Below are 85304 nucleotides of genomic sequence, written 5' to 3'. Positions count from 1 at the left end.
GCATTTACGTCACGTTCTGAATCGACGAGAACTTCACACCTGTTTTCCAAACACAAAGGCCAAAACCCATGCGTCAAAAACCAGTGTAACTTCTCTTGATAAACGTGACCGCCAAAGTCTCTTTCAAGAACCGAAATCTCTTCCGGTCCCGCAAGCTCCGCCGCCCACGTTTCTCTTTCTTCTCATCTTCAATTGTCAAATAACAGACCAGATACCCCGGTCGAATTTCCTCGCCTCAAACCAAAAAGTCCAAGGAACCAATCAGCACCAAAGCCAATCTTAAAAGAAACTTGAGAGCGAAGGACTTCGTCGCCAGCAGCGCCGCCGCCCTCGTTCAGTGAGGGGGCTTATAGATCCTACCCCTTTTCTAAGTCAACAGCCGTTTTCAAAAAAAACGAGAATTCTTGCATCGCATTGAATTCTAAGAGCGATTTTCCAAGTGGCGCTTTTGTCCCCTTGGATCGCGCCGATAGCCGGGTCATTTGTCGGGAAATAGCGCGCAAAAATCCGATGACGAGATCCTTCGCCCTCACATCTTCACAATCGGATGGTCTCAAGGGCTGATCATTTGGATGCGCGCAGGCGTCCCATTTGACTTCTATTGGCAAACTATGCACTTTTCGGCGCCAACTAGAGCTGCCCGAGAAAGCCTACCGAAAGGACGCGGATCCACCTGCCATGATGACGGAGAAGATGATGATCCGCTCGTTCGGCAACGAGCCGCCGCTTCTCGCTGATGGCAGACGCGCGCCCGACCGCCGCGAGGTTTCATTGCGTTGGCTTTCGGGTACGTTCCTCACCGGCATTACCTCGAGCGTGCTGATGGGCGTGGCGCTGTTTGCGGCACTCGACGGCCGCCAGCAGTTGGCGATTCCCGCCGAGGCCTACGCCAATATCAATGCCGAAGCCAACGCAGATACTGATGTAACGCGCGGCAGCCGTTTGATTGCAGCCGCGATTGCCGCCAAGCCGTCGGACCGCAAGATCATGGAAGTCTCGACCGTCGTGCACGAGGGCGACAAGGAGGTCGTCCGCCGCCAGCCCTTCGCGCGTGTGAAGATGACGCTTGCCGCCAACCACGTCGCGACCGAGGACTATCCGAGCTTCAATCCGCTGACGATCTTCTCGGCGGACGAGCCGGACGCGCAGCCGACCGTTCGCACCGGGCAGATCTACGGTTCAGACGTGGAGTCCGAAGTCAGCCTGAAGACCGTGGCCTATCCCACGACGAGATCCGATCTCCAGGTGGCGCCCGGCATGACGCTCGACGAGATCGAGGAGAATGTGCGCTCCAACGGCTCAATCCTGACCGACGGCGCCGCCCAAGTGGCAGCACTCTACTATGTCGACCCACGCCGCTTCTCCAACGACGATAACGACGTTGACCTGACAGCCGGCCTGACGGCGCGCGTCCTCGAGCAGAACATGACGGTCTCCGCACCGGAATCGATCACGCCGCAGACCGAGGAATTCGCCGACGACATCATCCCGGTGCGCCAGTCGACCTCGATCATCAAGGCGATGACGGACTCGGGCTATCCCGAACTGCAGGCCAAGGGGCTGGCAGGCTACCTCTCACCGATGATCGGATCGGACGACCTCTCCAAGGGCGATGTGTTGCGCATCGGCATCCTGCAGAAAGGCGAACAAGCAAAGATCATCCGCGCCAGCATCTATCGCGGCACGCGCCATCTTGTCACCGTGGCGCTTGACGACCACGATCGGTTCGTGGCCGGCCGTGAACCACCTGAGATCGACGCAGTCACGACCGCCTTCGACGACAATTCGACATCGGTCCCGTCCAACCAGAATCTGCCACGCGTCTATGACGGCATTTATCGTGCCGCACTGTCCTACGGCATGACCAAGGACATGACCGCCCTGATCATCAAGCTGCTGGCAAGCAGCGTCGATTTCCAGGCGGAGCTGCGGCCGACCGACACGCTGGAAGCCTTCTTTTCCGTCGCCGATTCCAGCGGTCAGGCAACGGAGGATTCCGAGCTACTCTATGTGAACGCGCGTTTCGGCGACACACAGACCCGCTTCTACCGCTTCCAGGATGCGGAAGATGGGTCGATCGACTACTTCGATCAGGACGGCAAGAGCATTCGGCAATTCCTGCTGCGCAATCCCGTTCCGAACGGCATCTTCAAGTCAGGCTTCGGCATGCGCCGGCACCCGATCCTGGGCTTTGCCCGCATGCATACGGGCGTCGATTGGGCGGCACCGCGCGGCACGGCGATTATCGCAGTCGGCAACGGAACGGTCGAGAAGGCCGGCTGGGATTCCGGCGGTTATGGCAACCAGACCATCGTCCGCCACGCCAACGGCTACGAATCCTCCTACAATCACCAGAGCGCCATCGCCAAGGGCGTCGTTCCCGGCTCCAAGGTACGTCAGGGCCAGGTAATCGGCTGGGTTGGAACGACCGGCGAATCCACCGGTCCGCATCTGCACTACGAGATGATCGTCAACGGCACCAAGGTCGATCCGCTGCGCGTGCGCCTGCCAGGCGGCAAGTCGTTGAAGGGTGAGGCGTTGGCAAAATTCGAGGACGAGCGGCAGCGCATCGACACCCTCCTCGGCAACCAGCCGCCGCCACAAGTGGCAAGCAAGTAGCGTCCATCAAAAATGGCGGCCCGGGGCCGCCATTTTCTTTCCTGTTGTCGAGGCCTTAGGCCGCTTCGTTGACCGCGGAATTCCGCGTCCGGAACAGCAGCCGATCCGTACCGCCTGTGATCTTCACCGTCGAACCATCCGGAACCTGCCCGGAAAGGATCTGTTCGGCGAGCGGATCCTGCACGTATTTCTGGATCACCCGCTTCAGCGGCCGCGCACCATAGACCGGATCGTAACCCTTGTTGGCGAGCCAATTGCGGGCATCGTCATCGAGCTCGAGTGTGATCTTGCGTTCGGCAAGTAATGCCACCAGACGCATCAGCTGGATATCGACGATCGCGCCCATTTCCTCGCGCTTCAGGCGATGGAACAGGATGATCTCATCGATACGGTTTAGGAACTCCGGCCGGAAGTGACCGCGCACGACGTCCAGCACCTGCTCGCGGATCTCATCTGTGTCATGACCGTCGGGTAGCTCCGTCAACATCGTAGCACCGAGGTTCGACGTCATGATGATCATCGTGTTGCGGAAATCGACTGTCCGGCCCTGACCGTCGGTCAGGCGACCGTCGTCGAGCACCTGCAGCAGCACGTTGAAGACGTCAGGATGCGCCTTTTCGATCTCGTCGAAAAGAACGACCTGATACGGCCGCCGGCGAACGGCTTCCGTCAGCGAACCACCTTCCTCATAGCCGACATAGCCGGGAGGCGCGCCTATCAGCCTGGCCACCGAGTGCTTCTCCATGTACTCCGACATATCCATGCGCACCATCGCCGTTTCGTCGTCGAAGAGGAAGCGGGCAAGCGCCTTGGTCAGCTCCGTCTTGCCGACGCCGGTCGGGCCGAGGAAGATGAACGAGCCGATCGGCCGGTTCGGATCCTGCAGGCCGGCGCGCGCGCGGCGCACCGCCCGCGACACTGCCTGAACCGCATCACCCTGGCCGATCACCGATTTCGCCAGCTCGTCTTCCATACGCAGAAGCTTGTCGCGTTCGCCTTCCAGCATCTTGTCGACAGGGATACCGGTCCAGCGGGAAACGACATGCGCAATGTTGTCGGGGATGACGACCTCCTGCACCATGGCGCTGCGATCGCTGTCCTGCTGTTCGGCCTCCGTGAGCTTCTTTTCCAGTTCCGGAATGACGCCGTAAGTCAACTCGCCGGCGCGCTGAAACTCACCCTTGCGCTGGGCGATCGCCAGATCGTTGCGGGCCTCATCCAGCTGCTTCTTCAGATCGGCGGCGAGGCCGAGCTTCTGCTTTTCCGCCTGCCAGCGGGCCGTCAGGGCGTCGGCTTCTTCCTCGAGGCCAGTCAACTCGGTTTCAAGCCGCGTCAGCCGGTCGGCAGACGCCGTATCGGTTTCCTTCTTCAGCGCTTCGCGCTCGATCTTCAGCTGCATGATGCGGCGATCGAGTTCGTCCAGCTCTTCAGGCTTGGAATCCACCTGCATGCGCAGCCGCGCAGCGGCTTCGTCCATCAGGTCGATCGCCTTGTCGGGCAGGAAGCGGTCGGTGATGTAGCGGTTGGAAAGCGTCGCAGCCGCAACCAGGGCCGAATCCGAGATACGGACCTTGTGATGCTGCTCGTACTTTTCCTTCAAGCCACGCAAGATCGAAATCGTGTCCTCGACCGTCGGCTCCTCAACCATGACAGGCTGGAAGCGGCGGGCTAGGGCCGGATCTTTCTCAACGTGCTTGCGGTATTCGTCGAGCGTCGTCGCACCGACGCAGTGTAACTCGCCACGCGCAAGCGCAGGCTTCAGGAGGTTGGAGGCGTCCATCGCCCCATCCGCCTTGCCGGCACCAACCAGCGTGTGCATTTCGTCGATGAAGAGAATGATCTCGCCGTTTTCGGCCTGCACCTCGTTAAGCACGGCTTTCAGCCGCTCCTCGAACTCGCCGCGATATTTCGCGCCGGCGATCAGCGCGCCCATGTCGAGCGCCATCAACTTCTTGTCCTTGAGTGATTCAGGCACGTCGCCGTTGACGATACGCAGTGCGAGGCCTTCGACAATGGCGGTCTTGCCGACGCCAGGCTCGCCGATCAGCACGGGGTTGTTCTTGGTGCGGCGGGAGAGAACCTGGATCGTGCGGCGGATTTCGTCGTCACGGCCAATGACCGGATCGAGCTTGCCCTCGCGGGCTTCGCCGGTCAGATCGCGGGCATACTTCTTCAGCGAGTCGAAGCCTTGTTCGGCGTTCGAGCTGTCAGCGGTGCGGCCCTTGCGAATTTCATTGATGACTTGGTTGAGCGCCAGCGCGGTCACACCGGCATTCTTCAGCGTCGTCGACGTCGAAGCCGAAGACTCGATCGCCAATGCCTGCAGCAGGCGCTCGACCGTGACGAAGCTGTCGCCGGCCTTCTTCGCTGCCTCTTCGGCAGTGGAAAGCACCTTGGCAAGCGGCTGCGCGAGATAGATCTGCCCGTTGCCGCCGGATACCTTCGGCAGCTTGGCAAGTGCGGCATCGTTGGCAAGGCGCGCCGCTTTGGGATCACCGCCGGCGCGCTCGATCAGCGAGGCGGCCATGCCCTGGTCGTCGTCGAGCAGCACTTTCAGTACATGTTCGGGTGTGAACTGCTGGTGTCCCTGCGCAAGCGCATAGGTTTGGGCGGACTGAATAAAACCGCGCACCCGCTCGGAGTATTTTTCGATATTCATGCTGTACCTCCATGGATCGCCCTGCCCTCATAAGGCACAGGCCGATGACTGAGATTGAGCTCCCTTAAATGGCAAGCCCATTTGTTCCGCCGCGGTTGGGATTTGCGGCTGACGAACCTGGGCTGGATATGGTAGAGGATTTCAAAAGTTTAAAGAGGCGATGACGTGAAAAACCCCGGCCTTTGCGACCGGGGGTTCTCATTTCATGTCCTGTCTCCGCCGGAGCCATGTCGGCTGCCGGCAGCCATCCAATCACTTGATTTCTTCGATGTCGTTGGGCTTCCAGGAGCCGTCAAAGGCCGGCTGCGTGGGTCCGTAGATGCGGATGTAGCTGAACCAGCCACGTCCGGACTGGGTTTTGATCCAACGGCCTTCGCCATCCTTCGGCGCCGTTGGACCAAAATAGAGGTCGACCGGCTTTGACGTGTCGATGTCCTTCAACTCAAAGAGCGAGCGGAGCGCCGCCTTGTCCTGATCCGTCTGCACGTCGGAGCGAGTCTGCGCGTCATAGAGCGTCACGGACCAGAGCAGCTTGCCCGGGACGGGCTGGGGAATCGTCAGCTTGTAGTTCTTGCTCCGTCCAGAAACGCACCGCTAGCGTCGCGAGCACCGAGCCAATAGAGCCGAGCCCGCGCCGGCCGAACGGTGGAACATTGCGGGCGTGACGATCGCCTGTGCGAACCAGCGATCATGTGCCTCCAGATCGACGCCCATCGGCGTCTCGAACTGGGCAGCGTTGGGAGCCAGGCCGACCCACTCCCATTTGCGGTCCGGCCACGCAAAGCGGTCCGGCCGATCGCTATCGAACGCCGATACGAGAAGCTGGTCACGACCAACCTTCGCAGCTTTTTCGAGGATAGCTTTCGTACGGGCATCAGGTGCGAACGGCTTGCCCTTTTAGATACCGAGCGTCGCAAGAAGCCCTACATCGGTGTGAATTTCTCGACGAGGGGTTCCTCATCGATGATCCGCTGCAATACCTCCCAGAACTGGATGTTGTCCTCCCACTTGAGAGAGGTGCTGTCCATTGCCTTCTCGGTGGTGTCGACGATCGCGATTGGCTTCGGCTTGCTGGCCGTACTCAAAGGGTAGACCTTGATGGCGTGCAGCGCCTTCAGCGCCTTGTCCTGGTCGCCACCGACCGGCAGAGCGCGCACAGCAAGCAGAACTTTGTAGGTGGCCGACTTCCCGACATGGTAGCCCTTTGGCACCTTGCCCTTGTAGTCAGGCAGCAGGATGAGGTGCTTTCCACCCTTTCCGCCATCCGGGCCGGGGAGATTATGGTCGTTGATCAGGCCGATATAGGCGCCCGGCGGCAACTCAACCACCATCGGACCGTCCCTCTTTGGTGAGGACAGCCCGCGCCGTTTGGCCGGCGCGGGCTGTCGCGGTGTTTGCCTATTGCGGGGCAAGCCGCTCGAGTTCATTCAACCGCTTCAGTGCCGCTTGCTGGCGAAGCAGCCCGTAGTTGATGCCGCTGGCATTGAGCGAGCTGCCTTCCTGATACGGGAACTGGTCGAAGTCTGAGAAGAAGTCCTTGATCTTCCCCTGGATCGGAACGAGCAGCCACATGTTCCTTGCAAGGAACTCGATCGCTCCGCCACCGTCCTCCATGCCACGCTCGTAGGGGTCCATTCGCAGGTTGGCGATCATAGCCCATGCTGGGACTTCACGGGTGGCCGTGGCAATGTTGCCGTGGCTCGCGATGGCAAAGCTCAGCTTCCAGTCGTTCCAGCGAAGCGCATTGAGATTGCCGCCCTGATCGAAGTAGTAGACGACATCGCGCGGGCCGCTCTGAGCCTCACCCTTCAGGAAAGGCAAAAGATCATAGCCGTCCAGGTGAACCTTGAAATCCTTAGTCCCTGACTTGAACCCTGCCTTCATCTGCTCCTTGATGTCGGATATCCCGGCGGCGCTCGCGAATGTCGGCATCCAATCCATTAGCGTAACGATCTCATTCACCTCGGTCCCGGGTTTGACGACGCCCGGCCAGCGAACCATCATCGGAATGCGGAAGCCGCCCTCCCATGTCGTGCCCTTTTCACCGTGGAACGGCGTCTGGGCACCATCAGGCCACAAGGCAAGCTCGGCGCCGTTGTCGGTCGTGTAGAGAACGATAGTGTTGTCGGCGATGCCGAGCTGATCCAGCTGCTCGAGAAGCTGGCCGACGTGACCGTCGTGCTCCACCATACCGTCGGCATGAATGCCCTTGCCGGTTTTTCCAAGCGAGTCCGGCTTCAGATGGGTGAAGACGTGCATGCGGGTCGAGTTGAACCAGCAGAAGAACGGCTTGTCAGCTTTCGCTTGCCGATCGATGAAGTTCTTGGCGGCAGCCAGGAATTCCTCATCGACCGTCTCCATACGCTTCGTGTTGAGCGCACCGGTATCTTCGATCTTGCCGTCCGCAGTTGACTTGATCACGCCACGCGGACCGAACTGCCGGCGGAACGCCGGGTCCTTCGGGTAGAAGTAGCCTTCCGGCTCTTCCTCGGCGTTGAGGTGGTAGAGGTTGCCGAAGAACTCGTCGAAGCCATGCTTGGTCGGCAGGTGCTGGTCCTGGTCGCCGAGGTGGTTCTTGCCGAACTGGCCGGTCGCATAGCCCTGCGTCTTCAACACGTCGGCAATCGTCGGCATCCAGTCCTGAATGCCGTGCGGATCGCCGGGCATGCCGATCGTCAAGAGGCCGGTGCGGAATGGTTCTTGCCCGAGAATGAAGGAGGCGCGGCCCGCAGTGCAGCTCTGCTGGCCATAGGAATCGGTGAAGATTGCGCCTTCCCTGGCGATGCGGTCGATATTGGGCGTGCGATAGCCCATCAGCCCCATCGTGTAGGCGCTGATCTGCGGTATGCCGATGTCATCGCCGAAGATGACAAGAATATTCGGCTTCTTGCCGGATGGTGCCGCCGCCGTCTGCGCCTGGGCTGCTGCGGAACTCACCATGCTGGCGACCGTGGCGGCCCCGGCGGCAAGGGCTGTTGACCCTATCAGCAGATTACGGCGCGTGAGGTTGCTGGCGTCGGAGGAGGATGATCGTACGCTGTCGTCGCTGGCCATTTCGCGTGTCTCCCGTCAAACGTGAACTTTTGGAATGTTGTCTGGTGATGAGATGCATCGGCGCGAACCAAAGAGGCATAGCCACAGCGTAGACGTAAGTACGTTACGGTAAATGCACGACACTTTAACGGTCGGAGGCGAGACGGCGGCAGAAACGCAAAAGGCCGCTCCATAGAGCGGCCTTTTATCCATTAGCTCGGATCGTTGAAGCGATCCGGTTATTCCGAAGCGGCATCCGCCAAAACAGGCGCATCGCCGGAACCTTCACCCTCGGCCGGAGCCTCGCCTTCCGCAGCGCGGCGCGGACGACGCGGACGGCTACCGGCAGTGCGGCGACGCGGCTGACGCTCGCGCGGCTGGCCTGCAGCACTTTCCTCGTCCATCGAAACCTCTGCCGGAATACCTTCGATCTCCGGCTGCGGGCCGCTGCCATCGTTCACCTCGGGCTGCGGCGCTTCAGCTGCGACCGGGGCCGGCTGCTGTTCCTGGCGACGCGGCTGGCGGTCTTCGTTGCGGCGCGGCTGCTCGTCGTTGCGACGCTGCGACTGTTCTTCCGAACGGCGCTGCTGATGCTCGTGCTGGTGACGCGGTGGCTGGACGATGACAACATCGTCATTGTCGATGGCTTCGACATCGTCACCATCGCGCTCCGCACCTTCACTGAATTCGTTGCGGTCGTCGCGCTGGAAGCGCTCCTGCATCTGCGCCTGAGCGGCTGCAATGATGCGGTTATAGTGTTCGGCGTGCTGCAGGTAGTTTTCAGCGATAACGCGATCGCCCGAACTCTGCGCGTCGCGCGCAAGTTGTGCGTACTTTTCAGCGATATGCTGCGCGGTACCACGAATCTTAACGTCTGGGCCGGAGCTGTCGTAGGTCCGCGTCAACGGGTTGCCGCCCTTGCGGTTGAAATTGTTGTTATTGTTATTTCCGCCGCCGCCGCCGCCGTTGTTATTGCCACGCCCGCGACCGCGCTTGTTCTGCTGTCCTGGCCTCATAGATCGTTCACCTGAATTCTCTGTTTGTTGTGGAGTTATGGCACCAACGGCCGTGGCCGGTTCACCGGCTCAGAGCCCTCGTGCCGCAAGCATACTGCGCCTTCGCGCCAACCTGCCGCTTGTTCTCAAGTCAGTTTGACTGATTCACGCATTGGGTCGTATTCAACCTTTGAAGCTCTCGTTTAAAAGAGCGGACCCCCGAGGCCGAGTTAGTTTCGAACGTCTCACCGTTCTGTCCTATCTCTCCAACGCGTGGGGTCAACCTATATTGCTTCCCGTGGAAATCCAAGCCTTTTCTTCGCAATGACACCAATGTCCTGTTCAGTGCTTAAAGTCGTCGCGCATCACTTGAGCGCGAACACAAGCGCCCGGTCATTCTGGCCGTAATCCTTTACGGATTCCAGAAGCTTGAAGCCTTCAGCCTCGAAAACGTCTGTCACGTCGTTTCGCTGGTCGTAGCCGATCTCAAGTCCCACAACGCCGTTCGGCTTTATGAACCTTGCCGCATCCTTGGCGATGGTTCTGTAGGCGTCAAGCCCATCCCGGCCGCCATCCAGTGCGGCATGGGGATCAAATTTCGTCACTTCGGGAGCGAGAGTGTGAACGACCTTAGAAGCGATATAGGGCGGATTTGAGACAATCGCGTGAAACGAGCCGTGGATATTCTGAAACCAACTGGATTGAATGGTTTCGAAGCGATCCTGCAATCCGTTTCTTTCCGCGTTTGATTTCGCCGTCTTCAATGCATCGGCCGATATATCGCTGCCGACGCCTGACGCTTCCGGACATTCGCTCAACAGAGCAAGGCATATCGCCCCGGTTCCGGTTCCTAGGTCCAGAATATGGATATGGCCCTCGGTATTTGCAAGGTCGCGCAGATAAGGAAGCATCGTATCGACGAGAATTTCCGTATCAGGCCGTGGCTCAAGGGTTTCCGCAGACAAAGACAGCGGCAGGCCATAGAATTCCCGTTCGCCGAGAATGCGGTGAACAGGCTCATGCGCCAGCCGGCGTTCGATGGCTTGCTCGATCATTGCCATCTGCTCTGTGCTGACGGTTTCGCCGCCACGTGTTACGATGGCGGTCGTCGAAAGTCCAAGCAGCCCTGCGACGAGCATACGGGCATCAGCCGAAGCACTGTCGACACCGGCTTCAGTGAAACGACGGCGAGCCTCGGCCAGCATTTGGGAAACCGTAGCCTCGGCCTGTTTCCCGCTCATGCTCATTGCTGCTCGCCGAGTTGCGCCAACTGGCTTGCCTGATAGTCGGCCATCAGCGCGTCGACCACCTCGTCTATCTCGCCGATCATCATCCGGTCGAGCTTGTAGAGTGTCAGATTGATCCGGTGGTCCGTCACCCGCCCCTGTGGGAAGTTGTAGGTGCGGATGCGTTCGGAGCGATCGCCGGAACCGACCTGGCTCTTGCGATCGGCGGAACGCTCGCTTTCGGCCCGTTGACGCTCGGCGTCGTAGAGACGCGAACGCAGAACCTGCATCGCCTTGGCGCGGTTCTGATGCTGCGATTTCTCGGAACTGGTGACGACGATGCCGGTCGGCAGATGGGTGATGCGCACCGCTGAGTCGGTGGTGTTGACGTGCTGGCCGCCAGCGCCGGATGAGCGCATCGTATCGATGCGGATGTCTTCTGGCCGGATCTCGATGTCGATTTCCTCCGCCTCCGGCAGAACCGCGACGGTCGCGGCCGAAGTGTGGATGCGACCGCCGGCTTCCGTTTCCGGCACGCGCTGGACACGGTGAACACCGGATTCAAACTTCAGCTTGGCAAATACGCCCTTGCCGGTGATGGTCGCGATGATTTCCTTGAAGCCGCCCGCCTCGCCTTCGCTCGACGACAGGACTTCGACCTTCCAGCCGTGGGCGGCTGCATAGCGCTCATACATCCGGAACAAATCACCAGCAAAGAGTGCGGCTTCCGAACCGCCGGTGCCAGCGCGGATTTCCAAAATAGCGCTCTTCTCGTCTGCTGCATCCTTCGGCAGCAGCAAGATCTGGATTTCCTGCTCCAGCGCCTCCAGCCGCTCCTTCACCTCGGGCAGCTCCAGTTCGGCCAGATCGCGCATCTCACGGTCCACCGACTTGTCGTTCAGCAGGGTTTCGAGGTCCGCAAGCTCGGCAATTGCCTTCTCGAAGGCGCGGATCTTCGTGACGACGGGCTGCAACTCGGAATATTCGGAGGCGAGCTTGACGTAGACGTCAGCCGAGGGGCCAGCCGACATGCGCGCTTCGATCTCGCCAAAACGGCGTTCCAGCTCGCGCATCTTTTCAACGGGAAGCTTCGCCACCCTTCACTCCGATTCTGCTTGTCTTGACCTAAAGAGGAATATTGTGAGCTTCCGCGAAGTGGGCAAGCACATCGCGGATCGAAGTCGCCGACTTGGTGTCGTCAAGCGCCTCGTTCATCACCTTCGCCAGCGTCTCAACCTCGAGACCGAGCAGCATCGCCTTGACCGGACCGATCGATGCTGGCGACATCGAAACCGAACGGAAGCCTATGCCGAGAAGCGCCATCGCCGAGATTGGCTTGCCGGCAAGCTCGCCGCACAAGGTCACGGGCGTGTTGTTGCGCTCGCCTGCCCGCACGATGTCGCGCAGGATCCTAAGGAACGGTTTGCCAAGCGGATCGAAGCGGTCGGACACGCGCGCATTGCCGCGATCGACCGCCATCGAAAACTGGAAGAGGTCATTCGACCCGACCGAGACGAAATCGACCGCCGACATCAGCTCGTCGAGCTGCCAGAGCAGCGCCGGCACCTCCAGCATCGCCCCGAACTGCAGCTTGCGCGGCAGGCCGTGGCCGAAGCGCGAAAGGTGCTGAACCTCCTTCTGCAGCAGTTCTCGCACGGCGGCGATCTCGGAAACCTCGGTTACCATTGGCACCATCAGCTTCAGCTCGATGCCGGCCGCCGCCTTCAGCATGGCGCGCAGCTGCGTGCGCAGCAGGCCCGGACGATCGAGCGAAAGGCGGATTGCCCGCCAGCCGAGCGCCGGATTTTCTTCCTCATGGCCACGGAAATAGGGAACGACCTTGTCGCCGCCGATATCAAGCGTGCGGAATGTCACAACTCGTCCGGCCGCCTGCTTCAGCACATTGCGATAAAACAGCTCCTGCTCTTCCGCCTTCGGCATGTTGGAGGCGATCATGAACTGCAGCTCGGTGCGGAACAGGCCAATGCCTTCAGCACCCGAGTCCGAAAGCTGCGGCAAATCGACCAGCAGCCCGGCGTTCATCATCAACGATACGCGCTGGCCGTCCCTGGTGCGCGACTCGACCGAGCGCAGCGCCCGGAACTGCTCCTGGCGGCGGGCGCGGAACCGTACCTTTTCCTCGTAGGAGCGCTGATGCTCCGGCATGGGGCGAAGGTGCACATGCCCGCCATCGCCGTCGATGATGACGGCATCGCCGTTTTCGGCGAGCGCCACCACGCCAGCGGCCTGGCCGATCACAGGAATGCCCATGGCACGCGCGACGATCACCACATGGCTCGTCACCGCACCTTCTTCCAGCACGAGCCCGCGCACATTGGCACGCGGATAGTCCAACAACTCAGCCGCACCCATGGCACGCGCCAGGATGATGGCGTCGCTTGGGAAACCGTCCCCCGCTGTGCGGCCGGTATAGCCGGTCAACTGCCGCAGCAGGCGGTTCGCGAGATCTTCGAAATCGTGCATCCGTTCCCGCAGATAGGGATCGGTCATGCGGATCATGCGCGCCTTGGTGTCGCTCTGCACCTTCTCGACGGCGGCTTCCGCGGTCAAACCGTTACGGATTGCTTCCTCGAGCTTGCGCACCCAGCCCTGGTCATGGGCGAACATGCGATAGGTTTCGAGAACCTCGCGGTGCTCGCCCTCCATCGAAACGTCGCGCTGCGACAGAAGGTCATCGATCGAGATGCGGAGCGACCCTAGCGCCTCGCCCAGGCGGCGGATTTCCTTCTCGGAATCCTCATTCAAAAGGTTGGTGACGACGATACGCGGCTCATGCAGCACGACGTAGCCGAGGCCGATGCCTTCATTATAGGTGTCGCCGTCGATGGTCACCGAACGCGTCAGGTCGAGTTCGAGCCCGGGCTTGGTGATCTTCTTGAGTTCGCCGGTGGCGATCATCTCGGCAAGCACCATCGCGGTCGTCTCGAGCGCTTCGAGCTCTTCTTCGCGGTAGGTGCGGCTCGCCTTGTTCTGCACGACCAAAACGCCGAGCGAGCGGCCGGTGCGCAGGATCGGCACGCCGAGGAACGAATGGTAGATCTCTTCGCCGGTTTCCGGCAGGTAGCGGAACGCCGGGTGCGATTGCGCGTCGGAGAGATTGAGAGGCTGCGCCGATGCCGCGATCGTACCGACCAGACCTTGTCCCATCTTGAGCTGGGACAGGTGGACCGCTTCCTTCTTCAGACCTTCGGTTGCATAGAGCTCGAGAACGCCGTCAGCGCGCAGCACATAGACGGAGCAAACCTCCGCCACCATGTTGCCTGCAATCTGGCGAACGATCCGATCGAGACGCTCCTGCGGCTCCAGCGGCTCCGCCATCAACTCGCGCAGCCGCTTGAGCAGCACGCGCGGACCGCCGGAAAGGTCTCTCATTGCGTCTCAAGCTCCAAAACAAACATCAAAGCCTCGCGGCCGACAGCCGCGTGACTTCACAACTTGAACGCGCGGCAGACTCGTTCAGAATCAGTTCTTATCGAGACCGTAGCAGGAATGCAAAGTCCTGACAGCGAGTTCCGCATAAGGACCATCAATCAGGATCGAAATTTTGATCTCAGAGGTGGTGATCGCCTTGATGTTGATGCCCTTGTCGGCCAGCGCCTTGAAAGCGGTGGCGGCAACGCCGGCGTGGCTGCGCATGCCGATACCGATGACCGACACTTTCACCAGGCCCGCTTCGTTCTGAACGACGTCGTACCCGATCTTTTCCTTGTTCTCGCCGAGAACCTTGATCGCCTTGTCGACATCACCCGAAGGAACCGTGAAGGTCATGTCGGTCTTCGAGCCGTCTTCCGAGATGTTCTGGACGATCATGTCGACATTGATGTGGCTTTCGGCCAGCGGTCCGAAGATCGCAGCGGAAACGCCCGGCCGGTCGGCAAGACGGCGAAGCGAGATCTGAGCCTCATCCTTGGCATAGGCGATGCCGGTGACTACTTCCTGTTCCACGATTTCATCCTCGTCACAAATCAGCGTTCCGGGCGGATTCAAGAAGTCACCCATGCCCGGAGCATCGGGATCTTCGAAAGAGGAGCGCACGAAGGTACGGACCTTGTGCACCATGGCAAGCTCGACGGAGCGAACCTGCAGAACCTTGGCGCCGAGCGACGCCATTTCGAGCATTTCCTCGAAGGCGATCTTCTTCAGGCGGCGTGCCTGCGGCACGATGCGCGGATCGGTCGTGTAGACGCCGTCAACGTCGGTATAGATATCGCAGCGATCGGCCTTGACCGCAGCCGCGATCGCAACTGCCGACGTATCGGAGCCGCCGCGGCCGAGCGTCGCGATGCGGTTGTCGGGCCCAAGACCCTGGAAGCCGGCGATGACGGCAACCTGCCCCTCGCCCATACGCTTGATGATGTCGGAGCCATCGATATCGAGGATGCGGGCGGCGCCATGGGCGTTGTCGGTACGGATCGGGATCTGCCAACCCTGCCAAGAGCGGGCATTGATATCCATCGCCTGCAGCGCGATCGCGAGCAAGCCGGAGGTCACCTGCTCGCCCGATGCAACAACGGCATCATATTCGCGCGCATCGTAAAAAGGTGAATTGGCGCCGACGACCTTTGGCGTGCCTTGCACCCACCCGACCAGCTCGTTGGTCTTGCCGGACATGGCGGAGACGACCACCGCCACTTCGTGGCCGGCGTCGACTTCACGTTTCACATGGCGGGCAACGTTCTTGATGCGGTCCAGATCAGCGACGGACGTTCCGCCGAATTTCATTACGATGCGTGCCATATGCCTCTACCACGACCTAGCGCCGAGAGAGACCAAAGCCAGACCCGGCATCACGAACCCTGCATGGAGCCGCATGGCCGAAGAGCCCGGAATTGGGAGTTTCTGGAACCCTTCTAGAGCCTTGCACCCCAAGGGCCCAAGTTGCCGCGTCTCTTAGCGAGTTTGTTGGGGGGTGGCAAGGTGTGGAAAGGAGAATGCGACACCCTGGAACTGGCGGGTAAAAGTGGCAGCTGCCACCCCGGCTAGGCCTCCTCAGCCTCGAGGGCGTTGGGCAGCGCAGCAGAGGAGAGAAATCTGCCGGAGGTCTGAGACTTCCCTTCAACGCTCGATTTCGTCCTGCAGCTTCCTGAGGATGTCAATCAGCTGCGGCGCCATCTCCCGGATTTCCGTCAGATGGATAGCAGTTAGGCGCTTCAACACACGCTCTGCCTTGTCGGTGAGCTCCAATGTCTGCCGGCGCTTGTCGTTCGGATCCGTGCGACGCGACACGTAGCCGGCTGTGACCAGACGTCCAACGAGCTCCGTTGCCGAATGGGGCGCGATCAGCAGCCGTTCAGCAAGCATTCCGATCGTCATCGAGTCTTCGCCGCGATGGCCCTTGATCGACAGCAATGCCTGATGCTGTTGCGTTGGGAGCCCCTCCTCTTGTGCCGCGGACGTGCTGAAATCCATGAAGCGGCGCAAGGTGTAGCGCAGATTGGACAAGGCCTCGTAGTCGGCGTCGGTCAGTCGTTCTCCGGGTGTCCTCAATGCAGATCCCTCGTGGCCATCATTGCATCCATGCGGCGACTTCCATTCTTCGATGATCCTGGAGCACGCGCAACGCCAGCATGAGTTCGGGAGCCATCTCCCGGATCTCGTAAAGATGCGCAGGCGTCAGCCGTCGCAATATCTCTTCCGCCTTGTCTGTCAACCGCACAATAGTCCGGCGCCTCTGCTTCACTTCGATAGTGACATAGCCACGTCCCTCAAGCGAGCGCGTAAGTTCGGCTGCAGATGCAGCCGGGACGAAGAGTCGCGCCGCCAAGGTTGAAACGCTCATCTGTTCTCCGCTTCCCAGTCCCTTGATCGCGAGTAGTGCCTGATGCTGTTGCGGCGATAGACCGAGCTTCTCCGCCGCCTTGGTGCTGAATTGGCGAAATTTTCGAATTCTGTACCTCAGGTTGGCCAACGCGGCATAGTCAACATCCGATAAGCTGCCGTTTTTGCCCGACACCATTTCTGCCTCCAGATCTGCTTGTTGATTTATATCGTATCACGATATATTTGCAACGTCGAACAGAAGCGTTTCAACGGGATCCTCCATGTACGAGCAATCGACCCCTCACCGGCCACATGACTTTACCGGCGGCCTCTCGCGGCGCGAGGCCGGGGACTTTACGACGGACAAACGCGTTCTCGCGCTGGTCGGCATGGCCGTGGTGGTCGGCTCCGGCGGTGCGTTCGCCGCCTGGGTCCTGGTGAGCCTGATTTCGCTGGTCACCAGTCTCGTGTGGTTCGGGCGTTTCAGTATTGCCGCCACCTCGCTTGCTGATGCACCGCGCTCCGTATGGATGGTTGCCATTCCCATCCTTGGCAGCCTTGTTATCGGGCTGATGGCCCGCTTCGGATCCAAGAAGATCCGCGGTCACGGCATCCCCGAGGCAATCGAGACGATCCTGATTGGTGGCAGCCGGATGTCGCCGAAGGTGGCGATTCTCAAGCCGCTCTCGTCGGCGATCTCCATCGGCACCGGCGGACCTTTTGGCGCCGAAGGGCCGATCATCATGACGGGCGGCGCCATCGGATCGCTCTTCGCGCAATGCTTCCACTTGAGCTCGGCCGAGCGCAAGACGCTCCTCGTCGCGGGTGCGGCCGCCGGCATGACCGCAATCTTCGGTTCACCGATTGCCGCAGTCATGCTCGCCGTAGAATTGCTGCTCTTCGAATGGAAGCCCAGAAGCTTCATCCCCGTTGCCATCGCGGCCTGCGTGTCGATCTGCTGGCGCCCCTTCCTGTTCCAGGCCGGCCCTCTTTTTCCCAAGCAATTTCACATGGACCTTCCCTGGTGGGGCATCGCGCTCTGCGCTGCGATGGGGATTATTGCGGGGCTGCAATCCGGCCTGTTGACGACGATGCTCTACAAGATCGAAGATCTCTTCGAGGCCCTGCCGATCCATTGGATGTGGTGCCCGGCGATTGGCGGGTTGATCATCGGCCTCGGCGGCTTGATCGAGCCTCGCGCCCTCGGAGTCGGCTACGACATCATCGAAGGATTGCTGAACAGCACTCTTCTGCCGTCGGCCGTGTTGGCGGTCCTGCTTGTGAAAGCATTCATCTGGCTTGTGGCGCTGTCATCGGGCACATCCGGTGGCGTACTCGCGCCGCTGCTGATCTTCGGAGGAGCCCTCGGATGGCTGGTCGGCCTGGTGCTTCCCGGCGACCCGGGATTCTGGGCCTTGCTGGGCATGGCCGCAATGATAGGAGGAACGATGCGCGCACCGCTGACGGGCACGTTCTTTGCCGTCGAACTCACCGGCGACGTTTCGATGCTGGTACCCCTCCTGGCGGCCACGGTAGCAGCCTACGTGGTGACCGTTCTCCTTCTTCGCCGGTCGATCCTCACCGAAAAGATCGCACGGCGCGGCCAACACATCACGCGAGAATACGGCATTGATCCCTTCGAATTGACGCGTGCGCGCGAGATCATGATCAAGGAGGTCGACACGCTTGCAGCAAGCATGACAGTCGGCGATGCCTGCGCCTTCTTCGCGACGCCTGCAAGAACGCACCGGGTTTATCCGGTCGTTGACGGCAGCGGTGTCCTCAAGGGACTGGTCTCCGGTAGCGATGCGTTGCGATGGCAGGACGCAGCCGCGTTTTCCGACCAACGTCTCGACGACATGGTGTCCGACGCATCTATCCCCGCGGCACATCCTGACGATACGGTCGGATATGTCGCTGACCTGATGTTGTCGACTGGCTCCGGCCGCATCCCGATCGTGGATCCACAGACCGCCAAGCTTCATGGCTTGATTGCGCGGAAGGACCTACTGCGCCTTCGAAGCACGCTGCGAGCGACGGAGACCGAGCGAAGGCCTTTTCTTGGGCCGCGCAGAGCAAATGACGAGCGCATGCTGACGTTGGAGAATTCAGAGGCTGCAGCTTCGCAGACCAACAACCCGCATCGCCTGGGCAAGGAGTTTCCGACCGACTGAACAGCGTCGCTGATTTGCTCGAAAGGCGCAGTTGCATCGCGCGGTGGAAACAGGCAGCCTAGTCGCGCCCGGAAATGCGCCTCCTTTATCGCCGGCGCCACTTGGTTCCAGGCCCGAGGGCTCCGATTGCATATGACGCGTGCGCAGCAAATCGGCGTTATTATTGGCCTCGCCATCGTCGTGGCGTTCACGATGCTGCGGGCAAGCGATCCACCACTGCTGCGGCAAATCCGCGACGTCACATTTGATGAATATCAGCGGATCTCACCGCGCGCCTTTGAGCCGACACCGGTCCGCATCATCGATATCGACGAGGCCTCGCTCAAGGAATTCGGCCAGTGGCCCTGGCCGCGCGACCGGCTGGCGCTTCTCGTGGAGCGCCTGTCCGATCTGGGAGCCGCCGCGATCGCCTTCGATGTGCTGTTTGCAGAACCGGACCGTCTCTCGCCGCGCACTGTCATGCGCGATGTCGCCGGCGTCGACCCGACGTTGCTGAGGCGACTACCCGACAATGACGAGCTTTTCGCCCAAGCGATCGCCGGACGCCCCGTGGTGCTCGGCTTCGGCCTGACGACGGAGGGTAACTATCGGCCACCGGTCAAAGCAGGCTTCGCTTTCACCGGCGAGAGCCCCGTCAACGCGCCGCCCCGGCTCGACGCAGCGACACCGGTACGCCCGCAATTGCAGCTCAATGCGACAGGTCTCGGCCACATCAGCCTCAATCCCGGCAATCCCTCCGCTGTCGTACGCAAGGTCCCGCTCTTTCTGACGGATGGGGAGCAGCTCTATCCGAATCTGGCGATCGAGGCGCTGCGTGTCGCCCAGGGCGCTTCGACCTATGTGTTGGCAGCCGCCCCCGAGGCTCCCGATACACTGACATCGGTCAAGATCGGTGAGTTCGTCATACCGGTGACTGCGAGCGGTGAGTTGTGGCTGTATATCAGTCCTGATGTCCCGCAACGCTATATCTCCGCCGGCAAGATCCTGGCGCCACAAGGCGTCGATCCGCAGGTCGCTGCCGCCATCGAAGGAAGCATCGTCTTTGTCGGCACATCCTCCGCTGGTCTGCAGGATATCCGCACGACGGCGCTCGGCCAGAACGTCCCTGGTGTTTCCATGCATGCCCAAACCGTCGAACAGATCCTGACCGGCCACTTTCTCTCACGGCCCGATTGGGCGGATGGACTGGAAATTCTTGCGATTGCCATCCTGGGTACGCTCCTGGTGGTGCTGACGACCTTCGTCAGCCCGGCTGTGGCGCTTGCCTGCGGCCTATGCCTGACGGCATTGGCGCTTGCGGCCTCCTGGTTTGCCTTTTCCGCCTGGGGCCTGTTGCTCGATCCGCTCGCGCCGATCATTGCCGGCTCAATCACCCATTTCGCCGCCACCTCATTCCGCATCCTCGTTATCGACCGCGAGCGGCGCGCAGTCCGCCGTGCCTTCGGGCAGTATCTCTCACCCTCGCTGCTCTTTCGGATCGAGCACAGCCGCGATGCGATGCGGCTCGGCGGCGACGACCGCGAACTGACGGTGATGTTCGTCGACGTGCGCGGCTTCACCGAACTCAGCGAACGACTGCAGCCAGCCGAAGTCGTCCGCTTCCTGAATACGCTGCTCGATGCGTTGAGCCGCCACGTGACGGCCAATGAAGGGACGCTCGACAAATTCATCGGCGACTCGATCATGGCCTTCTGGAACGCCCCGGTGGACGTCAAAAATCATCCTGCCAAGGCAGTCCGCGCCGCCCTTGCCATGCGTGAGACGCTCGCTTCGCTCAACGCATCCGATGCTTTCGGCTTCGGCCCGGAGTATCAGGTCGGTATCGGCGTCGGCATTCACACCGGACTTGCCTGCGTCGGCAACATGGGGGCCGAAACACGCTTCAACTATTCCGCCGTCGGCGACGCCGTCAACGTCGCGGCGCGCATCGAATCCGCCTGCAAGGAAGTTGGCTTCGACATTCTCGTCTCGGAAACCACGGCTGGCGAACTGGCGCATTTCGCACTCCTCGACGCCGGCCTGCTCGGACTGAAAGGCAAGAGCAGCCGGGCGCGCCTCTATGCCGTTGTCGGTGGCGAGCACGTTCGCGGTTCAAGTGCATTTGCCGAGATGCATCGCATTCATACGGAGCTTGTCGCCGCGCTCCGCGCCCATTCGGCGGAGACACGCAAGCTGCTCAATATCGCCAAGCTCAAGTCAGCCGAGCTAACCGCGACCCTGCCCCAATTCTATAGCCGCCTCGGGCGCCGGGCGGACCACTTCCGCGACAGTCCCGGCAATGACGATGACGGTATTGGCGCGGCTCTGCCGCATGAAACCAAGCTTCACCTCGAACCCTGATTGCGGCTCTTACGACCACGACCCATCGCGATCGTGGTCTCATCATCGCCAATTGCGCCCACGGTCGCGGTCAAAAGGGCCTCGACCGAAGTGATCCCAACCGCGATGGTGATCCCAGTCGTGATGGTGGTCACGGTCGTGGTGGTGATGGTGATCAGGCTTGTCCGGCTTGTCGGGTGGATCCGGCGTGTCCGGGGGCTGTTGCGGTGTCTGCGGCAATTGGGACGGTTGAGGTGCCTGTGGCGCCTGCTGCGGCGCCTGGGGTGCCTGCGGCGCCGGCCGCTCCTGCCGCTGCGGCCGGGGCCGGTCCTGACGGTCCTGGCGCAGGGACGCCAGCCCGCAACTGGTGCGAATGCCGCCGAGCGCGCCCGAAAGCTGCTGATCGCCGGACAGGAAGGGCAACGCTCGCGGATTACTCAGTGTCTGCAGCGTGCTGCGATCGACCTTGCTCGGATCCGTCATTCGGCCGCCGCGGGTTGCGACCACGCAGTCGCATTGCTGACGCAACTGCTTGCAGCCCCCTGGGCCGCAGAAACTTGCGGCACCGTTCAACAACACGATCGCCGTCGTACCGTTCGGGCCGACGTAGAAATCGAACGCCGTTCCGCGCACCCCGATCGTGCCGGCCGGAGTTACAATCGAGTAGGCCGACGAGGCTGAATTGCCGCTGATCCAGCGGAACGTGCCTTTCGCCGCCTTGATCGAAAGCCTCTTCACGGAGGCCGAATCGTCATAAACGAACTTGTCGATCACGACCGTCGACCCCGCACCGACAGCCAGTTTGGTGCCATCCTTGAAGATGAATTGTCCAAGGCCGGACTGCGATGTGCGGATGCGCTCGTCCTTATGGACGGGGGATCGCACAACCAGCGGGCCGGTCTCGCCTGAAACCTCGGTTCGAATCAGTGTTGCCTGCCCAACCGGCTCGGCGGAGAAAGCCTGCAGCGGACCGAATAAAGCAAAGAAGACACCTGCAGCGACAGCACCACAGAAGCGAGACATGGTCGACCCCCGATAAACTGTCAGTATATTAGCATATTGTTAACTTTAACGTCTTCTCATCTTCTTGGTGTAGGGAGTACGGCTTTCGCCTTCACCGGGAGTTGCTTGCGCACCACGCCCGCGGTCAGCTCTTGACTTCCTCACAGCTTCGTCCGACTTCACTCAGAACGAATGCGAGGACAAAAGCATGAGCGAAGCGGCAAAAAGCACGATCGACCAGGAAGAGGTGGACCGCTTTTCGGCGATGGCGGCCGAATGGTGGAGCCCCACCGGTAAATTCAAGCCACTGCACAAGTTCAACCCCGTGCGGCTCGCCTATATTCGCGATAAGGCAGCGGAAAACTTCGGCCGCGACGTTCGTTCCCCAAGGCCGCTAGAGGGTCTTCGCGTCCTCGACATTGGCTGCGGTGGCGGTTTGCTCTCGGAGCCGGTGGCCCGCATGGGTGCCAGCGTCGTCGGTGCAGATCCATCGGAAAAGAACATCGGCATCGCTTCGACCCATGCGAAAGCCTCAGGCGTATCCGTCGATTACCGTGCCGTCACGGCCGAACAGCTTGCAGAGGCCGGCGAAACCTTCGACATCGTTCTCAACATGGAGGTCGTGGAACACGTCGCCGACGTCGATTTCTTCCTGGGCACCTGCGCAAAGATGGTTCGCCCGGGTGGCTTGATGTTCGTCGCAACGATCAACCGGACGATGAAGGCCGCCGCGCTCGCCATCTTTGCGGCAGAAAATATCCTGCGGTGGCTGCCGCGCGGCACTCATCAATATGAGAAGCTGGTCCGTCCCGAAGAGATCGAAAAGCCGGTTGCGGACAATGGCCTTTCGATCATCGATCGCACGGGCGTCTTCTTCAATCCGCTGTCAAACCAGTGGAATCTGTCGAAGGACATGGATGTGAACTACATGATGCTGGCGAAACGCCCTGGCTAATAGAGGTCGCGAGGGTCAGACCCCTCGACGCGCCTGTCTCGAGCCACAGCACTCCTTGAAAGGCTTGCCCGAGCCGCATGGACACAGGTCGCGACTGCGCCGTTGCAGGCGACCGATCAAGGGCACCTTCACGGCCGATGGCAGCGACGATGCCACGAAGGCGACCAGCTTCGCCGAAAGGCTTGGAATCACCAGACGGCGTCCGGCTTTGAACCCGCGCCAGGCGCGCTCGGCCACATAGTCCGAGCTGAGCTTGGGCAGGATCTTGAACAGAGCCGCCCGACCAGCACCAGACCGCTCCAGAAACTCCGTCGCAACGGGCCCAGGCGCAACGCAGGTAACCGTCACGCCGGTTGATCTGACCTCTTGATGCAGCGCCTCCGAGAAGGAGCGGACGAAGGCCTTGCTGGCGTAGTACAGCGCCATGTTCGGACCCGGCGTGAAACCTGCTATGGAGCCGAGATTGAGCACGCCGCCGCGGCCACGCGCCACCATACCCGGCAGGAAGTGCAGGGTCAGGTCAGTGAGTGCCCGGATGTTAAGGTCGACCATGCCAAGCTGGTCGGCAATCGGCAGTGTCGTTGCCGCACCGCGCAAACCATAGCCGGCGCTGTTGACCAGCACCTCGCAAACAAGGCCGTTGGCCGTAAGGAAGTCCTTCAGCCGCGCCGATGCGTCGGCCGCAAGCAGGTCGAGCGAGAGGGTGAATGCTGGGCCGCCTGCCGTTTTCACATCATCCGCAGCCGCCTCCAGTCCATCCAGCGACCGCGCAACGAGGACGACCGTCGCACCTTCTCGGGCCGCCACCTTGGCAATCGCCCGGCCGATGCCACGGGACCCACCGACCACGACGACGGCGGGGCGCAATGCTTCACGCTGTTCGTCTGTCATGGTGCCATCCCCGACACCGCCTCATCGGGGATCGCTTCGCCTGAAGCCATCCCGCGGACTTCGTCGGCAATCGCCCCATTCAGGATACTTTCGAAGCGAACGAGCGCACGGGCAACGTTCGCGCCATCCATGACCCGGTGATCATAGTGGATGCGCACGGTGACCGTTCCGTCTTCGGAGATCGGGCCATAATTGAAAATGGTGGTCAGCGGCGTTAGAGGGTTCAACGACTCCGCCCCCAGGCCCGAATAGACCGACAGCTGGAATGTGCCGAAGCGCCGTCCGCGCTGACGGCCAAGGTTCAGCCCAAGCCACATCAGGAGCCATCGGATCGGGCCGGGTGCGCGCGCAAATTTCAGCGCCCTGCGGAATTCCTTGATCTCATGGATCGGCTTTGATCTGGCTGCAAGAAAATGTCCCTCGATCTCGGCAATGGACCGATGCTCCGGATCCTTGATCGTGCTCAGCAGAACGATTCGCTCGCCCTCCTGCTCGCGCTCATGCGCAACGGAGGCGACACTGACCGGATATTCGTAGAGTTGCGGCCGGGGCAGCTTGACATAGGCACGCCGCAACTCCGCCACGTCCTGGCTGAGAAGGGCATAGCCCTTCAGGAACAACACCGTCCAGGACGTCTTGCTCTGCTGCGCCATCCTCGCTTGCTGTAGCGGCGCGAGATTCATCTGCCGCTGCACCGTGACGCGCGGCACGCCGATCGAGAACCGCATCAGGTCTCCGACCAGACGTCGTGATGGCGAAAGCTTGACGGCGCGTCCCCGCATCCTGCGTCCTCTAGTAGATGTAGGGGATAATTCGCTTCGTCCGGTCCATGTAGGCGCGGTACTCGGGACCGAAAATCTCCAGCATCATCCGCTCCTCCTTGTCTACCCGCAAAAAGAACAGGACTGCGAAGCCGATCAGGCCCGCCAGCCCAACGACCCAATTCGCGAGCAGAAAGGCCTGGCCAAGCGCCATCAGCAGAAAGGAGGTGTACATCGGATGGCGGACGAGCGCGTAGGGGCCGTGGGAAATCAGCTCGTGTTTCTCGCGGATCTGCAGCGTGATCGACCAGTTGCGGCCAAGCGCCTTGTGCGTCCTGCGGAAGACCCACATGGCCGTGAAAAACAATAGAGCACCGAGAATCACTGCCCACAGATGAGCAGGGTAGTCGGCGGCTGCTGGCTTTCCGGTTGCGACGTAGAAGCCTGGAATAAAGGCAAGCCCTATCAACGCAGCCGTAAGACCCGCCGCCTCCACACCGGAGCGCCGGTCGCTGACGACCCTCGTGCGCCTCGCGCGGCGTTCCGAAGGATAGCGAATGGCATACCAGGCGATGATGCCAAGCACCCACACGATTTTGCCAATGAGAGTGACGCTCAATTCAGATCACCGGAGCCCTTCTACGCCTGCCATCTATGGTGCCGAACGACCCGACGGCTCGCTCCGCATCACGTATTCATCTCTCGGAGCTTTGTAATGAACTCTTGCGGACGAAGCCAGATGCTAGGCGTCTTGTATCCCATGGAACTTGCGATCTCGCCGACGAAATTGTTGCAATTGTCGACGGTGGCCTGCCACATCTTCGATTTGGCCTGCAGGTCACGAATGTAAGCGACGGTCTTGTTGTACTCCGCTTCGGTGAGCAGGATGCGCCAGCTTGCCGAACGATAGGCTTCTTCAAGATCGCCATCCGTGGCCCCGGTCGACGCCGGAACGGGGATGAAATGCCCGAGTACGTAAGGCGCGGCGTCGGGAGAAGCCGGCGCAAGCCCGGCGACCTGCGGATTGATCATTCCGCCAGCCTTGTTCAGGCGTCCGAACACCGCATAGGTATGGCCATAGGTCAGCGCATAGCGTGAACGGAATTCGATGAAATACTGCCCCTCGCGCTGGGAGGCTTTAGCGACTTGTGCACCGCTGGCGTTCGAGGTGTACCTCGGTTGCGGTGGCTTGTCGTCAGATTGGCAGGATGTGAGCGCGAGCGCGGTGAGAATCAGGAGGGATAGGTGGCCTTTAGCAAGCGTCATGCTACGCTTCATCTCCGAGATCGAAGAGCACAGACACCCAAACAGAAATGCCAGCCTAGGGTTGCGCATTTGCGCATTAGGCAGCCTGGCTCCGACAACGATTTGGGGGAGGGGCCACAAAGTCCCTCCCCCTTACTCAAAAGTCAGATGTTACTTGGTGATCGGGGCTTCTGCCACCGGTGGCGGGGCTTTGCCCTTGCCCTTACCAACTGCTCCGCAAGCCGTCAGGCTCGAAACGGAAAACAAAGCAACAAGGCACATGATTAGGATTCTGCTCATCAAGTAGTTCCTCTCCGTTAGCATGGAATAGGTTATCGAAGGCAACGATTCTACTAATAGCGGTAAATTAGCGACAAGCCAAGTGCAGAAAGGGCACACCTAGCCGTCGCGTCGCACAGGCGACGCGCAAAGCTAACAGAGGGTGGCAATATCGATACAAAATGTAAGTATCATACGACCAAAACGCCGGTCCCAATGGGCGCCCGGCTGTAGAGGTGAACGATGTCTTCATTGGTCATGCGGATGCAACCATTCGACACGGCCTGTCCGATCAGCCAGGGCTCGTTCGTTCCGTGGATCCGGAAATAGGTATCCCGCCCGCCTTGGTAAAGATAAAGCGCCGCGGCGCCCAGAGGGTTGTTTTCCCCTCCGGGAACGCCCCCAGCATACTGCGCCAAACGCGGCTTGCGTTCGATCATGCTCGCGGTCGGCGTCCACGATGGCCACTCGGCCTTCCGCCCGACAACGGCATTGCCCTTCAGAGTAAGACCTTCCTCGCCGACTGCCACGCCATAGCGTGTCGCGCGGCCTTCGTCCTCAACGTAGTAGAGGTAACGTTCGTAGGTGTTGACGACGATACTGCCCGGCGCCTCGCCGCCCGAATATGCAACCTCACGCCGCCGGTTGCGGTAGCTGACGCCATTCGAAGAAAAGGGAGACCCTATCGGCCAACTCGCCGTGGTGCATCCAGAGGTCATCAATGCCACACAGCCCAAGACTAGGCCACGGCGCGTAATATGGTCGTTATCCATCGTTACCTGCTGATTATGGTGAGCCCTATCGCTTTCCTTTAGCATCCTGTTGTATTCAGGCCAAGTCATCGGTGGACCGCTCAAGCGCTCTTCTGTGCAGAAACCTCCCTGTCGTTGTATAAGTTCTTCATAATGTCGCCGTGTCGGAGGGCGCCTCTTGCGGCAATGGGCGCCGCGAAGCTAGGTTGAGACGCTTCGCGCCGCGGCGCCGGCGCGTTTCGCGGGGCTTCCGGGAGGTTGGCAGCTGTTCGCGTTTGAATTGACCTTGTCGCAGGGGAGCGATAGCAAATAACGATGAATCTTGGTTTCGAAGGAAAAGTAGCGATCGTCACCGGCGCCGGCTCAGGCATTGGCGCGGCCATCTCCCGTCAGTTGGCCGAGGAGGGCGCGGAAGTTGTCGTCGCCGATATCAATGTGGAAGCAGCGGAGCGGGTTGCAACGGAGATTCGCGAAAAAGGAGGCAAATCTCGCCATTTTGCGGTCGACGTGACCGATGCTGCAGCTGTTGAAAAGCTGGTCAAAACGGTCGCCGAAACCTGCGGCGGCCTCCATCTTGCGGTCAACAATGCCGGCGTCGACGGCGTGCGCAGGGCGACGGGAGATTATCCGCTCGACAACTGGCACAAGCTGATGGACGTCAACCTCAACAGCGTTTTCTACTGCATGAAATACGAGATCGGAGCGATGCTGGCCCGCGGCGGCGGTGCGATCGTCAATGTATCCTCCGTGCTCGGTGCCGTCGCACTGCCGATCGCATGCGCCTATACGGCGGCTAAACACGGCGTCGTGGGACTGACAAAGGCGGCGGCGATAGAATATGCCCGCCTGGGAATCCGCATCAATGCGGTCGGTCCCGGCTGGATTGAGACACCACTCTCATCGGAACATCGTGATATTGCGAGCAGCCGTCGCATGGAAGCACTGCAGCCGATGGGCCGGCGCGGCACGCCCGAAGAAGTGGCAGCTCTCGTCTGTTTCTTATTGTCGGAGCAGGCAAGCTTCATCACCGGCAGCTACCATCTCGTGGATGGCGCCTACAGCGCGCACTAGCTCAATTCACATCGTCGGGCAAAACAGGCAGGGCCGCGATTTCGATGCCTTCGTCCAAAAGCGCTTGGGCCTCATCCATCGTGGTCTGCCCGATGATGCCGCGGGCGTCGCTTTCCCCGTAATGTATCTTGCGGGCCTCCTCGGGAAACCGCGTTCCGACATCCTCGGAATTGGCCCTGATCGTCGCAACAGCCTCTTTCAGCTTCTGCAACGCGTCGCGCCGCATCGTATCCATCGCCAGCGTCTGCAATTCATCCTTCTTGCGCGCCGTCGAAACCGAAGGCGCCATCAGGAGCTTGGAGATGGATGCGGAGTTGCAGGCGGGACAGGTCAGGAATCCTGATGCGATCTGGCGATCGAAATCGGCACTTTCGGAAAACCAGCCTTCGAATTCGTGGGCATTTTCACAACGCAGCGAATAACGGATCAAGCGGCCACGCCTCCTGCGACTGCCCCTGGAACCCTCTCGATTGAGAAATCACGGCCGTTTTTCAGATTGGGAATCTTGTCATGAGCTGACTTGACGGCCGCCGTATCAATGTCGGCAAGGATGACGGCTTCGCCCTCCGGCCCGGCCGAAGCCAGAACGCGGCCCCAGGGATCGACGATCATCGAATGACCAAAGGTCTCACGCCCGTCCTCGTGGTGCCCGGCCTGAGCAGCGGCAATCACAAAAACGCCATTCTCGATCGCGCGTGCCCGAAGCAGGATTTCCCAATGTGCTTCGCCGGTCTGCTTCGTGAAGGCAGCAGGCACCGTCATCACTTCGGCGCCGGCAACAGCCTGGGCGCGGAAAAGGGTGGGGAAGCGAACGTCATAACAGATCGCAAAGCCCATTTCAGCAAAGGGAAGCGACAACACGCGCGCCTCGGACCCCGGCCGGTAGGCAGCGCTCTCGCGCCAGCTTTCGCCGTTGTCGAGATCGACATCGAACATATGGATCTTGTCGTAACGATTAAGGATCTTGCCATCAGGCCCGAAGAGGTAGCCGCGGTTGGCAAGCTTGCCGTCATCGAGCGCAATAGCGGTCGAGCCCACATGCATGAAGATGCCGAGCTCCCGGGCCAATTCCGAACCTGTCCGCACGATGACGTCATTGGTTTCGTCGCGAAGCAGTGCCTTGGCAGCGGCACGATCGCGCTGCAGCATGCCTGTCATCTCAGGTGTCTGCACATAGATCGCGCCCTGGCCCGCAGCGTCGCGGACGAGGCGCGCCATCGCGGCAGCGTTCCTCTCGGGATCGACGCCGGAGCACATCTGGATGGCGGCAGCCGTAAACGTCATCGCACTTCCTTACGCGGCAAGCAGAGGATCAAGCCCGCCGGCCCGATCCAGCGCATAGAGATCATCGCATCCGCCGACGTGCTGCTCGCCAATGAAAATCTGCGGGAACGTCGTGCGGCCGTTGGCCTTGCCGATCATTTCCTGGCGAAGTTCCGGCGCAAAGGTCGCATCGTGCTCGACGAAATCCACGCCCTTTTCGGACAGCAGCGATTTGGCGCGCGCGCAGTAGCCGCAGGCTTGGCGCGTATAAATGGTCACGGGTGCCATGGGGTCTCCAGACAATACGGTTATCTTTTCGTCATATAGTTTCTGAAAGAGCCCTTGCAAAGGTCAAAACCGTGATGTCCGCCGCTCCGGCCTTGCGCAGTACTTTTGCCGCCGCGGCAACCGTGGCACCGGTCGTGTAGACATCATCGACAAGGACAAGCCGCTTGCCGAAGACGTCGTTGTCCCGCGCCTTGGCAATGGCAAAGACACCGCGAACATTTTCCTCGCGCGCATCTGCGCCGAGACCCACCTGAGGGCGGGTGCGCTTGACGCGCATCAGCGTTGCCGGCAGAAGCGCCCTTCCGGATCGCTGCGCCAGATGACGCGCCAGCTCTGCAGCCTGGTTGAATTTGCGCGAGAACATGCGGCTTCGATGCAGCGGTACCGGCAGGATGGCGTCACACCGCTCCACCATCCCGTCACTCGCGCGTAGCATCCATTCGGCCATCATTGGCGCGAGATCCGTTCTGTCGCGGTATTTCCGGCCATGCACCAACTGGCGCACCGGCTCGTCATGAAAGGCGGCTGACCGCAGCCGGTCGAACGGCGGCGGATTGGCAATCGCCTCGGCGCTGAGAATGCCGGAACCGAGATCATGCGAGAACGGTATCCCGAGGATTTCGCAATACGGCCGTTCGATAAAGCGCAGTCCGGACCAGCACGTCGGACAAAGGCCGTTGTGGCGACCGGTGGCGATGCCGCAAACCACGCATCCCGGCGGATAGACAAAGTCGACCAAGCGCCCGAAGGGACGCATTAGAAGCGTCCCATCCAACTTCATAGGCGATCGTCGTCTCCCAAGCCCCACTGCCCCAACCCTCTCGCGAAAGCTTAGCGCGTTTCGCCTTCGAGGAAAATCGCCTTGCAGCACCGGTTCTGCGGGACTATGCACTGCGCCATGGATATGATCTTCGACCAGGCCCGGATCGCAGTAAACCGGCATCGCGCCCGTCTCCACCATGACCCTAAGGCGACCTTCCTTCTCGATATCGCCGCGGAAGAACTCGGCGAGCGTCTTGCCGTGGTCGAACGGACCTTCGAACATGCGGTCGAGCTGCATGGCGCCACCGGGGCTGCGGCCCGCGCTGCGATCGCAACCGGCAAGGTCAGGCAACTGACACGGGTCGAAAGCGAGCACGCCTATGCGGAAGCGGGCGAGGCTATCATCGAGGCTGCTCTGGAAGAGGTTCCCCTGGAGCCACAGTCGGCAAACCTCGTGCTGGCCCCGCTCAGCCTTCACTTGACCAACGACACGCCGGGCGTCTTCATCCAGATCCGTCGCGCCTTGAAACCCGATGGGCTCTTTCTTGCCGCGATCCCTGGATCGGGCACATTGCAGGAGCTGCGCGAGATCCTGCTGGCGACAGAAATCGAAATGACCGGAGGTGCGAGCCCACGGGTCATCCCTTTCGCCGACGTGCGCGACGTCGGCGGTCTCATGCAGCGCGCCGGTTTCGCCCTGCCCGTGATCGATGCAGAGACCTATACGGTCCGCTACGACTCGATCTTTCCGCTGATGAAAGACCTGCGGGCGATGGGAATGACCAATCCGCTTCTTGCGCGCAGCCGCAAACCTCTGACGCGCGCCTTCTTCCTACGGGCGGCTGAAATCTATGCCGAGCGATACGCCGATCCGGACGGCCGGATCAGGGCAACCTTCTCGATCATCTATGTCTCGGGATGGGCACCGCACGAAAGCCAGCAGAAGCCGCTTCGCCCAGGATCGGCGAAGGTGAGGCTCGCCGATGCGTTGAAGGTCGAGGAGCATAAGCTGAAGCAGTAGAAATCGGCTCAGTTCGGGAACTGGTTGGCGATATTGCTCAAAAGGCCGTTGATATCGCCACCAAGCGCCCGCGCTCCACCGATGAGAGCCACGGATATGAGGGCCGCAATCAGGCCGTATTCGATCGCGGCCGCGCCACGGACGTCTGCCAGAAATGCCCTTATTAGTCGCATGCCAACCTCGGCGCTAAAGCGGCAGTCCTTCATCACGTTGCGTCTGCCGCGGCAGCAACGCCAGTATCAGCAACCAGCTCCGCTTCCGTAACCCTGAACCACGCAAACAGAACCCGGCGTTTCCTGAAGCACGCTGCGGCGGATCGTGTAGCGTTTGCCGTTCTCGGTCTTCGGTATCGAGCCCGTTGTCATCGTATCGAATTCCGACGGCGCGCTGGCAAAGACGCTCGACCTGGACTTGTCAGCAAGCATCGGCGTCAAGATCAAAGTGAGGGCAACAACGGCCGTGCCAAACAGCAGCGCAATATTCAGCACTCCCGTTCTGCTCGAGCCAGTCGAGGCCTGTTCTTTCTCTCTAACAGCTTTCCAGAAATCGTCGTCCATGCGTCAAGCCTTCTACACACACGCCAGTTGCTTGATTGAGGCCGATATTTGGCAGAAGGTGTTAAACGATCGATTAATATCCACACCCAAATTCGACGCTTACTGGATAATAATCAGAAGTTCCTAAAGTAAATCCTGCAACATCGGGATCAGGGGCTCGTCAGCGGGCGGCATCGGGTAGTCGCGCAGAGCTTGCGGCTTCACCCATTTCAACGCCTGCCCCTCTTTCCCGTGCGGAATTCCTTCATAGCGCCGGCAGACATAGAGCGGCATCAGCAGATGGAATTTCTCATAGGTATGGCTCGCGAAAGTCAGGGGCGCCAGGCAGGCGACCTTGGTCGTGATCCCGAGCTCCTCGTGAAGCTCGCGCACCAATGATTCCTCCGGCGTCTCGCCCGGCTCCACTTTGCCACCGGGAAACTCCCAAAGCCCCGCAAGCGATTTTCCCTCGGGGCGTTGCGCCAACAGAATTCGCCCGTCGGCATCGATCAGGGCACAAGCGGCAACGAGAAGGATGTTTCGGGCTGCCTCGCTCATCGTGACGGCTCCTGCCGCCAGTAGGAATAGCGGTAGGCTTCACGGAAGCCGAGCCGTTCGTAGAGTGCCAGGGCCGGAGCGTTCGTCGCCTTCACCTGCAACCAGGCGGAACGGGCGGTGCGCATCCTGGCCCAGCGCAGGGCCGATGTCAGGATTTCCATGCCAAGGCCCTCGCGGCGGCGCTCCTTGGCGACGGAGAGCGACATGATGCCGGCGAGGTCGTTGTCCTGAACGCAGAGAACGGTCGCAAGCGGCCCCGTTTCCGCATCTTCGATCATGAACAGGCCCGACGGCGGCTTGATCGCATTGATGATTTCGGCGAGCGCCGGCTTGAGCTTGGACGAGACGCCGTCGGTTGCCAGATTGGCATCCACGAAGCGGCCAATATCGTGAGTCGGCAGATGATCGAGCGTATCCGGCAGTTCCGCATGCGCAAGATCGCAGGTCATGACGATCGTCTCGTCGAAGGATGACCACTGCTGTTCCCGCACGAGGTCGATCAATACCGGCGAGGCGAGCGGCGTCTGACGCAGAACTGCCGGGCGGCCATAGGCTTCGAACTTGCGGCCTGCCTTGGCAAGACGGATTTCGACATCGCGGTGATCTGAAGGATCGAGCGGCACGATCGAATTCAGCCGATTGGACGGATGCCCCGCCGTCAGCCGTATCTGCCAACTGCCGTCGTACTGCACGGATGAGGCTGGCCAAGCCCGGAAGCCGACAGCCTCCAGCCTGCGCACGAGTGGCAGATTTGCCTTCTTGGATAATGCTTCAGTCAATGAAAAATCAGCTCCGGTAGTCACCGTTGATGGCGACATACTCCTTTGTAAGGTCGCACGTCCAGACCGTGGCGGTGCCGTTTCCAAGACCGATGTCGACCTTCACAGGAATATCCTGCTTTTTCATGACGTTGGTTGCAGCTTGCTCGGAATAGACGGCGTCGCGCTCGCCGTTGACGGCAACACGCACATCGCCGAACCAGATAGCCAGCCGATCGCGGTCGGCCATTTCACCGGACTTGCCGACGGCCATGACAATACGGCCCCAGTTGGCGTCCTCGCCGGCGGCCGCGGTCTTGACCAGCGGCGAATTGGCGATCGACAGCGCGATCTTCTTGGCCGCGGCATCGCTTTCGGCCCCAGTCACCGTGATCTCCAGCATCTTCGTCGCACCTTCGCCGTCGCGCACGACCTGCAGGGCAAGATCCTTCAGAAGATCATTGAGCGCAGCGCGGAACGAGGCAAGGCGGGCGTCATCGGCGCTCTCGACCCGAGCCTGACCGTCCTCGGCAGCCGCGCCGGTGGCAAACAGCATCAACGTATCAGAGGTCGAGGTATCGCTGTCGACCGTCATCGAATTGAACGTCGGATCAACGCCCGCGGATAGGAGCGACTGCAGGGCGGCGGGAGCAATATCGGCATCGGTGACCACGAAGGAAAGCATGGTCGCCATATCAGGCGCAATCATGCCGGCGCCCTTGGCAATGCCATTGATCGTCACCTTCACGCCGCCGATCTCGGCACTGCGGGTGGCGACCTTCGGATAGGTGTCTGTGGTCATGATCGCCTTGGCGGCCTCGAACCAGAAGTCACCGGTCGCATCCTTGTGCATCTGGTCGAGAACGCCAGAGAACTTCGTCGCGTCCAGCGGTTCCCCGATGACACCGGTCGACGCGAGGTAGACCTCGTTCTCGCCGCAACCGACGGCAGCCGCTGCCGACTTTGCCGTCAGGGCAGTCGCGTCGCGCCCCTTCAAACCAGTGAAAGCATTCGCATTGCCGGAATTGACGACGACAGCGCGTGCTGTGCCATGCGGCAGGTTTGCGCGGCAGAAATCGACCGGCGCCGAAGGGCACTTCGAGCGCGTAAAAACGCCCGCGACTGCGGCCGGCTTGTCGAACACCATCATCAGTACGTCGGTGCGGTTCTTGTACTTGATGCCGGCTGAGGCAGTGGCCATGCGCACGCCGCGCAGGGCGGGCACATTGGCATAGGATTTCGGAGCGAGCGGAGAAACGGAACCGGACATGGCAATCGACCTGGTGGCTGGAAGGATTTTCAGGGCGAAGTATAAGCCGGCTCGCCCTGCGGAAATACGACAACTGCTATAGTGAAGGGCCCGGAAGAACCGGGCCCTAAACTTTGGATTTTACTGCTGCGGCTGCGCGGCGGGTTCATCACCCGGCTGCGGCTGCTTGTTGGCGTCGTCATAGCCCTTGCGCAGCGCTTCGTCGGTGATCTCGACCTTGGACTTTTCCTTGGCAGAGGCGAGAAGCGCAAGGTACTTGTCGCGCATGACGAGCTGGCGAACCTGGTCCTTGACCTGATCGAAGGCTGGTGGAGCGGCGTCGCGCTTATCTTCGACCAGGATAACGTGATAGCCGAAATCGGTCTTCACGGGGGTCTTGGTGTAGGTGCCCTTGTCAAGGGCGAAGGCGGCCTCTTCGAATTCCTTGACCATGCGGCCCTTGGTGAAATAGCCGAGATCGCCACCGTCAGCCTTGTTCGGATCGGTGGACTTTTCCTTCGCCAGATCCGCGAAGCTCTTGCCGGCGTCCAGCTGCTTGATGACGTCCTTGGCCTCGTCCTCGGTCTTCACGAGAATGTGGCGGGCGTGAACTTCTTCCTGCTTCGGAAGTGCTGCGACTTCCTTGTCGTAGCGCGCCTTGACGTCCGCGTCGGTCACCGTGTCGACGACGTGCTTCTTGAAGTAGGCGTTGTGCAGTTCGCGATCAGCGAGATACTGCATGCGCTTCTTGAATTCGGCGTTCTGGTCGAGCTTTTCGGCCGTTGCGTCCAGTGCCAGCAGCTTGACGTCGATGGCGGCGGACAGGGCGGCGATCTTCTTCTGGTCGTCCGGCAGCTGGGCGAGCTGCGGGTCGAGATTGGCAACGGCCAGATCGAGATCGGACTGATGAATTTCGACATCGCCGACCTTGGCGACGACGGCATCCGGCTTGTCTTCCGCACGGACCGGCGCCTGGAACGCAACGAAGGTTGCGAACGCCATCACAGCGATTTTGTTGTAGTTCAACATCAAATAACCCTTCACAGTTACACCCACCGGCTTCAGCTTCGTGAATTCAGCCTGAAACAGCCATCAACACTGGAATGTGGCCTTTGTATATCAGCCAAATCCGTTGACATCATTCGACCCCCCTCTTATCTGTCACGCAACCTCGCGTCCAGAACAGTTTCCTGGCGTTTCGAGACGTGTGCCTGAAATTCGGCCGGGCAGCGGATAAGAAAAGCCGGGGAATATTATTGAGAAAGGACCAGTCATATGGTCAGCTTTGGCGGTATAGCCCGCAAAATATTTGGCTCTGCCAATGATCGCCGCGTGCGGTCCTTCCAGCCGAAAGTCGCAGCCATCAACGCCATCGAAGAAAAGACGAAGGCTTTGAGCGACGAGCAGCTGGCTGCCCAGACCGTCGAATTCCGCAAGATGCTGGCAGACGGCAAGACGCTCGACGACATCCTTGTGCCTGCGTTCGCCGTTGTGCGCGAGGCTTCGCGCCGCGTTCTCGGCCTGCGACCTTTTGACGTACAGCTGATCGGCGGCATGATCCTTCATGACGGCGACATCGCGGAAATGAAGACCGGTGAGGGCAAGACGCTTGTTGCCACGTTGCCGGTCTACTTGAACGCACTCGCCGGCAAGGGCGTCCACGTTGTCACCGTGAACGACTACCTCGCCCGCCGCGACGCCGCGACCATGGGCAAGATCTATGGCTTCCTCGGCCTGACCACGGGCGTCATCGTCCACGGCCTGTCGGACGAGGAGCGCGCTGCCGCCTATAACTGCGACATCACTTACGCGACCAACAACGAACTCGGCTTCGACTATCTGCGCGATAACATGAAGTACGAGAAGAACCAGATGGTCCAGCGCGGCCACAACTTCGCGATCGTCGACGAAGTGGACTCGATCCTCGTCGACGAAGCGCGCACGCCGCTGATCATTTCCGGTCCGCTGGACGACCGCTCCGACCTCTACAACACCATCGACGCCTTCATTCCGCAACTGAGCGAAGGCGACTACGAGATCGACGAAAAGCAGCGCTCAGCCAACTTCTCCGAAGAAGGCACTGAGAAGCTGGAAAACCTGTTGCGCCAGGCTGGCCTGCTGAAGGGCCAGTCGCTCTACGACATCGAGAACGTGGCGATCGTCCACCACGTCAACAACGCGCTCAAGGCCCACAAGCTGTTCCAGCGCGACAAGGACTACATTGTCCGCAACGACGAGATCGTCATCATCGACGAGTTCACCGGCCGCATGATGCCGGGCCGCCGCTACTCGGAAGGCCAGCACCAGGCTCTGGAAGCCAAGGAAAGGGTGACCATCCAGCCGGAAAACCAGACGCTGGCGCAGATCACTTTCCAGAATTACTTCCGTATGTACGGCAAACTCGCCGGCATGACCGGTACGGCGCAGACGGAAGCGGAAGAATTCGGCAACATCTACGGCCTCGAGGTTGTCGAAGTGCCGACCAACCTGCCGATCAAGCGTACCGACGAAGACGACGAGGTCTATCGGACCTTTGAAGAGAAATACAAGGCTATCATTGCCGAGATCGCGGACGCTCAGAAGCGCGGCCAGCCGGTTCTCGTCGGCACGACCTCGATCGAAAAGTCGGAACTGCTCGCCGAGATGATGCGCAAGCAGGGCTTCAAGGACTTCCAGGTCCTGAACGCCCGCTACCACGAGCAGGAAGCGTATATTGTCGCGCAGGCCGGCGTGCCAGGTGCGGTAACGATCGCCACCAACATGGCGGGCCGCGGTACGGACATTCAGCTCGGCGGCAACCTTGAAATGCGTGTCGAACGCGATCTTGGCGAGATCGAGCCCGGCCCCGAGCGCGACGCAAAGATCGAAGGGATCCGCGAGGAGATCAAGCAGCTCAAGGAGCAGGCACTTGCCGCCGGTGGCCTTTATGTCATCGCGACCGAGCGCCACGAGAGCCGCCGCATCGACAACCAGCTGCGCGGCCGTTCCGGCCGTCAGGGCGACCCTGGCCGTTCCAAGTTCTACCTGTCGCTTCAGGACGACCTGATGCGCATCTTCGGTTCCGACCGCATGGATAGCATGCTGCAGAAGCTCGGTCTCAAGGAGGGCGAAGCCATCGTTCATCCCTGGATCAACAAGGCTCTGGAGCGCGCGCAGAAGAAGGTCGAAGCCCGCAACTTCGACATCCGCAAAAACCTCCTGAAATACGACGACGTTCTGAACGATCAGCGCAAGGTGATCTTCGAACAGCGCCTCGAGTTGATGGAAGCGGCCAATATTTCCGAGACCGTCTCCGACATGCGCCGCGAGGTCATCGACGATCTCGTCGAGAAGCACATCCCCGAGCGCGCCTATGCCGAGAAGTGGGATGCCGTTGGCCTGAAGGAGCGGACAGCAGCCTTGCTCAACCTCGATCTGCCGGTTGAGGACTGGGTTAAGGAGGAAGGTATCGGCGAGGACAGCATTCGCGAGCGCCTGACGGAAGCATCCAATGCGGCTTTCACGGAGAAGGCCGAACGCTTTGGCGACGACATCATGCACTATGTCGAGCGCTCGATCGTCATGCAGACGCTCGACCACCTGTGGCGCGAGCATATCGTCAACCTCGACCACCTGCGCTCCGTCATCGGCTTCCGTGGCTACGCACAGCGCGATCCGCTGCAGGAATACAAGTCGGAAGCGTTCGAGCTCTTCACCTCGCTCCTGAACAACCTGCGTGAAGCCGTCACCGCACAGCTGATGCGCGTCGAACTCGTGCAGCAGGCACCTGCGGAGCCGGAACCTCCGTTCATGCAGGCGCACCACCTCGATCCGAATACGGGCGAAGACGATTTCGCGCCCGCGTTCCTGGCCTCGGAAGTGGTTGTCGCCCCGGAAAACCGCAATCCGACCGACCCGTCGACCTGGGGTCATGTCGGCCGCAACGAGCCTTGCCCCTGTGGCTCCGGCAAGAAGTTCAAGCATTGCCACGGCGCCTTCGCACAGGCTTGAGCCGGCCGGTAAGCTAGAAACAAGGCCCTCGCGACGGAAACGTCGCGAGGGTTTTTTTGTCCGCCCAGTTGTCGCTCGCGCCCAGCCCCTTCACAACTCCTGATTTAATAATCAGCGCACACTTCAGCCACAGAACTGTCGCTTTGTTCGCCGAGTTTGCGACCATATTCGTTTTGATTGCCGAGGAAGAGATGAACGCTTGCGCCCGAGCGGTTCCCTATTTCAGCCAGTGGGAAACGGCGTCGATGACGCTGCCTGTGCTTGAAAGCGGCTCGTCTGTATTATTGAGCGATCCGCTCTGGCACCAGTCTGGCGCCGAGACGGTCGAAGAATATGCCCGCTGGGCGGTCAATATCTGCGGCATGGCATGCCTGAAGATGGCACTTGCCGCACGCGGCGAGATGCACCGGACCATCGACCTGGCACGGGCCTGCACTGCTTTTGGCGGGTACGTCGTCAACGAGGCGGATCAATCGATCAAGGGATTGATCTATGCGCCGTTCGTCACCTTCGTCGGGCGGGCCTTCGGCCTCAAGGCCGAAACGATCACCAATCTGCCGACCACTGATATTCCCGAATTGCTTCGCAGGAACACATTCTTCATCGCCTCGGTCAACAGCCAGATCCGGTGGCCGGATCGCGAGCCGCCGTCGCGCGGCGGCCATCTCGTACTGGTAACGGCGGCATCGCCCGGAACGATCCGTTTCCACAATCCATCCGGCCATGACGCTCAAAGCCAGGCAGACGTCGTACTGCCGCTCCCAACCTTCGACCGCTTCTTCGCCAATCGCGGCGTGGCCATCATTCTCTGACAACCTCAACAGACCCATCCGAGCAGAAAATCATCATGCCGAACACGCGTTCTACGGAAACTGACCGGCCCACAGCCTCGCGCCTGCGGGTCGCTGTCCTCTTCGGCGGGCGTTCGCCCGAGCACGATGTCTCAATCCTGTCGGCAACCAATGTCGTCAATGCGCTCGATCGTGACCGCTACGACGTTCTTCCCATCTACGTGACGAAGGAAGGGCGGTGGTTGCTGATGGCACGGCAGACGGAACTGTCGACCGCAGCAACCGTCGGCGACGCTCCGGAATTGACGCTGCTGCCCGGCGGTCGGGGCCGCCTGCTAGCCATTCCCGCGAATGCAGCTCCATACGAAGTTCCGCCGATCAACATCCTGTTTCCCGTCCTGCATGGCATGCACGGCGAGGACGGATCGGTACAGGGACTGGCCGCCGTCGCCCGCGTGCCGCTCGCAGGCTGTGGCATCCTCGGCTCGGCAACGGCCATCGACAAGGATATCGCCAAGCGCCTGTTGAAGGAGGCTGGTCTACCGGTCGCGAAGGCCGTCTGCATCGAAGAAGGCGCGGAGCCGCCCTTCGCTGATGTTGTAAAAAAACTCGGCCTTCCGCTTTTCATCAAGCCCGCGCGCCAGGGCTCTTCCGTCGGCGTCAGTAAGGTAGCCGACGCCGACAACTACGCCGCCGCCCTCGCCGAAGGCTTCAGGCACGACCGCAAGCTGCTGGCAGAGGAATTCATCACCGGCCGCGAGATTGAATTCAGCGTGCTCGAACACGCCGATGGTTCGCTCTTCGTATCACTGCCCGGCGAGATAGTGCCCGCCGAAACCCACGGCTTTTATAGCTACGAGGCCAAGTATATCGACGAGAATGGCGCAGCGCTCAGAGTTCCCGCGCAACTGCCGAAGGAGATCGGGGAAGAACTGCGCCGCACAGCGACCAATGCCTTCAAAGCGCTCGGCTGCGATGGAATGGCGAGGGTCGATTTCTTTCTCACGCCCGACATGTCCTTCGTCGTCAACGAACTCAACACCATACCCGGCTTCACCAATATTAGCATGTATGCCAAGGCCATGGCCGCCAGTGGCGTCAGCTATGCCGAGGTTCTCGACCGACTGATCGAACGTGCGCTTTCCCATGCAGGCAGCTGATTTCTGGCGTTCCAGCCGTTGGCACGAATGACGGTGTCACAACCGTTTCTTAACGCCGTTCTGCCAAGACTTCGACGACGATTTGCCTGAAGAGTTTTGCGTGTTTGTGATGGCGGTCATTGAGACGGCGGAAAAGATGCTGCCTGCGGGTCTGCGCCCGGCGGGAAGTCGCCTGCTGCGCTCGTTTGTGACCGCTCTGACTGCGCGCGGCGATAAGGCTACAGCTCAGCGCATGGCGCTGACCGCCTTTTCCATCCGCATCGTCAGCGCCGCCCTCGCCTTTCTGTCGCAAATCGTATTGGCCCGCCTCATGGGCGAATATGAGTACGGAATTTTTGTATTCGTCTGGGTGCTGATCGTCCTCTTCGGCGATCTTTCCTGCCTGGGCTTCCACACCGCCGTCGTGCGGTTCCTGCCGCAATACAAGGCGGCCGGCTCTTTTGAGAAGATCCGCGGACTGACCGGCACCGCCCGCATCTTCGGATTGCTCTCCGGCACGGCCGCTCTTGTCATCGGCATGATCGCCCTGCATCTCTTCCGCGACAGGATCGAGGGTTATTATGTCATCCCGATCTTCCTCGGACTGGTCGCCATGCCGATGATCGCCCTCGGTGATATTCTCGAAGGCACGTCGCGGGCCAATCACTGGCCTGTCATGGCGTTGAGTCCTGCCTACATCGTACGGCCGGTCCTCATCATTCTTTTCATGCTGACTGCGATCGGGCTTGGCGCGCCGCGCACCGCGATGACGGCGATGCAGGCCGCACTCATCGCGACCTATGTCACCACCGTCGGCCAATACGTCGCAACGCTCTTGCGACTGCGCCGCCATTACCAAGAGGGTCCGCGCGAGGTCGACTTTCTCGGTTGGCTTGGTGTCGCCTTCCCAATCTTCCTTATCGAGGGGGTCAGCTTCCTGTTGACCAATTCTGATGTGGTCGTGGTCGGCATCTTCCTCGAACCGCACGACGTCGCGATCTATTTCGCCGCCGCCAAGACGATGGCGCTGGTCCACTTCATCAATTTCTCCGTGAAGGCGGCATCCGGTCCGCGCTTTTCAAGCCTCATCGCCGAGGGGACACGCGAGCAGCTCGCGGCTGCTGCGATCGACGCCGCGCGATGGACCTTCTGGCCCGCGCTCGCCATCGGCCTGGCCGTTGTCGCCGCCGGCCATTTTCTGCTCTCGCTCTTTGGCGGCGCTTTCACCGCTGGCTATATCGTGATGGCAATCCTGCTGGCGGGCATCCTCGCCAAAGCCCTGGTCGGACCGGCGGAGACGCTGCTGATGATGGCTGGCAAGCAGAACGTCTGCGTTCTGCTCTATGCCGGAGCGCTGGCAGCGAACATCAGCCTCAACCTGCTCCTCATCCCAAGACTGGGTATCGAGGGTGCGGCGATCGCCACGGCCTCGGCCATGGGCGTCGAAGCCATCCTCCTGCATTTTGCCGTCCGGCGCGCGCTTGGAATTATGCTTTTCGCATTTGCCACGCCTCCGGCCAAAACAGACATGGAAGCCTGATATAATGGTGCGCATTCCTCCAGCTACCGAAACGACCGATGTCACGACGAACCGCATGGTTCACGAGCTAGCGGCTCTCGATTTCGACATGCCACGGCCGGATGCGCGCGTTGAAGTCGGCCGTCCGGGCCGTGAACTCTGCCTCTATTCCGGCAAGCTCGGCTACGAACTGCAGGAAGAGCTCGATTTCCTCTCCAACCGAGCGATGGAGCCGAATGTCTTCTTCACCGGTCGCTTCCTCGCCCCGGCCATGCCGCGGCTGGATGATAGAGAGGTGAACTTCGCCCTGTTGCGGGATCTGAGCGACACGCGAAGCCGGATGCGCTTCCTGATGCCGTTCTCCATCGAAAAACCCGGCTTCGCCGTCGGCCCCTCGATCGTACGGGTCTGGTCGAACGGCTTTGCACCGCTCGGCACGCCGCTGGTCGATACCGAGGATGCAGGCGAAACGCTGGACAATCTCTATGACGGCCTGACCCATCGGGACCTGCGCCTGCCCCCAATTCTCGTGTTGCCGGATGTCAGGCTGAACGGGCTCTTTGCCCGCATGGCAAGGGCGGTCGCCATCGGCCGCAACCTGCCGATCACCATCGCCAATCCCTATCAGCGCGCCATGCTGCAGAGCGACGAGGAAGCAACCGTCTATCTGCGCGACGCGATTTCTTCGTCGCATCTGAAGGAGATGCGGCGGCAATGGCGTCTGCTCGAGGACTTGGGCACGGTGGTTTATAACGTCGCGCGCCAGGCGCGTGAAGTCCACGCGCGTTTCGAAGAGTTCCTTGCGCTCGAGGCCGGCGGCTGGAAGGGCAAGAAGCGCAGTGCGCTGGTGACCGATCGCTACCACACCGCCTTTGCCCGAGAGGCGGTTTCCAACCTCGCCGCCGTCGATGCCGTTCGTGTCCACACGATCGACCTCAACGGCAAGGCAATCGCCTCGATGGTGGTCTTGATGATGGGCGGCGAGGCCTACACCTGGAAGACGGCCTACGACGAAGCCTATGCGCGCTATTCGCCAGGCAAGTTGCTGATGGGCGAGGTGACCGAATGGCACCTTGACGACGCCAACATCGTTCGTTCCGACTCCTGCGCCATCCCCGATCACCCGATGATCAATCGCTTCTGGAAGGAGCGGGAGGAGATGGGCACGATGGTAATCGGGCTGAACCAGAACGGCGACCGGGACGTGCGCCAGGTGGCCGCCCAGCTCCATATGTACAGCAGCACCCGCAACGTCGCGAAGATGCTGCGACAGAAGATCATGTCACTCGCCCGGCGTGGAAAGTCTCCCCAGTGACGTCAGGTCACGCCAAAGCCGTCAGCCGGCAGCGGCCCGCTCCCTGAGCAGGCGCCGGATGACCTTGCCTGTCGTGGTCAGCGGCAGTTCCGGGACAAATTCCACTTCGCGCGGATACTCGTGCATCGAAAGCCGCAACTTCACCCATTCGCTGATCTCGGACGCCAGCTGTTGGCTTGGCTCGAATCCTGGCGCCAGCACGACATAGGCCTTGACGATCTCGGTGCGAACGGGATCGGGCTTGCCGATGGCTGCGGCCAGCTGCACGGCGGGATGGCCGATGAGGCAGTCCTCGATTTCGGCTGGCCCGATCCGATAGCCTGAGGAGGTGATGACATCGTCATCCCGCCCGAAGAAGGTGACGTAGCCGTCCGCATCCTGGCGCCCGATATCGCCTGTCAGAAGCCAATCGCCGACAAACTTCCGCTCGGTCGCCCCGACGTCGTCCCAATAGCCGAGAAACATCACGGGATCCGGGCGGCGGATGGCAATCTGCCCAGCTTCGCCAACAGGAAGCTCCTTGCCGGCTTCGCTGACGATGGCCACACGATGCCCGGGCACCGGGCGTCCGATTGCGCCGGGACGACTGATTCCGATCGCGGCGCTCGACGAAAGCACGAAATTGCACTCCGTCTGGCCGTAGAACTCGTTGACCGTAATCCCGAGCGTCCGCTTGACCCATTCCAGCGTTTCGGCACCGAGCGACTCGCCCGCTGCGCCGATGGTGCGCAAGACGAGATCATATTTGGCACGTGGATCTGGCACCGATTTCAGTAGCCGCAAGGCCGTCGGCGGAATGAAACCGTTGCGCACCTTCATTTCGGCCATGATGCGATAAGCCATGTCGGCATCGAATTTCTGCGCCGGCGAGGAGACGACGGGAACACCGAGCAACAGGCTGGGCAGCAGCGCATTCAGCAAACCGCCAGCCCAGGCCCAGTCCGAAGGTGTCCAGACCTTGTCTCCGGCCTGCGGAAATCCCTCATGGGCAAACTGCATGCCCGGTATGTGCCCCGCCAGCACCTGATGACCGTGAAGCGCGCCCTTCGGCGGACCGGTCGTTCCCGACGTGAAGATCATCAGCGCCGGATCGTGGGGCGCGGTTTTCGCGACCTCGAACACCGGGGGATGGCTTTGGAGCAGCCCTGAAAAGTATCGCACGCCCTGTCGATCGCCGTCGACGCAGATCACTTCGGAAAGGTCAGGTAGTCGCTCGCGGATATGACTGATGCGGTCGAGCCCGAATGTGTTGGTGATGACGACGGAAGCGCCCGCGGTCCGCAGCCGGTATTCCAGCGCCTCGACGCCGAAGAGCAAGGCCAACGGCAGTGCGATCGCGCCGATCTTGTAGATCGCAACATGGGCGATAACGGTCTCGAACGACTGCGGCAGGAGCAGGGCGACCCGATCACCTTTCGTTACCCCCAAAGACACCAGCGCATTGGCGAGCGACGCCGACCGGTCGGCCAGCTCGCGGTAGGTCATGGAGAGATGATTGCCGTCAGGGCTGAAGTGCTCAAGGCAAACGCGATCAGGCGTCCGCGCCGCCCATTCGTCGCTCACCGCGCGGCCGATATTGAAATCCTCCGGTATTTCCCAGGCGAAATCACGGTAAAGGTCTTCGTAGCGATCGCGCTGCGGTAGTCTCATCGGCGAAAATCCAGTCAAATGCTGCAGCAGCTAACACCGAGAGCCCGGCACACGCAAGCGCGAGACCTTGCGATGGCTTCTCGATGGTCACAAAACTTTTGTGTGAGGAGCAGACACTTTCAAGCTTGCCGCGCTAGATCAAAGGGCGCTGGGTAGCGACTCGTTTGGAGCAATTTCATGGATTACGTCAAATTTGGCGGCACTGGCTTGGAAGTGTCGAAGATCTGCCTGGGTTGCATGACCTTCGGCGAACCTGGCCGTGGCAACCACAGTTGGACACTCGGCGAAGAAGACAGCCGGGCATTGATCAGACAGGCGCTCGATCTCGGCATCAACTTCCTCGACACCGCCAACACCTATTCGGACGGCTCCTCGGAGGAGATCGTCGGGCGCGCGATCCAGGACTTTTCAAAGCGGGACGAGATCGTGCTCGCGACCAAGGTCTTTAACCGCATGCGTCCGGGGCCGAACGGCGCCGGCCTGTCGCGCAAGGCGATCTTCGACGAGATCGACAACAGCCTGCGTCGCCTTGGCACCGACTATGTCGACCTCTATCAGATCCACCGGTTCGATTATACGACGCCGATCGAAGAAACGCTGGAAGCCCTGCATGATGTCGTGAAGGCAGGCAAGGCGCGCTATATCGGCGCCTCCTCCATGTATGCCTGGCAATTCGCCAAGATGCTCTATACCTCGCGCGCCAATGGCTGGACGCCATTCGTCAGCATGCAAGATCATCTGAACCTGCTCTACCGGGAGGAAGAGCGCGAAATGCTGCCCTTCTGCCAGGATCAGAAGATCGCCGTCATTCCCTGGAGCCCGCTCGCCCGCGGTCGGCTGACGCGCGACTGGGATGAGAAGACAACCCGCAGCGAGACGGACGAATTCGGCAAGACGCTCTACAAGCAGGCGGAAGACGCCGATCGTACCATCATCGGCGTTGTCGGAAAGCTGGCCGAAAAACATGGTGTCTCCCGTGCCCAGATTGCGACCGCCTGGATCCTGCAGAAGGGCGCCGTCACGGCGCCGATCATCGGCGCGTCGAAAGCCAAGCACTTGGCCGACGCCGTCGCCGCACTGTCCGTAAAGCTGGCCCCAGAAGACGTCGCCGCGCTCGAGGAACCCTATGTTCCCCACAGGGTCGAAGGTTTCAAATAACGCGACAGTTTGGAGAGTTGCCGGTCGCGGGCGTTGAGCCGGCGACCGCGGCCACTTCCGTTCAAGGATATTGCCATGACGACGATCCCCTTCGAAGCGCGCCGCTTTCAATCCACGGCCGCCTACTACACGCGCTATCGCGTTCCCTATCCCGATCAACTCATCGGGCAGGTTGCCAAGCGCGCCGGCCTCGTGGCCGGCGAGCGTGTGCTTGACCTTGGTTGCGGCCCCGGTCAGCTCGGCATTGCTTTCGTGCGGCTGGCCGGAGCAACGGTCACTGGCCTCGATCCGGAACCGGAAATGCTGGAGGCGGCGCGGACGGATGCAGCCGCCGTCGGTGTCAACGTCACCTTCATCAAGGGCTCTTCATACGATCTCGGCCCGCGCTTTGCGCCGCTCAAGATGACGGTCATGGGGCGTTCGTTTCACTGGATGGACCGCCTGGAGACGCTAGGCTCTCGATGAAATCACCGTGACTGACGGTTGCGTGGTGCTGTTCGGCGATCGCCACATCTCCTCGACGCCCGACTGGCGGCAGGCCGTCAACGAGATCGCCGAGAGCTTCGCACCGGAGCGCAATGCCAATCGCGAACGGCGGAAAAGCCCGGATTGGATTGAGCATGAAAGCATCCTCCTTCGCTCGCCCTTCGGTGATCTGGAGCGGATCTCCGTTGTGAGGGAGCGCAAGCTCGGCCTCGACGATATCGTCGGCCGCGCCTTCTCGACCTCGGTGACATCGCCACAGGCGCTTGGCGAAAGGACGGCAGCCTTCGAGGCCGAGCTTCGCGCCACCCTCCTCAAGCTTTCGCCCGAGGGCAGCTTCCTGGAGGTGGTGGAGATCGGCGGCCTGATTGCACGCCGCGGCTAGCCTTCGGTCCTGTTCTCAAGGGAGAGTGCATCGCGAGTCGCATAGAGAAAGCTGTCGGAGAGTTCACGGCTCTCGACGGCTCGCGCCAGGATCACCGCACCCATCATCGCTGAAAGCGTCGTAAAGCCCTTCTCGCGCCGTTCCTCTGGCGTCTTGCCGGACACAATCTTGGACAGAATATCAACGAGCATCGAAAGCCCATCGTTGAATGTCTCGCGCATCGCTCCGTGACTGCGACTGACTTCCTGGGCAAGCGAGGCGAAAACGCAGCTGCCGCCTGGGTCGTCGACGCTGCAGCGCGACAGATAGTGATTGAGCAGCGCATCGAACGGCCGCTCCGGCGCCGACGCGATGATCTCGTTCCAGCGAATCTTCACCTTCTCGATCAATGCGCGGCTCACTTCCAGCGCCAGCTCTTCCTTGGATTCGAAATGGCCGTAGAACCCGCCATGCGTCATCCCGGCAGCCTTCATGATCTCGGCGACGCCTATGCCGTCGAAACCCTTTTCGCGAAACAGCACCCCGGCAACCGTCAGGATCTTCTCGCGATTCTCGGCAAATTTCTCTCGGCTGACCCGCATTCGGTTCTCCGCAATTGGCAGCTTGACAATTTATATGACGTCAATCATCAATACGCAACAATTATGATGACCATCATCTAAAAGCTTCCGATAGTCTCCGGCAACCTCAAAACGGAACGGCCACATGGTATCGACTGCACTTGCTTCATCTCTGGCGCGACGCAACATCCACTATGGATGGGTGGTCGTTGCAGCAACCTTCCTGACCATGCTGGTGACCGCTGGCGCGATGGGCGCCCCCGGCGTCCTCATCAAGCCGCTCCAGGACGAGTTCGGTTGGGAAACTTCGCAGATATCTTCCGCGCTCGCCGTCCGGCTGATTCTGTTCGGGCTTATGGGACCGTTCTCGGCCGCTTTCATGAACTATTTCGGCATCCGCAAGGTTATCGTCTTCGCCATGGTCCTGATCGGCGGCGGCTTCGTCGGCTCGCTCTTCATGAGCGAACTCTGGCAGTTGCTCCTGCTCTGGGGAATCGTCGTCGGCTTCGGCACCGGGCTGACCGCAATGGTGCTCGCCGCAACCGTATCCGCCCGCTGGTTCACCAAGCATCGCGGCCTCGTGGTAGGCATGCTGTCGGCGAGTTCTGCGACGGGACAGCTGGTCTTCCTGCCACTGATGGCGGAGTTGACGGAACGGTACGGTTGGCGCGCAACAGTCTTTCTGGTCTGCGGCATGATCATGTTCGCCGCACTCATCGTACTGGCCTTCATGCGCGACCGCCCTTCCGACCTCAACCTGCCCGCCTTCGGCGAGGCACATATCACGCCACCGCCGCCAACCGAATCCGGGCTGCTGGCGATGCTGGCAACGCCGGTCACGGTTCTCAAGGAAATCTCCGGTACCTCGACCTTCTGGATCCTGTTCGCCACCTTCTTCATCTGCGGTCTCAGCACCAACGGCCTGATCCAGACGCATTTCGTCACGCTCTGCGGTGACTTCGGTATCATGCCGGTGGCTGCCGCCAGCGTTCTTGCCGTGATGGGCATTTTCGATTTCTTCGGCACGATCGGCTCCGGCTGGCTGTCGGACCGCTTCGACAATCGCTGGCTGCTCTTCTGGTATTACGGTCTGCGTGGCCTGTCGCTGCTGTTCCTGCCCTTCAGCAATTTCAGCTTCTACGGACTGTCGATCTTCGCGATCTTCTATGGCCTCGACTGGATCGCCACCGTGCCGCCGACCGTCAAGCTCGCCGCCGACCGTTTCGGTCGCGAAAAGGCGGGCCTCGTCTTCGGCTGGGTTTTCACAGGCCATCAGTTGGGAGCGGCGACCGCCGCCTACGGCGCCGGCTGGTCGCGCACCGAACTGCAGAGCTATCTGCCCGCCTTCTTCATTGCCGGCGCCTTCTGCCTGCTCGCCTCCGTCCTCGCGATCACGCTGAAGAAGTCGGCCGTCCATCAACCCGCCGCCGCGGTCGCGCATTGATACCGTTTCCGGCCGCACGTCGCGAGCCGGAAACTCCAACAAATCAAGCCGAGAACTTCGCCCGCCGTCTTGCGCGCGCGGGCGAACGCATGCTAGACAGCCGCCTCGTCGGTATCCGTTGCCCCATTGGCGGAATTGGTAGACGCGCTCGACTCAAAATCGAGTTTCGAAAGAAGTGCTGGTTCGACCCCGGCATGGGGCACCATCCCGACAAAACGCTAGTGATTTAATTTCCTATTCTTTGGCGTTTTTGTCTCAAGCACGCAAAACCTCGAAATCAGCCTGTCTAGGCCGAGAGCTCTTTGGCTTGCGCATTGATCTTCTCGCAGACATCCTCGAACGGATCACGCATTGGCACCAGAGGCGAGGCGCCGAGAAGAAGAAGGGCTTTCAGATGTTGCCAGCCGCCTTCCTCGCCCAGAACCGTCGCATAGGATGTCATCGGCTCGCGTAGCTCACCAGCATACAGGCGTTCGTATTCCGCGAAATTTCCGAAATTATCGCGATTGCTGTCCGAGGGGTGGAAGGTTTCTGCCGCAGCGCCTTCAGCAAGGATTACTTGGTGTGTCGCGAGCAGAACGGCGTAATACTCAATCGTCAAATCGTCGCGCGGTGCGATCGGCGCGATTGTTGTGCCGTTTACGAGATCCTTCACTCGGATAAGTACGCCATTCAGGAACAGAGCATGGCCGGGTGACAGGTAGAGATCGGAATGTGGCGTGCCATCGCCCAGTGCATCACGTGCCACTCGAATCGGTACGACGCCTTCCTGCCAGCACGCGCCTCGCTTCGTAAATACCTGCCGACCGACCCACTTGATTGGGCTGGTTTCTCCTTCCAGAAGAACAACGCGATCCCCCGTCTGCAGGTCCTCGACACGCTTTTCGCCGCAATCCGTAAGGATTGACGTCCCACGCAGAAAGCACTGCGCACCGCCGCCAGAGTTGCCATTTCCGCCAGAGTTGCCATTTCCGCCGGAGTTGCCATTTCCGCCCGAGTTCCCGTTCCCGTTACGTGGGCCCGCTCTCACCGGCAAAGACGACGCTGCCATTGCAAGGGCTGCCACGCTTGCAACGCGAGCGCCGGCAGCGGCCGCCACTCCCAGAAAACGTCGGCGCGCGGTATTGCGTGGCAGATTCGGATCTTGGAAATAAGGCATCCTGACGCTCCTTGCTACGAACAGCGTTGGACAATCGATAATACGCCTTCCACCTTTTCTCGCTAAGTCGGCAGAAAGGCTTAGTACGAAACGTGCTCGTCCAGGGTCCGGAGCTTCTCGTCCAATGTAAGGGCTGTGAGGCGCGCTTTAGCCGATGAATTCGGGCCCGCGACAGACATCGCGGAGAAGGACATAACGATCCCGTAAGCTATTGCTATGTCTGATAATTTCGAAGGGTCATAATTTCGCGCGCTTGCCACACCCCGGCATGCGGCAGCCACTGGCAGATGCCACGCAAGATCAGCGCTCGATCCGCTCCGCCCGCGTCTCGGCAAGACGAGCGGCATCGCATGACATGCTTTAGTGGAAGCTCCCAACGAAAACGACGCCCAGGGAGATAAAGATCACCGCCCCCACAAGCGCGACAAGCTTCCCGATTGCGCCGGGGACCTGGACACCTGAGGCCTCGACCTTGAATGCCAGATAAAGCGGGAACGCCACGAAGAAGATCGAGATCCACTTCGGACGCATGATCGTCGCATCGACGGCGAGCATGATCACGTAGACCAGAAACATGCTGATGACGAGCATCCGGCCGATGACCCTCGTCCATTCGCTGCTGGTGCCAAGGATCGTCCGGATATGGCCACGATAGACAATGGCGAGGATAGCGAGCGTCAACGCCGAACATTTGACGATCGCTCCCAACAGCTCCCAGGCCGCAACCACTTGCTCGGGCATCCCGGCGCTAGCGGCTGCCCGCAAATTTTTCAGCGTGTCGCCGGTCGCCAAATCCAGATGGGTCACGATCCAATAAACATGCGGGGCCGCGACGATGAGACCAACCGCGATGGTCACCGCCAGCCGCCAGTTGAAGACCAATCGCCGCAGGCCAGGTTCGAGAAGGAGCGCTGCAACCGTCGCGACCGGGACGATCGCAAAGTTGTACTTGGCAAGGAATCCCAACCCGGCTGCTGCGCCGAGAAGTGCATAATTGCCGGTCGACGGTCGTTCCGCCATCAATGCCAGTACGTAGAGAAAGAACGCGACGACAGCGAAGGCGCCGACGCTGTGAGTTAGATCCCGCTGCGAGAGCAGAAAGACCACAGGCAGGCTCAGGAAGCCGATGGGGGCGATCCATGCAGTTTCGCGCTTGCCCATCACCTTGCGGGCCGCGAGACAGAGAAAGATGCAACTCAGCAGCAGCGTCCCGTTCTTTACGAAAGCCAGCGTGTCGACAGAGGCGCCGAAGATCTTGGCGAAATAGTAGAATAGCCAGTCGTAGAGCGGCGGCTGGTCGCCGTAGCCCAGTTGCAAGGCATGCGAGAGCCTGATCTGCTCTGCCTCGTCGGACGCCAGATCGCCGCCACGCAAGAGTCGAAGAACGAAGCTGGCGCTAAAGTATGTGGCGAGCAGGAGCACGGGCAGGAGTGTGCTTAGACGCGTGGCACGCCGGGTGGAAAGGTATGAACTATCAACAGTATCAGTCAACTTCTGCCCCGTATGCGCTCGGTCTAAACGAGTATTCAGGACGAAGATATGCAACTACTCTAATGGAGAGTATAGCGCTTCACCTGCAATTTCAGGGGTTCTCCAGCATCGTTCAGAAGCTGGGTGTTGCCGCAGGGCAACGCTTTCTCATCTCGTCGTTTGCAACATTGCTGCCTCAATCGGGCTCTACCCAGCAATTGGCCCGACGCGGCAAATCAACTGTTTAATTTCTTCGGCGTTTCGGCCACACTGCGCCCGCCAAGAGGGAAAGCGCACGCGTGCATCAGGAAGTATCGCTTATTGCAACAGTTGCCGTGAGTTTCGTCTGCGCGGCGATACTCGGCTATCTCGCCGATCGAGTGCGTCTGCCGCCGCTTGTCGGATACTTGTTTGCAGGCATCGTGATGGGCCCTTTGACGCCCGGCTTCGTCGCTAATGCCGAGCTTGCCAGCCAGTTGGCGGAGATGGGCGTCATCCTGTTGATGTTCGGCGTTGGCTTGCATTTTTCGACCGCCGACCTGCTTGCCGTGCGCGGGATTGCCGTGCCGGGCGCAATCGCGCGGATCGTCGTCGTTACCCTGCTCGGTATCGGGCTCGCCAGCTGGTGGGGCTGGAACCTTGGGGCGGGAATCGTCCTTGGACTCAGCCTGTCAGTAGCAAGTACGGTTGTGCTGTTGAAAGCCCTGGAGGAGCGGAACCTGCTCAACTCCGCCAGCGGCCGCGTCGCCGTCGGCTGGCTGATCGTCGAAGACCTTGCCACGGTCCTGGCACTGGTGCTTCTGCCTGCCGTCGCCGAATTGCTCGGTGGTCATGCGACCGCGGGCGGCCTTGCACACAACGCCGGGCTGCCGCTTCCGCTGACGATAGCGCTGACGCTGGTGAAGGTTGGTGCCTTTGCGGTCATGGCAATCTTTCTAGGGCCGAAGATCGTCCCTTGGCTCCTGACGCTCGTGGCGAGAACCGGTTCGCGCGAACTTTTCACCCTGACGGTCCTCGCAATAGCGCTTGGCATCGCGTTCGGCTCGGCGAAAGTCTTCGGCGTTTCGTTTGCGCTCGGCGCCTTCTTCGCAGGCGTGGTGATGAGCGAGTCCAACCTCAGCCATCGGGCCGCAGCCGATTCGCTGCCGCTTCAGAACGCCTTTTCGGTGCTGTTCTTCGTCTCGGTCGGCATGCTGTTCGATCCGTCGATCCTGGTGCGGCAGCCGATGGCTGTCATCAGCGCGCTGGCGCTGATTGTCGTCGGCAAGACCATCGTCTCCTTCCTCATCGTCGTCATGCTTCGCTATCCGATCGGCATGGCACTGACCGTGTCAGGCGGACTGGCGCAGATCGGCGAATTCTCGTTCATTCTCGCCAGCCTCGGCGTTTCTCTCGGGCTGCTGCCAAGTGACGGGCAGGACATCATCCTCGCATCCGCCATCATTTCGATCACGCTCAATCCGCTCGTCTGCTTGGGTGCCGAAGCGCTGCATACCCATGTGCACACCAGATGGCCGGTGCTCAGCAATCGCTTCGGTCGCCGCCGGCACGAGGCACTCGGCCGCGAGCTTGAAAAAATCCGAGCGATCAACGAGGCCCGCGAGCACAAGCATCAGCTCGAGATGGAAGAACTTATCGAAACCTTCCCGCTGTTTGCCAAGGTCGATGAAGATTCGCAGGAGGAGTTGCTGCTCCTCTTTCGGCCGAAATCGGCCTTGCCGGGCGAACGCGTGGTGCGCAAGGGCGACCGAGGCGATGGCATGTATTTCCTGTCATCGGGCGCAGTGGAAGTACAGCTACCGGGCGAGCCGATCCGGCTGGAGCCGGGCGCGTTCTTCGGCGAGATGGCGCTGCTCAGCGGCGGACGACGCACCGCGGACGTCGTTGCCGTGGATTTCTGCCAGTTCTTTGTGCTCGAAAGACGTGATTTCAACATGTTCACGGCAAAGCATCCCGTTCTGCGTCAGGCCGTCAGCGAAATGGCGCGCGAACGAACCGAAATGAACGTCATGCGGCAGAAGACAGATCAGCCCTCCAGCGTCGACTCCTGAGCTCATCGCCGCCGTTTGATCACGAAGATTTTTGGCACGTCACCCTACGAACGACACAGCAAGCATTTACAGCGGCGCAGACGCCCCATAAAGCTCATGCGCTCGAAGCGAAAGGATCGGAATGCTCCGCAGACTCTACGACTGGACCATGTCACTCGCGGGCCGGAAATCGGCCGAAGTCTGGCTCGCCGTTATAGCCTTCGTCGAAAGTTCTGTCTTTCTGGTTCCTGCCGACGTTCTCTACCTGCCGATGGGGCTCGCAAAGCCGGAACGCGCCTATCGCTACGCGCTGGTCGCAACCGTTGCATCCGTCCTGGGCGGCATCGCCGGCTGGGCGCTCGGCTACTATGCCTATGATGCGATCGCTCGCCCGGTTCTGGAATTCTACGGAAAGCTTGGCGCCTTCGAGCAGCTCAGGCTCTATATCCACGATGAGTGGGAAATCCTGCTGTTGCTGCTCGTCACCTCCGGCCTGGCGCATCTGCCGCCGATCAAGGTCGTGACGATCCTTGCCGGCGTCATTCACATGAACCTCGGCTTCTTCGTTATTTCCGCGATCATCGCACGCGGTGCCCGCTTCTTCTTCCTCGCCTGGCTGCTGCGCCGCTATGGCGAGCCGATCCGCCACTTCATCGAGAAGCGCCTTGCGCAGGTTACAGGCATTGTTGCCGCCGTCGCCATCGCCCTCGGGATTGCCTATAAACTACTTGCCCACTGAGCTATTCGGAGTCCGTTCATGCCTGCCTCGTTTTCCCTTGCTCGCCCGGTCGTCGGCTACTCGCTGGTGCTCGCACTAGGCATGGCGGTCGTCGTCGGAACTGCGCTTGGTTTTCAATATATCGGCGGCTACATCCCCTGCGCGCTCTGCCTGCTGCAGCGCCAGCCCTACTATTACGGCATTCCGGTCGCGATCCTCGGCGCGGTTGCCTCCGCAGTCGGCCTTCCGAGCTGGATCGGCCGGGCATTCCTGCTTGCCGCCGGCATGCTTATGATTGTCGGCGCCGGCATGGGCGTTTATCACTCCGGTGTCGAGTGGCAGTTCTGGGAAGGACCGGCGACCTGCTCCACGACGGCAGGCAGCATGACGCAGAATGCCGGCGACCTGCTGGGCGAGCTGAACAGCATCAAGGGCCCCTCCTGCACAGACGCCGCGTTGCGCGTCCTCGGCCTCTCCTTCGCAGGCTGGAACGTGATCACAAGCCTTGTCCTGGCGGCTTTCGCCTTCGTCGGCGTCCGTAAGACGGCCTGAGCCTGTCTGAGTAGAGACTGATCAGGGCTGCAGTTCGCTATCCCAGTAGAGGTAGTCGAGCCAGCTGTCGTGCAGGTAGTTCGGCGGGAAAAGCCTGCCGTTATTGTGCAGGTCTTGCACCGTCGGCTGGTACGGCTTCTGATTCGGGAACATGCCTGCCTGCTTCGGCAGCTTGCTGCCTTTTCTCAGATTGCAGGGGGAGCAGGCAGCAACGACATTTTGCCATGTCGTTTCGCCGCCATGGGCACGCGGGATGACGTGGTCGAAGGTCAGGTCATCGTGCTCGCCGCAATACTGGCATTCGAACTTGTCGCGCAGGAACACGTTGAAGCGCGTAAAGGCCGGGTTGCGGGAAGGCTGGACATAGGTCTTGAGGCAGACGACGCTCGGAAGCCGCATCGAAAAACTCGGCGAAGATACCGAATGCTCATATTCTGCAATGATATTCACACGGTCGAGAAATACCGCCTTGATCGCGTCCTGCCAGGACCAAAGCGACAAGGGGTAATAACTCAGGGGCCTGTAGTCAGCGTTCAGGACGAGCGCTGGCAGGGCCTGGGGGGAGACTGCAATCGTCAAGGGACTCTCCTGATCGATTCGGCATCTGCCCTCTTATATTAGGCCGGTTGTGACGGCATTGTGAAGTCTAATAAATTCAGGCATCAATCCTTGTATTTACTGCACGGTCACTCAGTCGACCGGCAGCATACCGCGACCGAGCTTGACGGCGTAATAGGCCCAGAATAGCCTCGCCGCGATCGATCGCCACGGTGACCATCCACCCGCCATGAACGCCAGCTCGCGAGCAGCTGGGCGAGCGCCGAGATCGAATGCCGCAGCCACGGCGTTCTGCAGGGCGACGTCGCCGGACGGAAAAACGTCCGCATGGCCGCCGCAGAACATCAGATAGACCTCGGCGGTCCAGGGACCGACGCCTTTGAGAGCCGTAAGCTTGGCCAGCGCCTGGTCGGGCGGCAGCGCAGAAAGCGCTGCAAGGTCGAGACGGCCCGAGGCAACCGCCACGGCAATGCGCGACAGCGTTTCGGCCTTGGCGCGCGAAAGACCGAACTCCCGCCAGGCCTCCGGATGGAGAAGCACATAATTATCAGCCGTCAGCACGCCTTCGCTCGGCCGCATCCGTTTCCAGATCGCTTCGGCGCTGGCTCTCGACACCATTTGCGAGACAATAATGTGCGCGAGCCCCTCGAATCCCGGTTCGCGCAGCCGCAAAGGAAGCGGGCCAGTCTCGGCCGCAATGGCAGCAAGTCTCGGATCCAGGTGAAGCAGCTTCTCCAGCCCTTCTCTCACGTCATCGTCGCTGCGAATGATCAACACGCTTCCTCGCGATCCCATCGAATCCGTGGCAGAAGAAAGCATGACCGCGATTCCCCGTCAAAAGCCTGTCTTTCGTTTTGCGCCAAGCCCCAATGGCCCGCTGCATCTTGGCCATGCACTTTCTGCCTTTCTGAACAGAGACATGGCGGCGTCCGCAGGCGCACGCTTTCTGCTGCGTATAGAAGACATCGACCTGACGCGCTGCACACCCGAATTCGAGGCCGGCATTTACGCCGACCTCGAATGGCTCGCCATAGACTGGGAACGACCCGTGCGGCGGCAGTCGGAGCATTTCGCCGAATACCAGTCGGCGCTTGACCGGCTGGTCGACCTCGGCCTCGCCTATCCCGCCTTCATGACGCGGGGAGAGATCAAGACGCGCGTTGCCGCCGCCGAAGCCAATGGCACCCCCTGGCCGCGAGACCCCGACGGCTCGCCGCTCTATCCCCCCGACGATCGTCAACGCGCCGATTTCGACCGACGGCAGCTTCTCGCATCAGGCGTGAAACACGCCTGGCGGCTCGACATGAGCAAGGCTTTGGAGGCTGCCGGCGAGGCTCTTTTCTGGGAGGAAACAGGATACGGCGACCGTGGCACCATCGCCGCAAATCCAGGCGCGTGGGGAGACGTTGTCCTGTCGCGGTCGGATGCGCCGTCGAGCTACCATGTCTCGGTCGTCCTCGATGACGCGCTGCAGGGGATCACCCATGTGGTCCGTGGGCTCGATCTCTTTCACTCAACCTCGGTGCATAGATTGCTGCAGACGCTGCTCGGCCTGCCGGCGCCTGTCTACCATCACCATCGCCTGATCACCGATGAGGACGGACGCAAGCTTTCGAAGAGCCGAAGCGACACGGGGCTTTCCGAACTTCGCGACCGCGGCCTGTCACCGGCCGATATCCGTCACCTTGTCGGGCTTTGACGCCTTGGCCTGACCTCTGCCCAGGAAATTGTTCTTGAAGATCGCACGCACGCGGAACTTCAGGAGGGCGGCATTGATCTCGGCGCCGACAATGAAGATGACGCCGACCATATAAAGAAAGATCAGCACGATCATCACCGATGCCAGGCCGGCATAGGTCGCCGTATAATTGGCGAACGTCGCGAGGTAGTACGCGAAGATCAGGGCTCCCACCAGCCAGAGCAGCAGCGTTACCAACACGCCTGGCGCCACGTCGAATACCCGGCGCCGGCCCGCCGGCAGCCATAGGTGAACGACGAAAAGGCCGATAGTCAGCATGAACAGCGTGCCGTAGACGCGCCAGCTGAAAACAACCTCGAGCGTGTCGGCAAACAGCGGAAACCAATAGCGCGCGTAGTTCAGGGCAATCGGCACCGCCACCAGCAGGACGCTGACGGCGGCGAAAATGACCACGGCGATCATGACAAAACCAAGGCTTGCCAGGCGGGTGAGATACCACGGCCGCGTTTCCTGGACACGATAAGCGCGATTGAGCGAGATGCGCAGCGCCTCGACTCCGTTCGAAGCGAAGTAGGCCGCCGCCAGCACGGACACGGTCAGCAGGCCGCCGCGCGGTATCGTCAGAACCTGGATTACCTGATCGACAAGCGGCTTGGCGATCGCCTCGGGCCAGGTGTCGAAGATGAGATGTATCGCCCTGTCCGAGAACTGGTCAGCGCCCAGGAAGGTCGCCAGTGTCGTCCCAAAGATTAGAAATGGAAAAACGGCGAGAAGCGTCGACAACGCGACATGGCTCGCCATCGCGAAGCCGTCATCCTCTATAAGGTGGCAGATAGCGTCGTAGACCACATCATAGAAGATGCGCATTATCTTCGGCATTCCGTCTCCCGGCTTTGATCGTTGTGTCGCCCGTTCGAATATGGGAAACCACTCCTATTTTGTACAGGAATCATTCCATGTCGGATCAGCGCACCATCATCGTGACCGGATGCTCTTCCGGGATCGGCGCGTACTGCGCCCGCGCGCTGAAGGCCGATGGCTGGCGGGTCTTCGCCACCGTGCGCAAGTTCGATGATCTGGCCGCCCTCCAAGCCGACGGCATCGAGGCCCTCCGCATGGACTATACGCGGCCCGATACGATCTCGGATCTCGTGCGCGACGTCAGCGAGCTGACGGGCGGACGCATCGACGCGCTGTTCAACAACGGCGCCTACGGGCAGCCCGGCGCCGTCGAGGACCTGCCGACCGAGGCTCTGCGCGCCCAATTCGAAACGAACGTCTTCGGCTGGCACGAGTTGACACGTCAGGTCGTGCCGCTAATGCGCAAGCGTGATCAGGGGCGGATCGTCCAGTGCTCGTCGATTCTCGGTGTCGTGCCGTACCGCTTCCGCGGCGCCTATACCGCCTCCAAATTCGCTCTCGAAGGCCTCAGCATCAGTCTTCGCATGGAACTGCAGGGTAGTGGCATTCACGTGAGCCTGATCGAGCCGGGCCCGATTGCGTCTCGCTTTACGGCAAATGCGCTCGTAAAAATCCACGAGCACATAGACGTCAGGAACTCGGTCCATGCGGCAGATTACCGCCGCCAGCTTGCGCGTCTTGACGGCTCGGGGCGCCCCAATCGACATAAGCTTGGTCCGGAAGCCGTTTATACCGTACTGAAGCACGCATTGAACTCGAACAATCCGAAACCACATTACCCCGTAACCACGCCGGCAAAGCAGGGCATGGTGTTGAAAAGGCTGCTGCCTGCAGACCTTTTCTATCGCCTGATGCGCTGGGTGGACTAATCAGGAAAGCCAAAGCCAGCATGTCCACGGTCACCTATATTCTCGCGATTATTGTCATGGGCATTGTCGCCATCGTACTGATTCGCGGTCTTTTCAACATGATGAAGGGCGGCAATCCGAACCTTTCCAACAAGCTGATGCAGCTGCGCGTGCTCCTGCAGGCGATCGCAGTGCTCCTCATCATGCTGACACTCTGGCTGACCGGCGGCGGCCGCCCTAGCTAAGGCGGAGAAAAAGAAGGGGGTAGACATGGTAAGGCTCAACAAGATCTACACGAAGACCGGCGACGACGGCACGACGGCCCTGGTTTCCGGGCCGCGTCGGCTGAAATACGATCTGCGTGTCGAAGCCTACGGCACCATCGATGAAGCCAACTCCGCGATCGGCGTCGCGCGGCTTCACATGCAGGGCATGCCGGTCCTGGACCGAATGCTGACACTGATCCAGAACGATCTCTTCGATCTCGGCGCCGATCTTGCAACGCCGGACGATGGCAAACCGCCCGCACACGAGCCGCTGCGTATCGTTGAAAGCCAGGTCTCGCGGATCGAGAACGACATCGACGAATTGAACGCTGACCTGCAACCTTTGAGATCTTTCGTGCTGCCGGGCGGTCACTCGGCTGCCGCTCATCTTCACCTCGCCCGCACGATCGCGCGCCGCGCCGAGCGGCTGATGGTCGAGCTTGCCCGCACGGATGGCGAGGTCGTCAGCGATGCCGCGTTGAAATACGTCAACCGCGTTTCGGACTTCCTGTTTGTCGCGGCCCGCCACGCCAATGACCGCGGCCATGCGGATGTGCTTTGGGTTCCGGGAAAAAACAGGTAGGCTCCTTCCCGACTATGTGGCGCGAACGCCGGGGCAGGCTTCATGTTCATACCGCTGCACGATGCCAATACGCTGAAGCATATCAAGGTCCAATGGGTGACGATGGCGCTGATCGCGGTGGATTTCGCGGTTTGGCTATTCACCGGGGTGGTCGCCAACGAGTCCGCGTCGCAGGCAACGATTGTCGGCCTGGGCTACATTCCCGCGGTTGCGTTTAACCACGCCAGGCTGGCGCCGGCGCTGGCCCTTATCCCGGAACCGCTAACCTACATCACCTATTCCTTCGTGCATTCCGGCTTCTGGCACCTTGCGCCGAACATGGTTTTCCTGTGGGTCTTTGGCGACAATGTCGAAGATGCGATGGGGCACTTCCGCTTTCTTATTTTTTATCTGCTCTGCGCGGCCGCCGGCGCTCTCGTCCATGGCCTTGTGGGGCCGACATCGGAAGCGCCGCTCGTGGGCGCCTCGGGCGCGATCTCAGGCGTGGTCACCGCCTACGTCGTCTTGCATCCCCGCGTGAAGGTCTGGGTGCTGGTGCTGATGCGCGTCCCGCTGCCCTTGCCGGCCTTCGTGCCGCTCCTTCTCTGGATCGGCCAGCAATTCGTGATGCTGGTCTTGGAACCCGACGGCAGCATCTCCTGGGGCGCCCATGTCGGCGGCATCGTCGCCGGCGGCCTGTTGGTCCTTCTGATGCGTCGCCGCGGCGTCCCGTTATTCGATCGGGAGGTCGTCACGCCCAGGGCTGTCAAAAACCGGCCAGCCGCCAACCCGACGATGGTCGTGACGCCCGGCCAACAGCTGCGCCCGCGCCTGCCTTGGAACAAGCAATAACTCCAATATTGACGTGAACGTAAGCGTAATATATCCACGGGATCAATTTGCCTATCTGCGCCATGGAAGCGTTGTGTTTGGAGGAAAAACGCGTATCCATGTCGCCATTCGACAATCGGAGCAGCGCCGAAACGCGCATTTTCTTGGCGAAAGAGTTGAAGGAAGGACCCCATGAAAATTCTCGTCCCCGTGAAGCGGGTGGTTGATTACAACGTGAAGATCCGCGTGAAGCCGGATGGCACAGGCGTCGAACTCGCGAATGTGAAGATGTCGATGAACCCGTTCGACGAGATCTCGGTCGAGGAAGCGCTGCGGCTGAAGGAAGCCGGCAAGGCCGAGGAGGTGATCGTCGTCTCGATCGGCCCGGCCAAGGCCGAAGAGACGCTGCGCACAGCACTTGCCATGGGTGCCGACCGCGCCATCCTGGTGGAGACCGACGATGCCGTCGAGCCGCTCACTGTGGCCAAGATCCTCAAGGGCGTCGTCGACGCCGAACAGCCGGGCTTGATCATCACAGGCAAGCAGGCGATCGATGACGACAGCAACCAGACCGGCCAGATGCTGGCGGCCCTGCTCGGCACGGCGCAAGCGACCTTCGCCTCGAAGATCGAGATCGAAGTTGCTGGCCCTGGGGGCAAGGCCCAGGTGACCCGCGAGGTCGATGGCGGCCTGCAGACGATCGAGGTCAAGCTGCCGGCCGTCGTCACATCAGATCTGCGCTTGAACGAGCCGCGCTACGCCTCGCTGCCGAACATCATGAAGGCGAAGAAGAAGCCGCTCGACAAGAAGACGCCGGCCGACTTCGGCGTCTCCACCGCGCCGCGTCTGAAGGTCTTGAAGACCGAGGAGCCGTCCGGCCGCAAGGCGGGCGTCAAGGTCAAGTCGGTCGCCGAGCTGGTCGAGAAGCTTAAAGTCGAAGCCGGCGTGCTTTAAAGGTTCGAGAAAGGGAGATATATCCATGGCCATTCTTCTTCTGGCTGATCACGACGGCAGCCACCTTTCAGACCAGACCGCCAAGACGCTGACGGCTGCCGCCAAGATCGGCGGCGAAGTGACCGTGCTTGTCGCCGGCGCCGGCGCCAAGGCCGCGGCCGAACAGGCTGCCAAGCTCTCGGGCGTGTCCAAGGTGCTGGTTGCCGAGGACGCAAGCCTTGCCAACAATCTGGCCGAGCCGCTGGCCGCCCTGATCGTTTCGCTGGCCGCAAGCTATGATACGATCATCGCCGCCGCCACCTCGACCGGCAAGAACGTCATGCCGCGCGTCGCCGCCCTGCTCGATGTCGCGCAGGTCTCCGAGATCATCGAGGTGGTTTCGGCTGACACCTTCAAGCGGCCGATCTATGCCGGCAACGCCATCCAGACGGTGCAGGCGACCGACGCCAGACGAGTCATCACCGTGCGTACCGCGTCGTTCGCCGCCGCTGCCGAAGGCGGTTCTGCCCCGGTCGAAGCTATTGCGGCCGCGGCCAACCCTGGCCTGTCGAGCTTCGTCAAGGACGCGCTGTCGGCCTCCGACCGTCCGGAACTGACGTCTGCGAAGATCATCATCTCCGGTGGCCGTGCCCTCGGCTCTGCCGAGAAGTTCAAGGAAGTCATCCTGCCGGTCGCCGACAAGCTCGGTGCTGCCGTCGGCGCCTCGCGCGCTGCCGTCGATGCCGGATACGCCCCGAACGACTGGCAGGTCGGCCAGACCGGCAAGGTCGTCGCTCCTGATCTCTACATCGCCTGCGGCATCTCAGGCGCCATCCAGCACCTCGCCGGCATGAAGGATTCGAAGGTCATCGTCGCCATCAACAAGGACGAGGAAGCTCCGATCTTCCAGGTTGCCGACTACGGTCTCGTCGCCGATCTCTTCGAAGCACTGCCGGAACTGCAGAAGGCGCTCTGATGCGTGCAGATGCCCTTATTTCGCACTTGCGAATGACTGGAAAATTATCTTTTTAAGGGCTACTACTTCTGCCGGGCGATCATTTGCCCGGCAGTTTTGTTAGAAAAATGCGGCAGCGCGGCGGCGCATGCCGAGCGGGGGTTTGGAGATGAACGCGGTGTTGAAGACGATTGGCATTATCGGCGCAGGCCAGATGGGTTGCGGCATCGCGCAGGTTTCGGCAGATGCAGGCTATAAGGTCCAGCTCTACGATCTCTCCGAGGAACGCGTCCAGCACGGCCTGGCCACCATCAACGGCAACCTCGCCCGCCATGTGACGAGCGGCAAGATGACGGACGAGGAGCGTTCCGCCACCCTCGCCCTGATTTCCGGCTCCTCCGACATCAACGATCTTGCCGCGTCCGATCTCGTGATCGAAGCCGCGACCGAAGACGAAAACGTCAAGCGCAAGATCTACGCCCAAGTGTGTCCGGTCCTGAAGCCGGAAGCAATCCTTGCCACCAACACGTCCTCGCTCTCGATCACCCGGCTCGCTTCCGCCACCGACCGCCCCGAGCACTTCATGGGCATCCATTTCATGAATCCGGTGCCGGTCATGAAACTCGTGGAACTGGTTCGCGGCATCGCGACGGACGAAGTGACCTTCGCAACCGCCAAGGACTTCGTCGCCTCGCTGGAGAAAACGGTGACGGTCGCCGAGGATTTCCCGGCCTTCATCGTCAACCGCATCCTGTTGCCGATGATCAACGAAGCCATCTACACGCTCTACGAAGGCGTCGGCAACGTCGACGCCATCGACACCGCCATGAAACTAGGCGCCAATCATCCGATGGGGCCGCTGCAGCTTGCCGATTTCATTGGCCTCGACACCTGCCTGTCGATCATGCAGGTGCTGCACGACGGCCTGGCTGACTCGAAGTATCGCCCCTGCCCGCTGCTGGTGAAATATGTCGAAGCCGGCTGGCTCGGCCGCAAGTCCGGGCGCGGCTTCTACGATTATCGCGGCGATACGCCGATCCCGACCCGCTGACGCCAACCGATCTCGACGATCCGCACGGTCTCGTTTCATTCTTGCCGTTCGAAGGTTGTCCGCCGAAACTGATGAGCTGGCGAAACCAGAACCTATGCGCCGCGAGCATCGCGCTTCGCCTGCGAAACGGCGCTCGCCTTCCGCAGTCTACCGCGCTCCATGGGGCGGATGAGATCTTTGCGCTTTGTGCTTTCGATCGAGTGCATGCCTGCGTGGGCCTGCCGCGTGTTAAATGACTCGTCCTTCTCGCTTTTCGCTTCTTTCCTTCGTGCCAACGCGGCGCGCATGTTCTCGACCATCTGAATTTTAGCAAGCATTCGACGCCGGCGGGCCTGTTCCGCGTTCACGCTGCGCACGCCCATGGCCAGAACTTCGAGTTTGCCTCTCGTGCCTGTATCCTTGCGTGCCGGTGTCGCCCCTTTGGGTTGCGCCTTGCCTCTCATTTCCCTGCGCTGTCTGTTCGCCTCGCTTTGCGCACGATCGCGCCTTTCACGGATTCGCTTGGCGAGATCAGAGAGATCTGTATCCGACAAATCCTGCATTGCCGGATGGTGAGTCTTTTGAACGAGCTGCCATTCGTCCGCCGTTAGCAAACGCTCTGCCTGCTTGCGCGAAATTGCCATCTACGCCTCCTACGCTATCGCATCAGTACACCGACTTGGTTCGAGAGGGCTCGCTGCGCACCAGCAAAGCGAGCTAGAGCTTCGAAAGCTTGGTTCGGTCGCGGGTCCAACTTATCCGCGCGACTGTGTCCGATTCACAAACCTAGCGCTGACGGCAAGGTCGGCAATAGACTTTCAGTGTCGCTAGTCGCACGGTCACTGCGATAGAAGTACTCCAGGTTGCCGGCGTTCGCGACCCGGCCACGGCTTCCGGTCGGCGGTGCGCCAACCGCAATTATCGCAACGCCGGGATGGAAAGTAGCGCGATGATGGAAAGCACGCCTAAAGCAGCGGCCGTGCCGAGTGACTGTGTGATGCCGAAGTTCTCCATCGCAAAAGCCAGGACGAACGGCGCAAGCGCCGACAGGATCAGCCGCGCTGCCATCATTCTCCCTTGCAGCTTGCCGTAACCGTCGCTGCCGAAGAGATGCAGAGGCAGCGTACCGCTGACGATGCTCAGCAGGCCATTGCCCATGCCGAAGATCACGGCGAAAGCCATCGCACCCGGCACGGACGGAGCCGTGAACAGCAGCACCAACACGCCGCCCGGAATCAGCATGGCCGCGATCACCGCCAGATGGATTGCCGGCAGGTTCTTACCGAAGACCATGTTGATCAGCCGGCTACTGACCTGCGATGGGCCGAAGAGTGTCCCCACGAGGGCAGCGGCTCCGCCGAGTCCAAGGCCGGACAGTAGTGGCACCAGATGCACCAGCGTGGCCGAACTGACGAGCGACATCAGTGATAAGCCGCTGACCATGATGGCAAAGCCGAGCCGGCGGCGAGCAGGTGGCAAGATCCCCTCCACTCGCTGGGCGGCGACCAATGCCGCCGTCGTCCGTTGCGTGCTCCTGCTGCGCGACAGCCATGCATGGATCGGCAGGCAGATGGCCAGGTTGAGAACGGCGAAGATCAGATAAACGTTCTGCCACGTAAGATGCGCATTCAGCGCCGCGGTGATTGGCCAGAAAATCGTCGAGGCAAAACCGGCAATCAGCGTCAGATAGGTGATGCTGCGGGATGCAACCTGTGGCCGGATCTGCACAAGCAGCGCGAAGGCTGCGCCGTACTGAACAAGGTTTGCGGCAACTTCGACGGCGATGAGCGCGGCAACAAACACGGCCTTGTCGGGCGCGAGAGCGCAGGCGGCCAGAGAGACAGCAGCAATAAAAGAGCCCGTAGCCATCACCCGGCCGGCGCCGATCCGGTCAAACAGCGCTCCCAACCACGGAGCCGTCAGGCCGCCGACCAGAAGCGCCGCAGAGAGAGCGCCGAAGACCCATTCCTTCGACCAGGCAAACTGCGCGGCCATATCGGGAGCAAGAATGCTGAAACTGTAATAGAGGGTGCCGTAGCCGATGATCTGTGTCACACCGAGCGCCAGCACGGCCAGAAGCGGCACGCGTTCAGACAAGGCGTTTACCTTGGGCATCGAGAACCTGCTGCCCGTCTTCCTTGGCGAACGGACCTTTGTGGGTGCCGGGCAGGATAACCAGGACGACCTCCGAAGGCCGGGCGAGGCGCGTGCCCAGCGGGCTGATGACGAAGGGACGGTTTATCAGGATCGGGTCCTTCAACATGGCATCGAGCAACTCGTCATCGGCCAGGTCAGGGTTGTCGAGTCCGAGTTCGGCGTAGGGCGTATCTTTCTCGCGGATCGCGGCACGGACGGTCAGGCCTGCATCCGCGATCATCTTGATGAGTTGTTCACGGCCCGGCGGATCTTTCAAGTATTCGACGACCACAGGTTCGATGCCCGCATTGCGGATCATTGCCAGCGTATTACGCGAGGTGCCGCATTTCGGATTGTGATAGATCGTGACGTCGATTGTCATGGCGCAGGTTCCGTTTCAGTCAGTGATTGAGGATTGCGAGCTTCCATCAGCAGCCAACTCGCCAGCAACAGCGCCAGCAATGCGCCGAGGATTTCCGCGACAATAAAACCCGGCAGATCGACCGGGCGGATGCCGGAAAAGGTGTTCGTCAGCGAGCGGGCGATAGCGACCGCAGGATTGGCGAATGAAGTCGAAGCGGTGAACCAGTAGGCCGCCGTGATGTAGAGGCCGACCAGCCATGCCACCGCATCGGCACGAAAGCGCAGACCGGCGAGGATGACGAAGACGAGGCCGAACGTGGCAGTCACTTCGGCCAGCCACTGCGCGCTGCCGGTGCGGATGGTGGTCGAGACCTGCAGCAGAGGCAGTCCGAACATGGCATGCGCGAGCAGCGTTCCGGCAACGCCGCCAAGGATTTGTGCACCGATATAGGCCAGAGTAGACATGGCAGTCAGCTCACGGCGCAGCGCGAAAACCAGCGACACGACCGGATTGAAGTGAGCGCCGGAAATCGGCCCGAGGATGGTGATCAGCACAACGAGGATCGCCCCCGTTGCCAGCGTGTTGGCGAGCAGCGCAAGCGCCGTGTCCGTCGTCAGTCTGTCCGCCATGGTGCCCGAGCCGACCACGGTTGCGACCAGAAGAGCTGTGCCCAACGCCTCCGAGGCAAGGCGACTGGAGAGCGGAAAAGATGTCATGGCCTCAGGTCCCGGACTAGATCAGGACGTTCATTGAATTTTTCCCTTGCCGGGCGGGCAGCAGGCAGCGATTTCCGCAGCCGGCGCACAGATTTCCAGATGGCCGGCGCAGCAGTCTTCCATCAGGAAGCGCACGAGGCCGCCGAGCGCATCGTAATTGGCGGTGTAGATGATCGAGCGGGCTTCGCGCTGCTGGCTGACAAGGCCCGCCCGGTCCAACTCCTTCAGATGGAAGGAAATGTTCGAGGGCGATAGTTCGAGCTTCTCCGCAATCGTCCCGGCGGCCATGCCCTCGGGGCCGGCAACGACGAGCATGCGGACGATCTGGAGGCGGGTCTCCTGAGACAGCGCGCCGAACGAAGCGAGGGCTTGACGTTCATCCATAATTCAATAATCCTTGAAATGTTGAAACAAGGAGTACCTCAGATGAATGCGATCGACAAGGCCCTGTCTTCAGATATCAGCCTCGGCCTTCTGCTTGAGGCCCTGGCAACGTCTCCAGATCTGCCTCTGGCGTTCCGCTACGACGGTCGGTTGGCGAAGCCGGGCTATCACGTCACCGAGGTCAAGGCCGGACAGTTTTCGGCACTCGACTGCGGAGCCAACCCGGAAGCTTGGGCGGAGACTTTCGTTCAGCTCTGGGATATCGAGGAGGGCGACCGCACCCACATGCCGGCCGGCAAGTTCGCCGCCATCATTCGCAAGGTTTCCGAACATGTGCAGCTTGATGGCTCGGCGAAGCTGACCTTTGAGGTAAGCGATGGTGTGCAGCCGATGCAGCTCTATTGCGCCTCGATCCCGGTCATCAGCAACGGTGTGGTGCAGGTTGAACTCCTTCCCCGCGCGGCAAGCTGCAAGCCGCGTGACCGGTGGCTGGCGAAGCAAGCCCAAGAGACGGCCTGCCGCGGGCCGGCGAATGCTGCTACCAAGTGCTGTGGCTAAATCCACCACTGACTGCTTGCGACGGATAGGAGACGCTGACGGATGATCGGAGCGGCAACGGCGTCACCCGTCACCCGAAGACTGAAAATCGCGGCCTTTGCCGGCGAAACCGTCGAGCGTCGGCGGTTGCCGTCTTCGCCCTTGGAGGAAAGCCAGCGATCAGCTTGCGACCCAAAGAATGCAAGCCAGCCCGGCGAAGAAGACCGCAAGAACGAGTGCAAGCCTGGCGAAGATCCAGCAATCGTCTGCTCGATCGAAGGCAACCTCGTGCTTATCGGTGTGCCCAGATGATTGCGCTTGAGCCGCCTGACGCGATTGCACCGCGACGTAAAGTAACCACCAGCGACCGTACATCGCCTCATCCTTCCAGCAAAACTGCATGACTGTTCAAGCGGCCAGATGATCGACCGCACCGGCTAAGATTATCGGTGCGGGCATATCTTTTCGATTGGATGGACGGGCACCCGATGTAAGCATCGCATAAAGGACGGTGATGGACTTCGCTGGCGCGATCCTGCTTTGGCCCGCTTGGCGCCGGCTTGCCTTTAAATGGGGAACCCCAACTCCGAGACCGTCGTCACGATCAGCGATCGCATCCACAGATGCGCTCGATCCTGGTCGTAGCGGGAGTGCCAGTAGAGGTTCACGTGCGGCGCGGGAACATCGATTGGCGGTTCGAAGACCATCAGGTCGAGCTGCGCCTTGACCGCTCTCGCAAACTGCACGGGCACCGCCGCGACATGCGAGCCGGCGGCAACGGCGAGCGCCACGCCCTGAAAATGCGGGAGCGCAAGCGTCACGTTACGACGAAGCCCGTGCGACTTCAGAGCCTCGTCCACCATGCCGGAAAGCGTCCCATCGATCGAACGTATAGCATGGGGCAAGCGGGAAAAGAGATCGAGCGGAATCTGTCCGCCGTCCGGAATCGCTGCAATGGCCTCGTTGTTTCGTGATGCGATGATGACGAAGGGCGATTGAAAAAGCAGCGCGCTTGATACCCAATCCGGTAACTCGAGCGGACGCTCGAGGGCCATATCGACCGCATTCTCTTGAAGCAGCCTTGCGACGTCGCCCCTGGCGCTATCAAGCAAACGCAGGCGCACATTCGGCGCTTGTTCGTGCACCTTTCGCGCCAGCTGGGGCATCAACAGCATGGAAAAGAAGTCGGCCCCCAACAGCGTGTAGGTCCGATCGAGTTCGCCTAGTTCCAGGCCGCGGACCGAGCGGATCATTCCCTCGATTTCCGCGAGCGCCAGGCGGGCCCTTTCACCAAGTTCGACTGCCCTGGGCGTGGGCAGCATTTCGTTTCCCTGCCGCACGAAAAGATTGTCGTTGAAGAGGTGGCGAAGCCTGTTCAACGCCGCACTCACGGCCGGCTGACTGAGACCGATACGATCCCCGGCACGCGTGACGCTTCACTCCCGCATCAAGGCATCGAAGACGCGCACGAGGTCAAGTCGAGACCATTGAAATTCATGGCGTGGATTCAGTCCATACGATCATTGGATTGGATCGGAGTCAGGCTCCGACGCTAAAAACCGCTCATTCGTAAGCACTTCAAATCCTGGAAGGATCAGAGATGAACATGAACACCCATCCGCGGTCAAATGGCGAGCTTCGCTGCTTTGGCAATACGCTCGTCGCCATCCGGTTTTCATCCCTGGCAAGCGATGACAAGATCAGCGTCATCGAGCATTGGATGCCATGGGGAGAGACGCCGCCTCTGCACGTTCACCATCGCGAAGATGAAGTTTTCCATTTGCTCGAAGGCGAGATGCGCTTCCAAATCGGGCAGCGAGAGGTTCGCGCCAGCGCGAGGCAGACACTGGTTGCTCCGAAGGGTATCCCGCACAGCTTTCGGGTCGAAAGTGTCGCCGGCGCCCATTGCCTGACGATCACGTGGCGATGACTTCGAGACAATGCTGCGGCAGGCAAGCCAGGTCGCCGACAAGGCGAACTTCCCGCCGCGACCGCCCCGTCTCCCGAGATGATCGACGCGCTCACGCGCTGCTGCGCCGAAAACCATATCGCGATCGTCGGGCCGCCGCTCTCCTAAGGCGACGTCCCCACCTACCTTTGATCAGCGCCTTCTCGTCGCTATCCCAGGCGGCGGGCCGTTCATGTGGAGATCTGGCCGCCCTCGCCGCCGTCCAACAGGCGCCCCGCAGAGCTAGACCAGTTTTGCTGTTTAGCGCTTGCTCGTCGGCCAATGTGGGGCCATTCTCAGGATCGATCCTGGCGGTTCGCCAAGACGAGAGGTCAGGCCTGCAACGCTGAATCTCGACCTCGGCAGCGCCCAACGCGGGCTCGACTTCAAAGCACTTGTCGTGGTGCCTTTCTGATCCCCGCGGCGAGGAGGTTGTTTATGTCTGTGTGCCATGTCGAACATCTGTTGCAACCGGGCGACCAAGCTCCGAACTTTGTGCTGGATGCAATCTCACGCGAAGGGAAGATCGCACTTGATGACTTTCGCGGCCGCAGCCCGCTATTGATCGGTCTGTTTCGGGGCCTGCACTGTCCGTTCTGCCGTCTCCATGTCGCAGCTATGGCACAGCTCAGCTCGGCGCTGCGCGAGAAAGGCATCGAATCCCTGGTCGTTGTAAGCACCCCGGTAGAACGCGCGCGACTCTATTTCCGTTACCAGCCGATACCCAATCTTTTTGCGGCATCCGACCCGGAACGGGATTTGCATCGCGCCTTCGGCTTGCCCGTCCTCGAGTTCACCCACAATGAGACCGACTGGCCATACAAGGTTGGAATGGACGTGGTCATGGCAATGCGGGTCGATCGACCGGGAGAGTTGCCGGAACCAATGGCCCCGCCCACAGCAGGTGATCTTCTCAACAAAAAGGACCGGTACGAATTTACGGAAGCCGATCGGCAGGTGAGCCTCGCCGGACATATGCAGCTTGTCGGTCACTTCTTGCTCGATCGAGAAAGTGTGGTGCGTTGGAGCTTCACGGAGGTCGAAGACGAGGGGCGAAATGTGTGCCAGGCGCTCAATCCCGAAGAGCTTCTGTCGGCAGCTTCTCAAATCGCAGATTAACAACGAAGAATTCAGAGTGGTGTAGCAGATGCCACCTAGCCCATCCGCTGTTCTGCACGCAAGCGGCCATAAGCCGCCTTGCCTACGACCCTATCGCTCCCTTGATCAGCGCCTTGGCATCGTCGCTGTCCCAAGCGGCGGGGGCCGTTCATGGCGGAGATCAAGCAGCCCTTGCCGTCGATCAAAAGCGTGACGGGGAGGCCTTCCTTCTTCAGGCTGTTGAAGACCTCGCCGCGGCTTCGACGGCCACCGCGACGAGCTTCTGGTTGTGTCCGCTAAATAAAGTCGCTCAAAAGCATATACGATTGCTGAAGGTTTATTGATTAGCCTTGGATCGAGCCGAGGGACATCGATGAACAGCACGAGCAAGAAAAGCGCTTCGAACGACATGCTGAAAAGGCTGGCGCAGCCAAATACATGGCTTCTTGCACTGGTGGCAGTGGTCGTGCCGAATTTGATCTTCCTGCTCGCAACTCCGTACTTTCTTGTCTACCGGCTGGTTTCGCCTCCCCTTTATTTCCTGGCAGCGATGATTTCCCTTTGGCTGCGGCCACCGTTTGTTTATGTCCTTTTCGGGCTCGTGGCGATTATCGACTTAAGCTTGGTGGTCGCAGTCATGTTCTACTTACCCCTGGCAACCGCCTTTCATACGATTCGCTATCTTGCATCGATCGATGTCGCCGCATCTGCTTTTTACATCGGCGCAATTTCTCTTTTTCTTTTCAACGCGCTTGGAACAGCTTGGCTCGTAAACCGGCATAGAAAGGCGCTTTGCGCTGCCTCGCCATTGCCCGCGGCCATCCTGGCCGCTGCGCTGCCCGTGGCAGATGGCTACGTCAATCGCTTATACGTAAAACAGCCTGCCTCACATTTTGAAAGTGCGATGGCACTGAACGGCCTTGATGCCGAAAGCATAACCAAGCGCAGACGGAACCTGCTGATCGTCATAGTGGAAGGGCTTGGCTCGTTTTCCGACCCCGGGATGAAAGCCCTCTTGGCCAGCAAATTTGAAAGTGCAGCAGTTAAAGCGGGCTACAGCGTACTCTCCGGCAGAAGCAACTTTGAGGGCTCAACCACCTCTGCCGAGTCACGCGAACTATGCGGGCGATGGGGGAATTTCACCGACTATCTGCGCGCCGAACAATACGACTGCCTTCCTCGACAACTTGCCGAAAGGGGTTTCGCTACAATCTCCTACCACGGCTATTCCAGCGAAATGTTCGATCGAGATGTCTGGTACCCCCGGATTGGCATAAAAGAATCCCATTTCCTCGACGACCTTGCACGCGATCGGCAGCTCTTCCCATCCCGATGCGGCAGCGTCTTCAACGGCCTTTGTGATGGCGAAGTTGGTGACGCAGTTCATCTCCGTCTTCTGGCCAAGAGCGCGCAGCCGATGATAGTCTACTGGTTGACGCTTAACTCGCACATACCCTACGTCGCGAAACCTGGCGGCCAGCTTCATTGCAGGACCAACGAAGCAATCATCAAGAACCAGCGCGTTTGCGAATTGACCGAGATCTGGGCAGAGGTTTTCGACAAGATTTCCGAGATTGCAGCCGATCCAAAGCTACCATCGACGGATATCCTCGTTGTCGGTGACCATACAACACCATTGTGGGAAAAGCGGGCGGCTGTCGCGTTTACGCCAGGCAAGGTCGACTGGTATTTTCTTCAAACGCGTCAAAGTGCTCAGACACAGCTTACGAACCTATCGCGCCCTTGATCAGCGCCTTGGCATCGTCGCTGTCCCAGGCGGCGGGGCCGTTCATCGCAGAGATCAGGCAGCCTTTGCCGTCGATCAAAAGCGTGACCGGCAGGCCGAAGGCGAGGCCTTCCTTCTTCAGGCTGTTGAAGACCTCGATCGTGTTGTCGCGGTAAAGCTGCAGCGCGTTTACGCCGATCTCGCTGAGAAAGGCCTTCGGCTTCTCGTCGTCGCCGGTGTCGATGTTGACGGGCACGACCTGGAACCTGTCGCTGCCCAGCTCCTTCTCGAGCGCGTTCAGCGCCGGCATTTCCTCGCGGCAGGGTACGCACCACGTCGCCCAGAGATTGAAGAGCACGGTCTTGCCGGCGAAATTGTCGAGCGTCATCGATTTGCCGTCCGCGCCCTTGAAGGAAACGGTGGTAAGCCTGCGGTGCTCGTCAGGAGCGACCATCGCCGCCACCTGTCCCTTGAGCAGCGGCGCGATTCTCGCGGCGATCTCCTTTGTCGCCGCGCATTCGCCCGAGGCCGTTTGCGTCCTGCCATTGCCAGACCCGGCTTCCCTGATGTAAACCGCTGCCGCACCGGCAATAATGCCTGCGACGGCCGCGATCCCGATCAGCTTCAGGGATGGCAGGCGCAGGGACTTTCTTGTCGTCATTTCATTCTCCGAGACACGCGTTCTTCAAGGCAGGCATCGTCATGGCCGACAGCACGGATACCAAATCTTCCAACCAGATGTGGGGCGGCCGTTTCGCCTCCGGTCCCGATGCGATCATGGAGGAGATAAATGCCTCGATCGGTTTCGACAAGAAGCTGTTTGCCCAGGACATCCGCGGTTCTATCGCCCATGCCACCATGCTTGCCCACCAGGGCATCATTTCGGCAGACGATAAAGACAAGATCGTCGAAGGGCTAAACACGATCCTGTCAGAGATCGAGAGCGGCAGTTTCGAATTCTCCCGCAAGCTCGAAGACATTCATATGAACGTCGAGGCACGCCTCGCCACGCTGATAGGCCCGGCCGCCGGTCGCCTGCACACAGCCCGCTCCCGCAACGACCAGGTCGCGCTCGATTTCCGCCTCTGGGTCAAGGAAGAGCTGCAGAAGACCGAGCAGCTACTGACCAACCTGATCGCCGCCTTCCTCGACCGCGCCGAAGAGCACGCCGAGACCGTCATGCCGGGCTTCACGCATCTGCAGACCGCCCAACCCGTCACCTTTGGCCACCATTGCATGGCCTATGTCGAAATGTTCGGCCGCGACCGCTCGCGCGTGCGCCATGCAATTGAGCATCTGGACGAGAGCCCGATCGGCGCGGCAGCGCTTGCCGGCACCGGCTATCCGATCGACCGCCACATGACGGCAAAGGCGCTGGGCTTCCGCGAGCCGACACGCAACTCGATTGACACGGTTTCGGACCGCGACTTCGCCATCGAGTTCCTGTCGATCGCCGCCATCGCAGGCATGCACCTGTCGCGTCTGGCGGAAGAAATCGTCATCTGGTCGACGCCGCAATTCGGCTTCGTGCGCCTGTCGGATGCCTTCTCCACCGGTTCGTCGATCATGCCGCAGAAGAAGAACCCTGACGCCGCTGAGCTGGTGCGCGCCAAGACCGGCCGCATCAACGGTTCGCTGATCGCACTTCTGACAATCATGAAGGGCCTGCCCCTCGCCTATTCAAAGGACATGCAGGAAGACAAGGAACAGGTCTTCGACGCTGCCGAAAGCCTGGAGCTGGCAGTATCAGCCATGACCGGCATGGTTCGCGACATGGCCGTCAACAGCGCGCGCATGAAGGCCGCTGCCGGTTCCGGGTATTCGACCGCGACCGACCTTGCCGACTGGCTGGTGCGCGAAGCCGGCCTGCCGTTCCGTGACGCGCATCACGTGACCGGCCGTGCGGTGGCGCTGGCCGAGAGCAAGGGCTGCGACTTGGCCGAGCTGTCGCTTGCCGATCTGCAGGCGATCAATGCCGGTATCACCGACAAGGTTTACGACGTGCTGACGGTCGAGGCATCGGTTGCAAGCCGCAAGAGCTTCGGCGGCACGGCGCCGTCGGAAGTGCGCAAGCAGATCGCCTATTGGCGAGCCCGCAACTGACCTCAACAATCAGGGTGCACAAGCTGGATAAACTTCGCTATGAAGGTGTCCACCAGTGCCGCTTCCCAAGAGGAATTCCATGCAGAAGAGCTTGCCGCAGATCGTCCGCCTGACGGTTGTTTTCGCCGTGATCGGCCTTGCCGTCGCCGGGTGCGGGCGAAAGGGCGATCTCGACCCGCCGAGCGCGAACGCAACGAAGACCGGTGACTCGTCCAAGCCGACGCCGCAGCCGGGCAGGGTCGACAGGCCCTTCATCCTCGATCCGCTTCTCTAAGGCACGCGGCGATCTTTCGGATTCGCCAGCAGCGCTTTAGCCTTTGTATTTATGCATGTCCTGATCCCGAAACCGGTTCCCACGTCGGGAGACATGCTTTGAGAGGCCACTGACGTGAACCATTTCGACTACCGCGACGGCGTTCTCTACGCCGAAAACGTTCCCGTTCCCGAGATCGCCAAGGCCGTCGGCACGCCTTTTTATGTCTATTCCACGGCCACTCTCGAGCGCCACTACCGCGTCTTCTCGGAAGCCTTCAGCGATGTCGACGCGATGGTCTGCTACGCCATGAAGGCGAATTCCAATCAGGCAGTGCTAAAGACGCTGGGCAATCTCGGCGCCGGCATCGACGTCGTATCCGAGGGAGAGCTGCGTCGCGCACTGGCCGCCGGCATCCCGGCATCGCGCATCATGTTCTCCGGCGTCGGCAAGACAGCGCGGGAGATGGACCTGGCCCTCGAGGCCGGCATCTATTGCTTCAACGTCGAGTCCGAGCCGGAACTCGAGATCCTCAACCAGCGCGCCGTCAGGGCAGGCAAGAAGGCCCCTGTCTCCTTCCGCATCAATCCCGATGTCGACGCCAGGACGCATGCGAAGATCTCGACTGGCAAGAAGGAAAACAAGTTCGGCATTTCCTGGGAGCGCGCCCGCGCCGTCTATGCCCGCGCAGCAAGCCTGCCCGGCATCGAAGTGACCGGCATCGACATGCATATCGGCAGCCAGATCACCGACCTGCAGCCATTCGAAGACGCCTTCAAGCTGCTGCGCGAACTGGTCGGCACGCTACGCGCAGAGGGCCACGATATCCATCACGTCGATGTGGGCGGCGGCCTTGGCATCCCCTACCGGGACGACAACAACCCGCCCCCATCGCCGGAAGCCTATGCTGCGATCGTCACGAACACTCTGCGCGACCTCAACTGCAAGATCGTCACTGAGCCCGGCCGCCTGATCGTCGGCAATGCCGGCATCCTGGTCACCGAAGTGATCTACGTGAAGGACGGCGGCGAGAAAACCTTCGTGATCGTCGATGGCGCGATGAACGACCTCATCCGTCCGACTCTCTATGAGGCCCATCACGAGATCCGCCCCGTAGTGATCTCGGCAGCGAACGCGCCGCGCATCAAGGCGGATATCGTCGGCCCCGTATGCGAAACCGGCGACTATCTGGCGCTCGACCGCGAAATGGCGATGCCGAAGTCCGGCGATCTCTTCGCCATCAGCACCGCCGGCGCCTATGGCGCGGTTCAGGCCGGCACCTATAACAGCCGCCTTCTGGTTCCTGAAGTGATCGTCAAGGGCAACGATTTCCACGTGATTCGCCCGCGCGGCACCTACGAAGAGCTCATCGCCCTCGATTCCATCCCGGCCTGGCTGGACTGATCACCGCCTGGCGGGGGCATCACTTTTTGGCGAAGAACCGTGAAAAACCGGCATTGGCTGGGGCTTGCCCTCGCCTTCGCCACAAAGAATGCTATCCTTGATCGAGAGCGAATTGCCCCGGCAATCGCCGGAAACGCCCTCCTGCTTTGAACGCCAGCGCGCGGAGAACGGATTGAACAAGAGCTCCAGCAAGGAGAAAACCGGAGCATTTGCCCTGAGGCCTTCCTTGGCGCGCCTGGTCGCGGCCAAGCGCTTTCTGGCGCGCCTGGTCCTGCTCTTCGAACAGATCCTACCTCTCCTGCTGCCGATTCTGTCGGTTGTGGCGCTCTACCTCACAGCGTCTTGGTTCGGTGTCTTCCGCTACGCGCCCGAATGGATTCGCGTGGCGCTACTGATCATTTTTGCGGTTGCCACCCTCGTCACCCTCCTTCCGCTGCGCCGGCTTCATTGGCCCGATGTGGCTGCTGCCGATCGGTTGCTCGAGCAGCGCAACGGCCTGCAGCATCAGCCTGTTGCCGTTCAGGAAGACGAACCCGCCACCGACACGCCTTTCGCCCGCGCCCTTTGGCGCGAACATCAGACGCGGATGGCGGAGAAGATCGCGGCGCTCGATACCGGCTTCCCACGCCCCGACATCGCCTCCCACGACCGGCTGGCCTTGCGTGCCATCCCGGCATTGCTTGTGGTAATGGCTTTCGCCTATTCGCTATCGACGAGCGGCGGTTCGATCTCGGATGCGCTGCAGCCGCGGCCCGCGCCGCAGGCAGTTGATCCTGCCGTGCGTATCGACGCCTGGGTCACGCCCCCCTCCTACACCGGTCGCGCGCCGATCTATCTGACGGCAAACGGTACCGAGCAGACGGCGATCCGCGTCCCCGAACTCTCGAGCCTGACGGTCCGCGTCAGCGGCGGAAAGACGGCGGAGAAGGTTGTCTTCCGGCACGAGAATGGCGAGGCCGAGGACATCACGCCTCAGAAAGCCGCCAAGCCCCCTGTTACGCCAGTGGCCACTCAGCAGGCCGACGGCACGGCTCCCATCAATCCCGCGCTGTCCGCCACGACGCATCTGATGAAGCTCGAGGAAAACGGCAGGCTCGAGGTCAACGGTCGCGCGTGGAGCTTCGACGTTATTCCTGACAAGGCGCCCGAGATCGCCTTCAATGGAATACCGAAGCCGACCGTCAACGGCGCTCTCGAAATCGGCTTCACGGTCAAGGACGATTACGGCGTGCAGGAAGCGCGCGCGGAGATCGTTCCTGTCGACTCCGACCCGGCCGCAACGCCGCTTTATCCGCTGCCGGACTTCCGCCTGGAGATCCCCCGCCGCAATTCGCGTGACTCCAAGGGATTGACCAGCAAGAACCTGACCGAGCATCCGCTGTCGGGCAAGCGGGTCCGCATCACCCTTATTGCCAAGGACGCCGCCGGCCAGACGGGTCGCAGCTCGCCCTACGAGATGACGATGCCGGCCCGCCCGTTCCACGAGCCGCTGGCCGCCGCCGTCGCCGAAGAGCGGCAGGTCTTTTCGCTCGACACGCGCAAGATGCTGGAAGCGATCACGCTGAACGAGGCGCTGACGCTGCGCCCGGAAGAGACGATCCCGAAGCTGACCAACTACCTGCTGCTGCAATCCGCTCTGACGCGGATGAAGCTCGCCAAGGGCGAGGAGGCGCTGAAGGATACCGCCGACCACCTCTGGGATATCGCTGTAGGCATGGAGGATGGCGATCTGTCGCAGGCAGAACGCAATCTGCGCAACGCCCAGCAGAACCTGGCCGACGCTCTCCAGCGCAACGCCCCTGATGCCGAGATCAAGAAGCTCATGGACGAGCTGCGCAAGGCGATGCAGGACTACATGAAGGAGCTTGCGCAGCGCATGCAGAATGCGCCGATGCAGCCGAACCAGAATGCTCAGAACATCCTTCGCCAGCAGGATCTGGAGCGGATGATGGACCAGATCGAGAATCTGGCGCGCTCCGGCAACCGCGACGCTGCCCAGCAGATGCTCTCCGAGCTGCAGCGAATGATGAACAACCTGCAGGCCGGCAGGCCACAGCAGGGGCAGCAGGGTCAGGACAACAGCCAGATGCGCCAGCAGATGGACAAGCTTGGCCAGATCCTGCGTGACCAGCAGAAGCTGATGGAAGAGACCTTCAAGCTGGACCAGCAGTTGAAGGATCGCATGCAGCGCGGCGATCCGAACATGGGGATGAACGATCCGCTGCTGGACGAGATGCCGATGGACAATGACGGCATGCAGCAGGATCAACAACAGGGACAGCAAGACCAGAGTCAGGACCCGAACCAGAACCAACAGCAGAGCCAGAACCAGCAGGGCCAGTCGCCTTCCGACCAGATGACGGCTGAGCAGCTGCGCGAAGCCTTGAAGCAGCTGCGTTCGCGCCAGGACGAACTTGGCAACCAGCTTGGCGAGCTGCAGAAGGGTCTCGGCGACATGGGCATCAAGCCCGGTCCGGGCTTCGGCCAGGCCCAGCGCGAAATGGAAGGCGCCGGACGCGAACTCGGTCAGGGTCACGGCGAACCGGCCATCCAGGGCCAGGGACGCGCGCTCGAGGCGCTCCGTCAGGGCGCGCGCGACATGATGAACCAGATGATGCAGGCCATGCAGGGCCAACAGGGACAAGGCCAGCAGGGCCAGGTCGGGCAAGGCAATCAGAACGGCCGCGACCCGCTTGGACGTCCACGCCGCGCCGAAGGCCCCGATTTCGGCGATCAGGTGAAGGTCCCGGACGAGATCGACGTGCAGCGCGCCCGCGAAATCCTGGATGCCATTCGCGAGAAGCTCGGCAACAACCCGCCGCAGGAAATCGAACGGCGCTACCTGGAACGGCTTCTGGACATTCAATAGCTCGGCTGTGCCAATTCAGGTCACAATAGCGTGAGATTCGCCACCTCCACGCCAGCACCCCCTATGTCTATTTTGACGCAGATCGCGCGTCGTTTGGGCACGAGTTGAGGGTATTTCCATGAAAACGGAATGGAAGCTGATCGCAGCTGTCGCTCTTGGATTCGGCATGGCTGCAAGCACGGCAAGTGCAATGGATATTGGTGGTTTCGCAACGACCAACAGCGGCGGCAGGACCCTTGCTGCCGACGGCTACGAATCGAGCCGAAGCTGGGGCGGATCGAACAGCTACCGACCGGCTCCCTACAGCATGGAGACAACGGGGAGCATTTCGTCCAGCCGCTCCAGGGCACGGCAACCCGTCAACTGTCCGCCGAGGCCGATTCCCGGCACGCTGCAGACGCAGGGCGGAAACAGCGGAACGACCATAAATCCCGCCTGCCCCGACTATTGAGAAGCTACGGGTTGGATCTTGCCAACGAGGCCATCGTCTCCATGTGGCGCGGCGAAGGCACGATCTGTGCGTGACTGGATGACAAACTTCAAGTTCCGCCACCGAGGCGAGTCCCGCCTGGCGAAAGCTTCGTCTTGTCACGCTGCAGCTGAATAACTATAGCGATTCGATGGCAATTCTTTTCAAGACCGTAATCGGTGAAAACGCGGCATTCGAGTTGATCGAGAATGCGCTCTCCCGTACCGGCGAATACGATGGCTACCTAAACGTCGTGGCTGACGAAGGCGAGAAGACTCTCCCTTGGTCACCCGGCATGCATGCCGAGCAGTTCCAGGCGGAAATCACGGAAATTCTCCGTTCGACCTGGGATATCTGCCGCTTCTGGGTGATCTACGAGCGGCGCGACGACCGGCAGGACGCCGAAGCCAACGCCATCCGCAACGCGGCGTTTAGGCTGACGCGCGGCTATGCCGGCGTCATCGTCGTGACGCTCAGCCTGCTCCACAAGCGCGACAGCCTGGCCGATATCGAACTGATCTTTGTATGTTTCCAGCAGGACTTCCAGCGACGCAATTTTCGCGTCCGCTATGAAGGCAAATTCATCCCCGATGAGGGCTGAATAGTCGAGATCATGCCGTTAGCCGCCTCAGGCGGCCAACGCACGCGCGACAGCCTTGCGGATATCGGGCAAGGCAAAGGGCTTCGAGACGACATCGACGATCTTCTCCGCCAAGTCGTCCGCGCGTTCGCGCTGTTCCGCGTAGCCAGTCATCAGCAGGATCTTCAGTGCCGGGAAGGCGGATTTTGCCTGATGCGCCAGTTCGATGCCGTCCATCACAGGCATGCGGATATCCGAGAGCAGCAGGTCGTAGACGCCGTCTCTGAGTTTTTCCAGTCCCTCCGCACCGTCAGCGGCTTCTTCGGTCTCATGACCGTCAAGACGCAAAGCGCGGGCTACGAAAGAGCGTAGGGAGTCCTCGTCTTCCGTAATCAGAATTTTTGCCATGGTGTGCATCACTCCGTTTCATGCCCCGCAACGGAAATCACACGAGTTTCCTTTGCGATCGGTAAACGGCAGGAAGGGATGGACGGGATGGTTAACAACCCGTCTCATCGTGGCACATTCAGGGTCAGGTCGTGATCCCTAGGCGTCGCCGGTGACGACGCCGACAAATGGGAGTTCGCGGAAGGCGTAGGCGACATCCATGCCGTAGCCGACGACGAAATAGTCGGGGCATTCGAAACCGACATAGTCGGCCTCGAGCTTTTCCTTGCGCTTGACGCTCTTGTCGAGGAGCACGGCGATGGTGACGTTGCGGGCGCCGCGCTCGTAGAGCAGTTCCTTGGCAAACAGCAGCGTACGGCCGGATTCCAGAATATCGTCGATCAGAAGAACGTCGCGATCCTTCACGTCGCTGTCGATATCCTTGACGATCCGCACGCCTTGCGAGACCGTGCCGGTGCCGTAGCTCGAGAGAGTGATGAACTCGACCTCGGGCGCGAGGCCGCTGTCATGCAGCGCGCGGATGAGGTCCGCGGCAAAGATGAACGAGCCTTTCAGCACCGCAATAACCAGCAGGTCCTTCGTCGGTCCCGATGCAATCTGCTTCGCCATGGCATGATTGCGTTCGGCAATCTGCTCGGCTGTGAAGAGTGGCTCGATGTTTTTTCCGCGCACGACGGGCATAAGCAGGCTTGCTCCATGAATAGAAGCACAAGCCGTTACCACAAACGGCGCGATGAAACACCCCTTTAGAGCCCTTCAGGGCATGAACGAAAGCCGGACTTCCGGCATTTTTCCACCGGTGTATTGGACTCTCGTAGAAAATCCGCGGCTTTGACCTGCGTAGATGACATCCACCGGCGGGTTGATGACGATGCTTGCGGTCAACTGCTCGCCGGCAAAAAAGTTGGCGCGGATGGGGCGAACGATCTGCGTCGTGCCGCTCTGGTTGTCGATGATGCCGTTGATCAGCAACACCTGCATCCCGTTTGCCTCGCGGGGCGTGATCGTGACATGCGAGAAATGCAGCGGTGCCTCTGCCGGTGCAGCGTCGCTTTCAGAGAGGCCGGAGAAGCCACCGACGATACCAAACACCAGCACCGAAAGCGCGACCACCAGGGCGGCGAAAGTCTTGACCGATGCCTGCTGCAGCCAGGCTTCGCCCGCTCGGACGAATGATTCCATCGAAGCTCGTGGGGACGTCGGCCGGAGCATCGAAGGCGCCGGGGGACGTCGGCGATTGCCAGTGAAGCTCCGGGCATCAAAGGCCTGGGAGCGGTTGTTGATCACTACGAATTCGGCATCGGCCACATCGGCTGGGCGGGCTCGGCGGGCCTCGCGCTTGATCGGCTCGGGCGGCAGAAAATCATAGCTGCGGCCGGGCGCCTGGCGTCTGAACGAGGAGGAGGTCATGATGACGGCCTTTCCGGTGTCCACATGGTTTCGAGCCGGACGGAAATCCGGCATTGAAACGAATCCTCCTCAGTCGTAAATTTTAATGGTTAATGCTTCGCAAAGATCGCCATCAAAGCGGCGTCTTTCCGATAAATTTACTGGTTGTTAATGCTGTTGGTTAACAAGTCGTGCGGTGAACAAACAAAAGACTGATCTATCGTTGATCCACTTCGAAAATGTCGGTTTGCGCTATGGGATGGGCCCGGAAATTCTCCGGGACCTGACGTTCGACATTCCGAAGAAATCGTTTCAGTTCCTGACCGGCCCCTCGGGCGCCGGCAAGACCACCTTGCTCAGGCTGCTGTTTCTATCGCTGCAGCCAACCCGCGGGCTGATCCGCATGTTCGGACGCGACATTTCCGATATCCCGCGGCCCGAGCTGCCGCTGCTGCGGCGCCGCGTCGGCATCATCTTCCAGGAATTCCGGCTCCTCGACCACTTGACGACCTATGAGAACGTGGCCCTCCCGCTGCGCGTTCGTGGCAAGGACGAGAGTTCCTACAAGACCGACGTGCTGGAACTTCTGAAGTGGGTCGGTCTCGGCGAGCGCATCAACGTTCTGCCGCCGGTGCTATCGGGCGGCGAAAAGCAGCGCGCCGCGATCGCGCGGGCCTTGATCGACCGTCCCGAGATCCTGCTTGCCGACGAGCCGACCGCCAACGTCGACCCGCCGATGGCCCGCCGTCTGCTCAATCTCTTCCTTGAGCTTAACCGTCTCGGAACGGCCGTTGTGATCGCCACCCACGATCTGGCCCTGATGGACCAGGTTGAAGCCCGCCGTATGATTCTCTCGGAAGGGCACCTCGATATCCATGACTAAAGCAGCGCCCAAACCGCCGGCGGAGGCCGCCCCGAAAGGTCAGAAGCGGCCGGAGATGAAGGTGCGGCCGACGGCGCCGATCCTGCCGTCTGCCAACATTCAGGGCAATGCGCTAATGGTGGTGATCGCCATCATGGCCTTTCTCGCCTGCCTGACGCTCGGCGGCGTCAGCATGGTGCGTTCCACAGCGGCGAGCTGGGAGAGCCAGATTTCCCGCGAGATCACCATCCAGATCAGGCCCGATGAGGGCTTGGACATGGAAAAGACGTTGGCGCAGGCGCGCGATCTCGCTCTGACATTCGTCGGCACCAAGGACGGTCAGATCGTCGACGAAGCGGCAACCGCCCGCCTACTCGAACCCTGGCTCGGCACAGGGCTCGACATCAAGGAACTTCCGGTCCCGCGGCTTGTCATTATCACCATCGACGAAAGCAACCCGCCCGATTTCGAGGCAATGCGCTCCCTGCTCAAGGGGAGCATTCCGCAGGCTTCGCTCGACGATCACCGCACCTGGGTCGACCGTCTGGTGTCGATGGCCCACACGACGGTCATGATCGGCACCGGCATCTTGCTGCTTGTCTTCTCGGCCATGGTACTGACAGTCGTTTTCGCAACCCGAGGAGCTCTCTCTGGCAACCGCCATATCGTCGAGGTGCTGCATTTCGTTGGCGCCGAAAGCTCTTTCGTCGCCAACGAGTTTCAGAAGCACTTCCTGAAGATCAGCCTGAAGGGATCGGCGGTTGGGAGCGCCCTTGCAGCGCTGTTCTTCCTCACCGCCGGCTTCTTGCAGAGCCGGACCTTGGCGACGCCGCAGACGGACCAGGCCACCGCGCTCTTTGGCACGTTCTCGGTCGGCGCGCTTGGCTATCTCGGCATCTTTGCGACCATGATCGTCATCGCCCTGCTGACGACCTTCACGGCACGGCTGACGGTGATGCGGACGATTTACGAGATCGATACGTTGCGTTCCGACCCGACACGGGCGGATGGGCTCGTGAATTAAGCTTGTCATGCCTTTTTTGCCATGAAAGCGTCTGTTCGCCGCCGCAATCTGCATATATTTTTCCGATTCATGAGCATGGGACACATTCCGCGCACCCCGATTCGCCCTGGAACGGAGCTTCTTCGCTCCGACGGGCGACCTGTTCGCGGCCCCGTGCGACGCATGCTGCGCTGGGGCGGCATGGCCTCCATCCTTGCCATCGCCCTGATTTTTGGTGGGTTCCTGCGCTTTGCCGATTCCGTCACGACCCTGAAACCTCCGCTTGACCCACGGGCAGACGCAATCGTCGTTCTGACGGGTGGCTACCAGCGAATCGACCAGGCCGTCGAACTGCTGCAGAAAGGCGCCGGAAAACGCCTGCTGATTTCGGGCGTGCATCCGACAACCACGCCGAAGCAGATCCGCAGGATGACCCAGGCCTCGCCGGAACTTTTCACATGCTGCGTCGACGTCGGCTACGACGCACTCGACACGATCGGCAATGCCCAGGAAGCATCGAACTGGATCCACCAGCGCGGCTACAAGAGCGTCCTCGTCGTCACCAACAACTACCACATGCCGCGCAGCCTGGCGGAACTCGCTTATGTCGACGCCGAAACGCAGTTCATTCCCTACCCCGTTGTGAATACGGACCTGAAGACCAGCGACTGGTTCACCGATCCCAACGCCGTCCGGGTCATGCTCGCCGAATATGCGAAAGTGCTCTTCGCCGGCGCGCGCAATCTGACGGGACTTGGCCGCCACCCTGGGCTCCGCTCGGCAGGCGTCTCCGGCTAATGCCGAGGGAAACCTTTTTCTGAACGCCAATATCGTGTAGGAGGGCGCAACCGCCTCTTGCGGACATTGGCCTCGGGAAAATTTATGATCGCCCTGCGTTCCGTTCTCTTCAACACGATCTTCTACGCCAACCTCATCGTTCGCATGATCGTGCTCTCCCCCTATTATTTCGTCGCGCCACGCAAGGACGCCTACCGCATACCGAAGAACTGGGCACTGTCGAGCCACTGGCTGATGGAGAAGATCGTCGGCACGACCTTCGAGATCGAGGGCATGGAGAATCTGCCCGATGGCGGCTATATCCTGGCGCCGAAGCATCAGTCGTTCTGGGATACCTATGCCCTGCTGCCGTGGCTCAAGGATCCGGTCTACATTCTGAAGCGAGAGCTGATGTGGATCCCGCTCTTCGGTTGGTATGCCAAGAAGCAGCGGATGATCCCGGTCAATCGCGGCGCCCGCGGCAAGGTGATGGTCGAGGCGTTGAGGCGAACCAAGGAAGAGCTGGCAACCGGCCGCCAGCTGATCATTTACCCCGAAGGCACGCGCCGCCCGCCCGGTGCCGAACCGCTCTACAAATACGGCATCGCCCGCATGTACCGCGACCTGCAGCTACCGGTCGTGCCGGTCGCCATGCACCCCGGCCTGTTCTGGCCGCGCCGCAGCACGTTGCGCTACCCCGGTCACTTCAAGGTGCGGATCCTGCCGCCAATCCAACCCGGCATGGACCCCGATGCCTTTTTCGCGCATCTGATCGAGGTGACCGAGAAGGCGAGCGATGAACTGCTGGTCGACACGGTCAAGCGCAACCCGAACCTGCCGCTCCCGCCGACCGCCGCTCGTCGGCTCGCGGAATTGCAGAAAGCGAAGGCAACGACGGCCTGAACTCAGGCCGCGTTTCTTAGTCGTTCCACTTCGCCGACCACCTGCTCCAGCCAGTGGTCGCGAATGCCCATTTCCCGCAGGTGTGCCAGCGTATTGAAGACATAGGCGTCGTTCGGCCCTGATCGGCCCTCCGCACCGTGGACAACGTGCGCCGCCGCGATCGCGTCGAGCCCACCGGCATATTGCGTATGCGCTCGATCGACGACGTAGGC

General features: G+C 60.7%; 85 protein-coding genes, 1 tRNA gene and 2 pseudogenes (1 of these 88 only partly in view). 41 read left to right on the top strand and 47 right to left on the bottom strand.

What is annotated here, in order from left to right; genetic code table 11:
- Window positions 1–678 precede the first annotated feature (678 nt).
- On the top strand, window positions 679–2619 hold the full coding sequence (locus IB244_RS05480) for a M23 family metallopeptidase (RefSeq protein WP_018860468.1): 1941 nt from the start codon (window positions 679–681) through the stop codon (window positions 2617–2619).
- Between the two features lie 55 nt (window positions 2620–2674).
- On the opposite strand, the gene clpB is transcribed toward IB244_RS05480, so the two are convergent.
- From clpB to IB244_RS05430, 11 genes are all read right to left on the bottom strand, one after another.
- Window positions 2675–5278 (bottom strand): ATP-dependent chaperone ClpB, encoded by a 2604-nt coding sequence (gene clpB / locus IB244_RS05475; protein ID WP_169681319.1) that lies wholly within the window; start codon window positions 5276–5278, stop codon window positions 2675–2677.
- Window positions 5279–5530: 252 nt separating this feature from the next.
- Complete coding sequence (locus tag IB244_RS32025) at window positions 5531–5797, bottom strand: DUF1214 domain-containing protein (RefSeq protein WP_026371858.1); 267 nt, start codon at window positions 5795–5797, stop codon at window positions 5531–5533.
- A gap of 404 nt (window positions 5798–6201) precedes the next feature.
- Entirely contained in the window at window positions 6202–6609 is a 408-nt protein-coding gene (locus IB244_RS32020) for a DUF1254 domain-containing protein (protein ID WP_026371857.1), read from the bottom strand.
- 67 nt (window positions 6610–6676) lie between these two features.
- Complete coding sequence (locus tag IB244_RS05465) at window positions 6677–8332, bottom strand: arylsulfatase (RefSeq protein ID WP_018857873.1); 1656 nt, start codon at window positions 8330–8332, stop codon at window positions 6677–6679.
- 218 nt (window positions 8333–8550) lie between these two features.
- Window positions 8551–9327 carry a DUF4167 domain-containing protein gene (locus tag IB244_RS05460; RefSeq protein WP_113471543.1) on the bottom strand — a complete coding sequence of 259 codons (777 nt, stop codon included), beginning with the start codon at window positions 9325–9327 and terminating at the stop codon, window positions 8551–8553.
- 344 nt (window positions 9328–9671) lie between these two features.
- Complete coding sequence (prmC, locus tag IB244_RS05455; RefSeq protein ID WP_018857871.1) at window positions 9672–10553, bottom strand: peptide chain release factor N(5)-glutamine methyltransferase; 882 nt, start codon at window positions 10551–10553, stop codon at window positions 9672–9674.
- On the bottom strand, window positions 10550–11629 hold the full coding sequence (gene prfA / locus IB244_RS05450; protein WP_018857870.1) for a peptide chain release factor 1: 1080 nt from the start codon (window positions 11627–11629) through the stop codon (window positions 10550–10552). The genes prmC and prfA overlap by 4 nt, the downstream gene beginning before the upstream one ends.
- Window positions 11630–11657: 28 nt before the next feature.
- Complete coding sequence (gene ptsP, locus IB244_RS05445; protein WP_018857869.1) at window positions 11658–13925, bottom strand: phosphoenolpyruvate--protein phosphotransferase; 2268 nt, start codon at window positions 13923–13925, stop codon at window positions 11658–11660.
- Window positions 13926–14015: 90 nt separating this feature from the next.
- Entirely contained in the window at window positions 14016–15290 is a 1275-nt protein-coding gene (locus IB244_RS05440) for an aspartate kinase (protein WP_018857868.1), read from the bottom strand.
- 318 nt (window positions 15291–15608) lie between these two features.
- The gene (locus IB244_RS05435) at window positions 15609–16040 is read right to left on the bottom strand and encodes a MarR family transcriptional regulator (protein ID WP_018857867.1); all 432 of its coding nucleotides are present in this window, start codon (window positions 16038–16040) and stop codon (window positions 15609–15611) included.
- 19 nt (window positions 16041–16059) lie between these two features.
- Entirely contained in the window at window positions 16060–16509 is a 450-nt protein-coding gene (locus IB244_RS05430; RefSeq protein WP_018857866.1) for a MarR family winged helix-turn-helix transcriptional regulator, read from the bottom strand.
- Window positions 16510–16594: 85 nt separating this feature from the next.
- On the opposite strand from IB244_RS05430, the gene IB244_RS05425 reads away from it, so the two are divergent.
- Together IB244_RS05425 and IB244_RS05420 are read left to right on the top strand one after the other, a co-directional pair.
- Window positions 16595–18487, top strand: a complete 1893-nt coding sequence (locus tag IB244_RS05425) for a chloride channel protein (protein WP_192303289.1) — start codon at window positions 16595–16597, stop codon at window positions 18485–18487.
- Between the two features lie 132 nt (window positions 18488–18619).
- Window positions 18620–20827, top strand: a complete 2208-nt coding sequence (locus tag IB244_RS05420; RefSeq protein WP_169681323.1) for a CHASE2 domain-containing protein — start codon at window positions 18620–18622, stop codon at window positions 20825–20827.
- Between the two features lie 42 nt (window positions 20828–20869).
- Here IB244_RS05420 and IB244_RS05415 read toward each other — a convergent pair whose 3' ends face one another.
- Window positions 20870–21829 (bottom strand): FecR domain-containing protein, encoded by a 960-nt coding sequence (locus tag IB244_RS05415; RefSeq protein WP_192303287.1) that lies wholly within the window; start codon window positions 21827–21829, stop codon window positions 20870–20872.
- Window positions 21830–22016: 187 nt separating this feature from the next.
- Here IB244_RS05415 and ubiG point away from each other — a divergent pair, with 187 nt between their 5' ends.
- Complete coding sequence (gene ubiG / locus IB244_RS05410) at window positions 22017–22763, top strand: bifunctional 2-polyprenyl-6-hydroxyphenol methylase/3-demethylubiquinol 3-O-methyltransferase UbiG (protein WP_018857862.1); 747 nt, start codon at window positions 22017–22019, stop codon at window positions 22761–22763.
- Between the two features lie 15 nt (window positions 22764–22778).
- Here the strand turns inward: ubiG and IB244_RS05405 are convergent, their stop codons facing one another.
- From IB244_RS05405 to IB244_RS05380, 6 genes are all read right to left on the bottom strand, one after another.
- A complete protein-coding gene (locus IB244_RS05405; RefSeq protein WP_113471538.1) occupies window positions 22779–23654 on the bottom strand; it encodes an SDR family NAD(P)-dependent oxidoreductase in 876 nt (291 codons plus the stop codon).
- Window positions 23651–24436, bottom strand: a complete 786-nt coding sequence (locus IB244_RS05400) for a hypothetical protein (protein ID WP_192242063.1) — start codon at window positions 24434–24436, stop codon at window positions 23651–23653. The genes IB244_RS05405 and IB244_RS05400 overlap by 4 nt, the downstream gene beginning before the upstream one ends.
- A gap of 10 nt (window positions 24437–24446) precedes the next feature.
- On the bottom strand, window positions 24447–25034 hold the full coding sequence (locus IB244_RS05395) for a protein-S-isoprenylcysteine O-methyltransferase (protein ID WP_026371855.1): 588 nt from the start codon (window positions 25032–25034) through the stop codon (window positions 24447–24449).
- 68 nt (window positions 25035–25102) lie between these two features.
- Window positions 25103–25681, bottom strand: a complete 579-nt coding sequence (locus IB244_RS05390; protein WP_018857858.1) for a hypothetical protein — start codon at window positions 25679–25681, stop codon at window positions 25103–25105.
- A 150-nt stretch (window positions 25682–25831) separates the two neighbouring features.
- Window positions 25832–25960 (bottom strand): hypothetical protein, encoded by a 129-nt coding sequence (locus tag IB244_RS05385; RefSeq protein WP_037075964.1) that lies wholly within the window; start codon window positions 25958–25960, stop codon window positions 25832–25834.
- Between the two features lie 170 nt (window positions 25961–26130).
- Window positions 26131–26712: a L,D-transpeptidase gene (locus IB244_RS05380; RefSeq protein WP_018857857.1), complete on the bottom strand. Its 582-nt coding sequence runs from the start codon at window positions 26710–26712 to the stop codon at window positions 26131–26133.
- A 294-nt stretch (window positions 26713–27006) separates the two neighbouring features.
- Between IB244_RS05380 and IB244_RS05375 the strand changes: the two genes are divergently transcribed.
- Window positions 27007–27762 (top strand): SDR family NAD(P)-dependent oxidoreductase, encoded by a 756-nt coding sequence (locus IB244_RS05375; protein ID WP_018857856.1) that lies wholly within the window; start codon window positions 27007–27009, stop codon window positions 27760–27762.
- A 1-nt stretch (window position 27763) separates the two neighbouring features.
- Here IB244_RS05375 and IB244_RS05370 read toward each other — a convergent pair whose 3' ends face one another.
- Genes IB244_RS05370 through IB244_RS05355 form a run of 4 tightly spaced genes read right to left on the bottom strand, consistent with a single transcriptional unit; the run spans window position 27764 to window position 30094 of the window.
- Window positions 27764–28192: a DUF1178 family protein gene (locus IB244_RS05370; protein WP_169681327.1), complete on the bottom strand. Its 429-nt coding sequence runs from the start codon at window positions 28190–28192 to the stop codon at window positions 27764–27766.
- On the bottom strand, window positions 28189–29046 hold the full coding sequence (locus tag IB244_RS05365; RefSeq protein ID WP_018857854.1) for a carbon-nitrogen hydrolase family protein: 858 nt from the start codon (window positions 29044–29046) through the stop codon (window positions 28189–28191). Before IB244_RS05365 ends, IB244_RS05370 begins: the two co-directional genes overlap by 4 nt.
- 9 nt (window positions 29047–29055) lie before the next feature.
- Window positions 29056–29313, bottom strand: coding sequence for a glutaredoxin 3 (gene grxC, locus IB244_RS05360; RefSeq protein WP_018857853.1), 258 nt, complete (start codon window positions 29311–29313; stop codon window positions 29056–29058).
- A gap of 31 nt (window positions 29314–29344) precedes the next feature.
- Entirely contained in the window at window positions 29345–30094 is a 750-nt protein-coding gene (locus IB244_RS05355; RefSeq protein ID WP_192303285.1) for a ComF family protein, read from the bottom strand.
- 117 nt (window positions 30095–30211) lie between these two features.
- Between IB244_RS05355 and IB244_RS05350 the strand changes: the two genes are divergently transcribed.
- Window positions 30212–31096, top strand: coding sequence for a methyltransferase domain-containing protein (locus IB244_RS05350; RefSeq protein WP_025661652.1), 885 nt, complete (start codon window positions 30212–30214; stop codon window positions 31094–31096).
- 8 nt (window positions 31097–31104) lie between these two features.
- On the opposite strand, the gene IB244_RS05345 is transcribed toward IB244_RS05350, so the two are convergent.
- From IB244_RS05345 to IB244_RS05320, 6 genes are all read right to left on the bottom strand, one after another.
- Entirely contained in the window at window positions 31105–31269 is a 165-nt protein-coding gene (locus IB244_RS05345; protein WP_025661651.1) for a Flp family type IVb pilin, read from the bottom strand.
- A gap of 66 nt (window positions 31270–31335) precedes the next feature.
- Window positions 31336–31653 (bottom strand): hypothetical protein, encoded by a 318-nt coding sequence (locus IB244_RS05340; protein ID WP_018857849.1) that lies wholly within the window; start codon window positions 31651–31653, stop codon window positions 31336–31338.
- A gap of 123 nt (window positions 31654–31776) precedes the next feature.
- Window positions 31777–32190, bottom strand: coding sequence for an 8-oxo-dGTP diphosphatase MutT (gene mutT / locus IB244_RS05335; RefSeq protein ID WP_018857848.1), 414 nt, complete (start codon window positions 32188–32190; stop codon window positions 31777–31779).
- Complete coding sequence (locus IB244_RS05330; RefSeq protein WP_051085593.1) at window positions 32187–33008, bottom strand: GNAT family N-acetyltransferase; 822 nt, start codon at window positions 33006–33008, stop codon at window positions 32187–32189. Before IB244_RS05330 ends, mutT begins: the two co-directional genes overlap by 4 nt.
- Window positions 32977–34218: a bifunctional glutamate N-acetyltransferase/amino-acid acetyltransferase ArgJ gene (argJ, locus tag IB244_RS05325; protein WP_018857846.1), complete on the bottom strand. Its 1242-nt coding sequence runs from the start codon at window positions 34216–34218 to the stop codon at window positions 32977–32979. Before argJ ends, IB244_RS05330 begins: the two co-directional genes overlap by 32 nt.
- Window positions 34219–34338: 120 nt before the next feature.
- Window positions 34339–35226, bottom strand: coding sequence for a peptidylprolyl isomerase (locus IB244_RS05320; RefSeq protein ID WP_018857845.1), 888 nt, complete (start codon window positions 35224–35226; stop codon window positions 34339–34341).
- Window positions 35227–35472: 246 nt separating this feature from the next.
- On the opposite strand from IB244_RS05320, the gene secA reads away from it, so the two are divergent.
- The 5 genes from secA to IB244_RS05295 all read left to right on the top strand — a co-directional run bounded on the left by secA (window position 35473) and on the right by IB244_RS05295 (window position 42951).
- Entirely contained in the window at window positions 35473–38187 is a 2715-nt protein-coding gene (gene secA / locus IB244_RS05315) for a preprotein translocase subunit SecA (RefSeq protein WP_018857844.1), read from the top strand.
- A gap of 191 nt (window positions 38188–38378) precedes the next feature.
- Window positions 38379–38999 (top strand): C39 family peptidase, encoded by a 621-nt coding sequence (locus tag IB244_RS05310; RefSeq protein ID WP_192303283.1) that lies wholly within the window; start codon window positions 38379–38381, stop codon window positions 38997–38999.
- Window positions 39000–39034: 35 nt separating this feature from the next.
- Window positions 39035–40138 (top strand): D-alanine--D-alanine ligase family protein, encoded by a 1104-nt coding sequence (locus tag IB244_RS05305; RefSeq protein ID WP_192303281.1) that lies wholly within the window; start codon window positions 39035–39037, stop codon window positions 40136–40138.
- Between the two features lie 109 nt (window positions 40139–40247).
- Window positions 40248–41657, top strand: a complete 1410-nt coding sequence (locus IB244_RS05300) for a lipopolysaccharide biosynthesis protein (RefSeq protein WP_018857841.1) — start codon at window positions 40248–40250, stop codon at window positions 41655–41657.
- A 4-nt stretch (window positions 41658–41661) separates the two neighbouring features.
- Entirely contained in the window at window positions 41662–42951 is a 1290-nt protein-coding gene (locus tag IB244_RS05295) for a GNAT family N-acetyltransferase (protein WP_018857840.1), read from the top strand.
- A gap of 21 nt (window positions 42952–42972) precedes the next feature.
- Here IB244_RS05295 and IB244_RS05290 read toward each other — a convergent pair whose 3' ends face one another.
- Entirely contained in the window at window positions 42973–44601 is a 1629-nt protein-coding gene (locus IB244_RS05290; RefSeq protein WP_018857839.1) for an AMP-binding protein, read from the bottom strand.
- A gap of 177 nt (window positions 44602–44778) precedes the next feature.
- On the opposite strand from IB244_RS05290, the gene IB244_RS05285 reads away from it, so the two are divergent.
- Together IB244_RS05285 and IB244_RS05280 are read left to right on the top strand one after the other, a co-directional pair.
- Window positions 44779–45759, top strand: coding sequence for an aldo/keto reductase (locus IB244_RS05285; RefSeq protein WP_018857838.1), 981 nt, complete (start codon window positions 44779–44781; stop codon window positions 45757–45759).
- 75 nt (window positions 45760–45834) lie between these two features.
- Window positions 45835–46627 (top strand): annotated as a pseudogene (locus tag IB244_RS05280) (methyltransferase domain-containing protein).
- On the opposite strand, the gene IB244_RS05275 reads toward IB244_RS05280, so the two are convergent.
- Window positions 46624–47208, bottom strand: a complete 585-nt coding sequence (locus IB244_RS05275) for a TetR/AcrR family transcriptional regulator (protein ID WP_018857836.1) — start codon at window positions 47206–47208, stop codon at window positions 46624–46626. The pseudogene IB244_RS05280 and the gene IB244_RS05275 sit on opposite strands and share 4 nt — an antisense overlap.
- 124 nt (window positions 47209–47332) lie before the next feature.
- Between IB244_RS05275 and IB244_RS05270 the strand changes: the two genes are divergently transcribed.
- Window positions 47333–48631, top strand: coding sequence for an MFS transporter (locus IB244_RS05270; RefSeq protein ID WP_018857835.1), 1299 nt, complete (start codon window positions 47333–47335; stop codon window positions 48629–48631).
- Between the two features lie 120 nt (window positions 48632–48751).
- Window positions 48752–48836 (top strand) — tRNA-Leu (locus IB244_RS05265).
- Between the two features lie 81 nt (window positions 48837–48917).
- On the opposite strand, the gene IB244_RS05260 is transcribed toward IB244_RS05265, so the two are convergent.
- Together IB244_RS05260 and IB244_RS05255 are read right to left on the bottom strand one after the other, a co-directional pair.
- Window positions 48918–49790, bottom strand: coding sequence for a Hint domain-containing protein (locus tag IB244_RS05260; RefSeq protein WP_018857819.1), 873 nt, complete (start codon window positions 49788–49790; stop codon window positions 48918–48920).
- 360 nt (window positions 49791–50150) lie between these two features.
- Window positions 50151–51281, bottom strand: coding sequence for a glycosyltransferase family 39 protein (locus IB244_RS05255; protein WP_026371851.1), 1131 nt, complete (start codon window positions 51279–51281; stop codon window positions 50151–50153).
- Between the two features lie 278 nt (window positions 51282–51559).
- On the opposite strand from IB244_RS05255, the gene IB244_RS05250 reads away from it, so the two are divergent.
- The 3 genes from IB244_RS05250 to IB244_RS05240 all read left to right on the top strand — a co-directional run bounded on the left by IB244_RS05250 (window position 51560) and on the right by IB244_RS05240 (window position 54560).
- Window positions 51560–53311: a cation:proton antiporter gene (locus IB244_RS05250; RefSeq protein ID WP_169681341.1), complete on the top strand. Its 1752-nt coding sequence runs from the start codon at window positions 51560–51562 to the stop codon at window positions 53309–53311.
- Window positions 53312–53432: 121 nt separating this feature from the next.
- The gene (locus IB244_RS05245; protein WP_018857816.1) at window positions 53433–54029 is read left to right on the top strand and encodes a YqaA family protein; all 597 of its coding nucleotides are present in this window, start codon (window positions 53433–53435) and stop codon (window positions 54027–54029) included.
- Between the two features lie 18 nt (window positions 54030–54047).
- A complete protein-coding gene (locus tag IB244_RS05240) occupies window positions 54048–54560 on the top strand; it encodes a disulfide bond formation protein B (protein ID WP_018857815.1) in 513 nt (170 codons plus the stop codon).
- A 21-nt stretch (window positions 54561–54581) separates the two neighbouring features.
- On the opposite strand, the gene IB244_RS05235 is transcribed toward IB244_RS05240, so the two are convergent.
- The gene (locus IB244_RS05235) at window positions 54582–55139 is read right to left on the bottom strand and encodes an HNH endonuclease (protein WP_007790722.1); all 558 of its coding nucleotides are present in this window, start codon (window positions 55137–55139) and stop codon (window positions 54582–54584) included.
- A 111-nt stretch (window positions 55140–55250) separates the two neighbouring features.
- Window positions 55251–55937 carry a DNA-3-methyladenine glycosylase family protein gene (locus tag IB244_RS05230; protein WP_113472148.1) on the bottom strand — a complete coding sequence of 229 codons (687 nt, stop codon included), beginning with the start codon at window positions 55935–55937 and terminating at the stop codon, window positions 55251–55253.
- On the opposite strand from IB244_RS05230, the gene gluQRS reads away from it, so the two are divergent.
- Entirely contained in the window at window positions 55936–56817 is an 882-nt protein-coding gene (gluQRS, locus tag IB244_RS05225; protein ID WP_018857813.1) for a tRNA glutamyl-Q(34) synthetase GluQRS, read from the top strand. The two genes, IB244_RS05230 and gluQRS, sit on opposite strands and share 2 nt — an antisense overlap.
- Here gluQRS and IB244_RS05220 read toward each other — a convergent pair.
- Complete coding sequence (locus IB244_RS05220) at window positions 56782–57696, bottom strand: YihY/virulence factor BrkB family protein (RefSeq protein WP_018857812.1); 915 nt, start codon at window positions 57694–57696, stop codon at window positions 56782–56784. The genes gluQRS and IB244_RS05220 overlap by 36 nt on opposite strands.
- Before the next feature lie 77 nt (window positions 57697–57773).
- Between IB244_RS05220 and IB244_RS05215 the strand changes: the two genes are divergently transcribed.
- From IB244_RS05215 to IB244_RS05185, 7 genes are all read left to right on the top strand, one after another.
- Complete coding sequence (locus tag IB244_RS05215) at window positions 57774–58607, top strand: SDR family oxidoreductase (protein WP_018857811.1); 834 nt, start codon at window positions 57774–57776, stop codon at window positions 58605–58607.
- A 20-nt stretch (window positions 58608–58627) separates the two neighbouring features.
- Window positions 58628–58831, top strand: coding sequence for a twin transmembrane helix small protein (locus IB244_RS05210; protein WP_018857810.1), 204 nt, complete (start codon window positions 58628–58630; stop codon window positions 58829–58831).
- Window positions 58832–58856: 25 nt separating this feature from the next.
- Window positions 58857–59435 (top strand): cob(I)yrinic acid a,c-diamide adenosyltransferase, encoded by a 579-nt coding sequence (locus tag IB244_RS05205; RefSeq protein WP_018857809.1) that lies wholly within the window; start codon window positions 58857–58859, stop codon window positions 59433–59435.
- Window positions 59436–59477: 42 nt separating this feature from the next.
- Window positions 59478–60266, top strand: coding sequence for a rhomboid family intramembrane serine protease (locus IB244_RS05200; RefSeq protein ID WP_192303279.1), 789 nt, complete (start codon window positions 59478–59480; stop codon window positions 60264–60266).
- 171 nt (window positions 60267–60437) lie between these two features.
- Window positions 60438–61199: an electron transfer flavoprotein subunit beta/FixA family protein gene (locus tag IB244_RS05195; RefSeq protein ID WP_169681343.1), complete on the top strand. Its 762-nt coding sequence runs from the start codon at window positions 60438–60440 to the stop codon at window positions 61197–61199.
- 25 nt (window positions 61200–61224) lie between these two features.
- The gene (locus IB244_RS05190) at window positions 61225–62154 is read left to right on the top strand and encodes an electron transfer flavoprotein subunit alpha/FixB family protein (RefSeq protein ID WP_169681345.1); all 930 of its coding nucleotides are present in this window, start codon (window positions 61225–61227) and stop codon (window positions 62152–62154) included.
- A 148-nt stretch (window positions 62155–62302) separates the two neighbouring features.
- Complete coding sequence (locus tag IB244_RS05185; RefSeq protein ID WP_113470294.1) at window positions 62303–63184, top strand: 3-hydroxybutyryl-CoA dehydrogenase; 882 nt, start codon at window positions 62303–62305, stop codon at window positions 63182–63184.
- Window positions 63185–63276: 92 nt separating this feature from the next.
- Here the strand turns inward: IB244_RS05185 and IB244_RS05180 are convergent, their stop codons facing one another.
- The 5 genes from IB244_RS05180 to IB244_RS05160 form a co-directional block, all read right to left on the bottom strand.
- Entirely contained in the window at window positions 63277–63807 is a 531-nt protein-coding gene (locus IB244_RS05180) for a hypothetical protein (RefSeq protein WP_018857804.1), read from the bottom strand.
- Between the two features lie 274 nt (window positions 63808–64081).
- Window positions 64082–65278 (bottom strand): arsenite efflux MFS transporter ArsK, encoded by a 1197-nt coding sequence (gene arsK / locus IB244_RS05175; RefSeq protein ID WP_113470293.1) that lies wholly within the window; start codon window positions 65276–65278, stop codon window positions 64082–64084.
- Entirely contained in the window at window positions 65253–65681 is a 429-nt protein-coding gene (gene arsC / locus IB244_RS05170; protein ID WP_113470292.1) for an arsenate reductase (glutaredoxin), read from the bottom strand. Before arsC ends, arsK begins: the two co-directional genes overlap by 26 nt.
- Complete coding sequence (locus IB244_RS05165; protein WP_113470291.1) at window positions 65678–66379, bottom strand: aquaporin; 702 nt, start codon at window positions 66377–66379, stop codon at window positions 65678–65680. Before IB244_RS05165 ends, arsC begins: the two co-directional genes overlap by 4 nt.
- A 30-nt stretch (window positions 66380–66409) precedes the next feature.
- Complete coding sequence (locus tag IB244_RS05160; protein WP_018857800.1) at window positions 66410–66763, bottom strand: ArsR/SmtB family transcription factor; 354 nt, start codon at window positions 66761–66763, stop codon at window positions 66410–66412.
- A 42-nt stretch (window positions 66764–66805) separates the two neighbouring features.
- Between IB244_RS05160 and IB244_RS05155 the strand changes: the two genes are divergently transcribed.
- Window positions 66806–67321, top strand: coding sequence for a DUF6428 family protein (locus IB244_RS05155; RefSeq protein ID WP_018857799.1), 516 nt, complete (start codon window positions 66806–66808; stop codon window positions 67319–67321).
- Between the two features lie 42 nt (window positions 67322–67363).
- The gene (locus IB244_RS05150; RefSeq protein WP_113470289.1) at window positions 67364–67612 is read left to right on the top strand and encodes a hypothetical protein; all 249 of its coding nucleotides are present in this window, start codon (window positions 67364–67366) and stop codon (window positions 67610–67612) included.
- Between the two features lie 254 nt (window positions 67613–67866).
- Here IB244_RS05150 and IB244_RS05145 read toward each other — a convergent pair whose 3' ends face one another.
- Window positions 67867–68691: a LysR substrate-binding domain-containing protein gene (locus IB244_RS05145; protein WP_312867203.1), complete on the bottom strand. Its 825-nt coding sequence runs from the start codon at window positions 68689–68691 to the stop codon at window positions 67867–67869.
- Between the two features lie 209 nt (window positions 68692–68900).
- Here IB244_RS05145 and IB244_RS05140 point away from each other — a divergent pair, with 209 nt between their 5' ends.
- A complete protein-coding gene (locus IB244_RS05140) occupies window positions 68901–69230 on the top strand; it encodes a cupin domain-containing protein (protein ID WP_246733630.1) in 330 nt (109 codons plus the stop codon).
- A gap of 456 nt (window positions 69231–69686) precedes the next feature.
- On the top strand, window positions 69687–70367 hold the full coding sequence (locus IB244_RS05135) for a redoxin family protein (RefSeq protein WP_192303277.1): 681 nt from the start codon (window positions 69687–69689) through the stop codon (window positions 70365–70367).
- Window positions 70368–70449: 82 nt separating this feature from the next.
- Here the strand turns inward: IB244_RS05135 and IB244_RS05130 are convergent.
- Window positions 70450–70594, bottom strand: a pseudogene (locus IB244_RS05130) (TlpA family protein disulfide reductase); the annotation flags it as partial.
- A gap of 125 nt (window positions 70595–70719) precedes the next feature.
- On the opposite strand from IB244_RS05130, the gene IB244_RS05125 reads away from it, so the two are divergent.
- On the top strand, window positions 70720–72093 hold the full coding sequence (locus IB244_RS05125) for a hypothetical protein (RefSeq protein ID WP_192303276.1): 1374 nt from the start codon (window positions 70720–70722) through the stop codon (window positions 72091–72093).
- Here the strand turns inward: IB244_RS05125 and tlpA are convergent.
- A complete protein-coding gene (gene tlpA / locus IB244_RS05120; RefSeq protein WP_113470286.1) occupies window positions 72071–72733 on the bottom strand; it encodes a thiol:disulfide interchange protein TlpA in 663 nt (220 codons plus the stop codon). The genes IB244_RS05125 and tlpA overlap by 23 nt on opposite strands.
- 41 nt (window positions 72734–72774) lie before the next feature.
- Here tlpA and argH point away from each other — a divergent pair, with 41 nt between their 5' ends.
- The 6 genes from argH to IB244_RS05090 all read left to right on the top strand — a co-directional run bounded on the left by argH (window position 72775) and on the right by IB244_RS05090 (window position 79771).
- Window positions 72775–74175, top strand: coding sequence for an argininosuccinate lyase (gene argH, locus IB244_RS05115; protein ID WP_113470285.1), 1401 nt, complete (start codon window positions 72775–72777; stop codon window positions 74173–74175).
- 79 nt (window positions 74176–74254) lie between these two features.
- On the top strand, window positions 74255–74449 hold the full coding sequence (gene lptM, locus IB244_RS05110; protein WP_018857791.1) for an LPS translocon maturation chaperone LptM: 195 nt from the start codon (window positions 74255–74257) through the stop codon (window positions 74447–74449).
- Between the two features lie 114 nt (window positions 74450–74563).
- Entirely contained in the window at window positions 74564–75832 is a 1269-nt protein-coding gene (gene lysA, locus IB244_RS05105) for a diaminopimelate decarboxylase (protein ID WP_018857790.1), read from the top strand.
- A gap of 226 nt (window positions 75833–76058) precedes the next feature.
- Entirely contained in the window at window positions 76059–78701 is a 2643-nt protein-coding gene (locus tag IB244_RS05100; RefSeq protein WP_246734337.1) for a TIGR02302 family protein, read from the top strand.
- Window positions 78702–78819: 118 nt separating this feature from the next.
- On the top strand, window positions 78820–79152 hold the full coding sequence (locus IB244_RS05095; RefSeq protein WP_018857787.1) for a hypothetical protein: 333 nt from the start codon (window positions 78820–78822) through the stop codon (window positions 79150–79152).
- A 169-nt stretch (window positions 79153–79321) separates the two neighbouring features.
- Entirely contained in the window at window positions 79322–79771 is a 450-nt protein-coding gene (locus tag IB244_RS05090) for a hypothetical protein (protein WP_018857786.1), read from the top strand.
- A 27-nt stretch (window positions 79772–79798) separates the two neighbouring features.
- Here IB244_RS05090 and IB244_RS05085 read toward each other — a convergent pair whose 3' ends face one another.
- From IB244_RS05085 to IB244_RS05075, 3 genes are all read right to left on the bottom strand, one after another.
- Window positions 79799–80158 (bottom strand): response regulator, encoded by a 360-nt coding sequence (locus tag IB244_RS05085; RefSeq protein ID WP_007789408.1) that lies wholly within the window; start codon window positions 80156–80158, stop codon window positions 79799–79801.
- 138 nt (window positions 80159–80296) lie between these two features.
- Window positions 80297–80839 (bottom strand): hypoxanthine phosphoribosyltransferase, encoded by a 543-nt coding sequence (gene hpt / locus IB244_RS05080; RefSeq protein ID WP_018857784.1) that lies wholly within the window; start codon window positions 80837–80839, stop codon window positions 80297–80299.
- 75 nt (window positions 80840–80914) lie between these two features.
- Window positions 80915–81622: a hypothetical protein gene (locus IB244_RS05075; protein WP_192303272.1), complete on the bottom strand. Its 708-nt coding sequence runs from the start codon at window positions 81620–81622 to the stop codon at window positions 80915–80917.
- Window positions 81623–81770: 148 nt separating this feature from the next.
- On the opposite strand from IB244_RS05075, the gene ftsE reads away from it, so the two are divergent.
- From ftsE to IB244_RS05055, 4 genes are all read left to right on the top strand, one after another.
- Window positions 81771–82430, top strand: a complete 660-nt coding sequence (gene ftsE, locus IB244_RS05070; protein ID WP_007528031.1) for a cell division ATP-binding protein FtsE — start codon at window positions 81771–81773, stop codon at window positions 82428–82430.
- A 55-nt stretch (window positions 82431–82485) separates the two neighbouring features.
- Entirely contained in the window at window positions 82486–83433 is a 948-nt protein-coding gene (locus tag IB244_RS05065) for a cell division protein FtsX (protein ID WP_245267959.1), read from the top strand.
- Between the two features lie 69 nt (window positions 83434–83502).
- On the top strand, window positions 83503–84210 hold the full coding sequence (locus IB244_RS05060; protein ID WP_192303270.1) for a YdcF family protein: 708 nt from the start codon (window positions 83503–83505) through the stop codon (window positions 84208–84210).
- 84 nt (window positions 84211–84294) lie between these two features.
- On the top strand, window positions 84295–85092 hold the full coding sequence (locus IB244_RS05055) for a lysophospholipid acyltransferase family protein (protein ID WP_018857779.1): 798 nt from the start codon (window positions 84295–84297) through the stop codon (window positions 85090–85092).
- Between the two features lie 2 nt (window positions 85093–85094).
- On the opposite strand, the gene IB244_RS05050 is transcribed toward IB244_RS05055, so the two are convergent.
- A protein-coding gene (locus tag IB244_RS05050; RefSeq protein WP_113470283.1) for a gamma-glutamylcyclotransferase crosses the window boundary here: on the bottom strand, window positions 85095–85304 show its 3' end. 324 nt of this gene lie beyond the right edge of the window; only the last 210 of its 534 coding nucleotides appear in the window; its start codon lies beyond the right edge, outside the window — the gene reads right to left on this strand; the stop codon is at window positions 85095–85097.

It is taken from the genome of Rhizobium sp. RHZ02 (genome assembly GCF_014851575.1).
In the GTDB taxonomy this organism is placed as follows: Bacteria; Pseudomonadota; Alphaproteobacteria; order Rhizobiales; family Rhizobiaceae; genus Rhizobium; species Rhizobium altiplani.
Note: the sequence above shows the minus strand (reverse complement) of the source record. Positions and strands in the feature narration are given on the sequence as shown.

Bases quoted from the DNA above. Each gene is read 5' to 3' on its own strand.
- IB244_RS05075 (WP_192303272.1), bottom strand. From the start codon at position 81,622: ATGCCGGATTTCCGTCCGGCTCGAAACCATGTGGACACCGGAAAGGCC.
- IB244_RS05240 (WP_018857815.1), top strand. From the start codon at position 54,048: ATGCCTGCCTCGTTTTCCCTTGCTCGCCCGGTCGTCGGCTACTCGCTG.
- mutT (WP_018857848.1), bottom strand. From the start codon at position 32,190: ATGAGCGAGGCAGCCCGAAACATCCTTCTCGTTGCCGCTTGTGCCCTG.
- IB244_RS05180 (WP_018857804.1), bottom strand. From the start codon at position 63,807: ATGGCAATTTCGCGCAAGCAGGCAGAGCGTTTGCTAACGGCGGACGAA.
- arsK (WP_113470293.1), bottom strand. From the start codon at position 65,278: ATGCCCAAGGTAAACGCCTTGTCTGAACGCGTGCCGCTTCTGGCCGTG.
- IB244_RS05095 (WP_018857787.1), top strand. From the start codon at position 78,820: ATGAAAACGGAATGGAAGCTGATCGCAGCTGTCGCTCTTGGATTCGGC.
- IB244_RS05215 (WP_018857811.1), top strand. From the start codon at position 57,774: ATGTCGGATCAGCGCACCATCATCGTGACCGGATGCTCTTCCGGGATC.
- lptM (WP_018857791.1), top strand. From the start codon at position 74,255: ATGCAGAAGAGCTTGCCGCAGATCGTCCGCCTGACGGTTGTTTTCGCC.
- IB244_RS05085 (WP_007789408.1), bottom strand. From the start codon at position 80,158: ATGGCAAAAATTCTGATTACGGAAGACGAGGACTCCCTACGCTCTTTC.
- IB244_RS05150 (WP_113470289.1), top strand. From the start codon at position 67,364: ATGATCGGAGCGGCAACGGCGTCACCCGTCACCCGAAGACTGAAAATC.
- IB244_RS05340 (WP_018857849.1), bottom strand. From the start codon at position 31,653: ATGGACGACGATTTCTGGAAAGCTGTTAGAGAGAAAGAACAGGCCTCG.
- IB244_RS05245 (WP_018857816.1), top strand. From the start codon at position 53,433: ATGCTCCGCAGACTCTACGACTGGACCATGTCACTCGCGGGCCGGAAA.
- IB244_RS05365 (WP_018857854.1), bottom strand. From the start codon at position 29,046: ATGACGTTTACGGCTGCCGCCATCCAGATGTGCTCCGGCGTCGATCCC.
- IB244_RS05385 (WP_037075964.1), bottom strand. From the start codon at position 25,960: ATGAGCAGAATCCTAATCATGTGCCTTGTTGCTTTGTTTTCCGTTTCG.
- IB244_RS05190 (WP_169681345.1), top strand. From the start codon at position 61,225: ATGGCCATTCTTCTTCTGGCTGATCACGACGGCAGCCACCTTTCAGAC.
- hpt (WP_018857784.1), bottom strand. From the start codon at position 80,839: ATGCCCGTCGTGCGCGGAAAAAACATCGAGCCACTCTTCACAGCCGAG.
- IB244_RS05465 (WP_018857873.1), bottom strand. From the start codon at position 8,332: ATGGCCAGCGACGACAGCGTACGATCATCCTCCTCCGACGCCAGCAAC.
- IB244_RS05295 (WP_018857840.1), top strand. From the start codon at position 41,662: ATGGTGCGCATTCCTCCAGCTACCGAAACGACCGATGTCACGACGAAC.
- ptsP (WP_018857869.1), bottom strand. From the start codon at position 13,925: ATGAGAGACCTTTCCGGCGGTCCGCGCGTGCTGCTCAAGCGGCTGCGC.
- IB244_RS05220 (WP_018857812.1), bottom strand. From the start codon at position 57,696: ATGCCGAAGATAATGCGCATCTTCTATGATGTGGTCTACGACGCTATC.
- IB244_RS05200 (WP_192303279.1), top strand. From the start codon at position 59,478: ATGTTCATACCGCTGCACGATGCCAATACGCTGAAGCATATCAAGGTC.
- IB244_RS05290 (WP_018857839.1), bottom strand. From the start codon at position 44,601: ATGAGACTACCGCAGCGCGATCGCTACGAAGACCTTTACCGTGATTTC.
- IB244_RS05375 (WP_018857856.1), top strand. From the start codon at position 27,007: ATGAATCTTGGTTTCGAAGGAAAAGTAGCGATCGTCACCGGCGCCGGC.
- argJ (WP_018857846.1), bottom strand. From the start codon at position 34,218: ATGTCCGGTTCCGTTTCTCCGCTCGCTCCGAAATCCTATGCCAATGTG.
- IB244_RS05165 (WP_113470291.1), bottom strand. From the start codon at position 66,379: ATGACATCTTTTCCGCTCTCCAGTCGCCTTGCCTCGGAGGCGTTGGGC.
- IB244_RS05065 (WP_245267959.1), top strand. From the start codon at position 82,486: ATGAAGGTGCGGCCGACGGCGCCGATCCTGCCGTCTGCCAACATTCAG.
- IB244_RS05460 (WP_113471543.1), bottom strand. From the start codon at position 9,327: ATGAGGCCAGGACAGCAGAACAAGCGCGGTCGCGGGCGTGGCAATAAC.
- gluQRS (WP_018857813.1), top strand. From the start codon at position 55,936: ATGACCGCGATTCCCCGTCAAAAGCCTGTCTTTCGTTTTGCGCCAAGC.
- IB244_RS05060 (WP_192303270.1), top strand. From the start codon at position 83,503: ATGAGCATGGGACACATTCCGCGCACCCCGATTCGCCCTGGAACGGAG.
- IB244_RS05090 (WP_018857786.1), top strand. From the start codon at position 79,322: ATGGCAATTCTTTTCAAGACCGTAATCGGTGAAAACGCGGCATTCGAG.
- IB244_RS05125 (WP_192303276.1), top strand. From the start codon at position 70,720: ATGAACAGCACGAGCAAGAAAAGCGCTTCGAACGACATGCTGAAAAGG.
- IB244_RS05135 (WP_192303277.1), top strand. From the start codon at position 69,687: ATGTCTGTGTGCCATGTCGAACATCTGTTGCAACCGGGCGACCAAGCT.
- IB244_RS05305 (WP_192303281.1), top strand. From the start codon at position 39,035: ATGCCGAACACGCGTTCTACGGAAACTGACCGGCCCACAGCCTCGCGC.
- prmC (WP_018857871.1), bottom strand. From the start codon at position 10,553: ATGAGCATGAGCGGGAAACAGGCCGAGGCTACGGTTTCCCAAATGCTG.
- IB244_RS05230 (WP_113472148.1), bottom strand. From the start codon at position 55,937: ATGCTTTCTTCTGCCACGGATTCGATGGGATCGCGAGGAAGCGTGTTG.
- IB244_RS05330 (WP_051085593.1), bottom strand. From the start codon at position 33,008: ATGTCGCCATCAACGGTGACTACCGGAGCTGATTTTTCATTGACTGAA.
- IB244_RS05205 (WP_018857809.1), top strand. From the start codon at position 58,857: ATGGTAAGGCTCAACAAGATCTACACGAAGACCGGCGACGACGGCACG.
- IB244_RS05400 (WP_192242063.1), bottom strand. From the start codon at position 24,436: ATGCGGGGACGCGCCGTCAAGCTTTCGCCATCACGACGTCTGGTCGGA.
- IB244_RS05285 (WP_018857838.1), top strand. From the start codon at position 44,779: ATGGATTACGTCAAATTTGGCGGCACTGGCTTGGAAGTGTCGAAGATC.
- secA (WP_018857844.1), top strand. From the start codon at position 35,473: ATGGTCAGCTTTGGCGGTATAGCCCGCAAAATATTTGGCTCTGCCAAT.
- clpB (WP_169681319.1), bottom strand. From the start codon at position 5,278: ATGAATATCGAAAAATACTCCGAGCGGGTGCGCGGTTTTATTCAGTCC.
- IB244_RS05320 (WP_018857845.1), bottom strand. From the start codon at position 35,226: ATGTTGAACTACAACAAAATCGCTGTGATGGCGTTCGCAACCTTCGTT.
- IB244_RS05055 (WP_018857779.1), top strand. From the start codon at position 84,295: ATGATCGCCCTGCGTTCCGTTCTCTTCAACACGATCTTCTACGCCAAC.
- IB244_RS05420 (WP_169681323.1), top strand. From the start codon at position 18,620: ATGACGCGTGCGCAGCAAATCGGCGTTATTATTGGCCTCGCCATCGTC.
- IB244_RS05480 (WP_018860468.1), top strand. From the start codon at position 679: ATGATGACGGAGAAGATGATGATCCGCTCGTTCGGCAACGAGCCGCCG.
- IB244_RS05300 (WP_018857841.1), top strand. From the start codon at position 40,248: ATGGCGGTCATTGAGACGGCGGAAAAGATGCTGCCTGCGGGTCTGCGC.
- argH (WP_113470285.1), top strand. From the start codon at position 72,775: ATGGCCGACAGCACGGATACCAAATCTTCCAACCAGATGTGGGGCGGC.
- IB244_RS05405 (WP_113471538.1), bottom strand. From the start codon at position 23,654: ATGACAGACGAACAGCGTGAAGCATTGCGCCCCGCCGTCGTCGTGGTC.
- IB244_RS32020 (WP_026371857.1), bottom strand. From the start codon at position 6,609: ATGGTGGTTGAGTTGCCGCCGGGCGCCTATATCGGCCTGATCAACGAC.
- grxC (WP_018857853.1), bottom strand. From the start codon at position 29,313: ATGGCACCCGTGACCATTTATACGCGCCAAGCCTGCGGCTACTGCGCG.
- IB244_RS05310 (WP_192303283.1), top strand. From the start codon at position 38,379: ATGAACGCTTGCGCCCGAGCGGTTCCCTATTTCAGCCAGTGGGAAACG.
- IB244_RS05195 (WP_169681343.1), top strand. From the start codon at position 60,438: ATGAAAATTCTCGTCCCCGTGAAGCGGGTGGTTGATTACAACGTGAAG.
- IB244_RS05380 (WP_018857857.1), bottom strand. From the start codon at position 26,712: ATGGATAACGACCATATTACGCGCCGTGGCCTAGTCTTGGGCTGTGTG.
- IB244_RS05390 (WP_018857858.1), bottom strand. From the start codon at position 25,681: ATGACGCTTGCTAAAGGCCACCTATCCCTCCTGATTCTCACCGCGCTC.
- IB244_RS05415 (WP_192303287.1), bottom strand. From the start codon at position 21,829: ATGTCTCGCTTCTGTGGTGCTGTCGCTGCAGGTGTCTTCTTTGCTTTA.
- IB244_RS05440 (WP_018857868.1), bottom strand. From the start codon at position 15,290: ATGGCACGCATCGTAATGAAATTCGGCGGAACGTCCGTCGCTGATCTG.
- IB244_RS05270 (WP_018857835.1), top strand. From the start codon at position 47,333: ATGGTATCGACTGCACTTGCTTCATCTCTGGCGCGACGCAACATCCAC.
- IB244_RS05260 (WP_018857819.1), bottom strand. From the start codon at position 49,790: ATGCCTTATTTCCAAGATCCGAATCTGCCACGCAATACCGCGCGCCGA.
- IB244_RS05345 (WP_025661651.1), bottom strand. From the start codon at position 31,269: ATGCGACTAATAAGGGCATTTCTGGCAGACGTCCGTGGCGCGGCCGCG.
- IB244_RS05210 (WP_018857810.1), top strand. From the start codon at position 58,628: ATGTCCACGGTCACCTATATTCTCGCGATTATTGTCATGGGCATTGTC.
- arsC (WP_113470292.1), bottom strand. From the start codon at position 65,681: ATGACAATCGACGTCACGATCTATCACAATCCGAAATGCGGCACCTCG.
- IB244_RS05355 (WP_192303285.1), bottom strand. From the start codon at position 30,094: ATGAAGTTGGATGGGACGCTTCTAATGCGTCCCTTCGGGCGCTTGGTC.
- IB244_RS05140 (WP_246733630.1), top strand. From the start codon at position 68,901: ATGAACATGAACACCCATCCGCGGTCAAATGGCGAGCTTCGCTGCTTT.
- IB244_RS05430 (WP_018857866.1), bottom strand. From the start codon at position 16,509: ATGGTGTCGGGCAAAAACGGCAGCTTATCGGATGTTGACTATGCCGCG.
- ubiG (WP_018857862.1), top strand. From the start codon at position 22,017: ATGAGCGAAGCGGCAAAAAGCACGATCGACCAGGAAGAGGTGGACCGC.
- IB244_RS05350 (WP_025661652.1), top strand. From the start codon at position 30,212: ATGGATATGATCTTCGACCAGGCCCGGATCGCAGTAAACCGGCATCGC.
- IB244_RS05155 (WP_018857799.1), top strand. From the start codon at position 66,806: ATGAATGCGATCGACAAGGCCCTGTCTTCAGATATCAGCCTCGGCCTT.
- tlpA (WP_113470286.1), bottom strand. From the start codon at position 72,733: ATGACGACAAGAAAGTCCCTGCGCCTGCCATCCCTGAAGCTGATCGGG.
- IB244_RS05275 (WP_018857836.1), bottom strand. From the start codon at position 47,208: ATGCGGGTCAGCCGAGAGAAATTTGCCGAGAATCGCGAGAAGATCCTG.
- IB244_RS05160 (WP_018857800.1), bottom strand. From the start codon at position 66,763: ATGGATGAACGTCAAGCCCTCGCTTCGTTCGGCGCGCTGTCTCAGGAG.
- IB244_RS05425 (WP_192303289.1), top strand. From the start codon at position 16,595: ATGTACGAGCAATCGACCCCTCACCGGCCACATGACTTTACCGGCGGC.
- IB244_RS05185 (WP_113470294.1), top strand. From the start codon at position 62,303: ATGAACGCGGTGTTGAAGACGATTGGCATTATCGGCGCAGGCCAGATG.